This window comes from Tessaracoccus oleiagri, assembly GCF_900103275.1.
In the GTDB taxonomy this organism is placed as follows: domain Bacteria; phylum Actinomycetota; class Actinomycetes; order Propionibacteriales; family Propionibacteriaceae; genus Arachnia; species Arachnia oleiagri.
Genome location: NZ_FNGP01000002.1, coordinates 396,660 through 505,417, shown reverse-complemented (window position 1 = coordinate 505,417; position 108,758 = coordinate 396,660). Strand labels below are relative to the sequence as shown.

At 69.7% G+C, this 108,758-nt stretch carries 120 protein-coding genes and 1 tRNA gene (2 of these 121 cut by a window edge); 56 read left to right on the top strand and 65 right to left on the bottom strand.

Annotated features, from left to right (window positions below; all coding sequences use genetic code 11):
- The 4 genes from BLR46_RS07420 to BLR46_RS07405 all read left to right on the top strand — a co-directional run.
- Positions 1-419, top strand: the 3' portion of a protein-coding gene (locus BLR46_RS07420) for an FtsB family cell division protein (RefSeq protein ID WP_245701577.1). It extends 121 nt beyond the left edge of the window; only the last 419 of its 540 coding nucleotides appear in the window; the start codon falls outside the window, past its left edge; it ends in the stop codon at positions 417-419.
- Positions 420-430: 11 nt separating this feature from the next.
- Positions 431-919: a DUF501 domain-containing protein gene (locus BLR46_RS07415; RefSeq protein ID WP_093250512.1), complete on the top strand. Its 489-nt coding sequence runs from the start codon at positions 431-433 to the stop codon at positions 917-919.
- Positions 916-1,845 carry a Ppx/GppA phosphatase family protein gene (locus BLR46_RS07410; protein ID WP_093250510.1) on the top strand — a complete coding sequence of 310 codons (930 nt, stop codon included), beginning with the start codon at positions 916-918 and terminating at the stop codon, positions 1,843-1,845. Before BLR46_RS07415 ends, BLR46_RS07410 begins: the two co-directional genes overlap by 4 nt.
- Before the next feature lie 7 nt (positions 1,846-1,852).
- Positions 1,853-1,925: transfer RNA gene (locus BLR46_RS07405), tRNA-Leu, on the top strand.
- A gap of 10 nt (positions 1,926-1,935) precedes the next feature.
- On the opposite strand, the gene BLR46_RS07400 is transcribed toward BLR46_RS07405, so the two are convergent.
- Both BLR46_RS07400 and ligD read right to left on the bottom strand, forming a co-directional pair.
- Positions 1,936-2,826 carry a metallophosphoesterase gene (locus tag BLR46_RS07400; protein ID WP_143008239.1) on the bottom strand — a complete coding sequence of 297 codons (891 nt, stop codon included), beginning with the start codon at positions 2,824-2,826 and terminating at the stop codon, positions 1,936-1,938.
- 82 nt (positions 2,827-2,908) lie between these two features.
- Positions 2,909-3,952, bottom strand: coding sequence for a non-homologous end-joining DNA ligase (gene ligD / locus BLR46_RS07395; RefSeq protein WP_093250504.1), 1,044 nt, complete (start codon positions 3,950-3,952; stop codon positions 2,909-2,911).
- 60 nt (positions 3,953-4,012) lie between these two features.
- Here ligD and BLR46_RS07390 point away from each other — a divergent pair, with 60 nt between their 5' ends.
- Positions 4,013-4,975 (top strand): Lsr2 family DNA-binding protein, encoded by a 963-nt coding sequence (locus BLR46_RS07390; protein WP_093250503.1) that lies wholly within the window; start codon positions 4,013-4,015, stop codon positions 4,973-4,975.
- Between the two features lie 192 nt (positions 4,976-5,167).
- Positions 5,168-6,040, top strand: coding sequence for a Bax inhibitor-1/YccA family protein (locus BLR46_RS07385; RefSeq protein ID WP_093250500.1), 873 nt, complete (start codon positions 5,168-5,170; stop codon positions 6,038-6,040).
- Positions 6,041-6,086: 46 nt separating this feature from the next.
- On the opposite strand, the gene BLR46_RS07380 is transcribed toward BLR46_RS07385, so the two are convergent.
- Positions 6,087-6,773, bottom strand: coding sequence for an NUDIX hydrolase (locus tag BLR46_RS07380; protein ID WP_245701575.1), 687 nt, complete (start codon positions 6,771-6,773; stop codon positions 6,087-6,089).
- 93 nt (positions 6,774-6,866) lie between these two features.
- On the opposite strand from BLR46_RS07380, the gene ypfJ reads away from it, so the two are divergent.
- Positions 6,867-7,757 (top strand): KPN_02809 family neutral zinc metallopeptidase, encoded by an 891-nt coding sequence (gene ypfJ, locus BLR46_RS07375; protein ID WP_093250497.1) that lies wholly within the window; start codon positions 6,867-6,869, stop codon positions 7,755-7,757.
- 100 nt (positions 7,758-7,857) lie between these two features.
- Here the strand turns inward: ypfJ and BLR46_RS07370 are convergent, their stop codons facing one another.
- From BLR46_RS07370 to BLR46_RS07350, 5 genes are all read right to left on the bottom strand, one after another.
- Complete coding sequence (locus BLR46_RS07370) at positions 7,858-8,847, bottom strand: hypothetical protein (RefSeq protein WP_093250494.1); 990 nt, start codon at positions 8,845-8,847, stop codon at positions 7,858-7,860.
- Positions 8,848-8,887: 40 nt separating this feature from the next.
- A complete protein-coding gene (locus BLR46_RS07365) occupies positions 8,888-9,259 on the bottom strand; it encodes an RNA-binding S4 domain-containing protein (RefSeq protein ID WP_093250493.1) in 372 nt (123 codons plus the stop codon).
- Positions 9,260-9,421: 162 nt separating this feature from the next.
- Positions 9,422-10,102 carry an alpha/beta fold hydrolase gene (locus tag BLR46_RS07360; RefSeq protein ID WP_093250491.1) on the bottom strand — a complete coding sequence of 227 codons (681 nt, stop codon included), beginning with the start codon at positions 10,100-10,102 and terminating at the stop codon, positions 9,422-9,424.
- 3 nt (positions 10,103-10,105) lie between these two features.
- Positions 10,106-10,885 carry a DinB family protein gene (locus BLR46_RS07355; RefSeq protein WP_093250489.1) on the bottom strand — a complete coding sequence of 260 codons (780 nt, stop codon included), beginning with the start codon at positions 10,883-10,885 and terminating at the stop codon, positions 10,106-10,108.
- 57 nt (positions 10,886-10,942) lie between these two features.
- Positions 10,943-11,893, bottom strand: a complete 951-nt coding sequence (locus BLR46_RS07350) for a peptidoglycan-binding domain-containing protein (protein WP_093250487.1) — start codon at positions 11,891-11,893, stop codon at positions 10,943-10,945.
- A 105-nt stretch (positions 11,894-11,998) separates the two neighbouring features.
- Between BLR46_RS07350 and BLR46_RS07345 the strand changes: the two genes are divergently transcribed.
- On the top strand, positions 11,999-12,823 hold the full coding sequence (locus tag BLR46_RS07345) for a TSUP family transporter (RefSeq protein ID WP_245701573.1): 825 nt from the start codon (positions 11,999-12,001) through the stop codon (positions 12,821-12,823).
- A gap of 142 nt (positions 12,824-12,965) precedes the next feature.
- Here the strand turns inward: BLR46_RS07345 and BLR46_RS07340 are convergent, their stop codons facing one another.
- The 9 genes from BLR46_RS07340 to BLR46_RS07300 all read right to left on the bottom strand — a co-directional run bounded on the left by BLR46_RS07340 (position 12,966) and on the right by BLR46_RS07300 (position 20,345).
- Positions 12,966-13,538: a prepilin peptidase gene (locus BLR46_RS07340; protein WP_093250483.1), complete on the bottom strand. Its 573-nt coding sequence runs from the start codon at positions 13,536-13,538 to the stop codon at positions 12,966-12,968.
- The gene (locus BLR46_RS07335; RefSeq protein WP_093250482.1) at positions 13,538-14,425 is read right to left on the bottom strand and encodes a type II secretion system F family protein; all 888 of its coding nucleotides are present in this window, start codon (positions 14,423-14,425) and stop codon (positions 13,538-13,540) included. The genes BLR46_RS07340 and BLR46_RS07335 overlap by 1 nt, the downstream gene beginning before the upstream one ends.
- A gap of 9 nt (positions 14,426-14,434) precedes the next feature.
- Positions 14,435-15,391 carry a type II secretion system F family protein gene (locus tag BLR46_RS07330; protein ID WP_093250481.1) on the bottom strand — a complete coding sequence of 319 codons (957 nt, stop codon included), beginning with the start codon at positions 15,389-15,391 and terminating at the stop codon, positions 14,435-14,437.
- Positions 15,379-16,863: a TadA family conjugal transfer-associated ATPase gene (locus BLR46_RS07325; RefSeq protein ID WP_093250479.1), complete on the bottom strand. Its 1,485-nt coding sequence runs from the start codon at positions 16,861-16,863 to the stop codon at positions 15,379-15,381. Before BLR46_RS07325 ends, BLR46_RS07330 begins: the two co-directional genes overlap by 13 nt.
- Entirely contained in the window at positions 16,860-18,026 is a 1,167-nt protein-coding gene (locus tag BLR46_RS07320) for a CpaE/TadZ family protein (protein ID WP_093250478.1), read from the bottom strand. Before BLR46_RS07320 ends, BLR46_RS07325 begins: the two co-directional genes overlap by 4 nt.
- A complete protein-coding gene (gene cpaB / locus BLR46_RS07315; protein ID WP_093250476.1) occupies positions 18,023-18,754 on the bottom strand; it encodes a Flp pilus assembly protein CpaB in 732 nt (243 codons plus the stop codon). The genes BLR46_RS07320 and cpaB overlap by 4 nt, the downstream gene beginning before the upstream one ends.
- A gap of 22 nt (positions 18,755-18,776) precedes the next feature.
- Positions 18,777-19,724, bottom strand: coding sequence for a pilus assembly protein TadG-related protein (locus BLR46_RS07310; protein ID WP_093250475.1), 948 nt, complete (start codon positions 19,722-19,724; stop codon positions 18,777-18,779).
- The gene (locus BLR46_RS07305; RefSeq protein ID WP_176761695.1) at positions 19,712-20,074 is read right to left on the bottom strand and encodes a TadE/TadG family type IV pilus assembly protein; all 363 of its coding nucleotides are present in this window, start codon (positions 20,072-20,074) and stop codon (positions 19,712-19,714) included. The genes BLR46_RS07310 and BLR46_RS07305 overlap by 13 nt, the downstream gene beginning before the upstream one ends.
- Before the next feature lie 67 nt (positions 20,075-20,141).
- Positions 20,142-20,345 (bottom strand): Flp family type IVb pilin, encoded by a 204-nt coding sequence (locus BLR46_RS07300; protein WP_218118376.1) that lies wholly within the window; start codon positions 20,343-20,345, stop codon positions 20,142-20,144.
- 190 nt (positions 20,346-20,535) lie between these two features.
- On the opposite strand from BLR46_RS07300, the gene BLR46_RS07295 reads away from it, so the two are divergent.
- The gene (locus BLR46_RS07295) at positions 20,536-22,020 is read left to right on the top strand and encodes a vWA domain-containing protein (protein ID WP_093250471.1); all 1,485 of its coding nucleotides are present in this window, start codon (positions 20,536-20,538) and stop codon (positions 22,018-22,020) included.
- Between the two features lie 107 nt (positions 22,021-22,127).
- On the opposite strand, the gene BLR46_RS07290 is transcribed toward BLR46_RS07295, so the two are convergent.
- Both BLR46_RS07290 and BLR46_RS07285 read right to left on the bottom strand, forming a co-directional pair.
- Positions 22,128-22,892, bottom strand: a complete 765-nt coding sequence (locus tag BLR46_RS07290; RefSeq protein ID WP_093250469.1) for a VOC family protein — start codon at positions 22,890-22,892, stop codon at positions 22,128-22,130.
- Positions 22,893-22,925: 33 nt separating this feature from the next.
- On the bottom strand, positions 22,926-23,975 hold the full coding sequence (locus tag BLR46_RS07285; RefSeq protein WP_093250467.1) for a hypothetical protein: 1,050 nt from the start codon (positions 23,973-23,975) through the stop codon (positions 22,926-22,928).
- 115 nt (positions 23,976-24,090) lie between these two features.
- Between BLR46_RS07285 and BLR46_RS07280 the strand changes: the two genes are divergently transcribed.
- Complete coding sequence (locus tag BLR46_RS07280) at positions 24,091-25,572, top strand: phytoene desaturase family protein (protein ID WP_093250464.1); 1,482 nt, start codon at positions 24,091-24,093, stop codon at positions 25,570-25,572.
- Here the strand turns inward: BLR46_RS07280 and zupT are convergent.
- From zupT to BLR46_RS07260, 4 genes are all read right to left on the bottom strand, one after another.
- Positions 25,559-26,353 (bottom strand): zinc transporter ZupT, encoded by a 795-nt coding sequence (gene zupT, locus BLR46_RS07275; protein ID WP_093250462.1) that lies wholly within the window; start codon positions 26,351-26,353, stop codon positions 25,559-25,561. The two genes, BLR46_RS07280 and zupT, sit on opposite strands and share 14 nt — an antisense overlap.
- Before the next feature lie 44 nt (positions 26,354-26,397).
- Positions 26,398-26,925, bottom strand: a complete 528-nt coding sequence (locus BLR46_RS07270; RefSeq protein ID WP_093250459.1) for a DinB family protein — start codon at positions 26,923-26,925, stop codon at positions 26,398-26,400.
- Between the two features lie 85 nt (positions 26,926-27,010).
- Positions 27,011-27,685: a peptide-methionine (S)-S-oxide reductase MsrA gene (gene msrA, locus BLR46_RS07265; RefSeq protein ID WP_093250457.1), complete on the bottom strand. Its 675-nt coding sequence runs from the start codon at positions 27,683-27,685 to the stop codon at positions 27,011-27,013.
- Positions 27,686-27,716: 31 nt separating this feature from the next.
- A complete protein-coding gene (locus tag BLR46_RS07260; RefSeq protein WP_093250803.1) occupies positions 27,717-28,394 on the bottom strand; it encodes a uracil-DNA glycosylase in 678 nt (225 codons plus the stop codon).
- Between the two features lie 87 nt (positions 28,395-28,481).
- Here BLR46_RS07260 and BLR46_RS07255 point away from each other — a divergent pair, with 87 nt between their 5' ends.
- Both BLR46_RS07255 and BLR46_RS07250 read left to right on the top strand, forming a co-directional pair.
- A complete protein-coding gene (locus BLR46_RS07255; protein ID WP_093250454.1) occupies positions 28,482-29,309 on the top strand; it encodes a hypothetical protein in 828 nt (275 codons plus the stop codon).
- Positions 29,310-29,311: 2 nt separating this feature from the next.
- Positions 29,312-29,758, top strand: a complete 447-nt coding sequence (locus tag BLR46_RS07250; protein WP_093250451.1) for a DUF2089 domain-containing protein — start codon at positions 29,312-29,314, stop codon at positions 29,756-29,758.
- 72 nt (positions 29,759-29,830) lie between these two features.
- Here BLR46_RS07250 and greA read toward each other — a convergent pair whose 3' ends face one another.
- The 3 genes from greA to BLR46_RS07235 are packed head-to-tail and all read right to left on the bottom strand — an operon-like array spanning position 29,831 to position 31,281.
- Complete coding sequence (gene greA, locus BLR46_RS07245; RefSeq protein ID WP_093250449.1) at positions 29,831-30,334, bottom strand: transcription elongation factor GreA; 504 nt, start codon at positions 30,332-30,334, stop codon at positions 29,831-29,833.
- 12 nt (positions 30,335-30,346) lie between these two features.
- Entirely contained in the window at positions 30,347-30,751 is a 405-nt protein-coding gene (locus BLR46_RS07240) for a DUF4307 domain-containing protein (protein ID WP_176761694.1), read from the bottom strand.
- A gap of 2 nt (positions 30,752-30,753) precedes the next feature.
- Entirely contained in the window at positions 30,754-31,281 is a 528-nt protein-coding gene (locus tag BLR46_RS07235; protein WP_342689728.1) for a rhomboid family intramembrane serine protease, read from the bottom strand.
- Between the two features lie 179 nt (positions 31,282-31,460).
- Between BLR46_RS07235 and BLR46_RS07230 the strand changes: the two genes are divergently transcribed.
- Complete coding sequence (locus tag BLR46_RS07230) at positions 31,461-33,470, top strand: thioredoxin domain-containing protein (protein WP_093250445.1); 2,010 nt, start codon at positions 31,461-31,463, stop codon at positions 33,468-33,470.
- A gap of 8 nt (positions 33,471-33,478) precedes the next feature.
- On the opposite strand, the gene BLR46_RS07225 is transcribed toward BLR46_RS07230, so the two are convergent.
- The 4 genes from BLR46_RS07225 to trhA form a co-directional block, all read right to left on the bottom strand.
- On the bottom strand, positions 33,479-35,395 hold the full coding sequence (locus tag BLR46_RS07225; RefSeq protein WP_218118375.1) for a BCCT family transporter: 1,917 nt from the start codon (positions 35,393-35,395) through the stop codon (positions 33,479-33,481).
- Between the two features lie 61 nt (positions 35,396-35,456).
- Positions 35,457-36,206, bottom strand: a complete 750-nt coding sequence (locus BLR46_RS07220) for a YwaF family protein (protein WP_093250439.1) — start codon at positions 36,204-36,206, stop codon at positions 35,457-35,459.
- A 10-nt stretch (positions 36,207-36,216) separates the two neighbouring features.
- Positions 36,217-37,551, bottom strand: a complete 1,335-nt coding sequence (gene phoH2, locus BLR46_RS07215) for an RNA 5'-3' helicase PhoH2 (RefSeq protein WP_218118374.1) — start codon at positions 37,549-37,551, stop codon at positions 36,217-36,219.
- 222 nt (positions 37,552-37,773) lie between these two features.
- Positions 37,774-38,454 carry a PAQR family membrane homeostasis protein TrhA gene (trhA, locus tag BLR46_RS07210; protein WP_093250437.1) on the bottom strand — a complete coding sequence of 227 codons (681 nt, stop codon included), beginning with the start codon at positions 38,452-38,454 and terminating at the stop codon, positions 37,774-37,776.
- A 96-nt stretch (positions 38,455-38,550) separates the two neighbouring features.
- Here trhA and BLR46_RS07205 point away from each other — a divergent pair, with 96 nt between their 5' ends.
- Positions 38,551-39,351, top strand: coding sequence for an isoprenyl transferase (locus BLR46_RS07205; protein WP_093250434.1), 801 nt, complete (start codon positions 38,551-38,553; stop codon positions 39,349-39,351).
- A gap of 3 nt (positions 39,352-39,354) precedes the next feature.
- Here BLR46_RS07205 and BLR46_RS07200 read toward each other — a convergent pair whose 3' ends face one another.
- A complete protein-coding gene (locus tag BLR46_RS07200; RefSeq protein WP_093250433.1) occupies positions 39,355-39,861 on the bottom strand; it encodes a flavodoxin family protein in 507 nt (168 codons plus the stop codon).
- A gap of 28 nt (positions 39,862-39,889) precedes the next feature.
- On the opposite strand from BLR46_RS07200, the gene BLR46_RS07195 reads away from it, so the two are divergent.
- Positions 39,890-40,522, top strand: a complete 633-nt coding sequence (locus BLR46_RS07195; RefSeq protein ID WP_093250430.1) for a DUF4245 domain-containing protein — start codon at positions 39,890-39,892, stop codon at positions 40,520-40,522.
- Positions 40,523-40,545: 23 nt separating this feature from the next.
- Here BLR46_RS07195 and BLR46_RS07190 read toward each other — a convergent pair whose 3' ends face one another.
- From BLR46_RS07190 to BLR46_RS07180, 3 genes are read right to left on the bottom strand one after another with little or no spacing between them, the layout of a single operon-like run.
- A complete protein-coding gene (locus tag BLR46_RS07190; protein WP_093250426.1) occupies positions 40,546-40,755 on the bottom strand; it encodes an exodeoxyribonuclease VII small subunit in 210 nt (69 codons plus the stop codon).
- The gene (xseA, locus tag BLR46_RS07185; protein WP_093250423.1) at positions 40,748-41,974 is read right to left on the bottom strand and encodes an exodeoxyribonuclease VII large subunit; all 1,227 of its coding nucleotides are present in this window, start codon (positions 41,972-41,974) and stop codon (positions 40,748-40,750) included. The genes BLR46_RS07190 and xseA overlap by 8 nt, the downstream gene beginning before the upstream one ends.
- The gene (locus BLR46_RS07180) at positions 41,975-42,712 is read right to left on the bottom strand and encodes a hypothetical protein (RefSeq protein WP_093250422.1); all 738 of its coding nucleotides are present in this window, start codon (positions 42,710-42,712) and stop codon (positions 41,975-41,977) included.
- Between the two features lie 41 nt (positions 42,713-42,753).
- Between BLR46_RS07180 and BLR46_RS07175 the strand changes: the two genes are divergently transcribed.
- On the top strand, positions 42,754-43,719 hold the full coding sequence (locus BLR46_RS07175) for a 4-hydroxy-3-methylbut-2-enyl diphosphate reductase (RefSeq protein ID WP_093250419.1): 966 nt from the start codon (positions 42,754-42,756) through the stop codon (positions 43,717-43,719).
- 106 nt (positions 43,720-43,825) lie between these two features.
- Entirely contained in the window at positions 43,826-44,242 is a 417-nt protein-coding gene (locus tag BLR46_RS07170) for a VOC family protein (RefSeq protein WP_176761693.1), read from the top strand.
- A 1-nt stretch (position 44,243) separates the two neighbouring features.
- Here BLR46_RS07170 and BLR46_RS07165 read toward each other — a convergent pair whose 3' ends face one another.
- From BLR46_RS07165 to BLR46_RS07155, 3 genes are read right to left on the bottom strand one after another with little or no spacing between them, the layout of a single operon-like run.
- Positions 44,244-44,708 (bottom strand): SRPBCC family protein, encoded by a 465-nt coding sequence (locus BLR46_RS07165; protein ID WP_093250416.1) that lies wholly within the window; start codon positions 44,706-44,708, stop codon positions 44,244-44,246.
- 57 nt (positions 44,709-44,765) lie between these two features.
- Positions 44,766-46,028, bottom strand: a complete 1,263-nt coding sequence (gene ilvA / locus BLR46_RS07160) for a threonine ammonia-lyase IlvA (protein WP_093250415.1) — start codon at positions 46,026-46,028, stop codon at positions 44,766-44,768.
- On the bottom strand, positions 46,025-47,554 hold the full coding sequence (locus BLR46_RS07155) for a DNA recombination protein RmuC (protein WP_093250412.1): 1,530 nt from the start codon (positions 47,552-47,554) through the stop codon (positions 46,025-46,027). The genes ilvA and BLR46_RS07155 overlap by 4 nt, the downstream gene beginning before the upstream one ends.
- 73 nt (positions 47,555-47,627) lie before the next feature.
- On the opposite strand from BLR46_RS07155, the gene BLR46_RS07150 reads away from it, so the two are divergent.
- Positions 47,628-48,875, top strand: a complete 1,248-nt coding sequence (locus BLR46_RS07150) for a M18 family aminopeptidase (protein ID WP_093250410.1) — start codon at positions 47,628-47,630, stop codon at positions 48,873-48,875.
- 3 nt (positions 48,876-48,878) lie between these two features.
- On the opposite strand, the gene BLR46_RS07145 is transcribed toward BLR46_RS07150, so the two are convergent.
- The 4 genes from BLR46_RS07145 to BLR46_RS07130 are packed head-to-tail and all read right to left on the bottom strand — an operon-like array spanning position 48,879 to position 52,613.
- Positions 48,879-49,730 (bottom strand): iron ABC transporter ATP-binding protein, encoded by an 852-nt coding sequence (locus BLR46_RS07145; RefSeq protein ID WP_093250407.1) that lies wholly within the window; start codon positions 49,728-49,730, stop codon positions 48,879-48,881.
- Positions 49,727-50,704, bottom strand: a complete 978-nt coding sequence (locus tag BLR46_RS07140; RefSeq protein WP_093250406.1) for an iron chelate uptake ABC transporter family permease subunit — start codon at positions 50,702-50,704, stop codon at positions 49,727-49,729. The genes BLR46_RS07145 and BLR46_RS07140 overlap by 4 nt, the downstream gene beginning before the upstream one ends.
- Positions 50,701-51,711 carry an ABC transporter permease gene (locus tag BLR46_RS07135; RefSeq protein ID WP_093250405.1) on the bottom strand — a complete coding sequence of 337 codons (1,011 nt, stop codon included), beginning with the start codon at positions 51,709-51,711 and terminating at the stop codon, positions 50,701-50,703. The genes BLR46_RS07140 and BLR46_RS07135 overlap by 4 nt, the downstream gene beginning before the upstream one ends.
- On the bottom strand, positions 51,708-52,613 hold the full coding sequence (locus BLR46_RS07130; protein ID WP_093250404.1) for a siderophore ABC transporter substrate-binding protein: 906 nt from the start codon (positions 52,611-52,613) through the stop codon (positions 51,708-51,710). The genes BLR46_RS07135 and BLR46_RS07130 overlap by 4 nt, the downstream gene beginning before the upstream one ends.
- 146 nt (positions 52,614-52,759) lie before the next feature.
- Here BLR46_RS07130 and BLR46_RS07125 point away from each other — a divergent pair, with 146 nt between their 5' ends.
- The 5 genes from BLR46_RS07125 to BLR46_RS07110 all read left to right on the top strand — a co-directional run bounded on the left by BLR46_RS07125 (position 52,760) and on the right by BLR46_RS07110 (position 55,423).
- On the top strand, positions 52,760-53,323 hold the full coding sequence (locus BLR46_RS07125; RefSeq protein WP_093250403.1) for a GNAT family N-acetyltransferase: 564 nt from the start codon (positions 52,760-52,762) through the stop codon (positions 53,321-53,323).
- A gap of 98 nt (positions 53,324-53,421) precedes the next feature.
- Entirely contained in the window at positions 53,422-54,495 is a 1,074-nt protein-coding gene (ychF, locus tag BLR46_RS07120; RefSeq protein ID WP_093250402.1) for a redox-regulated ATPase YchF, read from the top strand.
- A 37-nt stretch (positions 54,496-54,532) separates the two neighbouring features.
- The gene (locus tag BLR46_RS15585; protein WP_425441382.1) at positions 54,533-54,757 is read left to right on the top strand and encodes a VOC family protein; all 225 of its coding nucleotides are present in this window, start codon (positions 54,533-54,535) and stop codon (positions 54,755-54,757) included.
- 35 nt (positions 54,758-54,792) lie between these two features.
- The gene (locus BLR46_RS15580; RefSeq protein WP_425441381.1) at positions 54,793-54,969 is read left to right on the top strand and encodes a VOC family protein; all 177 of its coding nucleotides are present in this window, start codon (positions 54,793-54,795) and stop codon (positions 54,967-54,969) included.
- 10 nt (positions 54,970-54,979) lie between these two features.
- Positions 54,980-55,423 (top strand): VOC family protein, encoded by a 444-nt coding sequence (locus tag BLR46_RS07110; protein ID WP_093250401.1) that lies wholly within the window; start codon positions 54,980-54,982, stop codon positions 55,421-55,423.
- On the opposite strand, the gene arfB is transcribed toward BLR46_RS07110, so the two are convergent.
- Complete coding sequence (gene arfB / locus BLR46_RS07105) at positions 55,389-55,829, bottom strand: alternative ribosome rescue aminoacyl-tRNA hydrolase ArfB (protein ID WP_093250397.1); 441 nt, start codon at positions 55,827-55,829, stop codon at positions 55,389-55,391. The genes BLR46_RS07110 and arfB overlap by 35 nt on opposite strands.
- A gap of 134 nt (positions 55,830-55,963) precedes the next feature.
- Here arfB and BLR46_RS07100 point away from each other — a divergent pair, with 134 nt between their 5' ends.
- The 6 genes from BLR46_RS07100 to BLR46_RS07075 all read left to right on the top strand — a co-directional run bounded on the left by BLR46_RS07100 (position 55,964) and on the right by BLR46_RS07075 (position 59,929).
- The gene (locus BLR46_RS07100; RefSeq protein ID WP_093250394.1) at positions 55,964-56,158 is read left to right on the top strand and encodes a hypothetical protein; all 195 of its coding nucleotides are present in this window, start codon (positions 55,964-55,966) and stop codon (positions 56,156-56,158) included.
- Complete coding sequence (locus tag BLR46_RS07095; protein WP_093250393.1) at positions 56,155-56,718, top strand: GNAT family N-acetyltransferase; 564 nt, start codon at positions 56,155-56,157, stop codon at positions 56,716-56,718. Before BLR46_RS07100 ends, BLR46_RS07095 begins: the two co-directional genes overlap by 4 nt.
- A 32-nt stretch (positions 56,719-56,750) precedes the next feature.
- Positions 56,751-57,401 (top strand): NAD(P)-dependent oxidoreductase, encoded by a 651-nt coding sequence (locus BLR46_RS07090; protein WP_093250390.1) that lies wholly within the window; start codon positions 56,751-56,753, stop codon positions 57,399-57,401.
- Between the two features lie 81 nt (positions 57,402-57,482).
- Positions 57,483-58,205, top strand: coding sequence for a CPBP family intramembrane glutamic endopeptidase (locus BLR46_RS07085; RefSeq protein WP_093250387.1), 723 nt, complete (start codon positions 57,483-57,485; stop codon positions 58,203-58,205).
- 5 nt (positions 58,206-58,210) lie between these two features.
- Complete coding sequence (locus BLR46_RS07080; protein WP_093250386.1) at positions 58,211-59,239, top strand: NAD(P)H-binding protein; 1,029 nt, start codon at positions 58,211-58,213, stop codon at positions 59,237-59,239.
- An 87-nt stretch (positions 59,240-59,326) separates the two neighbouring features.
- Positions 59,327-59,929 carry a hypothetical protein gene (locus BLR46_RS07075; RefSeq protein WP_093250384.1) on the top strand — a complete coding sequence of 201 codons (603 nt, stop codon included), beginning with the start codon at positions 59,327-59,329 and terminating at the stop codon, positions 59,927-59,929.
- 1 nt (position 59,930) lies between these two features.
- Here the strand turns inward: BLR46_RS07075 and BLR46_RS07070 are convergent, their stop codons facing one another.
- Entirely contained in the window at positions 59,931-60,512 is a 582-nt protein-coding gene (locus BLR46_RS07070; protein ID WP_093250382.1) for a GNAT family N-acetyltransferase, read from the bottom strand.
- 103 nt (positions 60,513-60,615) lie between these two features.
- Here BLR46_RS07070 and BLR46_RS07065 point away from each other — a divergent pair, with 103 nt between their 5' ends.
- Positions 60,616-60,972, top strand: coding sequence for a YchJ family protein (locus BLR46_RS07065; protein ID WP_093250380.1), 357 nt, complete (start codon positions 60,616-60,618; stop codon positions 60,970-60,972).
- Between the two features lie 3 nt (positions 60,973-60,975).
- On the opposite strand, the gene BLR46_RS07060 is transcribed toward BLR46_RS07065, so the two are convergent.
- The 3 genes from BLR46_RS07060 to pdxS are packed head-to-tail and all read right to left on the bottom strand — an operon-like array spanning position 60,976 to position 62,765.
- Entirely contained in the window at positions 60,976-61,254 is a 279-nt protein-coding gene (locus BLR46_RS07060; protein ID WP_093250375.1) for a hypothetical protein, read from the bottom strand.
- 28 nt (positions 61,255-61,282) lie between these two features.
- Positions 61,283-61,867, bottom strand: a complete 585-nt coding sequence (gene pdxT / locus BLR46_RS07055) for a pyridoxal 5'-phosphate synthase glutaminase subunit PdxT (RefSeq protein WP_093250373.1) — start codon at positions 61,865-61,867, stop codon at positions 61,283-61,285.
- Positions 61,868-61,871: 4 nt separating this feature from the next.
- A complete protein-coding gene (gene pdxS / locus BLR46_RS07050; protein WP_093250370.1) occupies positions 61,872-62,765 on the bottom strand; it encodes a pyridoxal 5'-phosphate synthase lyase subunit PdxS in 894 nt (297 codons plus the stop codon).
- A gap of 86 nt (positions 62,766-62,851) precedes the next feature.
- Here pdxS and BLR46_RS07045 point away from each other — a divergent pair, with 86 nt between their 5' ends.
- Entirely contained in the window at positions 62,852-64,183 is a 1,332-nt protein-coding gene (locus BLR46_RS07045; protein ID WP_093250368.1) for an aminotransferase class I/II-fold pyridoxal phosphate-dependent enzyme, read from the top strand.
- Between the two features lie 13 nt (positions 64,184-64,196).
- Here BLR46_RS07045 and BLR46_RS15065 read toward each other — a convergent pair whose 3' ends face one another.
- A complete protein-coding gene (locus BLR46_RS15065) occupies positions 64,197-64,352 on the bottom strand; it encodes a hypothetical protein (protein ID WP_176761692.1) in 156 nt (51 codons plus the stop codon).
- A gap of 121 nt (positions 64,353-64,473) precedes the next feature.
- Between BLR46_RS15065 and BLR46_RS07040 the strand changes: the two genes are divergently transcribed.
- From BLR46_RS07040 to BLR46_RS07030, 3 genes are read left to right on the top strand one after another with little or no spacing between them, the layout of a single operon-like run.
- Complete coding sequence (locus BLR46_RS07040; protein ID WP_093250365.1) at positions 64,474-65,262, top strand: enoyl-CoA hydratase/isomerase family protein; 789 nt, start codon at positions 64,474-64,476, stop codon at positions 65,260-65,262.
- Entirely contained in the window at positions 65,259-66,092 is an 834-nt protein-coding gene (locus BLR46_RS07035; protein ID WP_093250363.1) for an SDR family oxidoreductase, read from the top strand. Before BLR46_RS07040 ends, BLR46_RS07035 begins: the two co-directional genes overlap by 4 nt.
- A 29-nt stretch (positions 66,093-66,121) precedes the next feature.
- Positions 66,122-66,574 (top strand): P-loop nucleotide/nucleoside kinase family protein, encoded by a 453-nt coding sequence (locus BLR46_RS07030; RefSeq protein WP_143008238.1) that lies wholly within the window; start codon positions 66,122-66,124, stop codon positions 66,572-66,574.
- A gap of 9 nt (positions 66,575-66,583) precedes the next feature.
- Here the strand turns inward: BLR46_RS07030 and BLR46_RS07025 are convergent, their stop codons facing one another.
- Entirely contained in the window at positions 66,584-67,312 is a 729-nt protein-coding gene (locus BLR46_RS07025) for a hypothetical protein (RefSeq protein ID WP_143008237.1), read from the bottom strand.
- A 91-nt stretch (positions 67,313-67,403) separates the two neighbouring features.
- On the opposite strand from BLR46_RS07025, the gene BLR46_RS07015 reads away from it, so the two are divergent.
- From BLR46_RS07015 to BLR46_RS07005, 3 genes are read left to right on the top strand one after another with little or no spacing between them, the layout of a single operon-like run.
- On the top strand, positions 67,404-68,168 hold the full coding sequence (locus tag BLR46_RS07015; RefSeq protein WP_093250355.1) for an isocitrate lyase/PEP mutase family protein: 765 nt from the start codon (positions 67,404-67,406) through the stop codon (positions 68,166-68,168).
- A gap of 30 nt (positions 68,169-68,198) precedes the next feature.
- The gene (locus tag BLR46_RS07010; protein WP_218118373.1) at positions 68,199-68,702 is read left to right on the top strand and encodes a pyrimidine dimer DNA glycosylase/endonuclease V; all 504 of its coding nucleotides are present in this window, start codon (positions 68,199-68,201) and stop codon (positions 68,700-68,702) included.
- Positions 68,699-69,895, top strand: coding sequence for an amidohydrolase (locus BLR46_RS07005; RefSeq protein WP_245701571.1), 1,197 nt, complete (start codon positions 68,699-68,701; stop codon positions 69,893-69,895). Before BLR46_RS07010 ends, BLR46_RS07005 begins: the two co-directional genes overlap by 4 nt.
- Here the strand turns inward: BLR46_RS07005 and BLR46_RS07000 are convergent.
- On the bottom strand, positions 69,892-71,289 hold the full coding sequence (locus BLR46_RS07000) for an MBL fold metallo-hydrolase RNA specificity domain-containing protein (protein ID WP_093250353.1): 1,398 nt from the start codon (positions 71,287-71,289) through the stop codon (positions 69,892-69,894). The two genes, BLR46_RS07005 and BLR46_RS07000, sit on opposite strands and share 4 nt — an antisense overlap.
- Before the next feature lie 39 nt (positions 71,290-71,328).
- Positions 71,329-73,821: a phosphoketolase family protein gene (locus tag BLR46_RS06995; RefSeq protein WP_093250350.1), complete on the bottom strand. Its 2,493-nt coding sequence runs from the start codon at positions 73,819-73,821 to the stop codon at positions 71,329-71,331.
- Between the two features lie 144 nt (positions 73,822-73,965).
- On the opposite strand from BLR46_RS06995, the gene BLR46_RS06990 reads away from it, so the two are divergent.
- Positions 73,966-74,337, top strand: coding sequence for a DMP19 family protein (locus BLR46_RS06990; RefSeq protein WP_093250348.1), 372 nt, complete (start codon positions 73,966-73,968; stop codon positions 74,335-74,337).
- 31 nt (positions 74,338-74,368) lie between these two features.
- The gene (locus BLR46_RS06985) at positions 74,369-74,836 is read left to right on the top strand and encodes a DUF3806 domain-containing protein (protein WP_093250345.1); all 468 of its coding nucleotides are present in this window, start codon (positions 74,369-74,371) and stop codon (positions 74,834-74,836) included.
- 83 nt (positions 74,837-74,919) lie between these two features.
- Here BLR46_RS06985 and BLR46_RS06980 read toward each other — a convergent pair whose 3' ends face one another.
- From BLR46_RS06980 to BLR46_RS06955, 6 genes are read right to left on the bottom strand one after another with little or no spacing between them, the layout of a single operon-like run.
- Positions 74,920-75,546, bottom strand: coding sequence for an SIMPL domain-containing protein (locus tag BLR46_RS06980; RefSeq protein WP_093250343.1), 627 nt, complete (start codon positions 75,544-75,546; stop codon positions 74,920-74,922).
- A gap of 4 nt (positions 75,547-75,550) precedes the next feature.
- The gene (locus BLR46_RS06975; protein WP_143008236.1) at positions 75,551-76,354 is read right to left on the bottom strand and encodes an aldose epimerase family protein; all 804 of its coding nucleotides are present in this window, start codon (positions 76,352-76,354) and stop codon (positions 75,551-75,553) included.
- A 10-nt stretch (positions 76,355-76,364) separates the two neighbouring features.
- Positions 76,365-77,048, bottom strand: a complete 684-nt coding sequence (locus tag BLR46_RS06970) for an ABC transporter ATP-binding protein (RefSeq protein WP_093250338.1) — start codon at positions 77,046-77,048, stop codon at positions 76,365-76,367.
- The gene (locus BLR46_RS06965; RefSeq protein WP_093250335.1) at positions 77,045-77,995 is read right to left on the bottom strand and encodes an ABC transporter ATP-binding protein; all 951 of its coding nucleotides are present in this window, start codon (positions 77,993-77,995) and stop codon (positions 77,045-77,047) included. Before BLR46_RS06965 ends, BLR46_RS06970 begins: the two co-directional genes overlap by 4 nt.
- Positions 77,992-80,628 (bottom strand): FtsX-like permease family protein, encoded by a 2,637-nt coding sequence (locus BLR46_RS06960; protein WP_093250333.1) that lies wholly within the window; start codon positions 80,626-80,628, stop codon positions 77,992-77,994. Before BLR46_RS06960 ends, BLR46_RS06965 begins: the two co-directional genes overlap by 4 nt.
- Complete coding sequence (locus BLR46_RS06955; RefSeq protein ID WP_143008235.1) at positions 80,625-83,711, bottom strand: FtsX-like permease family protein; 3,087 nt, start codon at positions 83,709-83,711, stop codon at positions 80,625-80,627. Before BLR46_RS06955 ends, BLR46_RS06960 begins: the two co-directional genes overlap by 4 nt.
- Positions 83,712-83,806: 95 nt before the next feature.
- Between BLR46_RS06955 and BLR46_RS06950 the strand changes: the two genes are divergently transcribed.
- The 8 genes from BLR46_RS06950 (at position 83,807) to dapC (ending at position 92,393) form a co-directional block, all read left to right on the top strand.
- Positions 83,807-84,310 (top strand): phosphoribosyltransferase, encoded by a 504-nt coding sequence (locus tag BLR46_RS06950; RefSeq protein WP_093250328.1) that lies wholly within the window; start codon positions 83,807-83,809, stop codon positions 84,308-84,310.
- Positions 84,307-84,909, top strand: coding sequence for a hypothetical protein (locus tag BLR46_RS06945; protein ID WP_093250326.1), 603 nt, complete (start codon positions 84,307-84,309; stop codon positions 84,907-84,909). The genes BLR46_RS06950 and BLR46_RS06945 overlap by 4 nt, the downstream gene beginning before the upstream one ends.
- A 47-nt stretch (positions 84,910-84,956) precedes the next feature.
- Positions 84,957-85,142 (top strand): hypothetical protein, encoded by a 186-nt coding sequence (locus tag BLR46_RS06940; RefSeq protein ID WP_093250324.1) that lies wholly within the window; start codon positions 84,957-84,959, stop codon positions 85,140-85,142.
- Positions 85,143-85,227: 85 nt separating this feature from the next.
- Positions 85,228-87,285, top strand: coding sequence for a transketolase (gene tkt, locus BLR46_RS06935; RefSeq protein ID WP_093250322.1), 2,058 nt, complete (start codon positions 85,228-85,230; stop codon positions 87,283-87,285).
- A gap of 141 nt (positions 87,286-87,426) precedes the next feature.
- Entirely contained in the window at positions 87,427-89,109 is a 1,683-nt protein-coding gene (locus BLR46_RS06930; RefSeq protein ID WP_093250320.1) for a S49 family peptidase, read from the top strand.
- Positions 89,110-89,190: 81 nt separating this feature from the next.
- Positions 89,191-90,903 carry a VanW family protein gene (locus BLR46_RS06925; RefSeq protein WP_093250318.1) on the top strand — a complete coding sequence of 571 codons (1,713 nt, stop codon included), beginning with the start codon at positions 89,191-89,193 and terminating at the stop codon, positions 90,901-90,903.
- 84 nt (positions 90,904-90,987) lie between these two features.
- Positions 90,988-91,305, top strand: a complete 318-nt coding sequence (gene fdxA / locus BLR46_RS06920; protein ID WP_093250316.1) for a ferredoxin — start codon at positions 90,988-90,990, stop codon at positions 91,303-91,305.
- 2 nt (positions 91,306-91,307) lie between these two features.
- Positions 91,308-92,393 (top strand): succinyldiaminopimelate transaminase, encoded by a 1,086-nt coding sequence (gene dapC, locus BLR46_RS06915; RefSeq protein ID WP_093250313.1) that lies wholly within the window; start codon positions 91,308-91,310, stop codon positions 92,391-92,393.
- Here the strand turns inward: dapC and BLR46_RS06910 are convergent.
- From BLR46_RS06910 to dapD, 3 genes are all read right to left on the bottom strand, one after another.
- Positions 92,390-94,732: a glycosyltransferase family 2 protein gene (locus BLR46_RS06910; RefSeq protein ID WP_093250311.1), complete on the bottom strand. Its 2,343-nt coding sequence runs from the start codon at positions 94,730-94,732 to the stop codon at positions 92,390-92,392. The two genes, dapC and BLR46_RS06910, sit on opposite strands and share 4 nt — an antisense overlap.
- A 136-nt stretch (positions 94,733-94,868) precedes the next feature.
- The gene (locus tag BLR46_RS06905) at positions 94,869-95,690 is read right to left on the bottom strand and encodes a hypothetical protein (RefSeq protein WP_093250308.1); all 822 of its coding nucleotides are present in this window, start codon (positions 95,688-95,690) and stop codon (positions 94,869-94,871) included.
- Positions 95,690-96,616 (bottom strand): 2,3,4,5-tetrahydropyridine-2,6-dicarboxylate N-succinyltransferase, encoded by a 927-nt coding sequence (gene dapD, locus BLR46_RS06900; RefSeq protein WP_093250306.1) that lies wholly within the window; start codon positions 96,614-96,616, stop codon positions 95,690-95,692. Before dapD ends, BLR46_RS06905 begins: the two co-directional genes overlap by 1 nt.
- A 74-nt stretch (positions 96,617-96,690) precedes the next feature.
- On the opposite strand from dapD, the gene dapE reads away from it, so the two are divergent.
- Genes dapE through BLR46_RS06880 form a run of 4 tightly spaced genes read left to right on the top strand, consistent with a single transcriptional unit; the run spans position 96,691 to position 99,092 of the window.
- Positions 96,691-97,746, top strand: a complete 1,056-nt coding sequence (gene dapE / locus BLR46_RS06895; protein ID WP_093250303.1) for a succinyl-diaminopimelate desuccinylase — start codon at positions 96,691-96,693, stop codon at positions 97,744-97,746.
- A gap of 19 nt (positions 97,747-97,765) precedes the next feature.
- Entirely contained in the window at positions 97,766-98,518 is a 753-nt protein-coding gene (locus BLR46_RS06890) for an LOG family protein (RefSeq protein ID WP_093250301.1), read from the top strand.
- On the top strand, positions 98,515-98,916 hold the full coding sequence (locus BLR46_RS06885; protein WP_093250298.1) for a hypothetical protein: 402 nt from the start codon (positions 98,515-98,517) through the stop codon (positions 98,914-98,916). The genes BLR46_RS06890 and BLR46_RS06885 overlap by 4 nt, the downstream gene beginning before the upstream one ends.
- Positions 98,917-98,924: 8 nt before the next feature.
- Positions 98,925-99,092 carry a DUF3117 domain-containing protein gene (locus tag BLR46_RS06880; protein WP_093250296.1) on the top strand — a complete coding sequence of 56 codons (168 nt, stop codon included), beginning with the start codon at positions 98,925-98,927 and terminating at the stop codon, positions 99,090-99,092.
- Positions 99,093-99,155: 63 nt separating this feature from the next.
- Here BLR46_RS06880 and glgA read toward each other — a convergent pair whose 3' ends face one another.
- The gene (glgA, locus tag BLR46_RS06875) at positions 99,156-100,346 is read right to left on the bottom strand and encodes a glycogen synthase (protein WP_093250293.1); all 1,191 of its coding nucleotides are present in this window, start codon (positions 100,344-100,346) and stop codon (positions 99,156-99,158) included.
- Between the two features lie 137 nt (positions 100,347-100,483).
- On the opposite strand from glgA, the gene glgC reads away from it, so the two are divergent.
- Complete coding sequence (gene glgC, locus BLR46_RS06870) at positions 100,484-101,710, top strand: glucose-1-phosphate adenylyltransferase (RefSeq protein WP_093250290.1); 1,227 nt, start codon at positions 100,484-100,486, stop codon at positions 101,708-101,710.
- 114 nt (positions 101,711-101,824) lie between these two features.
- Here glgC and BLR46_RS06865 read toward each other — a convergent pair whose 3' ends face one another.
- Entirely contained in the window at positions 101,825-102,475 is a 651-nt protein-coding gene (locus BLR46_RS06865; protein ID WP_093250288.1) for an O-methyltransferase, read from the bottom strand.
- 97 nt (positions 102,476-102,572) lie between these two features.
- Between BLR46_RS06865 and dapA the strand changes: the two genes are divergently transcribed.
- From dapA to BLR46_RS06845, 4 genes are all read left to right on the top strand, one after another.
- The gene (gene dapA / locus BLR46_RS06860; RefSeq protein WP_093250283.1) at positions 102,573-103,472 is read left to right on the top strand and encodes a 4-hydroxy-tetrahydrodipicolinate synthase; all 900 of its coding nucleotides are present in this window, start codon (positions 102,573-102,575) and stop codon (positions 103,470-103,472) included.
- Between the two features lie 81 nt (positions 103,473-103,553).
- Positions 103,554-104,126, top strand: a complete 573-nt coding sequence (gene sigE, locus BLR46_RS06855) for an RNA polymerase sigma factor SigE (protein ID WP_093250280.1) — start codon at positions 103,554-103,556, stop codon at positions 104,124-104,126.
- Position 104,127: 1 nt separating this feature from the next.
- Entirely contained in the window at positions 104,128-105,552 is a 1,425-nt protein-coding gene (locus BLR46_RS06850) for a zf-HC2 domain-containing protein (RefSeq protein WP_093250278.1), read from the top strand.
- A gap of 18 nt (positions 105,553-105,570) precedes the next feature.
- The gene (locus tag BLR46_RS06845) at positions 105,571-106,008 is read left to right on the top strand and encodes a sec-independent translocase (RefSeq protein ID WP_176761691.1); all 438 of its coding nucleotides are present in this window, start codon (positions 105,571-105,573) and stop codon (positions 106,006-106,008) included.
- 16 nt (positions 106,009-106,024) lie between these two features.
- On the opposite strand, the gene BLR46_RS06840 is transcribed toward BLR46_RS06845, so the two are convergent.
- The 4 genes in view from BLR46_RS06840 to BLR46_RS06825 are tightly spaced (at most 42 nt apart) and all read right to left on the bottom strand, a layout consistent with a single transcriptional unit that may run on beyond the window.
- The gene (locus tag BLR46_RS06840; RefSeq protein WP_093250275.1) at positions 106,025-107,185 is read right to left on the bottom strand and encodes an Mrp/NBP35 family ATP-binding protein; all 1,161 of its coding nucleotides are present in this window, start codon (positions 107,183-107,185) and stop codon (positions 106,025-106,027) included.
- A 42-nt stretch (positions 107,186-107,227) separates the two neighbouring features.
- Entirely contained in the window at positions 107,228-107,587 is a 360-nt protein-coding gene (locus tag BLR46_RS06835; protein ID WP_093250273.1) for a hypothetical protein, read from the bottom strand.
- Positions 107,574-108,068 (bottom strand): DUF1003 domain-containing protein, encoded by a 495-nt coding sequence (locus tag BLR46_RS06830; RefSeq protein WP_176761690.1) that lies wholly within the window; start codon positions 108,066-108,068, stop codon positions 107,574-107,576. Before BLR46_RS06830 ends, BLR46_RS06835 begins: the two co-directional genes overlap by 14 nt.
- Positions 108,061-108,758, bottom strand: the 3' portion of a protein-coding gene (locus tag BLR46_RS06825; RefSeq protein WP_093250270.1) for a magnesium transporter MgtE N-terminal domain-containing protein. The gene runs 565 nt beyond the window's last position; only the last 698 of its 1,263 coding nucleotides appear in the window; its start codon lies beyond the right edge, outside the window — the gene reads right to left on this strand; the stop codon is at positions 108,061-108,063. The genes BLR46_RS06830 and BLR46_RS06825 overlap by 8 nt, the downstream gene beginning before the upstream one ends.

Genomic DNA, 108,758 nt, shown 5'->3' with positions numbered 1-108,758 from the left:
TCGTGCTGGCACAGAGCCTGCGCATCTACTTCCTGCAATCGCAGGAGCTGGCCGAGGTCCGGGCGCAGATCGCCAAGACCGAGGCCGAGATCGCCGACCAGCGCGACCAGCTCGAACGCTGGAACGACCCCGCCTACGTCCGCTCCCAGGCGCGCGTCCGGCTCGGTTGGGTGATGCCCGGCGAGGTCGGGTATCGCGTCATCGGCCCCGACGGCAAGCCGCTGGACGGCAGCGAGACCGTCGGCGACATGGCCGACGAGCCCACCGGCCCCTGGTACGAGCGGATGTGGACCTCGGTCCAGGTCGCGGACGAGCCCGCGCCCGAGCCGCTGCCCTCGCCGAAGCCCGACGAACGGGTCATCGGCGTGGAAACACCCTCGCCGACGCCCTCCCCGTCGCCGAGCCCCACCAACCCCTGAGGAGTCCCACCTTGAGCGTTTCCGACGAGGACCTCGCCATCATCGAAGCCCAGCTCGGGCGCACCCCCCGGGGCGTCGCGGAGGTGGCGTGGCGGTGCCCGTGCGGAAAGCCGGCCGTCGTGAAGACCGAGCCGCGGCTCGAGAACGGCACCCCGTTCCCCACGACCTACTACCTCACCTGCCCGCGCGCGGTGTCCGCGATCGGCACGCTCGAGGCGTCCGGCATGATGGCCGAGATGACCGAGCGGCTCGAGACCGACGAGGAACTCGCCGCCAAGTACTGCGCCGCCCACGAGTCCTACCTCGCCGACCGCGAGAAGCTTGGCCACGTCGAGGAGATCGCCGGCATCTCGGCGGGCGGCATGCCCACCCGCGTGAAGTGTCTGCACGTGCTCGTCGGGCATTCGCTCGCCAAGGGGCCGGGCGTCAACCCGCTCGGCGACGAGGCGCTCGAGGCGCTGGGCGAGTGGTGGCAGCGGCCGTGCGAGGTCGAGCTGTGAGCCGCACCGTCGCCGCCGTCGACTGCGGCACCAACTCGATCCGCCTGCTCGTCGTCCGCCACGACGGCCACCACACCGAGGAGCTCGCGCGCGAGACCCGCCTGGCCCGGCTGGGGCAGGGAGTCGACGCCACCGGCGAGTTCCACCCCGACGCGCTGGAGCGCGCGTTCACGATCTTCCGGGAGTTCGCGGCCATCATCGCCGCCCACGGCCCGGCCGAGACGCGCGTCGTCGCCACCTCCGCGGCGCGCGACGTCTCCAACCGAGCGGACTTCGAGGCCGGCGTCCGGGAACACCTGGGCGTGGACCCCGACATCATCTCCGGCGACGAGGAAGCCCGCCTCTCCACGGCCGGCGTGCTGTCCGGCGTCGACGTGCCCAGACCGGTCCTCATCCTCGACATCGGCGGCGGCTCCACCGAACTCATCCTCGTGGACGAGGGCGACACCATCCGCCACCAGGTGAGCCTCAACATCGGCGCCGTCCGCGTGCGGGAGCGGTTCCTGCCGTCGGACCCGCCCGCCGCCGACGAGGTCGCCGCCGCCCGCGCGTTCATCGCCGAGCAGATCGACGGCTCAGGCATCCCGTTCGACGAGGTTGCCACCGCCGTCGGCGTGGCCGGCACCGCCACGTCGTTCGCGGCTCGGCGGCTCGGGCTGCTTGAGTACAGCCGGTCGGCGGTCCACGAGGTCGAGCTGACGGCGGACTTCATCGTCGAGGCGACGGACCACTGGCTGGAGACCCCCGCCGGCGTCATCACCCAGGAGCCTTGTATGCACCCGCTGCGCGCCCAGGTCATCGGCGCCGGGGGGCTGATCCTCGAGGCGCTGTCGACGCGGGTACCCGGCGGCAGCGTGATGGTCAGCGAGACCGACATCCTCGACGGCATCGCCCTCAGCATCCTCGATCGCCAGCCCCTAGACTGACCGCACAGCCCTCGTAGCCCAACGGTAGAGGCAGGCGGCTTAAACCCGCTTAAGTACGGGTTCGAATCCCGTCGGGGGCACCGCCTCGTGTCAGTGGTGGCGCAGGTCGAACTTCGACAGCGGCTCGGGCCCCGCCACGACCCGTCTCGTCACTTGGAGGACGGCGTCCTCGTTGGGGTCGACGCGCCACCGGACGAGGGCGATGGTGCCGTCGGCGATCTCCAGCCCGGTGATGTGCGACGGGTAGACGCAGCTTCCGGAGTTGAAGTACGGCATGGCCCCGGCGCGGGGGAACTTCTCGCGGTGCGTGTGGCCGCAGATCAGTGAGATCCGGTTCTGGCGGATCCACTTCACGTAGTTGCGTTCCACCTTGTGCCGCTTGTACGAGTTGGCGACGGGGCTGGTGGGGCTGCGGAATCCGAACGCGTGCGCGTACCGCCAGAACGCCCGCATCATGAACCGGCTCAGTCGCCACGCCTGGTCGTTTGGGAAGTCGCCCTGGTGTCCGTGCACCAGCAGGATGTCCTGGCCCGTCTCCTTGTGCCGGAACACCACCGACTCCACGGCCTCCAGCCCGTCGAAGAAGGGCTCCTCCTCGCCCGTCTCGGGCGACGTCGTGGTCCACAGGTGCTCGCGGACGTAGGCGGGATCCTTCAGGACGAGGTCGTGATTGCCCCACATCCGGATCATCCTCCCGGCGTGGTGGAACGGGAGGAGTTGCTCCCACACCGCACGGTTGGCGCGGATGATGTGCTTGTAGCTCTCGTGTTCCCAGAGCTCGTCGCCATCACCCGCCTCCACGTAGGTGAAGCCGTTCTTCCAGTAGTAGTCCATGGCGGCCGTGAACGTGTTCTTGTTCTTGAGGAACTCGTCCGACAGCGCACCGTCACCTCGGTGGCAGTCGCTCATGATGATGTAGCGCGACGTGTCGTCGATCATCTCGACGCGGGCTTCCTTGTACGCCTCCGTCAGGCGTTGCATCGTCTTCACCGGAAATCACCACCAGACGTCTCGGGGTCACTTCGATCATAGGCACGGTCGGTGCGCCGTGACGCCTTCCGACCTAGGTCCGTCCGCGTTTCCGGACCCGCTCGGCATGGCCGGGCGCGACCTGCTGCCGCTTCTTCCCCTCGCCCGCGCCGCCGTCAGTGCGCGGCTCCGGAGGCGCCTGGAGCGACGGGTCCGCCTCGTCGCGCTCGGCCCACTCCAGCAGCGCGTCGAGCCGGAACGCCTCGTCGTCGATGGCGGCGTGGAGGTCGCCGAGCTCGGCGAACCGCTTCGGCACCGTGGCGAGCGTGAGTTCACGCGGCTCGACGTCGGCCAGCTCGTCCCAGCGGAACGGGGCGGACACCGTCGCCTCCGGGAAGCCGCGCAGCGAGTAGGCGGCGGCCATGGTGTGGTCGCGGGCATTCTGGTTGTAGTCGACGAACACCGCGGCCGGGTCGCGATCCTTGCGCCACCAAGCGGTCGTCACGTCCTCGGGAAGGCGTCGCTCCAACTCGCGGGCGAACGCCAGCGCGGCGCGGCGCACGTCGTCGAAGGTCCACTCCGGCGCGATGCGGACGTACACGTGGATGCCGTTGCCGCCGCTGGTCTTGGGGTAGCCGACGATCCCGAGCTCGTCGAGGAGGTCGTGGGCGGCGGCCGCGACCTTCCGGACGCGATCGAAATTGGCATCGGGGCCGGGATCGAGGTCGATGCGCCACTCGTCGGGGCGGTCGACGTCGGCGCGGCGGACGTTCCAAGGATGGAACTCGACGGTGGTCATCTGCACCGCCCAGATCACCTGCGCAATCTCGGTGACGCACAGTTCGTCGGCGGTCAGCGAGTAGCGGGGGAAGAACAGCTCCACGGTCTCCACCCAGTCGGGGGCGCCCTTCGGAATGCGCTTCTGGTGCACCTTCTCGCCCGCCAGTCCGTCGGGGTAGCGGTGGAGCATCGTCGGCCGCTCCCTCAGCGCGCGGACGATGCCGTCACCCACGGACAGGTAGTACTGCGCGACGTCGAGCTTCGTGAAACCGGGCTCGGGGAAGTAGACCTTGTCGGGGCTCGAGAGGCGCACGGTGTGGCCGCCGACCTCCAACTCCACTGCAGACTTGCTGGGCATGCTCCATGCTCCCCGCTGCGAGGGCCAACGCGGGAGGATCACGCTCGCTACGCTTGACGTGTGGTCGACGACTTCCTGATCGCCAGGAATCCCGAGGAGGGCACCTCGCTGCCCTACCTGGTGCGGATCCCGCTGGGCAGTGACGGGATCGTGCTCAAAGTACGCGAGACCTGGCCGCGCACGTCGAAGGTCTACTGTCACCGCGCGGAGTGGCCGGACGAGCCGGAGATCGTCGAGCAGGTCCCGACGCGGTCCTGCACCAAACGCGGCGCGGCCATCGACCTGGTGCTCGACCGGGGGAGGGAGAACCGGTCGCAATTCGTCCTCACCGTGGCGCGCGGGCGGCAGATGATCTTCTGGCAGACGGCTCGGGTGTCGAAGCAGGCGAGGCCCAACGTGCAGGTGCCCACCGCTCGGGCCCAAGGGCTCCGGGAACTGGAGATCCTCGTCGACGTGCACGAGCGCTACGCCTGGAAGTTCAGCGCACAGCAGGCGACCACCGTCAAGCGCCCGCTCGCCGCCGGGGACTACGCCGTGGAGCTGGACGGGCAGGTGGTGGCGGCAGTGGAGCGGAAGTCGCTGCCCGACCTCGTGTCTACCCTCACCTCAGGGAAGGGGAACTACCTGCTCGCGGCCCTGGCTGGGCTGCCGCGAGCTGCCGTCGTCGTCGAGGACCGCTACTCGAAGGTGTTCGACCTCGACCGGGTCCGGCCGGCGGTCGTCGCCGACGCCATCGCCGAGGCGGCCGCGAGGTTTCCCCAGGTGCCGATCATCTTCGCCGAGACCAGAGCGCTGGCACAGGAATGGACGTACCGCTTTCTCGCCGCCTCTTTACGCGAGACCGGGCTGACCGCGGGCACGGGGGAGCGGCTGGCTGATCTCCTGGGTGCTCCCGCGGCGCAACCGCTGCCGCCGAAGCCTGCGGCGGTCCGGGCTTGGGCGCGGGAGCATGGCCTCGCGGTCTCCGACAAGGGGCGCCTTCGCCCGGAGATCGTCGAGGCGTACCTCGCCGCCCATCGCTGAGGGGCTTCCGCTGGCCGCGCAGTTACAGAAAACTCATTTGCTTGGCGATCTCGCCGCTTGGCCTGAGAGTCGAGATCGCCAAGCAAATGAATTTTCTGTAAACCGGACAGATATCGGCGCCGTCGCTATGGCGCCCGCTTGGGGACCCCCGATACCATTGACGTAATTGAACATCTGAGGAAGAGATTGACAATGGCAAATCCCATCTTCGGTCGTGGTGAAGGTTTCGTGAAGCACTCGGCCCCGCAGGGCTACGCTCCGCCGCGCCCGCAGGGCTACCCGCAGCAGCAGGGCTTCGGGTACCAGCAGCAGGGCTACGGCTCGGCTCAGCAGGCGTACGCGCAGCAGGGCTACGACCCCTACGCCACCCAGCAGCAGTACCAGGCCCCCGCCGGCCCGGTCATGACCTATGACGACGTCATCGCGAAGACCGGCGTCTCGCTCGGCGGTGTGTTCCTCATCGCGGCAGCCACCTTCATGCTGCTCCCGATGGAGCTCCTCATGCCCGCGTGGATCGTGTCCGCGATCGCTGGCCTGATCACGGTGTTCGTGGTCGCGGGGCGCCGCGTCATCAGCCCGCTCGCGCTCGGCATCTACGTGCTCTTCGAGGGTGTGTTCATCGGCGCGATCTCGAAGTTCTTCGAGTTCATGTGGCCCGGCATCGTGGTCTCCGCCGTGCTCGCCACCTTCGTCACGGCGGGCGTCACGCTCGCGGTCATGAAGTTCGCGAACATCCGGGTGGGCACCAAGTTCCGCCAGGGCGTCACGATTGCCACCATCGCCTTCGCGGGCGTCGTGCTGGTCAACTTCGTGCTGGCGCTCTTCGGCGTCGACACCGGCCTCCGCGAGATCGGCGGCGGCGCCGGCATGCTCGCCATCGGCGTCTCGGCGATCGCGATCGTCCTCGCCGTGCTCAACCTCGTCATGGACTTCGACTCCGTCCGCCGCGGCGTCGAGGCCCGCGTCCCGGCCACCGAGTCGTGGCGCGCGGCGCTCGGCATCACCGTCACGATGGTCTGGCTCTACGTCGAGATCCTGCGCATCCTGTCCTACTTCAGGGACTAGTCACCGCGAAACTGAAAACGCCGGCGGGTTATCCCGTCGGCGTTTCTCATGCCCAGACCCAGAGCTTGCGCGCGTACTGGGCGAGCAGGGTGCGAGAACTGTTGGTCCAGTGGTGCTGGCGCCAGGCGCGGAGCGGCACCCAGTCGGCCACCTCGGTGGAGCCGCCGATGTCGTGCACGACGGGTTCGGTCGGGTTCTCGCAGCGGCCGCCGTAGATCAGCCGCAGCGCGTGGAAGTCCTCGAGTCGGCCGCTGAGTGAGCGCCCCACCCAGTGCTCGGACTGGAGCGCGAGGAGGCGGTCGATCACGATGCACTGCCCGGTCTCCTCGTGGATCTCCCGCAGGAGGGCCTCGGAGGGGGACTCGCCGGGGTCGATGCCGCCACCGGGAAGGGTCCAGACGCCGGCGGCGTGGGACATGGAGGAGTTCACGGTGCCGAGCAGGCCGCGCTCGGAGAGGACGAGACCGTACGTGGCCATCCGCTGGACGGGGACGAGCGCCTCGTCGCCGGGCTCGACGTGCAGCCGGAAGCGGTCCTGTGGCCGGTGGTCCGCGGGAACGACCTCGCGCACCAGGGCGGTGTACACGATCTCCCCGTCGACGAGCGAGGCCGACAATGGCCGCAGCTGGACGTAGCCGAGATCGAACATGGTGATGTCCGGGTGCGCCCCGTGCTCGACATGGAAGTCAATTACGGGGCCACCCACAGGGTTGGTGACTCCGACGACGCGCATTCTTCAACCCTACCCTCAGCGCCAACGGCTCCGGACAAGGTCAAATCGATTCCCTCGGGCATTACCATGGGCCCACCGGAGATCGGAGGAACCATGGAGTTCAGGGACAACGCACGGATCGACCAGTCTCGTGTGCGCTACGGCGGCGGCTCCGGCGGCGGGCGTGGCCGAGGCATCGCGGTCGGCGGTGGACTGGGCGGCATTGTGATGGTCCTGCTCCTCATGTTCGTCGGGCCGCAGCTCGGCATCGACCCCGCCGACGTGCTGGGCGGGCAGGGCGGCGAGGGCGGCCAGCCCGCGGGTGAGGTCTCCGGTGCCCCCGAGTGCCAGACCGGTGCCGACATCGAGGAGAACCCCGACTGCCGCTGGCCCGCCTACGTCACCGAGATCGACGACTTCTGGGCCACCCAGGTGGAGGGCTACCGGTCGGCGACGACGGAGCTCTTCTCCGGCCAGATCCAGACATCGTGCGGCACCGGAAGTTCGCAGATGGGGCCGTTCTACTGCCCGGGCGACGAGAAGGTCTACATCGACACCGACTTCATGGGGCAGCTCCTCGACACCCTCGGCGCCCAGGGCGGCTACGCGGCGGAGGCGTACATCGTCGCCCACGAGTACGGCCACCATGTGCAGAACCTCACCGGCCAGATGCAGAAGGCGCGGCAGGGCGAGCAGACCGGTGCCGGGTCGGGTCCCGTGCGGCTCGAGCTGCAGGCCGACTGCTACGCCGGCGTGTGGTTCTACCACACCACCCGCGACGAGACGTCGCTCATCGAGTCCGTCACGCAGGACGACCTGACGCGCATCGTCGACGCCGCCCGCGCCGTCGGCGACGATCACATCCAGCAGCAGCAGACCGGCCAGATCACCGAGGAGAACTGGACGCACGGCTCGTCGGAGCAGCGCCAGAAGTGGGTGCAGACCGGCTTCACCACCGGCGATCCGACGGCCTGCGACACCTTCGCCACCGACGACCTCGGCTGAGTGGGCCGTTGGCTGAGCGCTGAGGGGGGTGTGGCTCGTTGATTGAGCGCCGACCGGACGAAGTCCTGTCGGCTGGTCGAAATCAACATCAGCCTCCGGCTCAGCCGATCAGGTCCGTCATGTCCCGACCCTCGAGATCGGCGTAGTACGTCTCCGTTCCGCAGACGACCGTGATCACCGGGGCGCTGCGCTCGAGGGCCATGTCGACGGTCACGGTGCAGGCCTCGGTGGGTTCAGTGCGCACTCGGGCGAGGACCATGGCGATCACGGCGGGGTCGATGACCTCCGGATCGAAGACAGGCAGGGGATTCAGTTCTGTGCGCGGCGCGTCGTAGGCTGGTACGCCGCCGGTGCGGGTGCGGCGCACGATCTGGCCGTCGTCGCCCGGCATGTCGGCCCAGTAGCCTCGCTCTGGCGATAGGCCGAACTGGTTGATCTCCGTCACGCCCTCGGTGACGGCCTTGAAGCCGTCGGCGATGTCTAGGGCGCTCGTGACGGTCAGGTCCGGCACGGCCGAGCCGTCCTTGAGGAAGAACACCGTCGTCGACTCCGGCAACGAGGAGACGGTCTGCAGCACCGCGCCCTCGCGATACTCCTGGATCTGGTAGATCGGGTCGCCGTGGACGCCGCGAAGGTCCGCGACGTCGAACATCCGACCGATGGAGGCGAGCGGGTAGTCGGCGGGGTTGAACGTCGTCTGGCCCAGGTACTGAAAGTCGCTGGTGACGGCGTCGATGGCGTCGTCCGCCCAGCGGTAGGTGACGACGCGCTCGTCGGGGGTGAGGGCGTTGAGGGTTGCCTGGTCGAGGGTGACGTCGAGCTTCAGGACCGGCAGGTGGCCGGCCACCATGTGCAGCGCTTCGACGACCTCGGCGGCGTTGTCCTGCTCGCTCAGGGGACCGTCGACGACGAACGGCATCGGCAGGTCCTCCGCGGCCCATGGCGAGGGGCTGGCCTCCGGGGAAACAGTGGCCGAGGGCGGGGCGACGGCGCTCGATGCGGGCGCGCTCGGCGTGGCGGGATCGGGCGAAGGGGTGCAGGCCACGAGGAGCAGCGCGAGTGCTCCGACTGCGAACCTGCCGGTGTTCATCGGTTCATTGTAGGGCCGCTCACAGCCCGGTTCGGCCTGCTCAGTGGGCGGCGTCGCGGCCGCGCAGCCGGTCGATATCCCGGCGGTCCTTCTTCGTGGGGCGGCCGGCACCGGGGTCGCGACGCGCCATGGGGCTGCTGAGGTATGCGGGCTTGGGCGGCGACTGGTCGATGTAGCAGGTCTGGGCGATCGGTGCCCCGACGCGCTTGGTGATCACCTGCGTGATCTGGAACTTGCGCTCCCAGCCGGGCTGGCGGACCGTGACGACGTCGTCCGGCTTGACGATGTGCGCGGGCTTCACGGGTGAGCCGTTCAGCCGCACGTGGCCGCCCGACACCGCCTTGTTGGCCGCCGAGCGGGTCTTGAACAGCCGCACGGACCACAGCCACACATCCAGTCGCGCCGTCGTCATGGGGAGAGGTTACCGCCCGGCGCAGACTCGGGCCTTGCTCAGTGGTTGAGCGCCACCCATCCGATGATGCCCGGACCCCCGCCCGATGGTTGAGCGCCGCCCGGCCGAAGGCCAGGCGGCTGGTCGAAACCGTCGCAAGCCTGCGCTGGGACCCTTCGAAGGTCAGCTCTGCGCCAGTTCAGCCAGGATCCGCGCCAGCCCGGCCGGTTTGCTGAACATGGGCCAGTGGCCGGAGTCGATGTCAACGTAGTCGAGCCGCTGGACGCCGATGAGCTCAGGCATCTCGCCCGCCTCGAACCAGGCCTGGGCGTCGTCAACCGAGAACTCGGGGCAGACGAGAACTACGGGGATTCGCTTCCGGGCATCCGACGTGTAGCGCACCGGCGCGTGCGTCACCGAACCCGGGACCGCGACCACCCGTCGCTCCATCTCGGCACGGGCGGCCTCGTCGAGGTCGTCGGAGTCGGGTCCGGCGAACGGTTTCCAGCCGGGGAAGGGCACCATGCCTTCGACGGGCTCGAAAAAGGGGGCATAGGCGTCGCCGTCGCGCGACGGCATGCCGCCCACCATGACGACCTTGGCCACCTTCTCGGGTCGACGGTCGCCCGCCAGCCAGGCGAGGGTCGCGGCAGCGGAGTGGCCGACCACCATCGCCGGCCCTTCGGCGGCGTCGACCTCCCGCAGCACCGCGTCCAGTTGGTCGTCGAGGGTGGCGGTCGTTCCCACGCCCTGGCCGGGCAGCATGACGGCGACGGGCCGGTGCCCTGCGGCGCGGAGGCCGGGGATCACGTCGTCCCAAGCGGACGCGTCGAGCCAGAGCCCGGCGATGAGGATGATGTCCATGGGTCAGTCCTCCGGGAGATCGGCGGTGAGGATGGCGAGGTCGCGGGTGGCGAACTGGTGGTGCTCGTAGGTCTCCGTGACGGTCACGAAGATGCAGCCGCGGACGGGGAAGTCCTCGACGCGCGGCCAGGAGGTGCCGTCGGTGGTCACCGTGCGTTCTAGGTCGTCGTCGCTGAGGTCTTGGAGGAAGTGTCGGACGGTGCGCTGCCGCTCGCGGAAGGGAATGAGCACCTCGTCGAGCGACGGCCGGGCGTCGCGATCCGGGGTGAAACCCTCCATCTCGGGGGCGCTGTCCCATGGGAGGTCGAGCGGGTGCCACGGTGCGGGTCTGCCCATGGCGGCGTGCTCGATCCAGGCGGCCACGACGAAGGAGACGTGCCGCAGCGACTGGAGGAAGGACCACTCGCCGTCGACGCTCTCGTGGAGGAGTTGCGCAGGGAGGGCGCGGGCCCGCTCGATCGTGTCGTTCCAGCGGTGCTCCATGATGGCCCAGCCTTGCCGGAACGAGTCGGCGTCCTCGCGGTAGAGGATCTCGCGCTCGGGGTCGCGACGGTTGAGTTCCGCCTCGATGAGCGGGCCGACGTTGACGCCGTTGACGATGAGGGTCTCGAAATCGCCGCTGAGTTGTACCCCTTCGAGCAGCGCACCCCGGACGCGAAGCCCGGTCATGCGGACTTCGCGCATGTCGGCGTCGCTCAAATCCACTTCGTGGAATTTCGCGCCCTGCAGGAACACCTGTCGGAACGTGGCGCCATGAAGGTCCTGTTGGAAGAACTCCTGCATGACGCACACGCTAGGTCCCGGCGAGGACATTTTCCGGCAGGGCGCGAAACTCGGCGGTCACCAGGCGCAGTGCACGTGCCCGTCGTGGCCGGCGTCGCCCGGTCCGAGGATTTGCGTCGCGCCTGCTGCGCGGCAGGAGTCCTTGACGCGGGCGGCCATGTTGCGGCCGGTCGTCGTGGTGCTGATCTTCACGCCGTTGGCGTAGTCGATGTCCACGGCGGTGCCCTTGTAATGGCGGGAAGTCGACGAGTGGTCGCAGCCGAGGATGGACGTGACGCGGTAGCTGTTGTTGTAGCCGAAATCGCGCATCCACTTGAGCATCGTCGTGTTGAGGTAGACGGCGGTCTTGCCGACGTCGCCGCCACCCGTGTAGGCCGGGCCGCCGGCGGCGGTGTCCAGCATGTTCTGGCGGGGCGAGGCGTAGGAGGGGCCGCAGAAGTGCAGGAGGGTGATACCTCCGTCGTTCAGGATCTGCTGCGCGTACTGGGCGCGGGTGGTGGTGCCGGAGGAAGCGACACCGGCGATCAGACCGCGCCAGGTGTTCGGACCGACGACGCCGTCGACCGTGAGCCCCTTGGAGCTCTGGAAGGATCGCACGGCGCTCGTCGTGGCCGGGCCGAAGGAGCCGTCGACGGTGAGGCCGTAGCCGTAGCGGCGCAGCTGGACCTGCAGCGCCTTGACCGCGCTGCCGGTCGAGCCTTCGCGCAGCGTGGCGTCGGTGAGCTTGGGCCACGTCCCGGCGCCGACGATGCCGTCGGCGGTGAGCCCGCGGGAGCGCTGGAACGCGATGACCTGCGACTTGGTGGCCGAGCCGAACGAGCCGTCAGCGGTGGTGCTGTAGCCCTTGGACGTGAGGAGGTGCTGAACAGTGGTCACCTGCGAGCCGGTCTGGCCCTCCTTGACGACGGGCCAGGAGTTGAAGGTGACTGCTTCCGCGTGGTTGACGCCGAGCGTCGTGAACGCCAGGAGGACGCTCAGCAACGCGACGATGACACGTGAACGCTTCACGGTGCCGCCTTTCTGTTGGGGGTCGCCGCCAATCTAGGAATAGAAGGGGTCTCGCCACGCTGCGCTGCGATGGCCGGTACAGGACCTTGCTTTATGCTCGCAGTCGTGCCCGATTTCGCCCCGCTCGCCGACTGGCTTCCCGTGACCGCGCCGGTGCTGGCGATGCTCATCGTGGCAGCCGGATTCGCGGGCTGGATCGACGCTGTCGTGGGTGGGGGAGGGCTCATCCAATTGCCGGCGCTCGTGATCGGGGTGCCGAAGGACGTCGCCACGCCGTTCGTGCTCGGAACCAACAAGATCTCGTCGTTCGCGGGCACGCTGTCCGCGAGTTGGGTGTACCTCAAACGGATCAAGGTGGAACTGGCGCTACTGGTGCCGCTCGTGATCGGCGCCTTCCTGGGGTCGGCCGTGGGCGCCAGCCTGTCGCGCTACCTGCCGCGGGAGTGGCTGACGCCGGTGGTGTTGGTCGCGGTGGTCGGGGTTGGGGCGTACGTGTTCACGAAGCCGAAGCTCGGGCTGCACCACAAGCCGCAGCACACCGGCCGGGCTGCGGGGGTAAGGGCTGCGGTGATCGGACTCATCGTCGGGCTCTACGACGGGCTGCTCGGACCAGGGACCGGGTCGTTCTTCGTGATCCTGATCGTGGTGGTGCTCGGCTACGGCTTCCTGCAGGCCAGCGTCAACGCAAAGATCGCCAATCTGACGACGAACGTGGCCGCCATCGGCGTCTACGGCATCCACGGTGAGTTGCTGCTCGTGCTCGGCGGTCTCATGGCGCTAGCGAACATCACCGGCGGCATCATCGGCGCCCACATGGCCGTCGCGAATGGCAACGCCTTCATCCGGCGTGTGTTCCTCGTCGTGACGGCGATCCTCGTGGTGAAGCTCGGCTACGACACAGTGGTCGAGTTCCTGCCCTCAGCCCGGTGATCGAGCAGCTGGCGCGGACGCAGTCCCAGCCCGCGTGTCGGCGGTGATCGAGCAGCTGGCGCGGACGCAGTCCCAGCCCGCGTGTCGGCGGTGATCGAGCAGCGGCGGCGGACGGAGTCCCAGCCCGCGTGTCGAGATCCACTCAACTCATCAGTTGCGCGAGCCACGGTGCGACGAGCACGCCGGCGATCATGAACGGACCGAAGGCCACATCCGATTTGCGTCCTAGGCGCTTGACGGCGAGTGCCACTGCCCCAAACACGGCCATGAGGACGAAGGCAGCGAGGAGTCCCGCTACCGCCTCCATCACTCCGAGCCACCCCAGCGCCGCGCCGGTGGAAAGGCCGAGCTTCACATCACCGAGGCCGAAGCCGGCTGGATTGATGAACGCGATGATGAACAGCGCCAGAGCTGTTGCGAGGCCGAGAAGCGCCGCCAGACCGAGCCCGTTCCAGTTGGCCTCAATCGCAGCGGAGGGAAGCATCAGGATCAGAAACACCGGATAGGCGCCCAGAGTAAGGATGTCCGGCAGGTGGTGGGTCTGGAGATCGATTACCGCCGCAGCCCCCCACACTGCTGCGAGGTATCCAAAGCCAAATAGAGCGGGCGAAGGCCCCAGCATCATTCCGGCCCATACGAAGACAACAGCGCCGACGATGAGTCCAGCCGTGCGGGCGACGAGACCAGTTGGTAGCGCGGTCACGCCAGCGGTCATCACAATACCCCGAACACGTTCTCCATGATCGTGATGATCGCCGGGCCGAGGACGACGATGAAGATCACGGGGAGGATGCAGAGAATAAGCGGAAACACCACCTTGACGGGGATCTCCATGGCCTTCCGCTCTGCGTTCTGCCGGCGGAGAAGCCGCATCTCATCCGCCTGTGCGTTCAGCACATCGGCCAGCGGAATACCATAAGACTCCGCTTGGATCACAGTGCGCACGAAGCGACGGAGAGGGATCGAACCGGTGCGCTTGGCTAGGTCCTCATAGGCATTGCGCCGAGTTTGTCCCACCTGCACGTCCTGCAAAGTGCGGATCAGTTCCTGCGCCAGAACGCCCTTGCCGTTGCGGGCAACGCGCAGCATGGCAGAGTCGAAACCGAGCCCCGCTTGGACTGCGATGCTCATCTGGTCGAGTGTGTCAGGGAGCGTCAGATCGACTTGTTGTCGGCGCTTGATGGCGGTGTTGTAAAGGAGAAGATCTGGTAGGAAAAAGACCCCCACGGTCATGGCCGCGCCGAAGAGGAAGACTGGCATCGTGGGGTTGGACGTCCACATGAAGGTCATGAGGATCCCGACGAGGACCGTGCCGAGCACCTTTATCGAGAGCAGCTGATCCACGGACCATCCACCAGGGAACCCCGCCTTGGCCAACAGGGTCTCAAGACGGCCGCGGCGGACTGGAGAGTCGATCAGTCGCCCGACCGGCAGGTGGCCCTGCGCCCGTCGTGGGACATCCCCAATGGGGCTTGCGTTGCCGCGAGCGAGATTGACCAGTGTGTTACGGCGGACAGGGTCTGCGCTGGAGAAGAGTAGCCATCCGATGGTGCCCAGACCGAGCGCCAGGGAACTCATCGCGATGTACAGAGTCGTCGGCATCTCATCACCTCAGAACTTGATCTCGACGGTCTTGCGCAGCCAAAAGGTTCCGGCGATGAGCAGCCCTGCCCCGGTGGCGATCATGACCCACCCGACGGGGTGAGTGAACAGGGTTCCCATGTAGGTCGGGTTGATCAGTGACAGCATTGCGATCATCACGAAGGGAAGGGCTACGAGCACGATCGCGGACAGTTTTCCCTCAGCGCTTAATGAAGCCACCTGGCGACGGAGCTGCGCGCGCTGCCGGATGGTGTGCGCAACGTTGTCCAGCACGTCAGCGAGGTTGCCTCCGACCTCGCGGTTTATGGCGACGGCCTGCCCGATCCAGGCGAAGTCCTCGCTCTCCATCCGCCTTGCGGTGTGTTCCATCGCGTCGGACAGGGGTCGGCCGACCCGCAGTTCGTTGCTCATACGGATGAACTCGTCGCTGGTCGGAGACGAAGCCTCCTTACCCACGGTCAGCATGGCTTGGGGGAAGGAATATCCGGACCGAAGACTGCCCGCAAGCATCTGCGCGGTCTCGTCCAATTGCAGCGCAAAGTTCGCACGTCGTTTGGATATGCGCAACGAGATCCAGACGGTGAGGAGAGCGGGGATCGCAGGTACGGACAGAACCGCGAACATTGGTGACCCCATGAGCAGAGAAAGCGCCACCATGACGATCATTGCGCTGAACGTCAGGATCACTACGTGTGCGAGGGGAGTCTTGACTCCAGCGATGTCCAACCGCTCGGCGAGGGAGTGGCCTCTCCTCGCTGCGACCTTGTCGATGACGCTCGTCAGGCGTTCGGCGGCCACAGTCACTGCAGTGCGGGATTCGTTCTCGAAGGGCCGGCGGCGCGACAGCGGCACTTGGCGTATATCGGGCCGGAGCAACAGCAACAGGATGATGATGAAAGCAATGGCACCGGAGATGCCGGCAATCGTCAGCATGTTCCCCGCGGCCCACGTCATCACCGCGCCCATATCGGACCTCCGAAGATGTGCGGCGAGATGGCAATGCCCATCTCGGCGAAACGGTCGGTGAAGTGCGGGCGCACACCCGTCGGGAGGACCTTGCCGAGGAACCGGCCGTCCCGGTCCACCCCTGCGGAGAAGTCGAACGCGAAGGTGTCCTCCATGGTGATCGTCTGGCCCTCCATCCCATTCACTTCGCTGATCGCCACGACGCGGCGCGTGCCATCGCGGAGCCGTGCTAGTTGCACAATGAGATCGATCGAGCTCGCGATCTGTTCCCGGATGGCGCGAAGCGGTAGATCCATGCCGGCCATCAACACGAGCGTCTCGAGCCGTGACAGTGCTTCCCGCGGCGAACTGGCGTGCACCGTGGAAAGTGAGCCATCATGGCCGGTGTTCATCGCCTGGAGCATGTCGAGCGCTTCCGCGCCACGAACCTCGCCCACGATGATGCGGTCCGGCCGCATGCGTAGCGAGTTGCGAACGAGATCACGGATCGTCACTTCACCCTTCCCCTCGATGTTCGGTGGGCGGGACTCGAGCCGGATCACGTGCTTCTGCTGCAATTGCAGCTCCACCGCGTCCTCGATCGAGATGATGCGCTCATCCGCTGGGATGAACGACGAAAGGACGTTCAGCATCGTCGTCTTGCCGGTACCCGTACCACCGGAGACGATGATGTTGAGTCTCGCTTGTACGCACGCAGAGATCAGCTCAGCGATCTCCGGCGTCAGGGTCTGGAGCCGGATGAGGTCAGGCACTGTGAGCGCATCGCGGCTGAACTTTCTGATCGTCAGGGTGGAGCCGCTCACCGCCAGTGGGGCGATTATGGCGTTTACACGAGAACCGTCCTCGAGCCTGGCATCGACGAGCGGTGACGACTCGTCGATGCGACGGCCGATCTTGCCGACTATCCGATCGATGATCTGGCGGAGGTGGATCTCGTCGCGAAACTTCACGTCGCTCTCGTAGATCCGACCAGCGTGCTCGACGAAGACACTGTCTGGTCCGTTCACCATCACTTCGGTGATGGTTGGATCGTCGAGTAGGGGCTGGATCGGTCCGAGTCCCAAGAGATCGGATTCGACTTCCTCCACAAGGCGGCGCCGTTCTGGACCGCTCAGCGCCAGTTCGTCGGCGTCGATCACCATGGACAACTCTCGTTGAACGAGTTGGCGCAGCTGCTCGTCGGTCATGGATGGGTCGGAGAGACGCGTGCCGAGGCGCTCGTACAGTGCATCGGTGGTCTTGGCGAGCAGCTTCTGCTTGGCGTCGGGCTTCGCTTGGACGGTGACCCCGACCCGGGCAGACAGCGACGGGGGTGGCGTCGGCGACTGGGGCGGTGGGGGAAGGAACACGTCCTCGGGCTCCGGACGAGCCCAAGGCGATGCGGAGGGTGTCGGCGCCACGGGTTCCGCCGCACGAAGCGGCGTAGGCGTGGCCCCCTTTTGGGCCATCTTCAAACGTTCAGCCAGATTCATGCGGACTCCTTGCGTCCGCGCGTGCCGAAGAAGCCGCGCCTGATCTTGTTCTCCTGCTGCCCGGAAATCCGCTCGACGAGCTGCTGGAGCTGGCGAGTGACCGGGTCCTTCGTGCGGCTCTGCAACAGAGGGATCCCCTGATTGACCGAAATGGGCACCATTTTGCTGCTGGGTAGGACGTGGTCGACGGGTGCTTGGATCGTTGATTCGACGTCAGCAGTCGTCAGGCCACGCGCAGCATCGGCGAAGTTGAGGACTATGTGACGCGCTTCCAGCGGAAGCGAGAGTTGCGCGAGGGTGTCGATCTCCTTGCGAAGACCTCGCACACCGGGCACATCGAGGCCGGTCACGAGTACCAAGATGTCTGTGAGGTCCAGAGCGGCCAGAGTGTGTTCAGAGAGACCGGGAGCAGTGTCCACCACCACGTAGGAGAACGACTGAACCAGTGACCGGAGCAGGTCCGTCACTCCCGTCGCGGTGACCTCGTCCGCAGCTGCAGGGGAGTCCGAGCCCGCCACCACCCACAGCCCGGTTTCATGCCGAGTGAGGTATGGCTTCACCGCCAGCGGATCGCCACCAGCGGCTCGTGCGGCATCGGGTAACGCATACTCGGGCAAAAGGTTCAGAGCCGAGGCCACGTCGCCGAAATGGATGTCGAGATCCACCAAGACGACTGACTCCGGAGCCAGTTGGCTCAGCCCAACAGCCAGATTCGTGGTCACAGTGGTCTTGCCGACTCCGCCCTTGGGCGAGGCGACCGTGATCACCCGCCCCCTGCGCTCGTCAATGGAGGGCGACTGAGCGGCCCACCGGTTGCGCGCAATGACGTCTCGGTATTCATCGACGGTGGAATCGGGTGTGATCATGTCGCGCACCCCAGCACGCATGGCCGCCAGTCCCGCCCGATGGGGATCGGGCGTCACGAGCACGACCGGCGCACCGAACCGCTCGACCGCCCAGCCGGCGATCGACAACGCTTCTTGCTCATCGGAGCCGGACTCAACCATCAGGAGCCCTGGCAGGGGCGGCCCAGCGATAGCAGAAGCTATCAGCGCCGCGTTTTGCATCTGCTCACCAGCGATGACCTGCACTTGACCGCTGGTTGCACTCGTCACCTGCTCGATCACGTGCGGAGTACGTGCGATGAGAAGGACCGTGCTCATGACGCCACCACGTTCTCGAGCGTCACGAGGCCCGTGCCGGAGATGTCCGACTCTTCCCGCTCCAACGTCAACCAGATGCGAGCGTGCTCCGCCGCGAATACGATCCTCTCCGCATCAGCCGCGGTGACGGCAAACGTGATGAAGTGGGCGTCCGTGGGTGGCTGGTCCGAGGCCTCACCCTCGGGGGGAGCCACTGCCTGCACACGCGCAACGAGAACACCATGCAGGATGGTCTGGGTGAATGAGACAGCTTGGCCTTCATCTTCCTCGGATGTCGCTTCCCCTGACATCACCAAGCCGACTGTGTCGCCGGCCTTCAACTTGCCTCCGATGACCCGGTCGGGCGTAAGCGACACAGTCACCTGGACCATTTCTTTGGGAATGAGGACTGCGTCGTTGGTAAGAACTTCTGGCGGAGCGAATCGCTCCGCGAAGACTTGCTCTCCGGGGAATAGGGTGGAGGTGGCGACCTTGCCGTTGAGGGACCCCAAGTCGTTGAGAGCGCCACTGGCCACGGCGCGGCTCGGCAGCTCCTGCAACTCAACGTTAGTCCCGACTACCGCTTCGGATCCCTCTGCGATCTCATCAGTGACTATGAGTACCGCCGTCGGCTCCAATTCAGCCGCGGCTCGCTCGTCCGCGCCTTGGACATACATCATCACCATGACCACGCCAGCAGTGGCTAGCAGGGCGGCAACGACGGCCGCGGCGATCCTTGTTGTTCTCATCTGGTCCCCCCGGACAGTGGTCTCAATTAGTAAGCTGGACGGTCCTTGCGCCGTAATCTTCGCCACCGCCGAGCTCAGCGTCGAGGCTCACCATCTCCTGAAAGCTCCCCTCTAGCCAGCGATCGGAGCCTGTGCACGATGTCGGCCCGGCAATACCGCCACCGCTAGTGAGATTGCCAGGGCTGAAGCAGTATGCGGATATCGTGAATTGGGCATAGCCCAAGACGTAGAAGTCGCCGTTGTTGCCTTGCCATTCAGCTTGATCAAATACCGGGACGAGAACGGTCTGACCGGCGAGGCCAAGAAGCTGCGACTGGCTGCATGGAGCATTATTCCCTGGGTCGCCGTCATATATGGCTCTTGTGCCGTCCTCGTTGTAGACCTCGGTGCTCGCCTCACAGTCGTCATTCGCGTCCAGCCAGCCGAAACCGCCAGGAATGTAGTGGGGATCTCCGCCGCACTCGGCTTCGTCATCTGAGGCGTCGTTGCTGGACTTAATGAAGATCCGCTTGGTCTCCCCGATCGCCAAGCGCTCCAGGAAGCACTCTGAGACGGCGAGCGGCAGCGTCGAGGCGCCCCCTATAACGTCCCACGTAGCAGTCGCTGACGCGCGTACGGATCCTGACGAGCCTGCGCCCATGACCGATGCAAACCAGAAGTCTCGTTCGCTTACGACATCGACCGTGCGAAAGTTCACGCCGCGGACGATGCGTTCGACGGTGACAGCTGAGTCGGTTTTATTGTTGTCGGCGTACTGCTCCGCCATGGCGTTCTCATCAGCCTCGCAACCTCCGGCAGCGCAGCTTTGCGCGAGAGCCAAGGCCGCAGCATCCGCACCATTTTGAAGTTCCTTCTTGTCCCACCATAGGGCCCCTACATCGACCGCCAAGGCCGTGAGACCCATCAGCATCACAATGACTATGGCTGTGAAGACGGCGGTGACGCCCCTGTCATCCTTCATCCTCCGCATCGCATTTCCCCCCGTCCCCTCGCAGTGAATTGTTCCCCGAAAAACTTGGTGAGTGTGTCATACCGGTACTCCACATAGACTTCGACCGGGGCGCCCGCTGAGCAGGTGGCGGGCACGTCGATGTAGGTCGGCCCACTCGAGATGACGAAATACTCGTCGATTGCTTCTCTGGCTGCTTCCTCATCTTGGCTGATTGCCATGACTCGAGCGGCTTCGCGTGCTGCTCCAGCGGCTGACGCATTCAGATAAGCCAAAAAACCGAACTCTGCAGAACCGAGGATTAACGTCACCAAAACGGGTAGGACGAGAGCGAATTCCACGGCCGCGGCGCCCTTGCTGTTGCGACGCACAGCTCCCCCTAGTTGATGTGAGGAAAGTGTTGTGGGGGCACTATGTGCCCCCACAACTCCCTTAGGGCTACGAGCCGACCGGCCCGCCGAGCTGGGTCAGAATTCCCTGGAACATTACGTTGAGCCGTGGTCCGATCAGAAACACGGTGGCGATGATCAGTGCGGCGATGCCGGCGACCATGATGCCGTACTCGACGGCAGTGGCACCCTTGGACTTGTCCTCGAACCGACGACCGAGAACGGTCAACAGCGTCTGGACGTGCGAATACAATGCAACCATGATGGTTGTTCCCCCCTTTTGGAACCTGGGGGACACGCTGTTGTGTTCCCCCGTGGCAAGAAGGTAGCACCTCGTCAAGCGGCGCGCTAGCCCTTTCTCAAGATTTTTTTCCGATCGAGAAAAATCTCGCGTCCCGGCGCGGAACCCGCCATAATGCTGAGCAACGGCTGGGGGGCTTGTGATGAAGAAGTGGTTGACCATGCTGGCGCTCGTGCTGGCGATGCTCGCGCTACCCGTACGTGCGGGTGGCGACGAGTCGGTCGACGCGCTCGCGACCTCGATCGGCATCACAGAGGAGCCCGAGGACTACATCGTCGTCGTCGACACCTCCGAGTCCATGAGGTTCGAAGGACGGTGGGAGCGGGCGCGAGAGGCGCTCGTCGGTCTGCTCACGAACCTGGCCCCCGACGACTATCTCACCCTCATCACCTTCGACGACGGCGCGCGCACCGTCTGGCAGGGCGCGCGTCCCGAGGACCCGACCGTGCTCCTCGACGAGCTGCCGGCCACTCCCGCCGGGGATCAGACCGACATCGGTGCGGCCATCGACGAGGCAGTGAAGGCGCTGCAGCGCGACGGTGCCCGACCGGTCACCGCGCTGGCCCTGCTCACGGACGGCAGCCTCGACGCTGCCGAGGATTCGCCCTACGCGACGGCCGATACGGCCGCCTGGGAAGACCTTCGCACGCGTGCGCAGCAGGCCGCGAACGGGCGGCACGTCGGGGCCTTCGCCCTCTCGCTCGGAAACGACACCGACGCCGGGCTGCTCACCTCGGTCTTCCCCGAGGCGGCCGTCGCCACGCCGGGCGACATCGTCGGCTACCTCTCCGGCCTCGACGAGGAGCTGAAACGCAGCCGCGTCGTCGAGGAGGTGTCCACCGACCTGCAGGCACCGCCCACGCTCAATGCCACGCTCGCGGGGGTCGACGCCCAGACCGCGACCATCGCTGTGACAGTCGCTTCCTCGGCGCAGCACGTGCCGATCTCGGTCACGGAGGTCCGGCTCCAGCCCGCGGTCGAGGGCGCCACGATCGAGCCACTCGCTGCGCCGGTCGAGGTCCTCCCCGGTGAGTCGGCCGAATTCTCGGTTCAGGCGAAGCTCCCCGAGCCTGGAAGCTACGACGTCGGACTCGAAGTCACGCTCGGCTCGCCGTGGGCGGGTCAACTCACGGAGTTGGGCGTCTCACCGTCCCAGACGGTGGTGGTCGCGCCGGTGGAGGTGGAGATCGCGGAGGAACCGGCCGCCGCCCCTGCGCCCGCTCCGGAGGCGGAAGCCGAGACGCCCGAACCCGAGGCGAGCGCCAGTTGGTTGCCCGTCGTCGGCGCGGTGGTCGGCGGCATCCTGCTCGTGGCGGCCCTTGCTCTGCTCCTCCTGCGCCGTCGAGGCGGCGCCGAGGGCTCCATGACGATCACCGCCAAGGGTCAGCCCGTCGACGAGTTCGTCCTCGACGGTTCCCGCACCTTCGATCGGTCGGGGGTGAAGCTGCAGGTCGTCGCACGGAAGGAGGGCGGCGTGCAGGTGCGCGGCAAGGTCGACGGGGAGCAGTTCTCCGGGGAGCTGACCGACGGCGAGACGATGAACCTTCCGGGGGAGCGGACGCTCACCTACACCTCCGAGCGCAGCCGGATGCTGGACCTCGTGAACGCGAAGTTCGGGGGTCGGTAGCCCTTCGAGACGCGACTTCGTCGCTCCTCAGGGACCGGGGCCCTTCGGGTCTCGACTCGCTTCGCTCGCTCGACCACCGGGCGGGAAGGGTCACTCCTCAGGGATTGTCAGGCGGAGGGCATGGCGATGACCTGGAAGGAGGCGCCGACGGGGTCGGCGACCGTGGCAATCCGTCCGAACTCCGAGTCCATCGGCCCGTCGAGGAGCTTGCCGCCGAGTTCGCGGACGCGGGTGACGGCGTCGTCGCAGTCCTCCACCGAGAAGTAGATGCGCCAGTAGGAGCCGGCGGCCTCGTCGGTCATCCCCTTGGCGTCGCACAGCCCCCAGGCGGACGACTCGCCCGGCCCGTTGGTGGCGTAGCGGAAGTCTCCGGGCATGCGGACCTCGTCGAAGTCGAAGGCCTCAGAGTAGAACTTCACCGCCGCGTCGTAGTCCTGCGTCATCAACTCGAACCAGGCGGGAGTCCCGACGGCGCCGGTGAACTCGTCGCTCTTCGTGCTGCCGGGCTCCCAGATCCCGACGGGTGCGCCGGTGGGGTCGAGGACGATGGCGTACTTTCCGATGTCGCCGGTGCCGGTGGGCTCGTAGAGCGGCCGCGCGCCGGCCGCCACCGCCTTGTCGAACACCGCCTGGGCGTCGTCGGCGGAGAGGAACACCTGCCAGTAGCTGGGGATCTGCTCGCCGCTGTCGTCCTTCATCCCGGTGACGTCCATGGCGCCGCCGAGCAGCTGGCCGTTGGCGCGGATCCAGTGGTAATGGCTCATCTCCTCGCCGAGATCTTCGAACTCCCAGCCGAACAGCTCGGAGTAGAAGTGCTTGCTGTCCGCCATCTCGGTGGTGCTGTAGTCGATCCAGTTGGGGTTGCCGCTCATGGGATCCTCCGATGCGAGTCGCTACCCCACACGCTACGACGCGGGTGGCTCCTCCACGGTCGGTTCCTCCTCGAAAGTTCCGACCGGCCGTGCGTTGCGCCAGCGCCCCACGAGCCGGGGTCCGTCGCCGGCCAGCACCACGCGTCCGAGCCACGAGTACGCCGTCGGCCACCTCCTCAGCATGGGCACCGCCCGCGTCAGCAGCGCTCCCGGCCGGAGCCCTCGCGCGCCGCCCCACCCGCGCTTCACGACCCACGCGACCACGGCGCCATCGTCGATGGGCGCCACCGTCACGGTCCCGTCCGCCACCCGGTTGTCGTCCACCGAGATGCGCCACCGCGACACGTGGGTGTCGGTCAGCCCCTCGACGCGGGGGAGCGGCGGCTGGAACTGCAGCACCACGTCGGCGACACTGCTGGGCCGGGTGCATGAGACGAGCCGCCCCTCGGTGTCGACGACGAGCCCCGGCTCCTCGGCCGCGAGCGGCGGCACCCCGTCCTTCAGCAGCTCGACGACCACCATCCCCACCGACGCCTTCATCGCCAGCGCGCGGCGCCAGTGCCACGGGAACGGCAGGCGCTGCAGCTGGAACGGCACCCCGTCGAACGAGGCCTCGAACTCCAGCGGCTGCGGCACGAACCCGAAGGTAGGCATGTACGGGAAGAAGAAGCTCGTCGGATGCCGCATGCCGGCCGCGGGCGGCGCGACGAAGCCGAAGCCCCGCCACGCACGCGGCTGTCGCACCCGCCAGACGAGCCGGTGCCCCTCGCGATCGGTGAAGTCGACGTCGATCAGCACCCCGTCGCGGCCCACCTCGAACACGTCGCGCGCGAAGTCCGCCGGCGCGACGAGCCCGATGCCGCGGCCGAGTGGCGTGTCCATCGGCGGCAGCTCGGCGCCGCGCGGCCAGGCGGCGTGGGTGATCCCGTCGGCCGTGCTGTACAGGACCCTGAGCGCGGGTCGGCCGTCGGCGGCGGTGACCCGCTGTGCCTCGAGCCCGCGGATGGGGGAGCCGGGCGCCATGTCGGCGGGCGCGGCCAGCGTGATGTCGTCGTTGATCTGCAGGGACACGGGCCACGTCATGGTGATCCCCCTTCGGTCCGGACCGAGAAGCGTGAGCCCTTCATACCAAAGCCGGCGCCGCTCCGCCGGGCCGGGGCACAACTAGGGTGGGAGAAGCGACAGGAAGGAATGTCCCATGGCCAATCCATCCGAAACCAGCGTGCCCGGCGGCCCCCCGGGCCGCGCCATCGTCGTCGGCTCCGGCCCGAACGGCCTCACCGCCGCGGCCTTCCTCGCACGCGCCGGCTGGGAAGTCGACGTGTACGAACGCAACGACCGGCCCGGCGGCGCGTCGGCGTCGTCGGACCTGCTCGGCCCCGGCACGATCGTCGACCTCGGCGCCGCCGGGCACCCGTTCGGCGCGGTCAGCCCCGCGTTCAAGCAGCTGGACCTCGAGGCCCACGGACTCCAGTGGACCCACCCCACCTACCCCTCGGCGCACCCGCTCGAGGGCCGGCCCGCCGCGCTGCTGCACCGCGACCTCGGCGCGACGGCGGAAGGCCTCGGCCGCGACGGCGCCGCCTGGCGCCTCCTGCACGCCGACATGGTGGCCAACATCGACCAGCACCTCCAGAACCTCCTCGCGCCGATGCTGCGCCTCCCGGCCCATCCCGTGTCGATGGCGCGGTTCGGAGTGAAGGCGCTCGCCTCGGCCAAGCTGCTCACCGGCCTCGCCTTCCGCGACGAGGCCACGCGCGCCCTCTTCGCGGGCTCGGCCGTCCACGCGACCACCCCGCCGGCTAGCCCGTTCACCGCCGCCTTCGGGCTGCTCTTCAACGCGCTCGGCATGACCACCGGCTGGCCCGCCGCGAGGGGCGGGTCGCAGGCGATCGTCGACGCCCTTGTCTCAGTCATCAGCGGACACGGCGGCCGGATCCACACCGGCCACGAGATCACCGACCTGCGCATGCTGCCCGCCGCCGACGCCACGATCCTCAACCTCACCCCGGCCCAAGTGCTGCGACTCAAGGGCCTCGACATGCCGCGCCACACCCGTCGACGCATGGCCGGCTGGAGCTACGGCACCGGCGTCCACAAGATCGACTACCTGCTCGACGGCCCCGTCCCCTGGAGCGACGAGCGGGTCGCCGGTGCCGGGACGGCGCACGTCTGCGGCACCATCGACGACATCCAGCGCGCGGAGGCCGCCGCCGCCAAGGGGCGGATGCCCGACCGGCCGTTCGTCATGGTCTGCCAGCAGCAGTCCGCCGACCCCACCCGCGCTACCGGCGCGGCCGAGGGCAAGCAGGTCCTCTGGAGCTACGCCCACGTGCCCGGCGGTTACGTCGAACCGCGCCCCGGCTACGTCGCCGAGCGCATCGAGTCGCAGATCGAACGCTTCGCGCCCGGCTTCCGCGACCGCATCGTCGGGAAGGTCGAGCACTCGCCCGCGGACCTCGAGGCGTGGAACCCCAACCTCATCGGGGGCGACGTGGCGGGCGGCGGCATGGCCGGCCTGCAGTCCGTGTTCCGACCCGGACTGACCCTGCACCCGTACCGGCTGCGTGAGCGCGGGCTCTACCTCGCCTCCGGCGCCACCCCGCCGGGCGCCGGTGTGCACGGCATGCCGGGCTACTGGGCGGCGCGAGCGGCGATGGCCGACCTCAGGTCAGGATGATGATGCTGACGGCCATCAACGCCATGCCGACGATGACCCACAGGCTGGTGGTGGCCTTCTTGCCCGTCGCGAACGCGAGGGGGATGAGCTCGTGGAGCGAGATGAACACCATGATCCCGGCGATCACGGCGTTGACGACTCCCACGGTGGCGAGGTTGAGGAAGGGGCCGAGGATCGCGTACAGGATCAGCGCCCCGACCGGCTCCGCGAGGCCGCTGGCGGCGGAGAAGGCCCAGGCCTTCAGCCGATTGCCTGTGGCGTGATACATCGGCACCGCCACCGCGATGCCCTCGGGGATGTTGTGGATGGCGATGGCCACGACGATCGGGAGCGCGAGCACCGGGTCCTGCAGCGCCGCGATGAGGGTCACGAACCCTTCCGGCGCGTTGTGGGCGGCGAGGACTGCGGCCATCACGATTGCCGTGCGGGTCAGCTTGGCGGGGTCGCGGGCGAGCTTCGACGCCGGCACCTGCGCCGCGTGCTGCTCGACGCTCGACTCCTGCCGAACCCGGTCGGCCGGTGACCAGCGCCCGGCCACCTCCTCGATCAGCAGCACGAATACGGCCCCTGAGAAGAAGGCGATCACCGACGCGACGTCGCCCGAGTGGGTGAACGCGCCGGGCAGCAACTCCACGAAGGACACGTAGATCATCACGCCCGCGGCGAGGGCGACGCCGGCGGACAGCACCCGGTTGGAGGTGTGCGGGCCCCAGACGCCGATGAGCCCGCCGATCGCCGTCGCGGCCCCGGCGAGGGCGGTGAGCAGGATCGCGGTGATCATGGGCTATTCATAGCCGACGGGCGGGCGGCCGCGGCGCGGGCCGCTCAGGCGCGGACGTCGTGCAGGTGGTGCAGGATGTCGTGGAGGAAGTAGACGGCCAGGGTCTCGACGGTGAACTCGGCGCCGCTGCCGCGCAGCCCACGTCGCTGCCACTCGTGGTCCTCGACGGCGTCGAACGCCTCGGCCGTCTGCGTCGCCTCGTGCCCGTACTCCTCGGCGACCGTGGCGGGATCCTGCAGGTGGTACTGCTTCTCGACCGCGGCCTGGTCCTGGTCCCAGCTGGGGAACGTGGGCGCGTCGTTCTTCAGCATGAGCGAGAGCCTCCCGCGGAACACCGAGCACACGTCGCGCACGTGGGCGGCGTACTCGAGCGGCGACCACGTGGTCGGCTCCGGCCGCTGCCGCACGTCGGGTTGGCCGAGCCGCTCCTGCCATCGGGGGATGGAGTCGCGCAGCAGGTCGCCGGTGCGGCGCACGTCGTGCGGGCGGTAGCCGCACTCGTCGCAGCCGTTCGCGATCACGACGGTCCAGTCCTTCTGGTCCGGCTCGATGGCTGCTGGTTCTTCACTCATGCCGTGATGGTAGTGCTTCCCGACGGCAGCTACCGGTGGTCAGCGAGGTTTCACATCCTGATTTCCGTCGCTCAGGCCACGGTGATCAGGATGCTTGATCCGGGCGAGGCCCACATTTCACGCCGGTGGCGTGCACGGGGCAGTAGCCGCCTGGGTTCTTGTGCAGGTACTGCTGGTGCTCCACCTCGGCGTAGTAGAACGTCTGCCCGGGGGTGATCTCGGTGGTGATGTCGCCGTAGCCGGCCTCGTGGAGGTTCTGCTGGAAGACCTCGCGGGAGCGTTCCGCGGCGGCGAGCTGCTCGTCGTTCACGGGGAAGATGGCGGAGCGGTACTGGGTGCCGATGTCGTTGCCCTGCCGGTTGAGCTGGGTGGGGTCGTGCGCCTCCCAGAACATCTTGAGCAGGTCGTCGTAGCTGACCCGTCGGGGATCGTAGACCACCTTGACGGTCTCGGTGTGCCCGGTCTGGCCGGTGCAGGACTCGCGATACGTGGGGTTGGGGGTGAAGCCGCCCATGAAGCCGACCGCGGTGTTGAGCACACCCTCGGTCTCCCAGAACATCCGCTCCTCGCCCCAGTAGCAGCCGAGCGCGAAGTACGCGACCTCGGACCCCTCCGGCTCCTCGTCGAGCGGCAGGCCGAAGATCTCGTGCCGGGGCATCGGGTCGAGGATCGGGGTGTCGCGGCCGGGGAGCGCCTCGTCGGGGGAGACCATGTGCGGCTTGAGCGTGCGCTGGATCCAGCCCATGACGTCGATATCCATGCCCCAAGCGTATGCGGGGCGCGCAAGGGAATCAGGCGGGCAGGCGCCAGTCGATCGGGTCCGCGCCCTGGGCCGTGAGCGCCTCGTTGACCCGGCTGAACGGACGCGATCCGAAGAAGCCGTTGTGGGCCGACAGTGGCGATGGGTGGGCGCTCTTCACCACCGGCACGCCGGGCAACAACGACTCCGCCGACTGCGCGTCGCGCCCCCACAGCAGCGCGACGAGCGGCCCACCCCGGGCGGCGAGCGCCTCAACCGCGCGGGTGGTCACGTCCTCCCAGCCCTTGCCGCGGTGCGAGGCGGGTGCACCGGGCCGGACCGTGAGCACGCGGTTGAGCAGCAGCACGCCCTGCTCGAACCAGTGGGTGAGGTCGCCGTGCGGAGCGGGCGGGATGCCGAGGTCCGTCTCGAGCTCCTTGTAGATGTTGACCAGCGACTTCGGCAGCGGCCGCACGTCGCGCCCCACGGAGAAGCAGAGCCCGACCGCGTGGCCGGGGGTGGGGTAGGGATCCTGCCCCACGACGAGCACCCGCACCTCCGCCAGGGGCAGCTTGAAGGCGCGCAACACGTTGTCGCCCGACGGGAGGTACTGCCGCCCCGCCGCCAGCTCGTCGCGCAGGAAGCGCCCCATCGCCTGGATGCGCGGCTCCACGGGAGCGAGGGCCTCGGCCCAGTCGGGCGCGACGAGTTCGTGCAGGGGTGCGGGCATGAGCAGCACTCTGCCACAACACAAACCAGCGGTGCAGTTCGCACGACAACCTTCCGGAATGGAAAGGAGGGGTTTACACTTTGGAACATGGCGAAGCTAAATTTCGAACCCATCCTCAATGACTTGGCGGAGGGGAAGATCACGGCGGAGGAAGCGAGCCGCCGGATCGAGGAACTGAAGAAGGTCGCGGCCATGGCCGCCGAGGCCCAGAAGGAGTTCGGCGGCGAACCCAAGGCCGGCCCCTCCCACGACACCGAACCCGAGGGCGAGCCCGGCTCCCGCCCCGGCGGACTGGACCGCGTCAAGATCCAGGCCACCGGCCGCCGCGTCCGCATCGAGGGCGACCCCACCATCGCCACGCTCAGCGTGGAGGGCCAGCACATCCTGCGCCGCACCGGCACGGTCATGGAGATCACCGCGAACGGCGAGATCGGGCCCCGTTTCGACGGGTTCTCCATCATCCGGCCGCCACACAAGATGGAGCACCTCAGCGACATCGCGCTCGGCAAGGAACTCGTCATCAAGATCAACCCCAAGCTCATCGTCGACGTGGAGCTCACCACCGGCGGGCTGAAGACCACCAAGGTCCCGCGCTTCGGGCGCGTGCGCGTCACCGCGGCGGGCTCGAGCCTCGAGGACGTCATCGAGGTCCAGGACCTGCTGGCGCAGGCCGGCAGCGTGAGCGTCGAGGGGCCCATCAGCTCCGGCAGGTCGAGGCTGCGCGTCGAGTCCGGCTCGCTGAGCGTCACGCTGACCCGCGGCGCCAACGTCGCCGTGCGGGGCGACGCGAAGCTCGGCCGCATCGCGTGGCCGCACTCCGGCGGTGACGTGGACGAGTACGTCGTCGGCAACGGCGGCGCCCGCCTCGAGGTGAGCGTCCTGATGGGCATGGCCGCGATCAAGGTGGAGGAGTGAGCATGGCGAAGATGTACCACGCGCCGTCCGACTGCCCCGTCTGCGGGGACGAGCTGATCACCGTCAGCAAGGGCTGCCTGCACTGCGGGACAGAACTGCGCGGCCAGTTCGCCGGCACGGAGTTCGACCGGCTCGACGACCCGGAACTGGACCTGTTGCGCGTCTTCCTCAGCTCGCGCGGCAACCTCCGCGAGGTGGAGAAGCACCTGAAGGTGTCGTACCCGACGGCCCGCTCGCGATACGACGCGGTGCTCGCCAAGCTCGGCCTCACGCCGAAGGGCGACGAGGAGCCCGCCGTCGTGCCGCAGCGGGCGGAGGAGTGGTCGGCCGACCAGGAGGAGTCCGAGTACGGGCTGCCGCTCTCGCAGCAGGACGACCTGCTGGCGCGCGTCGCCACCGGCGAGCTGAGCGCGGCCGATGCGGCCAAGCTGCTCGGCAGCAGCGAGTAGCCGCAGTCGGTGACATACGAAGATCGCGCCGGGGTTGTCCCGGCGCGATCTCCCATGTCTGAGTGGGTGTGGCTACAGGACGTCGACCGCGGTCACCTTGACGCTGATGGTCTTGCCGTTGGGCGCCTCGTAGCTGGCCTCGTCGCCGATCCGCTTGCCCAGGATCGCGGCGCCGAGGGGCGACTGCGGCGAGTAGACCGCGTGCTCGACGGAGTCGTCGACTGCGAGCACCTCTCGGGAGCCCAGCAGGAACGTGTCCGTGTCGTCGGGGTCGCCGTCGTAGGCGATGGTGATGAGCTTGCCGGGGGCGACCTCGTCGGCGTGGCCCTCGGGCTCGCCGACCTTCGCCTGGCGCAGCAGCTGCTCCAGCTGGGCGATGCGGCCCTCCATCTGGCCCTGCTCCTCGCGGGCGGCGTGGTAGCCGCCGTTCTCGCTGAGGTCGCCCTCCTCGCGCGCGGCGGCGATGCGTGCGCTGACTTCGGGACGGCCGACGGTCTTGAGCTCGTTGAGCTCGGCTTCGAGCTTGTCGTAGGCCTCTTGTGTCAGCCAAACGACGTTGGAATTGGTATCAGACATCCAGCAAGCCTATCACCGGCCCACGATGCGGCAGCCCTCCACATCGATGGCGGCGGCCTCCTTCACCGTGGTCACGGAAAAGCTGTACGGCTTCAGCCCGTCCTCGGCCGGCGGGATCTGCAGGACGGCCTCGCCCACCTCCTCGTAGCTGCCGGCCTGCGCGAACACCGAGCACTCGGCGGCCTTGGAGGGGTCCTCGCGCTGGACGACGAGCTCCACGTCGATCCGGGTGGGGGAGACGACCTCGAAGCTGCGCACCATGGCCGCGACCGGCGGGTTCGACTGCTGCACGCCCGCGACCGCCGCGATGACGATCGTCAGCGCGACGCCCAGCCCGAGGCCCCCGAAGAGCAGGTAGTCGAATACGGTGCGCTTCGGGTAGCGGCGGGCGATGCGGGCTTCGTCGGTGCTGGTCACGCTCAATATTGTGCCCTGCGCCGCGAGGGTCGGTCGCGCCTGGCGTGCATTAGCCACGCTGCGAGCACGCCGCCGACGGCGCCGCCCAGGTGCGCCTGCCACGAGACCCCCGACTGCGTGGGCAGCACGCCCCACAGCACCCCGCCGTAGACGATCATGACCAGCACAGCGATGCCGATCTGGCCGAGCTTCTTCGTGAAGAAGCCCCGCACGAGCAGGTAGGTGAGGAAGCCGAACACGATGCCGGAGGCGCCCACGGTGATGGACGACGGGGGAGCCAGCAGCCACACCGTGATGCCGGAGACCATGATCGTCACGACCAGCGTGACGAGCCACCGGGCTGCGCCGGACAGGTAGATCAGGATGCCGAGGACGAGGAACGGCACCGAGTTGCTGATCAGGTGGGCCCAGCCGAAGTGGAGCCATGGGGCGAGGAAGATGTCGCCGAGGTCGTTGACGTCGCGCGGCTCGATGCCGAACTGGTCGAGGCTGTTGCGGGTGAGTTGGTCGATCCCCTCCAGCACCCACATGAGCCCGACGGCGCCGCCGTTCGCCGCCACCGCCTTCCCGAGCTGGCCGGGCTCCCGGCCCCCTTCGGTGGTCACCCCAGAGCGTGGTCGAAGCGTCATGGGGCCAGTCTCTCACGCGCCCGAAGCGGCGGCCCGGCCTCGCGGCGGCGAGCCCCGGCGGGGCCGGTAGCCTTGGGCGCATGGCCAACCGACTCGAGTCCTCCGCCAGCGACTACCTCCGGCTCCACTCGCAGCAGCCCGTCGACTGGTGGGAGTGGGGCGACGAAGCCCTCGCTGAGGCGCGCCGTCGCGAGGTGCCGATCCTGTTGTCCATCGGCTACGCCTCGTGCCACTGGTGCCACGTGATGAGCCACGAGAGCTTCGACGACCCCGAGATCGCGAAGCTGATGAACCACAACTTCGTGAACGTCAAGGTGGACCGCCAGCAGCTGCCGGACGTCGACGCCACCTTCATGACGGTCACCCAGGTGATGAACGGCGGCGCCGGTGGCTGGCCCATGACGCTGTTCCTCACCCCCGACGCGATGCCGTTCTTCGCCGGCACCTACTTCCCGCCGGAGCCGCACCCGAGCCAGCCGTCGTTCCGGCAGGTCCTCGAGGCCATGGTGCTCGCCTGGAAGAACCGCCGGGACCAGCTCGTCACCAGCGCCGACTACATCGCCCGGCAGCTCGAGCAGGTCACCATCGAGGAGACCGAGAAGGCCCCGGACCTGCGCGAGACCATCAATAAGGTGGAGGCCGACTTCGACCTCGTGCACGGCGGCTTCGGCACGGCGCCGAAGTTCCCCGCCCCGACGCTCATCGACGCGCTCCTCGTCAAGGGCGATCCGAAGAGCCTCGAGCTGGCGCAGCGCTCGCTGGAGGCCATGGCCCGCGGCGGCATCCACGACCAGGTGGGCGGCGGATTCCACCGATATTCCGTCGACGCCGGCTGGGTGGTGCCGCACTTCGAGAAGATGCTCTACGACAACGCGCTCCTGCTCGGCAGCTACGTCCGCGGCTGGCGCCGCACCGCGGACCACGACTCCGGGCTGCGCGCACTCCTCGAGCGGACCGCGTACGGCATCGTCGAGTTCCTCGCCCGCGAGATGACCAGCGACGCCGGTGCCTTCTACTCCGCCCTCGACGCCGACTCCACCGACATCCGAGGCTCCGTCCACGAGGGCATCTACTACGTCTGGACGCCCGACCTGCTCGAGGACGCGCTCGGGGCGGAGGACGCCGAGTGGGCCGGGGAGGTCTTCCACGTCACCAAGGGCGGCACCTTCGAGCACGGGCTCTCGACCCTCCAGCTCCGCGGGCGCCCCGACTTCGCCCGCCTCCAGCGGGTCACCGACGTGTTGCTCGCCGAGCGCTCGAACCGGTTCCGCCCCGCCACCGACCGCATGGTCGTGGCCGCCTGGAACGGCTGGACCATCTCGTCGCTCATCGCCGGCGCCATGATCTTCAACGAGCCCGGCTGGCTGGACATGGCGAAGCGGGCGGCGGGCTACCTCGTCGACGTGCACTTGAGCGGCGACGAGTTGAAGCGGTCCTCGTTCGAGGGCGACGCGTCCGGTCCCGACGGCGCCGCCGAGGACTACGGGGCCGTCGCCGAGGCGTTCGCGCTGCTGGCCGGGGCGACGGGGGACCCCGCCTGGCTGGAGCGCGCCGTCGCCCTGCTCGAGGCGGCCCTGCCGAAGTTCTCGCATGAGGACGGGGGCTTCTACGACGCGGTCGACACCGGCCTGTTCCGCCGGCCCCGTTCGCTCACCGACAACGTCACACCTTCGGGCACCGCCGCCCTCGTGAAGGCGCTCCGGCTCGTCGGCCTCCTCGCGGAGCGCCCCGAATTCGTCGAGCGCGCCGACCTGGCCGCCCGCACGACGTGGGGCACCGTCGCCGAGCACCCTCGGTTCGCGGGGTCGGCGCTCGAGGACCTGTTGATCTCCGACGACGCGCGCCGCGGCCTGAAGCCGGCGGTCGTCGTCGTGGTGACCGACGACCCGTTCGACGAGCTGGTCCGGGCCGCCTGGCGGCTCGCGCCCGCAGGCTCCGCGGTGCTCGCCGCCCCCGCCGGCACCGACGGGTTCGGCTCGCACCTGGAGGGACGGGACCGCCGCAGCGTCTGGGTCTGCCGCGGCACCGTCTGCTTCGACCCGGTCGACGACTACAACCTGCTCAAGACGCCGCTGTGGAGCCGCGTCTGAGCCTCGGCTCAGGTCTGGCGCTCGGGCTCGAGCGGGTTGCCGTCGTCGTCCAGGTAGCGGCCCGTCTCGTAGTCGTACTCGATCGGGTTGCCGTCCTCGTCGGTCCGCGCGTACCACTCGGTGATCTCGTCGGCGGTGGAGTCGAAGTGGTGGCCCACGCCGCGCTCGTTGTCCGGCTCGACGGGGTCGATCGACAGCTCGAAGTTGTCGCCGTGCTCCGCGATGCCGTGCCGCACGGCGTTCGCGACCGCCGCCTGCTCGTACTCCGCGCGGATCATCATCGGGTCGAGCCGGAGCTCCCGCATCAGCGCCACCCCCATCGCGATCAGGACGATCGCGAACGGGAAGGCCGAGATGATCACCATGTTCTGCATGCCCTGCAGGCCGCTGCGGCCGCCGGTGAGCAGCATCACCGCGGCGATGCCGGCCATCAGGACGGCCCACAACGCGGTGATCCCGCGGCGCGGGTTCGGGTTGCCCTGCTGCGAGAACTGCGAGTTCACGAGCGAGGCCGAGTCAGAGGACGTGATGAAGAAGATCGCCAGCATCACCAGCACCACCGGAATGATCCAGTTGGCGCCGGGCATGAGGTCGAGCACCTCGAAGAACGCCGCCTCGGGGGCGGGCAGGTTGGCGGGGTCGTTGCCGGGGACGAGCTGGCCGGTGTTGTGCTGGAACCAGATGGCGGTGCCGCCGAGCATGATGAACGCCAGGCCGACGATGCTGGAAGGGATGAGGATCACGCCGAGCAGGAACTGCCGGATGGTGCGGCCGCGGGAGATCTTGGCCGTGAAGACACCGACGAACGGCGCCCAGCTCACCCACCACGCCCAGTAGAACACGGTCCAGCTCGACAGGAACGCCTTGGTCTCCTCGGAGTCCACCGTCGTGGCGGCCAACATCGAAGGCAGGTTGTCGAAGTACTCGACGACGACGCCGGGGATGATGTTGAGCAGGAAGACCGTCGGGCCGACGACGAAGAAGAACACGGCCAGGACGACGGCCAGCACGAGGTTGACGTTGGACAGCCAGCGGATGCCCTTCGCCACGCCGGAGACGGCCGAGACGATGGTGCCGATCGTGAGGACGACGATGATGCCGAGCGCCAGTGCGTTGCCCTCGGGGCTCCATCCCGAGACGATCGAGACGCCACGCCCGATCTGGAGCGCACCGATGCCGAGGGCGGCAGCGGTGCCGAACAGTGTGGCCAGGATCGCGAGGCTGTCGATGATGCGCGAGCCCGGGTCCTTGCTGTGCCCGCCCCACAAGGGTGCCAGCACCGAGCTCATGAGGGGGACGCGCCCCTTGCGGAACGACACGTAGGCCACGGTCAGTCCGACGATGGCGTAGATGGCCCACGCGCTGGGGCCCCAGTGCAGGATCGCCTGCGCCATCGCGCCCTTCACCGCCTCCGCGGTCCCCGGCTCGTAGAGGCCGGGCAGGGGGCTCACGTAGTACGTGAGCGGCTCCAGCGGACCCCAGAAGATGATGCCGATGCCGATGCCGGCGCCGAACAGCATCGCTGCCCACGACACCGTCGAGTACTCCGGCTTCTCCCCGTCCAGACCGAGCGGGATGCGGCCGTACTTCGAGAGCGCGAGGCCGAGCAGGAACAGTAGCGTGCCGATCGCGATGATGGAGAAGACCCAGCCGAGGTTGTCCATCACCCAGCCGACACCGGCGGAGCTGACCTCCAGCACCTGGTCCGGGCTGGTGACGCCCCACACGATGAAGGCGCCGACGACCAGGGCAACGACCGCGACGACGAGTTTGTCGACGCCGTAGCGCACCCTCTGCTGCTCGATGTCGACGCCCGGGACGAGGGCGGGATGGATGCCGTGCGGATAGCGGATGTCCTGGAAGACTCTGCCGGCCGCGCGCATCGTCGCCCGCGCGCCGCGGGGCGCTGGGGAGGGCGATTGCACATGGCGATCTTGTTCAGAAGACACGGTTCGGTACTCCTCGGGAAATCGGGAGCACCCCACGCTACCGGGAGACCAAGGCATCCTCCACCGACGGCTGCCGGCGCCCGGCGGGGGCCCGGCCGATCAGCCAGAACGCCAGGAGCAGGAACACGACGAGGCCCTCCAACACCAACAGGTACGTCGGCCAGGGCGGCAGCAGGTCCAGCACCGACGCGAACTCCGGCTTCCGGTTGAGGAACAGGTAGTTGCTGCCCACCGCGAGGTTCACGACGAACACTCCCGCGGCCAGGGCGTGCAGCGCCAGCCACACCTGCACGGTGCGCCGGAACGTCGGGCGGATCCCCTCGGCGAACACGAGCCAGAAGCCCGCGAGCCACAGCAGCGAGTGCTGGCTCCACGACTGGAGCACCCGATAGTGCGGGAACCCGTAGGGCGCGACCTCCGGTGTGAGCAGCGCCTGCAGCGCACCCGGGCTGCCGAGCAGCCACGTCGCCGTCGCCAGCCACGGGTGCCCGGTCCACAGCGCCACGGCAGCCACCAGCGACATCACCGAGCAGAGGTGGAGCGGCAGCATGGTGTCGAGGGTCCAGAGCCCGACGGCGACGTTCCACAGGTGCCACACGGCGGTGTTGAGCACGAGCACGACCGCGGCCGCACGTCGGATGAGAAGCCTGGTGGGAGCAGGGACCCGTGGCCCGAGGAGGGTGACGGTGGCGGTGAGGACCGCCACCGTCAGCAGCAGGACCAGATGCGAGGTCCCGAACAGCCGAAAGGGCTCGCCGGCCCACTCCCTCGCCCAGTACTCGCTCATGCGGGAGAGGCTAGCCGTCCAGCATGCTGGTGACGAGGGCCGCGATCGCGGAACGCTCCGAGCGCTGCAGCGCGATGTGCGCGAACAACGGGTTGCCCTTCAGCTTCTCGATCACCGCGACGATGCCGTCGTAGCGGCCTACCCGCAGGTTGTCGCGTTGCGCCACGTCGTGGGTGAGGACCACGCGCGAGTTCATGCCGACGCGGCTCAGCACCGTGAGGAGCACGTTGCGCTCCAGCGACTGTGCCTCGTCGACGATCACGAACGCGTCGTGCAGCGACCGGCCGCGGATGTGGGTGATCGGCAGCACCTCGATCATGTCCTGCTGGACGATCTCGTCGATCACGTACTTGTTCGTCACCGAGCTGAGGGTGTCGAACACCGCCTGGCCCCACGGCTGCATCTTCTCGTCGGCGCTGCCGGGGAGGTAGCCGAGCTCCTGGCCGCCCACCGGGTACAGCGGGCGGAACACCATCACCTTGTTGTACTTGCGCTGCTCCAGCACCGCCTCCAAACCGGCGGCGAGCGCGAGCGCAGACTTGCCGGTGCCCGCCCGGCCGCCCAACGACACGATCCCGATCGACTCGTCCATCAGCAGGTCGAGCGCCACGCGCTGTTCGGCAGACCTTCCCCGAATGCCGAACACCTCGCGATCCTGCTTGACGAGCTTCACCCTGCCGTCGGGCAGGACGCGCCCGAGCGCCTTCGACGACGGGCCGTGCAGCTGCACGCCGCAGTGCGTCGGCAGACCCGCGGCCGAGGCGATCTCGGCGCTGAAGTCGTTGTAGACCGCGTCGATCTCCTCGCTGGTCACCTGCAGCTCCGCCATCCCGTTGTAGCCGGCCTCGAGGGGCAGCTCGTTGCGGTACTCCTCGGCCGCGAGTCCCACGGAGGCCGCCTTGACGCGAAGTGGCAGGTCCTTGGAGACCAGCACCACGTCGTGGCCCTCGTTGGCGTAGTTGAGCGCGACGGCGAGGATGCGCGAGTCGTTGTCGCCCAGCCGGAACCCGACCGGCAGCGATCGCTCGTCGGTGTGGTTGAGCTCGACGCGGAGGTTGCCGCCCTCGTCGTTGATCGGGATGGGCGCGTCAAGGCGCCCGTGCTCGACCCGCAACTCGTCGAGGAGCCGCAACGCCTGCCGGGCGAAGTAGCCCAGCTCCATGTGAGCGCGCTTGGCCTCGAGCTCTGTGATGACGACGATCGGCAGGACCACGTTGTGCTCGGCGAACCGGAGCACGGCCTTGGGATCGGAGAGGAGGACGGAGGTGTCGATCACGTAGGTCCGGATCGCCTGGTCGTTCGTGGCGGGCGTTGCCACGGATTCATGGGCGGTGACGTCGAGCACGATTGCTCCCTTCGCGGGGGCGGCACGTGCCCTTCCCCCGTGGATTCGGTCAGGGGGTTGGACGTAACTTCCTGGAGGCTCTCTCCATGTCTCGACGATAACCGCGCGTCCCAACCGTGCCGCGGATTGCAGGGCCCATGTCACCAAGAATTCACCTTGGTCGGCACGATCCCTGAGGAGCGACGAAGTCGCGTCTCGAAGGGGCGGCGCGGCCCGGCGGGTTCAGGCGGCGAACGCCGACAGCCAGATGGCGACCAGGTGGCAGATCGCGGCGAGGATCGTCGCGGTGTGGAAGACCTCGTGGAAGCCGAACCACCGGGCGCTCAGTTGCGGCCGCTTCGTCGCGTACGCCACGGCGCCGAGGGAGTAGATTAGGCCGCCGACGATGACGAGCAGCACGACGGTGGGGCCGCCGGCCGCCCACAGCTGCGGCATCCAGCCGACCGCCATCCAGCCCATGGCGACGTAGAGCACGGTGTAGAGCCACCGGGGGGCGCTGAGCCAGGCGAGGCGGAAGCCGACGCCGAGGGTCGCGACGGTCCAGGCGATCGCGAGCAGCGTCCAGCGGGCGCTGCCGTCGAGGAGGTTCAGGGCCAAGGGGGTGTAGGTGCCGGCGATGAAGATGAAGATGTTGGAATGGTCGAGGCGACGGAACACCGCCAGCGTGCTGGGGGTCCAGTTGCCGCGGTGGTAGGCCGCGCTGGTGCCGAACAACATGACGGCCGACAGCGTGTAGACCGCCGCGCCGATGCGCCCCTCGATGGTGGGGGAGAGCGCCGTCAGGAGCACACCCACGACGAGGATGATCGGCGCCATGCCGAGGTGGAGCCAGCCGCGCAGGAGCGGCTTCGCCGGCGCAGCAGCAGGTGCGGCTGCGGAAATTGCGGGATCAGAACGAGCCATGCCAAACCTACGGTTGAGTAACTTACGTAACCGTAGGTTACATGTGGCGCACCCGGTTTCCAAGCGGAGGGGCCGGACGTGGTTAGAATCCCAGATATGCCCCGACTGCGCCACCTGATCGACCGCTGGTGGCCGCCCAAGTGGCTCTACACCACCTACGAGCGGCAGCTGCTCGACCACCTCGACCGCAGCCGCCTGCCCCAGCACGTCGCCGTCCTCGCCGACGGCAACCGTCGGTGGGCGCGGCTGAACGCGCCGGGGGAGCCGCTCGTCGCCGGCTACCGCGCCGGGGCCGCGAAGCTGAAGGAATTCGTCGAGTGGTGCGACGAGGCGGGCCTCCACGTCGTCACCCTGTGGGTGCTCAGCACCGACAACCTGAGCCGTTCCCAGGACGACGAGCTGGAGCCGCTGCTCGACGTCATCTGCTCGCTCGTCAACGACCTCTCCGCCACCGGACGCTGGAACGTCCAGGCGGTGGGCGACCTCGAACTCCTCCCCGACGACATCGCACGATCGCTTCGGGAGGCGTCCGCCCGGACGGACCACGTCGACGGCATGCACGTCAACGTCGCGGTCTCCTACGGGGGGCGGCACGAGCTGCGCGACGCGGTGCGCTCGCTGCTGCGCGAGAAGGCCGCCGACGGCAAGTCGCTGGAGGACGTCGCCGAGACGCTCGAGATCGACGAGATCTCCGGGCACCTCTACACCAAGGGCCAGCCGGATCCCGACCTCATCATCCGCACCTCGGGCGAGCAGCGGCTGTCGGGGTTCCTGCTCTGGCAGTCGGCGCACAGCGAGTACTACTTCTGCGAGGCGCTGTGGCCGGACTTCCGCCGCACCGACTTCATCCGCGCGCTGCGCGCCTACACCCAGCGCGAGCGTCGCTTCGGGCGCTGACGCTCAGCGCTGCGACCCGCAGAGCCTGCGCAGTTCCTCGCCCCAGCGACGGGCCCGATCCACTTCGCCGCGCCGCAGCGGCCCCTGCTTGCCCTCGACGTAGAACCCCTCGGGCTTCGCGAGCAGTCGGTAGCCCTTCGCCGTGAACGCCTTCGCGATGGTGGGTGCGCCCTTGCCGAACGGCCCGCGGACCTGGGTGTCGAACGCCGCGCACGCGGCGGTCCCCGCCGGCAGGGAGTCGAGCCAGGAGCGCAGCGAGGGGTGTGAGAGGTCCGGCGGCGGAGCGCCGGGATCCGGGTGGGCCTCGATGTCCTCGCGCACGCGGTCCGAGGAGAGATGGAAGGCGAAGACCGGCGCCCCGGCGACGATCAAGTCGGCGTCGGCCACGTCCTCGGAGGTGACGTCCCCCGTCGATCCCAACTTCACCCCGTCACCGATGCCTTCCGCGATCGCCTGCGCGACGGCTGCGGTGTTCCCCCAGAGCGATTCGTAGATGACCAAGCTCTTCATGGCTGCCCTTGGCTAGAAGGATGCCTCAATGTTACGACTGCCGCTCCGCCCGCGCAGCCCGAGGGCCGACGAGGTGACTCCCCTTGGGCGGCGTGCCAAGATGGCCGACATGGCCCGCCCGAACGCGAAGTCCCAGTCCCGCGACATGATCATCTCCATGGCGGTACTGCTGGTGCCGATCCTCGTCATCGTGTGGCTCTTCACGGACAACCCGGAGCCGCAGGCCGAGGCCGTCGACGTGGCGCCGCTGCTCGCCCGGGCCGAGGCGGAATCGCCCTACGCGATCCTGCGCGCGAACAACCTCCCCGAACCCTGGAAGCCGGTCCGCGTCGCGTGGGCCGCGGACGGCGAGAACTGGATGGGTGGCGAACCCGCAGACGGCAACTCGTGGCTCGTGGGCTACCTGGGACCCGACGGCATCTACTACGGGGTGCAGCAGAAGGATCGCAACGAGCGGCTGTTCATCGCGGACGTGACCCGCGACGGCGAGCCCACGGGCGACACCGTCCAGGCCTTGGACCGGAACTGGGAGGCGTACGAGTCGGAGGACGGCCGCACGACGAGCCTTGTCGCCCGCGACGGGGACGTCATCTCCATCGTCGCCGCCGACACCGATCTCGAGGCCGTGGAGGCCTTCGTCACGTCGCTGACCACCGAGTAGGCGCCGCGACGGGGGAGCGCGACTCAGTCGTCGGCGCGATCCTGCTCGGCCGCCCTGGCCTTCGCGACCTGGGCCTTCGCCCCGTCGAGGTACTCCTGGCAGAGCTTCGCCAGCTCCTCACCGCGCTCCCACAGCGCGATCGAGTCGGCCAGCGGGGCGCCGCCGGACTCCAGCTTCCGCACCACGGCCGCCAGCTCCTCGCGCGCCTGCTCGTAGGTCAGCTTCTCAGCCATGACGGCTCCTCTCGGTGATGTCGGCGACGTCCAGCGTCAGCTCGCCGTCGGACAGGTGCGCGTGGACGCGCTGGCCGGTCGCCGCGTCGGCGACCGAGGACACGGTGCGGTGGTCATCGGCGACGAGGACGGCGTAGCCGCGCTCCAAGGTGCGCATGGGGGACATGGCCCGCACGCCGGCGAGCAGGCGCGCGACGTCGGCCTGGTCGTCGCGCAGCCGCGACTCGATCGTCGTGCGCAGGCGGTGGCGCAGGAAGCCGAGCCGCTCGTAGTGGGCGTCGAACGCGCTCGTCGGGTCCACCAGCACGGGGCGGGAGCGGACCTCGTCGAGCTGCCGCTGCTCGCGGTCGAGCCGGCCGACGACCGCCTGCCGCAGCCTCCGGCGCAGGTCGTCGACGATCCCGAGTTCCTGCGCCACGTCGGGGACGACCCGCTTCGCCGCGTCCGTCGGGGTGGAGGCGCGCACGTCGGCGACGAAGTCGACGATCGGGGTGTCGGGTTCGTGGCCGATGGCGGAGACGACCGGTGTGGTGGCGCGCGCGACGGCCCGCACGAGGCCCTCGTCGGAGAAGGGGAGGAGGTCCTCCATCGAGCCGCCGCCGCGGGCGATGATGATGACGTCGACGTGCGGGTCGCCATCCAGCTTGGCCAGCGCGGTCATGACCGACTCCGCGGCGTTCACGCCCTGGACGAGCGCGTGCTCGACCCGCACTTGGGCGGCGGGCCAGCGTCGCTCGATGTTGGTCAACACGTCGCGCTCCGCGTCGGAGTCACGGCCGGTGACGAGCCCGATGACGCGCGGGAGCATGGGGAGCCGCTTCTTCCGCAGGGGGTCGAACAGCCCCTCGGCCTGGAGCTTGCGCTTCAGCTGCTCCAGTTGGGCCAGCAGCCGGCCCTCGCCGGCCACGTGCAGCTCGAGGCACTCGAAGCTGAGCGACGTGTTGCGCTCCCACACGCGCGCCTTCAGCCGGGCCACCACGCGCGACCCCTCCGGCACCGGGCCGGCGGAGTCGAGCACCAGTGACGTGGTGGTCACCTGCGCGGAGATGTCGGCCATGCGGTCGCGGAGGGTGAGGAACTGGGTGGGGGCGTTGCGCCGCTTGATCTCCACCACCTGGGCGTCGACCCAGACCTCGCCGAGTCGGCCGATCCAGTCCTTGACGCCCATCACGATCCGGCCGAGCGGCTGGGGCGACTCCTTGGAGTTGGGGAGCGCCATCTACGCGCGGTCCCAGAGGCCCGACGAGGCGGTGAGCGTGAAGGTGCCGATGACGACGTTGCCGGGCTGCAGTTCCACGTCGCCGGGCAGCGCGAATGCCAACCGGACCCGCGAGAGCCCGATCCCGTACCAGAACTCGCGCCCGGTGAGCTCGTTCTTGCGCTTCCACGCGCTCTCGACGACGAAGCTCGCGTAGGCGCGGGCGCTGATGTCGGTCTTCGACAGGATCGGCTCCACGGCGACCGACGGCGAGGCGAGCGCCCGCGACGACCACTCGCGGTCCTCGTCCGGCCGGTTGGCCTCGAAGTCGGCCTCGTCGGCGTAGACGTCGGCCCGGATGGCGATCGCGCCCAGGCTGAGCGCCTGGATGACGGCGAAGGTGCCGGGTTCCTTCTCGCTGCGCTCGGGGTACTGGGTCGGGTCGTCGACGCTCACGATCAGCTCGAGGGTCTGGTCGTCGTCGAGGAAGAGCGAGGCGTGCGCGAGGTGGTCGTTGACGCGGTAGACGGCCGCGCGGTGCGTCTCCGAGGAGGCCAGCGCGGGTACGGCGCGCACGTCGTGGCCCTTGCGGCGCACCAGCGAGAGGCGGGCGCCGGAGGGGTCGTCGAAGGCCCCGATCAGGTCGAAGCCCGGCACCTTCTGCATGCCGTGCACGTGGCCGGTGGCGACGGCGGCCGTCAGCAGCTTGGTGGGGTTGTCGGTGGCGAATCCGAGGGTCTTGAGCTCCGGCGATTCCATGGAGGTCAGCCTACCGAGCGCGACCACGTAGACTGGGACATATGTCTGCCACCAAGCGTGTAATCCTCGCAGCCCCCCGCGGCTACTGCGCCGGCGTCGACCGTGCAGTCATCACGGTCGAGAAGGCGCTCGACCTCTACGAACGCCCCGTCTACGTGCGCAAGGAGATCGTGCACAACCGGCACGTCGTGGAGAACCTCGAGGAGCGCGGCGCGGTGTTCGTCGACGAGCTCGACGAGGTCCCCGAGGGCGAGACCGTCGTGTTCTCCGCCCACGGCGTCTCGCCCGCCGTGCACGCCCAGGCGGGTGTCAGGCAGCTGCGGACCATCGACGCCACCTGCCCGCTGGTGACCAAGGTGCACCACGAGGCCAAGCGGTTCGCCAAGGAGGACCTCACGATCCTGCTCATCGGCCACGCCGGCCACGAGGAGGTCGAGGGCACCATGGGCGAGGCCCCGGAGCACACGATCCTCGTGGAGCACCCCGACGACGTCGACAAGCTGGACCTCCCCGCCGACGCCAACGTCGCCTGGCTCTCGCAGACCACCTTGTCGGTCGACGAGACCATGGAGACGGTCCGCCGCCTGCGCGAGCGCTTCCCGCAGCTGCAGGACCCGCCGTCGGACGACATCTGCTACGCGACGCAGAACCGGCAGGAGGCGGTCAAGCAGATCGCCGGCCACGGCGTCGACCTGATGATCGTCGTCGGTTCCCGCAACTCATCCAACACCGTGCGGCTGGTCGAGGTCGCCCTCGAGTCGGGCGCCAAGGCCGCCTACCGGGTGGACAACTACACCGAGATCCAGGACGAGTGGCTCGAGAACGCCGACGTGGTGGGCGTCACCAGCGGTGCCTCCGTCCCCGACCGCCTGGTCAACGGGGTGCTGGAGTTCCTCGAGTCGAAGGGCTACCCGAAGGCCGAGGAGGAGCGACTCACGGAGGAGACCCTCCACTTCGCGCTCCCGCCGGAGCTCCGCAAGGACCTCCGCCGCGCCATCAACCACTGACAGCGATGGGCGCGCAGGGCGTTCACCTGTGTTGGGTCTGATTCCCCCGCCTACGTAGGCGAGGAAATCAGACCTTGGGCAGGTATCTCGCGATACCGTGAGGGTCGTGATCACGTGGTTCGCCTACGAGTACTGCAGCGACGTGGCTGCCACCCGCAACTTCTACCGCGACCTCGTAGGGCTGGAGTTGATCTGGGACGAGCCCGATGACGTTGCGTTCGTGCATGGCTGCGTCCAAATCTCCTTCCGGAGAGCCCCATCGCCCGCGCGCCCGAACGGATGGGCTCACCAACCCGGCTGGGCCCAAGGCCAACTTCCTGGCGCACCGGACACAGAACAGGTCAGATCGGTGTCGATCGCGTTGCCGCCCGTCGACTTTCGCGTTGCCGTCGATCGGCTCAGGGAAGCGGGAGTCGAGTCGCTCCGAGCCGAGCCCTTTTGGGTGGGTTACTGGTCGTTCGTCGTCTTGGACCCGGATGGGCGAACGGTTGAACTCACCGACCCAACATCACCGATGCCATGACTCAACGGTTCCGCAGTTGTGCGATGGTCCCGTGCAGCCGCCAGAACATCGAGGCTGGCAAAGGGGTGCCCAGGGCGGCGGCCTCCAGATAGCTCAGGTGGGTGCACCAGCCGTCGACATATGACTCGGCGAGGTCACCGAGCGCACGGTGGCTGAGGCGCAATTCGGTGGCACCCTCTGCCTCTTCGAGTCCGAGTCCGACCCGGGAGGGCGGCTCGTCGGCGAAGTGCCAAGTGAATCCCAGCTTGTTTGGTTCGGCGTAGGACTCGACCACCGATCGGCAGCAGTACTCGTCCCCGTGGTCGACCACGAAGGTGGAGCCCGGCGCGATGATTCCCTCAACCAGTACGCCCAGCCATTGGCTGAGCAGGTCGGGATCGGTGATGCATTGCCAGACCCGTGCTCGCGGCGCATCGATGCGCCAGTCGAGCTTGATCTCCCCTTCATGGATGCTGATCAGTGGCATGACCGTGAGCCTAGAGCGCCGTGGCCCCCACGGGGTATCGGATGTTCGCCCGGAGCGCTAAAGCAGGAACCGGAAGAGCGGCGACCCGTACATGATCTCCTCGACCTCCATGCCCACGTCGGCGATGCGGGCGACGAGGAAGCGGTAGTCGTTGGGGTTGCCCAGCTCGACTCCCACAACAGCGGGGCCGGTCTCCCGCGAGCTGCGCTTCACGTACTCGAAGTAGGTGATGTCGTCGTCCGGGCCGAGCACGTCGTCGAGGAAGCGGCGCAGGGCGCCGGGCTGCTGGGGGAAGCTCACCATGAAGTAGCGCTTGCGCCCCTCGTGGATCAGCGAACGCTCCACCACCTCGGAGTAGCGGGCGACGTCGTTGTTGCCGCCGGAGAGCAGCACCAGCACCCGTGAGCCGGCCGGGATGTGCAGGCGCGCCCCGACGCCGCCGGTGGGGAGCGCGGCCGCCGCAAGGGCTCCCGCGGGTTCGGCGATGATGCCGTCGGTCTGGTACATCGCGAGCATCTCGGAACACACCTGCCCCTCGGGTACGCGGAACAGTTCCGGCTTGGCCTCCAGGACCGCCTCGAACGGCAGGTCGCCGACCCGCGACACGGCGGCGCCGTCGACGAAGGTGTCGATGTCGGTGAGGGCGACGGGCCGCCCGGCGGAGACCGCGGCGGCGACGCAGGGCGCCCCCTCGGGCTCGACGCCGATGATCCGCACCTCGGGGTGCTGGGCGCGCAGCCACGCGGCGCAACCGGCGAGCAGGCCGCCGCCGCCGACGGGCAGCACGACGATGTCGGGGACGAGCCCCAGCTGGCCGACCGCCTCGACGATGCACGTCGCCTGGCCCGCGATGGTGCGTGGGTCGTCGAACGCGGGGACCAGGACCTTGCCCTCCTCGGCCGCGAACTCCTTGGCCGCGTCGCTGGCCTCGTCGTAGGTGGAGCCGGCGAGCACGAGGTCCACCTGCCCCTGCCCGACGGCGAGGATCCGCTCGCGCTTCTGCCGCGGCGTGGTGTGGGGGACGAAGATCGTCGCCTGGATGCCCAACTGGGCGCAGCTGAAGGCGACGCCCTGGGCGTGGTTGCCGGCCGAGGCGCAGACCACGCCGGCCTCCTTCTCCTCGTGGGAGAGTTGGGCGATCAGGTTGTACGCGCCGCGGAGCTTGTAGGAGCGGACGGGCTGCAGGTCCTCGCGCTTCAGCCAGATCTCGCTGCCGGTGGCGGCGGAGAGCCGGGCGTTGTACTGCACCGGCGTGTGCTCGACCACCCCGTCGAGGCGGGCGACGGCGCTGGGGATCGCGGCTGCTAGCTCTTCAATCACCCGTCCATGGTGCCAGTCCGCTGCCGGATGGCGCGAGGGGTGGCCACGTCGACGTCGTCCGCCTCGGCGAACTCATCGAGCAACGTCGCTTCCTGTTGCCACTCGAGCTGCCGCTGCTGGTGCTCGATCATCTCCGGCACGGCCGGGGTGTTGGGGGCGACCTCGAGCGTCTCGAGCTCGGACAGCTCGTCCTTCGTCACCTCGAGCTCCGCGAAGCGGCGCGCCGACACCATCACCCGGCGCTCCAGGCTGGAGATGCCCTGGTTGTACGCCTTGACGGCACCGGTCAGGGAGCGGCCCATCTTGTCGAAGTGGCCGCCCATGGTCGCGAGCCGCTCGTGCAACTCCTTGCCGAGCTTCACGACCCGAGCTGCGGACTCGGCCAGCGACGCCTGGGTCCAGCCGTGGGCGACGATGTGCAGCATCGGGATGAGGATGCCCGGGGACGCGAGCATCACGTTCTTCCGCGCGGCGTAGTCGTGCAGGTCCGGCATGTGCTCCTGCGCGAGCCGGTAGAACTCGTCGGACCCCAGGTACAGCACGACGAACTCGGGCGACCCGGCGTCGAGAGCCCAGTAGTTCTTGCTCGACAGGTCGTCGACGTGCTTGCGGACGTGGCGCGCGAAGCGGGCGAGGTGCTGCGCCTGTACCGACTCGTCCTCGGTGTTGTAGGCGTCGAGGACGGCGGCCAGCGGCACCTTGGAGTCGACGAAGACCACCTTGTTGCCTGCCATGCGGATCCGCATGTCGGGGCGCTGGCGGTCGCCGTCGGCGCTGGTGCCGGACACCTGCTCGTCGAAGTCGACTCGGGCGGTCAGGCCGGAGATCTCCACCATGCGCCGCAGGCTCTGCTCGCCCCACGATCCCCGCACCTGCGGGGTGCGCAGCGCGTTGGACAGGCTGAGCGTCTCCTTGCGCAGCGTCTCGCCGGAGAGGCGCATGGAGGTGATCTGCTCCTTCATCTCCGCTGCCATCTGGGCGCGCTCCTTCTCCATGTCGGTGATGCGGCGCTGCATCTCCTTCAAGGACTCGGTGAGCGGGCTGACGATCTGCTCGGTGGCCCTCAGCCGGGCCTCGGCGGTCTCGTCGGCCTTCTTGCCCTGGTGCTCGAGCGACTCGGTGGAGAGCACCTTGAACTGGTTGAGCAGCGTCTCCCGGTCCGCGGCGATCTCCTTCGCGCGCTGGATGGCGGCGTCGCGCTCCGCGCAGGCCTTGGCCACCTGCGCCTCCGCCAGCGCGGTGGCGCTGCGTGCCTCCGACACCTGGCTCTGGGCCTCAGCGACCCGGCTATGGGCTTCCGCCACGGCGGAGCGGAGGTCGGCCTTCTCGGCGAGGTGCTGGGCGACCTCGGACTTCGCGACCGCGGCCTCCTCCCGCGCCCGGCTGGCGTCAGCGCGGGCCGTCGACGCGTCGAGGCGGGCGTCGTTCAGCTTGCTCTCGTCCGTCGCCGTGGCGAGCCGCCGGGCGACGAGGTACCCGGCGCCGGCACCGATGACGAGCGCGATCAGGGCGATGAGGATCTCCATGCGTCCATCCTTTCAGGGGGCTCCGACAATTCCTCGTCGGCCACCCCGAGGGGCGCGCGATAGGGTGAGCCGCATGCAGGCCCACATCGCTGATCTGGCCGACTTCGTCGTCGCCTCGCCCACGTCCTACCACGCCGCCGCGTCCATCGCCGCCCGCCTGTCGGCCGCAGGTTTCACACGCCTCGACGAGACGGCCGAGTGGGACACGGCCACCGGCAAGCGCTTCGTCGTCCGGCACGGCGCCGTCATCGCGTGGATCGCCCCGGAGACGCTCGGCGCAGGATCGGGCGCGCGCATCGTCGGCACGCACACGGACTCGCCGGCGTTCAAGGTCAAGCCGGGCGACCACCTGACCAGCGCCGGCTGGACGCAGCTCGGCGTCGAGGTTTACGGTGGGCCGCTGCTCAACTCCTGGCTCGACCGCGACCTCGGCATCGCCGGCCGCATCGTGACCCGCGACGGCGCCGAGCACCTGGTGAAGACCGGCCCCGTGTGCCGCATCCCGCAGCTCGCGATCCACCTCGACCGGCAGGTCAACGAGGGTCTCAAGCTCGACAAGCAGCAGCACCTGCAGCCGGTCCTGTCGCTGCTGCCCGGCGGCGGGCTGATGGACCACCTCGCCGACGTCGCGGACATCGAGCGCGAGGACATCGCCTTCCACGACCTCTACACCTTCGACACCCAGCGCCCGGAGGTCATCGGGCTGCGCGACGAGTTCCTCGCCTCCGCGCGGCTGGACAACCTCGCCTGCACCCACGCCGCGCTCGTCGCCATGGAGCAGGCGGAGGTGGGGGACCACGTCGCCGTCTTCGCCGCGTTCGACCACGAGGAGGTCGGCTCGGCCACGACGTCCGGCGCCGCGGGCCCCATCCTCGAGGACGTGCTGCTGCGGATCGCCGCCGGCTACGGGCTCGGCGTCGACGCGACGCGCGCCTGGCTGCGACGGTCGGCCTGCGTCTCCGCCGACACCGGCCACGTCGTCCACCCCAACTACCCCAACCACCACGACCCCGTCGTGCGGCCTCTGCCGAACAAGGGGCCGCTGGTGAAGATCAACGCCCAGCAGCGCTACGCGACCGACGCCGTCGGCACCGCCATCTGGCTCGACGCGTGCGAGAAGGCCGAGGTGCCGACGCAGCCGTTCGTCAGCAACAACGCGGTGCCGTGCGGCTCGACGATCGGCCCCATCACCGCCACGCGGCTGGGGATCACGACGGTGGACGTCGGCGTTGGGCTGCTGTCGATGCACTCCGCCCGCGAGCTCGTCGGCGTGGAGGACCCTGAGTACCTGGCGAAGGCCTGCGCCGCCTTCTGGGCGTGACCGTCAGGCCGAGCGGCGCTGCTGGGCGGCGGTGAACGCCCCGACCTTGCTGCCCGCCGTCGCCACCGCGCGCATCTCGTTGGCCGCGCCCATCGCCGGCATGTAGAAGTAGGCGATGGGACAGCCGGCGCACTCGCCGATCTCCATGTCGACGTCGAACACGTCGCGCAGCAGCTCGGCCCGCACGATCTGGTGCGGGGTGCCGACCTCCACCACGCGGCCGTCCTTCATGGCGACGATCTGGTCCGCCCAACAGGAGGCGTAGTTGATGTCGTGGACGACGATGACGACGGTCTTGCCCAGCTCGTCGGCCGCGCGGCGCAGCGTCATGAGCATCCCCTGCGAGTGGGCGACGTCAAGGTTGTTGAGCGGCTCGTCGAGGAGCAGGTAGCGGGTGTCCTGCGCGAGCACCATCGCGACGAAGGCGCGCTGCCGCTGGCCGCCGGACATCTCGTCGAGGAACCGGTCGCGCAACGCGGTGAGGTCCATCCACTCGATGGCCTGGTCGATGACCTCGCGGTCGTGGGCGCTCATCCGGCCGCCGTTGTGGGGGAACCGGCCGAAGCTCACGAGGTCGTGCACCGTGATCCGCGACGGCACGTCGTTGGACTGGCGCAGGATCGCCAGCTCGCGGGCGAGCTCGCGGGAGTCGGTGTTGGTGACGTCCAGGCCGCCGACGCTGATGGTGCCGGCGTCGGAGCCGAGCAGCCGCGCGATCATCGACAGCAGCGTCGACTTGCCGGCGCCGTTCGCGCCCACGATCGCGGTGATGCCGCCCGAGGCGAGCTCGAGGGAGACCCCGTCGACGACCACGGACTTGCCGTACCGCTTCGTGACGCCGGAAACCTTGATCACTTGCTGCTCCTAACAACGAGCCAGATGAAGACGATGCCACCAACGAACTCGATGATGACGCTGAGCACGGTGGCCATGCCGAGGCCGTGCTCGAGGATTGCCTGGCCGCCGACCAGGAGGAGCGCACCAAGCATGCCGGCCATGGGCATGACGTGGCGGTGCTTGGAGGTGCCCACCACGAGGTGCGCGAGCGCCGCGACGATCAGCCCCAAGAACGTGATGGGGCCGACGAGCGCCGTCGACACCGCGATCAGCAGGGTCGAGGCGAGGATCACCTTGCGGACGAACGACGAGTAGTCGACCCCCAGCGACACCGCGGCGTCGTGGCCGAGCAGCATCACGTCGAGCGTGGCGGACTGCCGCAGCAGCCACACAGACACGATCGCGATCACCCCGACGGACACCCACAGCAACTGCGGGCTGATCAGCGTGAACGACGCAAACAGGTTGCCCTGGAGGACGAGGTACGTGGTGGGGTCGAGGATGCGCTGCAGCAGCGTCGACGCCGAACGCAGCACCGCGCCCAGCACCAGCCCCGCGAGCACCAGCACGTGCACCGAGCGGCGCTTCCGGCCGAACAGGACCGTGATGAGGCCGACGGTGCCGAGCATCAGCAGGCCCACGTTGATCCCGAACATCCCGACCGCGCCCAGCGTGGCGGCCACGCCGACGCCGAGCACCAGCACGAGCAGGGTCTGCAGGAAGACGTACAGCGCGTCGAGGCCCATGATCGACGGGGTCAGCAGGCGGTTGTGCGTGACGGTCTGGAACGGGACGGTGGCGACGCCCGTCGCCCAGCCCACCAGCACCATGCCGAGCACCTTCGGCAGGCGCAACTCCATCACGAAGGCGACGTTGCCGCTCACCCCAAGCGTCAGGAAGGCCACGGCCGCCAGCGCGAGCGCGGCACCGACGACGCGCAGCCGCAGCGTCGGCGACGCGGTCCGCTGCAGTTCGGCGAGGGTGGTGCTCATCGCGTCGGCATCCTTCCCGAGAGCAGGAGGAAGAGGAACACGACGCCGCCGAGCACGCCCGAGATGGTGCCGACCGGGACCTCGTACGGGAAGTTGATGGTGCGGGCGAGGAGGTCGCAGACCAGCACGAAGCCGGCGCCGAACAGCGCGCTCCAGCCGATGTTGCGGCGCAGGTTGTCGCCGAGCCACATGCTGATGAGGTTGGGAACGATCAGGCCGACGAACGGGATGGCGCCCACCACGACCAGCGTGATCCCGCTCGCCACGGCGACGAGCGCGAGGCCGAGGTTGACGGTCTGCTTGTAGTTCAGGCCCAGCCCGGTGGCCATGTCCTTGCCGAGGGAGGCGACGGTGAAACGGTCGGCGAAGACCCACACCACGGCGCCGACGACCGCGAGCAGCCACAGCAGCTCATAGCGGCCGGCGAGGACACCCGCGAAGTCGCCCGCCATCCACGTGTTGAGCGCCTGCAGCAGGTCGTTGGCGTAGGCGACGTAGGTGGTGCCGGCGGCGATGACGCCGGAGAGCATGATGCCCACCAGCGGGACGGCGACGACGGGCGCCTTCGGGGGCAGCGACCGGATGATGCGGATGAACAGCCACGTGCCGAGCAGCGCGGTGACCACGGCGACGAGCATCTTCACCGGGACGGGGGAGCCCGGGAAGAACAGCGTCATGACGAGCACGCCGACGCTCGCGGACTCGGTAGTGCCGACTGTGGACGGCTCGACGTAGCGGTTGCGGACGAGCAGTTGCATCAGCAGCCCCGCCATGGCGAGCGAGGCCCCCGCGAGCAGCACCGCGACCGTCCGGGGGATGCGGGAGACCATGAGGACCAGCTGCTGCCCCTCGCTGAGCCCGGAAAACAGGTCGCGTACCGACAGGTCCTGGACACCGACGAAGAGGCTCACCACGGCCAGCACCAACAACGCGACAAGGCCGCCGACCCAGCTGGCGGGCTGGTCGGCGGCTCGTCGCTTGGTGGGCGCCGTGGCGGCGGTGGTCATAGCTTCTCGGTCACGTCCTCGAGCATCTTCTCGACGTTGTCGAGGCCGTGGATCATGATGTACCAGCGGGCGCCGTCGAGGTAGACGACCTGGTCCTCCTGCCAGGCGGTGGTCTCGTGGACCAGCGCGTTGTCGAGGATCTGCTCGGCGGCCTCGCCGCCCTCCTGGCCGATGGCCGCGTCGCGGTCCAGCACGAACAGGTAGTCGGGGTTGGCCTTCTGGATGCCCTCGAAGGAGATCGGGTCGCCGTGCGAGTCGGGGTTCACGTCGGGGATGGCCGGGGTGAATCCGAGGTCGTTGTAGATGAGCGAGTAGCGGCCGGCGGGCGCAAGGGCGCTCAGCTTGCCGCCGGAGCTCATCACGACGAGTGCCGTGGCGCCCTCGGGTACCTCCGCCTTGGCCTCCTCGACCTGCTCGCGGAAGCCGGCCAGTCGCTCCTCGACCTCATCGGCCATGCCGAGTGCCTCGCCGATCTTGGTGGCGGCCTCGGAGGCGCCCTCGACGAAGGGCTTGTTCTGGTCGTAGGTGACGTCGAGCACGTTGAAGTTCTTCTGCAGCTCCGGCACCAGCGACTGGTTGCGGAACCCGGCGATCACGAGGTCGGGGTCCAACTCGGCGATCTTCTCGATGTTGGGCTCCTGCATGGTGCCCACGTCGGCGTACTTGTCGTCGGCGAACTCGGAGAGGGACTCCGGCACGACCCCGCCCTTGGGGATGCCGACGACCTTGTCGCTGACGCCGAGCGCCTGCAGCGTGTCGAGGGCGCCGAACTCGAGGACGACGATGCTGTCGATGGATTCTTCGCCCTCGTTGCCGGCGGCGGGGGTTTCGACGTTCTGGCCACACGCGGTGAGCGTCATGAGACCGGCGGCGAGTACTCCGAGGAGTCGCTGTAGCTTCATCAGGGTCTTTCGGTTAGATGGTGTCGAATGTCGCGCGACTTAGGTGAGCCTAACCCAGAGATTTAAGTGAGGCAAAACTGCTCTAAATCTTGAGACAGTGCGACCCCGAGGGCGGCGGCGGAGACCGTCGTGGTAAGGAGTGGGCCATGGAGTGCCACGTGCGTCCGGCGAGACCCGACGAGGCGGCTGCGGTCGCGGAGCTGGCGAGCGCCACCTTCCCGCTGGCCTGCCCCGCGGACATGGGCGAGGACGACATCCGCGACTACAGCGAGGGGCACCTCACCGAGTCCCACTTCGCCGCCCACCTGGCGGACCCGGACGCCGACGTGCTGGTCTGCGACGGCGACGGGCTGGTCGGCTACGCGCTCGTCTTCCACGGCGAGGGCGCGAGGCCTTCGCCGGAGTTCGGAGTGACCGCCGCCCCGGCCTCGTTCCTCTCAAAGTGCTACGTCCGCCCGGATGCGCACGGGAGCGGCGTGGCGAAGCGGCTCCTCGACGCCGCCGCGGCGACGGCGGCCGCCCGGGGTTCGACGGGGCTGTGGCTGAACGTGAACTACGAGAACTTCCGGGCCATGCGCTTCTACGAGAAGCACGGCTGGCGGCACACCGGCTACACCGAGTTCAAGGTGGGGCAGCGGGTGCATCGGGATCCCGTGTACGAGTTCCGGCTCCATGGTGCGGATCTCCGGGGTGAGGATTCCGGCACATAGCCCTCCTGGGGAGCCTCTGTGGCAGCGAGCGCACTCCGTAATCCGGGCATCTGTCGCCGGGGCGGGGATTTCGGCGCTGGGCACTAGACTTGCTCGGCGTGGCACTCACTATTGGAATCGTCGGCCTCCCCAACGCCGGCAAGTCGACCCTCTTCAACGCACTGACCCGCAACGACGTGCTCGCCGCGAACTACCCGTTCGCGACGATCGAGCCGAACGTCGGCGTGGTCGGGGTGCCGGACCCGCGGCTGCAGAAGCTCGCGGAGATCTACGGCTCCCAGCGCATCGTGCCCGCCACCGTGAGCTTCGTCGACATCGCCGGAATCGTGAAGGGTGCCAGCCAGGGCGAGGGCATGGGCAACGCCTTCCTCGCCAACATCCGTGAGGCCGACGCGATCTGTCAGGTGACGCGCGTGTTCGAGGACGAGGACGTCACCCACGTCGACGGCAAGGTGGATCCGGCGAACGACATCGACACCATCACCACCGAGTTGATCATGGCCGACCTCCAGACCGTTGAGAAGGCACTGCCGCGCATCGAGAAGGAGGCGCGGATCAAGAAGGACGTCATGCCGAAGCTGCAGGCGGTCCAGGCGGCCAAGGACGTGCTCGAGTCCGGACAGGGTGTCCGCAATGCCGGCCTCGACCTGGAGCTCCTGTACGACCTCCACCTGCTCACCGCCAAGCCCTACATCTACGTCTTCAACTGCGACCAGGACGAGCTCGGCGACGAGGACCTCAAGCAGCGCATGCGCGACATCGTCGCCCCGAGCGAGGCGATCTTCCTCGACGCGAAGTTCGAGGCCGAGCTCGTCGAGATGGAGGAGGACGAGGCGCGCGCGTTCCTCGCGGAGATGGGCGTGGAGGAGCCGGGCCTCGACGTACTGGCCCGCGTCGGCTACGACACCCTCGGCCTGCAGAGCTACCTGACCGCCGGCCCCAAGGAGGCGCGCGGCTGGACGATCCCGAAGGGTGCCACCGCGCCCGAGGCGGCAGGCGTGATCCACACCGACTTCCAGAAGGGCTTCATCAAGGCCGAGGTGATGAGCTTCGACGACCTGGTCGCCCACGGCTCCGAGGCGGCGGTCAAGGCCGCCGGCAAGATGCGCCTCGAGGGCAAGGACTACGTGATGGCCGACGGCGACGTGGTGGAGTTCCGCTTCAACGTCTGAGCGAGCCCGCGGCGGCGGTCGGGCGTAGCCTGACGCCATGACGATCAAGCTGGAGAACGTCGGCATCGCGGTCCGCGACCTCGAGGAGGCCATCGCGTTCTTCACCGACCTGGGGCTCACGGTGCTCGGCCGCGACACCGTGAGCGGCGAGTGGGCCGACACCGCCGTCGGGCTGGACGGCAACCACGTCAAGCTGGCGATGCTCGAGACGCCGGACGGGCACGGCCGGCTCGAGCTGTTCGAGTACCTCCACCCGAGGTGATCGAGACCGCGCCCACACTCCCCAATGAGTTGGGCATGCACCGCGTCGCCTTCTCCGTGGACGACCTCGACGAGGCCCTCGCCACCGCCGCCCGGCACGGCTGCCACCCGCTCCGCGGCGTCGCCACCTACGAGGACGCGTACCGGCTGACGTACGTGCGCGGACCCAGCGGCATCATCGTGATGCTCGCCCAGGACCTCCGCGCGACGTAGTCTGCGGGTCATGACCGCTCCCGCCCCGTACGTGTACTTTCCCGGCAACGCCCGCGAGGCGCTCTCCTTCTACCGCGACGTGTTCGGCGGCGAGCTGGAACTGCACACCTACGCCGAATTCGGGCGCGAGGACGGCCCCGCCGACGCGGTCGCCCACGGCTACCTGACGCGTGGGCCGGTCTCGCTGTTCGCCTCCGACGCAGCACCGGGGGAGGCCTCGCTGCGCAGCGAGGGCCTGGTGCTCGCGCTGCTGCAGACGGCCGAGCCGTCGACGATGCACGCCTGGTTCGACCGGCTGAGCGACGGCGGTCAGGTCGTCGACGAGCTGCAGGAGCGCCCGTGGGGCGCGAGCGACGGCCAGGTGGTCGACCGCTTCGGGCTGCACTGGCTCGTCGGATACGAACCGGAGCCCGCGGCTCCTACTCGGGACGCGGCGCGCGGCGCCCCTGCTTGAGCTCGGAAGTCCGACGCTTGGCCTCCAGCCTCCGCCGGCGGGAGGCGCGCGTCGGCCGCGTGGGCCGGCGAATCACCGGCGGGGCCACGGCGTCGCGGAGCACTTCCGCGAGGCGCTGCCGGGCGGCGAGCCGGTTCTGTCGCTGTGACCGGTGCTCCTCGGCGCTGATGGTGAGCACCGTGCCCGCGAGCCTTCCGGCGAGCCGTTCCAGCACCCGCGATCGCTGCGTTTCGTCGAGCGCGGTCGTCGTGCCCAGGTCGAGACTGAGCTGCACGCGTGAATCGGTGGTGTTCACGCCCTGCCCACCGGGCCCGGACGCGCGGGAGAACTGCTCCACCAACTCGCCGTCCGGGACGGTGAGGCCGGCCGGCGCGCCGGGCCCGGGCGGTACGTGCAGGTCCTTCACGCAATCAAGTCTGCCCGGAGGGAGCCGGGCCTGTCGCCAAGCGCAACGTTGGATGCTGCTGTGGTTCGGTCCCCGCCGCGTCGCACCGGCGCTCGTAGAATCGGGAGCCAGGCACCCGAATCGATGGAGGTGGCATGCCCGGTTCCGAGCCCGCCCGCTCGGCACGCATCTGGCGTGTTCTGGCCTTGGTGGCGGGCGCCTACCTCGTCCTGTTCGGCGGTTTCGTCGTCTTCGCGGGCCAGGCCGACGACTCCCCGGGCCTCGGCGGGCTGGGCCTCATCACCGTCGCGATCGGCGCCGGGATCCTGTACCGGACCCTCCGACGATGATCCCGCTGCGGACCGAGCGCCTCAACCTCCGGGCGTTCGACGAGGGTGACCTCCGCTTCGTCTTCCGCGTGCACCAGCACCCGGACCTCGCGCGCTTCATCCCTTCGGCGGTGACGCCCGACGAGGCGACCGCGCGCCGCCACCTCGAGCGCTTCATGACGCTCGCCGAGCACCCCGTCCAGGGCTTCACGGTCGCCGAACTTCGCGACGCCGTCGACGGCCGGGCGGCGGGCACCCCCGTCGGGCTCATCATGGTCAAGCCGATCCCGCCGTCGGGTGGCGGCGAGGCCGTCGACCTCGAGATCGGATGGCGGCAGGCGCCCGAACACTGCGGCCACGGCTACATCACCGAGGCCGCGGGGGCGGTGCTGGACGCGGTGCTCGGGGCCGGCGTCGATGAGGTGGTCGCGGTGGCGCACCCGGACAACTTCCCGTCGCACGCCGTCGCCGAGCGCATCGGCATGGACCGGGTCGGGCTCACGCGCGCGTACTACGACACCGAGACGCTGCTGTTCCGCCGACGGCGGGCCGGTGAAGGGCCATTCCCGCCAAGAGGTTAAACTTTCAACAAGCACGTTGGAAAGGAACAGCCATGTCACGCATCGTCATCCTCGGGGGGACGGGTTACGCCGGCAGCCACATCGCCAAGGAGGCCGTCCGCCGCGGCCACCAGGTCGTCCCCGTCAGCCGCAACGCCCCGACGGTGGAGCTGGCCGGCGTCGAGTACCGGACCGGAGACGTCCGCGACGAGACCCTGCTGCGCGAAGTCATCGAGGGCGCCGACGTGGTCGTCTCGGCCCTCTCGCCGCGCGGCGACATGGCGCCCGCCGGCACCCTGCGCGACAACGCCCGCACGGTGGCCCGCATTGCCCGCGAGCAGGGCGCGCGCCTCGGCGTGGTCGGCGGCGCCGGCTCGCTGCTCGTCGCCGAGGGCGGCCCGAAGCTCATGGACACCCCCGAATTCCCGGAGGAGTACAAGGACGAGCCCCGCGAGATGGAGCGGGTCCTCGAGGCGCTGCGCGAGGAGGGCGGGGGCCTCGACTGGTTCTTCGTGAGCCCCGCCGGCGGCTTCGGCGCCTTCGCGCCCGGCGAGGCCCGCGGCACCTACCGCACCGGCGGCGACGTGCTGCTCACCGACGAGGAGGGTCAGTCCTTCATCTCGGGCGCCGACTTCGCGCTCGCGTTCGTCGACGAGATCGAGACGCCCGCCCACCGCGGCGAGCGCTTCACCGTCGCCTACTGAACCGTCGCTCCGACGCGGGGCCTCAACCCCGGCCCGTGGCAGACTGGCCAGCATGCGCCACGCCAAGGGTTCGGGGGCCCCGTGACCGGGCCCATCACGGAGCTCCGAGCCTTCCTGCGCGCCTCCCTCGTCAAACCGGTGAGGGAGGAGCGCGCCGATCCGCCCGCGGTGCTGCGGCGCCGCCGCATCGTCGCGGCGCTGTGTTACGTCGCCGGCACGGTCGCGCTCGCGGCCACCCTTCGGATCGAACCCGGCGACGAGCGGTTCTACCCCGCCGCGCTCGGGCTCGCGGCCATCTGGGCGATCGGCGCACTGCTGTCGGGGCCGCTCCGCTTAGGCCGCGCCCACACCAGGGCCGGGGGCATCGCCCACCCGATCCTCCAGCCGTTCGCGCTCGGCCTGCTCCTGACCGCGATCTTCCTCGCGGGCGCCGTCGCCGTCGCCCAGGTGCCGGTGCTGCGCCGACCCGTCGAGGACCTCCTGGACCACGCCCGCTTCGGCGCCCTCGGGATCGTGCTCGTGATCACGATCCTCAACGGCATCGTGGAGGAGCTCTACTTCCGCGGTGCCCTCTACGCCGCCCTGCCGGCCGCCCACGCCGTCGTGGCCACCACCGTCCTCTACACCCTCACCACGATCGGCTCCGGGGTGCCGCTCCTGGTCCTCGCCGCCCTCATCATCGGCCTCGTCACCGCCCTCCAGAGACGGGTCACGGGCGGCGTGCTCGCGCCCATCATCACCCACATCACCTGGTCCACCGGGATGCTCCTCCTCCTGCCCGTCGTCCTCCAGATATCGAGGTAACCACCATGACCGAACCCACCACCTCCGAGTCCGCCCGCACGGCCCTGGTCACCGGCGCCACCGGCTACATCGGCGGGCTCCTCGTGAAGCGGCTTCTGGACGCCGGATGGAACGTCCGGGTCCTCACCCGCCACCGTGATTCCGTCGCCAAGGAGGACTGGGGTACCTCCGTCGACGTCTCCGAGGGCGACGCCCGCTCCGCCGACGACCTCCGCCGCGCGCTCGACGGGGTCGATGTCGCCTACTACCTGATCCACTCGATGGGGCAGGCCGACGACTTCGCGGAGCGCGACCGCGAGGTCGCCAAGACCTTCGGCGATGCCGCCCGCGAAGCCGGGGTCCAGCGGATCGTCTACCTCAGCGGGCTCCACCCCGACGGGGAGCTCTCACCCCACTTGGCGTCCCGGGTCGAGGTGGGCGACATCCTCCTGCGCTCCGGAGTCCCCACCGCGGTGCTGCAGGCGGCCGTGGTCATCGGGCTCGGTTCCGTGTCGTTCGACATGCTCCGCTACCTCGCCGAACGGCTGCCCGCCATGGTCGCGCCGAAGTGGCTCAAGAACCGCATCCAGCCGATCGCCATCGACGACGTGCTGCACTACCTCGTCGGCGCCGCCGACCTGCCCGCCGACGTGAACCGCACCTTCGACATCGGCGGCCCCGAGGTCCTCACGTACGCGGACATGCTCAAGCGGTTCGCCGCGGTCACAGGCCTGCGCAAGCGGATCATCGTCACGGTGCCCGTGCTGACACCGCGCCTGGCCAGCTACTGGATCGGGCTCGTGACGCCCCTCGACCCGGGCGTGGCCAAGCCGCTCATCGGCAGCCTCGTCCACGAGGTGGTCTGCCGCGAGCACGACATCAACGACTACGTCCCCGAACCCGCCGGCGGCCCCACGGGCTTCGACGACGCGGTGCGCTCCGCGATGGAGCACGCGCCGGAGGACCACGCGTTGCAGTACGTCGGTGCGGTGGCAGGCCTGGTCGGCGGCATCGTCGCCACCGCGTGGCTGGCGGGCAAGCGGCTGCGCGGCTGACCCACCGCCCTGCCCCGTGGGAATCTCTGGGACCCGCTCCGGGCCGATCCGGCGAGTGGCGGTCGCCCGTGCGGTAGCGTGCGCGCCATGGGATTCACGCGTTCCCCCGTCATGCGAGCGGTGGCGCTGGTGGCGTCGCTGGCGCTCGTGGTGCTCCACTGGGACGACCGCGGGACGTGGTTCTGGATAGGGCTGGTTCTCCTCGTCGCCAACGCAACCGGGATAGTGCGCGCCCGTCGGTCGGGGAAGCCGTCGGCGAGCGCGGCGCCGACGCCGTCGACACCGTCGAACAGGGCTTCGTACCGACTCGCGGAGATGTCGCACGTGCCCGGGGTGGCCACGGCGGTCGCCGCCGGACCGGCGCAATGGCGGCAGGTCAGCTACCTCGGCGACTTCGCGGTGGACCCCGTGAGCCCCCTGGAACTGGCAGAGCACATCTGGCTCGAGCGCGACGACGCGTGGGAGATCGGGTTGGGCGACGAGGTGAAGCCGTACCTCGACCTGGACATCGACGAGGATGCCGACCCGATCGTTCGAGTCCTGCGTGACCATCCCGCGGTAGCGGACGCGTACCACGAGGACCGCGAGGTGTACCGGGTGGAGGAGCGCCGACCCATCGGCGTCGAGGAGTTCGCCGCACTCGCCGCCCGCGCACTCGTCTCCCACCACCTCCTCGTCGCGGGCCGCTGAGTCACCGCGGCGCGAGACTGCGCCGCATCACGATCCGGGGCAGTTTGCCGGACGTCGCCTCCGTGGTGGCGACCACCGTGAAACCGGCCCGTTCGAACATGGCCCGCGTGCCCACGAAGGCGCTGGTCACGTCCATCCGCCCGGACGGTTCCACCGGATACGCCTCGATCGCGGGAGCGCCGTGCGACGCGGCGTAGTCGGCGGCACCCTCGATGAGGTGCGCGGTGACGCCCTTGCGGCGGTAGCCGCCGCGGACGACGACGCAGACGATGCTCCACACGGGCACATCGTCGATCGGCCGGATCACCCGGGAGTGCACCAGCCTGGGGATCTCGTCGCGTGGCCCGACGTTGCACCAGCCGACGGGCACCCCGTCGAGGTAGGTGACGACACCCGGCGGGTGCTCACTTGTGCAGAGGGCGCGCATCGCGGCCTCACGGTCGCCGCCCCCGAGTTCCGCGACGTCCCGTGCGGCGAGCCGCGGCGACACGCACCAGCAGTGGTTCGCGCGGCGATTCGGGTTGATCACGTCGGCGAAGTCCTCGAACCGGTCCGGCGTGACCGGATGCGTGGCCCAAGCCATGATGGCGCCTCCCACAGTCCTTCAGGTGGCTCCAGTCTCACACGCCGCAGCCCTCCCGAACAGGGGTAGCGTGAGCCTCCATGACGCGGAGCCAGGAGGAAAGATGACGACGCCGTGCCCGTGTGGCAACCCGGATCTCGAGCGCTGCTGCGGCCCGTACCTCTCCGCCGCCGCGCTGCCGCCCACGGCCGAGGCGACGATGCGCTCCCGCTACAGCGCGTTCGCCACCGGCAACGCCGACCACCTGTGGCGCACCTGGCACCCGCGGACCCGACCGGACGGCCCGATCGACACCGGCGCGGGGTGGCTGGGGTTGGAGATCCTCGACGTGGTGGCCGGCGGCGAGTACGAGACGACGGGCGTGGTCGAGTTCATCGCCCGCAACGCGGACGGCGACCTGCACGAGCGCTCCCGGTTCGAGCGCCGCGCGGGCCGGTGGTTCTACCTCGACGCGGAGTGAGTCTCAGAGGTCCTCGCGCGCGGGGTGGAAGGGGGTGAAGGGGACCTCGCCGACGTCGTCGGCCGGGTCGGTGTCGTCCCGGGTCTCGCCCGGCTCGGGCACCACGCCGTCGCCGGAGTCCACGTCGGGGCGGGACTCCAGCTCGTCCTCCACCTCATCGTCGGAGCGGTGCGGGTCGGCGACGCCGGTGTCCGGGTCCTCCGCCTTCACGCCGGGCAGGGGAGCGGTGCTGACGTCGTCGAGGGTGGTCTTGTCGTCGTCGCGGAACTGGTCCTGGCTCATCGGTGCCTCCTCGTAGGGGACTTCGACGTTACACGCGCACCCGGTCAAGGAACCGCCGGTGGAAGCGGTCCTCGCCGTTCATCTCGGGGTGGAACGACAGGCCGAGCAGCCCGTCCTGCTCCACCGCGACGATGCTGCCGCCCGGGAGGAACGCGAGCGCCCGCGCCGAGCCGACCTCCTCCACGAGCGGCGCGCGGATGAACGTCGCCGCGACGGGGGGCTCGCCCAGCGCGGGCACGATGAGTTCCGTCTCGAACGACTCCCGCTGCGAGCCGAATGCGTTGCGGCGCACCGTCACGTCCAGGCCGCCGAAGGTCTGCTGCCCATCGATGCCGTCGGCGAGGCGGTCGGCCATCATGATCAGCCCGGCGCACGTGCCCAGCACGGGCATCCCGTCGCGGATGGCCGCCACGATGGGCTCGCGCAGGCCGAAGGTGCGCGAGAGCTTGTCGATCACCGTCGACTCACCGCCGGGCAGCACCAGCCCGTCGACCGCGGCGAGGTCCTCGGGCCGGCGGACGCGGGTCACCCGGGCGCCCAAGTGCTCGAGGACGTCGACGTGCTCCCGCACGTCCCCCTGGAGAGCGAGTACGCCGACCCGTGGACCGGTCATCGGATCACCAGCCGCGATCGGCCAGCCGGTGCGGGGCCGGCAGGTCCGCCACGTTGATGCCCACCATCGCCTCGCCCAGCCCGCGGGAGACCTGGGCCAGCACGGCGGGGTCGTCGTAGAAGGTGGCGGCCTTGACGATGGCCGCCGCGCGCGCGGCGGGGTCGCCCGACTTGAAGATACCGGAGCCGACGAAGACGCCGTCCGCGCCGAGCTGCATCATCATCGCCGCGTCGGCCGGGGTCGCGACGCCGCCCGCGGTGAACATGACGACGGGGAGCTTGCCGGTCTCGGCCACCTCGGCCACCAGCTCGTAGGGGGCCTGCAGTTCCTTCGCGGCGACGTACAGCTCGTCCTTGGACTTCGACTTCAGGGCGTTGATCTCGCCGGTGATCGTCCGGATGTGCTTGGTGGCCTCGGACACGTCGCCGGTGCCCGCCTCGCCCTTGGAGCGGATCATCGCCGCTCCCTCCGTGATGCGGCGGAGCGCCTCGCCGAGATTGGTGGCGCCGCACACGAACGGGACGGTGAAGCCCCACTTGTCGATGTGGTTGACGTAGTCAGCGGGGGAGAGGACCTCGGACTCGTCGATGTAGTCGACGCCGAGCTCCTGCAGCACCTGCGCCTCGACGAAGTGCCCGATCCGGGCCTTGGCCATGACGGGGATGGAGACCGACGCGATGATGTCGTCGATGAGGTCCGGGTCGCTCATCCGCGCGACCCCACCCTGGGCGCGGATGTCGGCGGGCACCCGCTCGAGTGCCATGACCGCCACCGCGCCCGCGTCCTCGGCGATGCGCGCCTGCTCCGCCGTGACGACGTCCATGATGACGCCGCCCTTCAGCATCTCCGCGAGCCCGCGCTTGACGCGGGCGGTGCCGGTGGTCGGGGCAGCGCTCATGATGTGGGTCCAATCGTTTGTCGGGGAGGTAGCACTTTTTGGCCTAGGACAAACGCTAGCACGTTGCGGCGGTAGGCTTCGAGGCGATGAACGAGAGCGAGATCCTGCGCGCGATCCATGGCGGATCGGCGGCGGAGATCGTCGACGACGTGCGCGGCCTCATCGAGCGGGGCGCCCTCGCGCCCGGCGCCCAACTGCCGCCCGTCAGGACCCTGGCGGAGCACCTGGGCGTGAACCGCAACACCGTCGTCTCCGCCTACCGGCAGCTCGCGCAGGCGGGCTTCCTGGTGAGCCGCGGGCGGGGAGGGACCCAGGTGGCCGGCCAGTCGCGGGTGCCGCAGGAGGGCTACGCCACCGACACCGTGCTGCGCGACGTCGGCGCGGGCAACCCCGACCCGTCGCTTCTGCCCGACCTGACCCGGGCACTCGTCTCCCTCCCCGGCCGACCCGTGCTCTACGGCGAACCCGTCGTCGACGCGGGCCTGGAGGAACTCGCCCGGGAGTGGCTCGAGCCGGACCTCACGGCCAGCGGTCCGCACCGACTGACGGTGACGGGCGGCGCGTTCGACGCGATGGAGCGGCTCCTCGCGCAGGCGCTCACCCGCGACGATGCGGTCGCCCTCGAGGATCCGTGCTTCCTCGCCACCATCCGCACGGTGCGTCTTGCGGGCTACCGACCCGTCCCGGTCCCCGTCGACGCGGAGGGCATGACCGTCGAGGGGCTGCGCGAGGCGCTCCGCCAGGGCGTCCGGGCGGTCGTGTGCACCCCGCGCGCACAGAACCCCACCGGGGCGAGCCTCAGCGAGGCGCGGGCCGCGGCGCTGCGCGACGTGCTCGCCGACCATCCCTACGTGCTCGTCATCGAGGACGACCACTTCTCGATGCTCTCCCGTCAACCCTTCCGTTCGATCGTCGGCCCCGACCACCGCCGTTGGGCGCTGGTCCGCTCCGTGTCGAAGTTCCTCGGTCCCGACATGTCGCTGGCGCTCGCCATGACCGACGCCGACACCGCCGACCGACTCGCGCTCCGCCTGAGCCCCGGCACCACCTGGGTGAGCCACCTGCTCCAGCGTCTCGCGCACGCGCTCCTCACCGACGAGGACGTCCGGCACACCATCGCTGCCGCCGGCGAGCACTACGCCGAGCGCAACGCGTCGTTCGTCGCCCGGCTCGGCGAGCGTGGACTGGAGGTGCCGCCGTCGGACGGGCTCACCCTCTGGGTGCCGCTGCCCGCGCCCGCGCGGCTGGTGGCCGAGCGCCTGATGCGACGCGGGTGGCTGGCCCGCACGGGCGACGAGTTCGCCATCGACGACACCCGCCCGTCGCACCACCTGCGGCTCACGGTGCACCACCTCGACGACACGCTCGCCGACACCCTCGCCGACGACCTCGTGGCGGCCGCCGACGCCTCACCTTGACGCGGACGTCACCTCAACTGCCGGTGCCGCGCGTCTCGTCCTCGTCGAGGGCGCCGGGCCAGAGGTCGTCCTCGTCCGGCGGATCCTCGAAGGGGCGCGGCGGGCCGCTGTCGAAGTCGTCGTCGTAGTCCTCGCGCGGCTCGTCGTCCGGGAAATCCTGCGTCGTCATGGCACCTCCTCGGTCGGGCTCACGACGTTACCAACGGACGCGGTCCCTTCGCGCCCGATCCGGGCCACGGAGCGTCGGTCGCCCTCTAGTCTGGGCGGAGACCTACGCAAAGGAGCGAGCCTTGACCGACCCGATCCTCCTCTCCGTCGACGATGGCCTTGCCCGCGTCACGCTCAACCGGCCCGGGCGATTGAACGCCTTCGACGCCGACCTCGCAGGCGCCTGGGAGCACGTGACGAGGGACGTGACCACGCGCGACGACGTGGGCGCGATCCTGCTGAGCGGTGCCGGCCCGGCGTTCTGTGCCGGCGGCGACGTCGTCGCCATGGCCACCACGATGGGCTCCTCGTCCGATCTCGAAGCCCTCGCCCACGCGATCCACCGCGGCATCCGGTCCCTCACCGAGTCGGTCGTTCCCGTCGTCGCCGCGGTCCACGGGGCAGTCGCCGGCGGAGGACTCGGCATCATGCTGAGCTCCGACTACGCCGTCGCGGCGTCGGGCTCCCGGATCGGCAGCCGCTACGCGAACGTCGGTCTCACCCCCGACCTCTCCGTCAGCGCGCACCTGGCAAGGGCCGTCGGGGAGCGACGGGCGCTCCAGCTCGTGCTGTCGGACCGCATGCTCACCGCCGACGAGGCGCTCGATTGGGGACTCGTCGCCGAGGTGGTGCCGGACGACGGGGTGGTGGCGCGGGCGGAAGCCGTCGCCCGCACGTGGCTCGACGGCGCCACCGGCGCCTACGGGCAGGCGAAGCGACTGATCCGCTCCTCACCGTCGAGGTCCGTCGCCGAGCAGCTCGACGAGGAGGCCCGCACGATCGCGGCCAGCTTCGACACCCCGGAGGCGCAGGCCAGGATCGCCGCGTTCCTCCGCGCTGCCCAGGACCGGACCAAGAAGGAGCACGCATGACCACCAGCCTCGCCGGCCGCACCATCCTGATGTCGGGCGGCAGCCGCGGCATCGGCCTCGCCATCGCCGTCCGCGCCGCCGCCGACGGCGCCAACGTCGCGATCCTCGCGAAGACCGACGCCCCACACCCCAAGCTCGAGGGCACCGTCCATACCGCCGCCGACCGGATCCGGGAGGCCGGCGGCCAGGCGCTCGGGATCGTGGGCGACGTGCGCGTCGACGAGGACATCGAGCACGCGGTGGCGGCCACCGTCGCGGAGTTCGGCGGCATCGACATCGTCGTCAACAACGCGAGCGCCATCGACCTCTCCCGCACGCGGGAGCTCTCGCCGAAGCGTTACGACCTGATGGCGGACATCAACGTCCGCGGCACCTTCATGCTCTCGCGCGCGGCCATCCCGGCCCTGAAACGCAGCCCCAACCCGCACATCCTGTCGCTCTCCCCGCCGGTCAACCTCGACCCGAAGTGGCTCGGCGCCCACACCGGCTACACCCTCGCGAAGTACGGCATGACGATCGCCACCCTTGGCCTGGCCGCCGAGTTCGGCGCCGACGGCATCGCCGCGAACACCCTCTGGCCGCGCACCACGATCGCCACCGCAGCCATCCAGAACCTCCCCGGCGGGGACCGGCTCATGGCGGCGAGCCGCACACCCGAGATCTACGCCGACGCCGCGTACGCCATCGTCACTCGGCCGTCGGCCGAGTGCACCGGTCGTAGCCTCATCGTGGAGGACGTCCTCGAGGAGGCGGGCGTGACGGACTTCGGGCGCTACGCCGCGGTGCCGGGCACCCCCGACGAGGCGCTCTACCCCGACATCTTCCTGTGACCGGCGCCGCCCGGGCCCCGAAGGTGGTGATGACCTGCGGGATGACCTGCTCCGGGAAGAGCACCTACGCCCGCGAACTGGAGCAGCGCAGCTATGTCTGGCTGTCGGTCGACCACGACTCCTGGGGCCTCGGCTACGAGCAGCACCCGCTGCCGCCCGAGGTGCAGCGCGACATCAAGGTGGCGCAGAAGCGACGGCTCCGGGAGCTCATCGCCGAGGGCCGCGACGTGGTGCTGGAGTACGCCTTCGCCTCCCGCTCCCGGCGCGACGAGTACCGCCGGCTGGCGCGCGAGGCCGGGGCCGAGGTCAGCTTCGTGTTCTTCGACGTGCCGCTCGACGAACTGCTCCGCCGCCTCGAGGCCCGCAACGCCGGCCCCCGCACCGCCCACAGCGTCATCGTCGAGCCCGACCAGGTGGTTCGCTGGTACGAGTCCTTCGAGTGGCCGCAGCCCGACGAGACCGACGTCACCACGATCCGCTGACCGCGGCCCTCAGGCCAGCGCGTCCAGTCCCGCGGAGAGGTCCGTCAGCACGTCGTCGACGGCTGCGTTGCGCGCCTGGACATCCGGCTCGTGGGCGCTCAGGCGCTGCATCTCGACCACCCGCCCAAAGGCCTGGCCGTGGCAGATCTGTTGGTCCACCCCTGACTGCACCTGGAGTGCCTCGACGCAGCGCCACGACCGATCGGGCGTCGATACCCCACGTTCGAGGAGCTCGTCGCTGCGCTGCGCGAGGTTGTCGACGGCGCTGTCATAGGACGCCTCGGCGTACTCGTCGTCCTGGGACGTCACCGGAAGGTAGGTGCCGTCAGGGGTGCGCACGAGGAAGATGCGCAGCAGCATCTTGGCCGACTGGTCCGGCGCCATGAACTCCAATTCAGCCCAGTGCGTCCCTGGGTCGGTCTCTGCCCGGACACGGTTCAGGCCGGCCAACTCCTTGGGCAGCCGCTGGAAGTCGTTGGTGCGGACCCCGTCCTGCAGGTCCATGTCCTCCGACTCATCCTGCGACGACGAGGAGGACGACGCCGGTGAGGCGGATCCCTTGTCGTCGGCCTCGGGCGCGGGCGACGCGGACGGGGTTGTCGTCACGGGTGAGGAGGAGGTGGTTGGGTCCTCGGCCGGGGATGACTCGGCCGACGGGGACCCCTCCGTGGCCGGCGAGGCGCAGCCGGCGAGCGCAAGGACGGACAGGGCGGCAAGGAGTGCTGGGCGATGTCGCATCCGGCCCACGATAGGGGTCGGGTCGGTCAAAGGCCGAGCGGTCGGCCACGTCGCGGCCTAGTGTGGACGTCAACCACCCCAAGGAGGCTCCATGTCGAACACCATCGAACTCGCGGCCAAGTTCGCCAAGGCCCACGAATCGGGTAGGACCCTGGTCCTCCCCACCGTCTGGGACACCTGGAGCGCGCGGGTCGCCGTCGACGCCGGCTTCGACGGGCTCACGATCGGCAGCCACCCTGTGTCCGACGCGATCGGCAGTGCCGATGGCGAGCAGATGGACTTCGACGAGTACCTCGGTGTCATCAAGCGCATCGTCGCCGCCGTGGAGGTCCCGGTCAGCGCCGACGTGGAGTCCGGCTACGGCCTGGCACCCGGCGAGCTGATCGAACGATTGCTGGAGGTTGGCGCGGTCGGCGCCAACATCGAGGACGTCGTGCACTCCGAGGGCAAGCGACTCCGGGACCGCCAGGAGCACGCCGACTACATCGCCGCGGCACGAGAGGTGGCGGACGAGGCGGGCGTCGCGTTCGTCGTCAACGGCCGCACCGACGCCGCGAAGTTGGCCGACAAGTTCGACGACCCCATCGCGGAGGCGGTCGAGCGGGTGAAGCTGCTGGAGCAGGCGGGCGCCCGGTCCGTCTACCCGGTGGGGCTGAAGACGGCCGAGCAGGTGACGCGCCTCGTGGAGGCTGTCGACGTGCCGGTCAACGTCACGGCGCACCCGGTGAACGGGCACGGCGCGGGCGATCTCGCGGCGCTGTCCGCGCTCGGCGTCCGCCGGATCACCTTCGGCCCGCTCTGGCAGATGTGGCTCGCCGAGGTGTCCGGGACCCAGCTCTCCAAGTGGGGCATCTGAACCCTTCCGCCCGGGGGCTACGCTCTTGGCATGCGCCTGTGGTCCCTGCACCCCGCCCTGCTCGACCGGCAGGGCCTCACCGCCGCCTGGCGTGAGGCGCTGCTCGCGCAGAAGGTCCTGCTCGGCGGCACGAAGGGCTACGTCCACCACCCGCAGCTCCAGCGCTTCCGCGGCACCGCCGAGCCCGTCGCCGCCATCGCGTCCTTCCTCGACGGGATCGCCGACGCAGCCGCCGAACGCGGCTACCGGTTCGACCGGGCCCGCATCGTCGAGGTGCCCCGGACGCCGATCATCATCGAGGTGACCGACGGGCAGGTCGGCTTCGAGTGGGCGCACCTCATGGCCAAGCTCGCGGCCCGGAGTCCCGAGGCCTACGAGCGGACCAGGCTGCTGACGCCCGCCACCCACCCCATCTTCCGGGTCGTCCCCGGCGGCGTGGAGGCGTGGGAGCGCGCCGCGGAATCACCCGACCCGGCGCGCCTGGCCGGGGCGAAAGGTAGATTCGTCCGGAGCCAGAGCGAGGAGCAACCGTGACCGATTCCGCGACCACCACGACCGGCTACGAGGCCATCCAGGAGTGGCAGGAGCAGCTCTACCAGGACCTGCACCGCAACCCCGAGCTGTCCATGGAAGAGTCCCGCACCGTCGAGGTGGTGGTGGCCCAGCTCATGGAGTGGGGCTACGACGTGAAGCGGATCGGCGGCGGCGTCGTCGGCACCCTCGCCAACGGTGACGGCCCCACGGTCCTGTTCCGCGCCGACATGGACGCACTGCCGGTGGAAGAGGCCACCGGGCTCGACTACGCGTCGGAGGCACCAGGTGTCATGCACGCGTGCGGCCACGACGTGCACGTCGCCTGCGGACTCGGCGCCGCCCGGCTCCTGGCCGAGCAGAAGCAGCAGTGGTCCGGCACCTACGTCGCGCTCTTCCAGCCGGGCGAGGAGACCGCCGAGGGCGCGCGGGCGATGGTGGACGCGGGCCTCGCCGACGCTGTCCCGCGCCCCGACGTGGCGCTCGGCCAGCACGTCCTCCCCGGCGTCGCCGGCACCGTGTCGACGGCATCCGGCCCCGTGCTTTCGGCGGGCGACTCGATCCGCATCACCGTGTTCGGCAACGGCACGCACGGCTCGATGCCGCACCTCGGCGTCGACTCGGTCGTGCTCGCCTCGTCGATCGTGATGCGACTGCAGACGGTCGTCGCCCGGGAGATTGCGCCCGGTGACTTCGGCGTGGTCACCGTCGGCGCGATCCACGCCGGCGCGAAGAGCAACATCATCCCCGACTCGGCGGAGCTCCTGGTCAACGTCCGCACCTACGACGACGACGTCCGGGAGCGGGTGCTGAAGGCGATCGAGCGGATCGTCCGCGGCGAGTGCGCCACCGCGGGGAGCCCGGAGCCGCCGTCGTTGACGTACTACGACCAGTTCCCGCTCACCGTCTCCGACCCCTCGGCCGCGACCGTGGTGACGACCGCGTTCGAGGCGCACTTCGGCGCCGACAAGGTGGGGCACCTGGACCCGGTCCCCGCGAGCGAGGACTTCAGCCGGATCCCGGGTGCTTGGGGCGACGTGCCCTACCTGTACTGGGGCTTGGGCGGGTTCTCGGAGGGGGCCAAAGCCGTCGCCAACCACAATCCCGCCTTCGCGCCGACGATGCAGCCCACGCTGCGTACCGGCACAGAGGCGGCGATGATCGCTGCGCTCGCATACCTGCGTCCCTCGACCTAGTCGTCGTCCGGGGCCGGGCGCTCGCTCAGCAGCACCTTCTCGCCCAGGGTGGGAAGCACCACGTCGAGCCCGAGTTCGTCCTCCACCCGGGCTTCGAGCGCCGTCGAGGCCGCCGGCTCGCCGTGGACGAGGAACACCGTCTCGGGTGCGGGGTCCAGCGCCCGCAGCCAGTCCACCAGTTCGGAGGCGTCGGCGTGCCCGGAGTACTGGCGGTCCTCCGCGATCTCCGCCCGCACCCGCACGTGCGCGCCGCGGATCTTGACGTGCTTCGCGCCGTCGAGGAGCTGACGGCCCCTGGTGCCCTCCGCCTGGTAGCCGGTGATGAGGACCGTGTTCTCGCGGTGGGGGAGCAACTGCTCGAGGTGGCTCAGGACGCGCCCGCCCTCGAGCATCCCCGACGAGGAGATGATGATCCGCGGCTCGGTGCGCTCGCGGACCTTCCTCGAGTCCCGGCCGGTGCGGGCCTCGGTGAAGTTGCGCAGGCCGGTGAAGTCGTCGATCGACACGTCCTCGCGGAACTCCTCCGGCATGTCGCGGTACACGTCGAGGGCGTGCATGCTCATCGGCCCGTCGACGATCACCGGCACGTCGGGGATCCTGCCCTCCCGCTGCAGCCGGGCGAGCACGTACATGAGCGTCTGGGTGCGGTCGATCGCGAACGCGGGCATCAGCACCGAGCCGCCGCGCTCGATGGTGCGGTTGATCGCCGCCACGGTCGGTTCGTAGGGGAGTTCCGGCTCGGGATGCTCGCGGTCGCCGTACGTCGACTCGCACAGCACCCAGCGGGTGCCCGGGGGGACGTCGCGGCTGTCGAGGATCGGGTGGTCGGCGCGCCCGAGGTCGCCGCTGAACAGCACGCTGACGTCGCCGATCTGCAGCCGCACGGACGCGGATCCCAGGATGTGGCCGGCCCGGGTCCAGCGGGCGGTGAAGCCGCCCAGGTCGATGTCGCGGTCGTAGTCGACCGTGCGGAAGCGTTCGATGGCGCGCTCCGCGTCGCCCGTGCCGTAGAGCGGGCGGGGCGCGGTGTGCCGCGAGTAGCCGCCCAGGAGGGCCTCCTCGGTCTCGAGCTCCTGCAGCTTCGCGGAGTCCAGGAGGATGATCTCGGCGAGCCTCGCCGTCCCCTCGGTGCACCACACGTCGCCGCGGAACCCCTGGTCGAACAGCGCGGGCAGGTAGGCGCTGTGGTCGGCGTGGGCGTGGGTGAGGAGCACCCTCTCGATGCTTGCCGCGTCCACCGGGAGCCGCTGCCAGTTGAGCTCGCGCAGGTTCTTCTCGCCCTGGAACATGCCGGCGTCGACGAGGATCCGTCGGGGACCGATCTCGACGAGGAATTTCGATCCCGTCACGGCACCCGTGGCGCCGAGGAACTGGAGGGTCACTGGTTCCGCCATGACCCCACTCTGCCCCAAACATGTGGCGGGGGAGCGAGGTCAGTCGAACTCGTTGTCACCTCCGGTCAGCGTGGTGGCCGACCCCCTGCCGCGGTCTTCGGCTTCGTCGCTCCACTGCCAGTTCGCCACCGATGGGACATCCTCGCCGTGCTCGCGGGAGTACTGTCGGGCCGACGTGCGGGCGTCGGCCATGTACTGCCGCAGGTTGGCGTACCTCGAGCCCAGCGACGGCACCCGGTCGATCACGTCCATGACCAGGTGGAAGCGGTCGAGGTCGTTCAGCATCACCATGTCGAACGGAGTGGTCGTGGTGCCCTCCTCCTTGTAGCCGCGGACGTGCAGGTTGCGGTGCCCGTTGCGCCGGTAGGTCAGCCGGTGGATGAGCCACGGGTAGCCGTGGTAGGCGAAGATGATCGGCTTGTCGGTGGTGAAGAGCGTGTCGAAGTCGCGGTCGGACAGGCCGTGCGGGTGCTCCTTCTCGTCCTGCAACCGCATCAGGTCCACGACGTTGACCACCCGCACCTTGAGGTCCGGCACCGCCTCCCGCAGCATCTTCGCCGCCGCGAGGGTCTCCAGCGTCGGCACGTCGCCGGCGCAGGCGAGCACCACGTCGGGATCTTCACCGTCCACCTCGGTGCCCGCCCAGTGCCACATGCCGATCCCGCGCGTGCAGTGCTTGATCGCCTCGTCCATCGACAGCCAGCTCGGGCTCGGCTGCTTGCCCGCGACCACCACGTTCACGTACTGCCGCGAGCGCAGCACGTGGTCCCACGTCGACAGCAGCGTGTTGGTGTCCGGCGGGAGGTAGACGCGGATGATGTCGCTCTTCTTGTTGACCACGTGGTCGATGAAGCCCGGGTCTTGGTGGCTGAAGCCGTTGTGGTCCTGCCGCCACACGTGCGACGAGAGCAGGTAGTTCAGTGACGCGATCGGCATCCGCCACGACAGCCGGTTGGTGACCTTGAGCCACTTGGCGTGCTGGTTGAACATCGAGTCGACGATGTGGATGAACGCCTCGTAGGAGCTCATCATGCCGTGCCGGCCCGTGAGCAGGTAGCCCTCCAGCCACCCCTCGCACTGGTGCTCCGAGAGGATCTCCATCACGCGGCCGGCGCGGGCGAGGTGGTCGTCGCTGTCTGTCTCCAGGAACTCCGCGTTCCATTGCTTGTCGGTCACCTCGTAGACGTTCTGCAGGCGGTTCGAGGCGGTCTCGTCGGGACCGAAGATGCGGAAGTTGTCGGGGTTGCGCTTGATCACGTCCCGCAGGTAGGTGCCGAGGTTCTTCGTCGCCTCCGTCACCGGCAGGCCGGGCTCGGGGACGTCGACGGCGTAGTCGCGGAAGTCGGGCAGCCGCAGATCCTTCAGCACGACCCCACCGTTGGTGACCGGGTTCGCGGACATCCGACGGTGCCCCTCCGGCGCCAGCCTCGTCCACTCCTCGCGGAGCCGACCGGCGTCGTCGAAGAGCTCGTCGGCGCGGTAGCTCTTCAGCCAGCGCTCCAGGTCCTGCAGGTGCTCCGGCGTGTCGCGGGCGCTCGCCAGCGGGACCTGGTGGGAGCGCCAGGAGTCCTCGGTGCGCTTCCCGTCGATCATCTCCGGACCCGTCCAGCCCTTCGGGGTGCGCATCACGATCATCGGCCACAGCGGGCGCTCGATGTCCGTGTCCTGCTCCGCCGCCTCGGCGGCGCGGGCCTTGATGGCGGCGATCTCGTCGAGGCAGTCGTCGAGCACGCGCGCGAACCGGGTGTGGAACTCCTTCGGGTCCTCGTCGCCGAACCCGCCGGTGAAGAAGTGCGGCTTGTGCCCGTAGCCGACCATGAGCGCCTCGAGCTCGTCCTCGGGGATGCGGGCGAGGACGGTGGGGTTGGCGATCTTGTAGCCGTTCAGGTGCAGGATCGGGAGCACGACCCCGTCCTGGTGCGGGTTGACGAACTTGTTGGAGTGCCAGGAGGTGGCCAACGGGCCGGTCTCTGCCTCGCCGTCGCCCACCACCGCGAACACCAGCAGGTCCTTGTTGTCGAACGCGGCCCCGTACGCGTGGCTGAGCGCGTACCCGAGCTCGCCGCCCTCGTGGATCGAGCCCGGGACCTCCGGCGCGACGTGGCTCGGGATGCCGCCGGGGAAGGAGAACTGCTTGAACAGCCGCTGCAGCCCCTCCTCGTCCTGCGTGACGTTCGGGTAGGTCTCGGTCCAGGTGCCCTCGAGGTAGGTGTTCGCCACCAGGCCGGGACCGCCGTGGCCCGGGCCGGTGAGGTACATCGCGTTGAGGTCGCGCTCCTTGATGACCCGGTTGGCGTGGGCGTAGATGAAGTTCAGGCCCGGGGTGGTGCCCCAGTGGCCAAGCAGCCGGGGCTTCACGTGGTCACGGGTCAGTTCCTCGCGCAGGAGGGGGTTGTCGAGCAGGTAGATCTGGCCGACGGAGAGATAATTGGCCGCGCGCCACCAGGCGTCGATCACCGCGACGGTGTCGTCGTCGATGTGCTCCGGGGCGTCTGCGGGACGGTGCTGCCACGCGGGGGACGTGGTGGTCATGCGAATCTCCTCACATCCTGACCGGTCGGGTCCACTGTGGTGACGGCCGCCGCGGTCTCGTCCCTCCATTCTTCGTCGAAACCCGGTTCGCGTCAGCCGGATCGGGGGATTGTCTCCACCGGCCGCTCATGATTGGCTTGATCCGTGAGCGACATCGACAAGATCTGGAACAGGGCCGCCTCGGGTGACGGAGGCGAGCAGGGCGACGAGGCGCTCGCGGCACTGCTCCTCTTCCACGGCACGGTGATGAACGGCGGGCTCGTGAACGCCCTCGAGGTCCTCGACGAGGAGCAGATCGCGTCGGCCGTCGAGGGGTACCGCTTCTTCGGCTTCGACGATGCCGCCGCGCTCATCGTCGAGACCCAGGTGGAGCTCGAGGACGACGCCGACCCGGAGGAGCTCGAGGAGAGCAAGGACGGCGAGTTCTTCGACCTCATCGACGACGACGAGACGGTCTACGAGGCGCTCGAGCGGAAGCTGGCCGACGACCCGGCGGCATTCGCCCCCATCGGCTGACCCGCCCGCCCGTCCGGCCTAGGGTGGGGGCATGTCCGAGGATTTCCACACCTTCGACCACCCGGAAGCCAACCCACCACTGATCGAGCCCCTGGACGAGGAGGGTCGCGAGTTCCTCGCCGAGGCGCTGGAGGTGGCCGTGGCGCTCCGGCTGCCGGAGGGCATGGCCGAGCTGTCCCAGCTGTTCAACGACCGTCGCGAGCAGTGGTTCGCCATGGGGGAGGACGAGCGGCCCGATCCCAACGACTTCATCACCGCGGTGAGCGTCCTCGTCGGCCAGCGACTTGCCCAGACCTTGGGCGTCGACTGGGTCATCTACACCGACGACGAGGGCACCGACCTCGCACTCCAGGTGCCCGCCGACCGCCTCCACGAGGCGCAGAACCTCTACATCTTCCCGCTCGACGGCATCGCCTCGCGCTGGCCCCAGGACGGCGACGGCGACGTGCTCGCCTACTACGAGGGCGTCACCCGCTACGTGCGCGAACAGCTCAAGTAGGGGCGCCGGCGCAAGCCGCCAGCGCTTCCTACGTTCACCTGCGTAGCACGACAGGTGAACATAGGAAACGCTGGCGAACCGCGCTACTGCGCCTCGAACGTCACCTTCAACTGCTGCGCGAGCCGGATCCGGTCGGGGCGCACCTCCACGGGTCCCGACTCCATCGACGCCGCCATGGCGCGGAACATCGGGGCCTCGGCGGCCCCGTCGACCCCCGGGTCGGACACCCGCTTCGCGTGCATCATGCCGAGCTGGTAGTGCCTGGCGACGAGGCGGGCGCGGGCCTGCGCGTCGTCCAGCGCGCGGCCGGTGAGCGCGGCCAGCTCCTCCTTGCGACGCTTCGGCGTCAGGTCCCAGCGGATGTGCCCGACGGCCAGGCCCTCGGTCTCGCCCCACTCGGCCATGAGCTCGGACATCGTCCCGAAGTCGCGAAAGACCGCGTCGACGGTGCAGCTCGCCCGGTGCTCCGCGGGGCGGCGGCGCTCCTCGCCCCAGGGGCGCTGGGTGAAGACGCGCACCCCGTCGGTGTGGAACTCCTCGAGCACGCCGCCCTCCAGCGACTCCAGCTGCGCGACGAGCGCGTTCGCCCGTTCCTGCGCGGCGGCGAGGACCTTCTTCTTGTCCCGGCCGACGTACTCCACCTCGAGGTGCAGGGTGGCGAGTTCGGGCTCCACCAGCGTCTCGGCGCGACCGACGATGATGATCTCCATGGCCCTATCCGATCAGGCTGTGGCTGCGGGAGGCGATGCGGATGGTCATGGCCATCGTGTGCGAGCCGCCGGCGGGGATCTCGATGGCGTGGCGCTGGACGTTGCCGACCTCCACGCACAGCATGCGCGCCCAGTCCTCGCCCGCGAAGTCGTCCAAGCCCTCGGCGTACTCCTGGCCGGGGTTCCACACGATGACGTCGCGGGCGCCCTCGGCCTCCACGGAGATGATGCGGTCGGGCAGCCGGATGTCGACGCCGCCGTCGTCGAGCGCACCGAAGTGGATCGCGTCGTGGGCACCCCGGACCTCGAGGGGGGCGCCGCCCAGTCCGTGGACCTCGGACTGGCGCACGTTGTTCACGAGGAAGTACGTGTGGAGCGCGCTGTCGACCACCACCGGCTCCGTCGGGCTCTCGATGGTGAGGGCCACGTCGAGACGGGCCCCGAAGGTGGCCTCGTAGCGATAGCGCAGGTCCCGGGGGTACGCCTCGGCGCCGGGCAGGTGGGCCACCGACTCCTGGTCCAGCGTCCAGGTCAGCTCCGTCGCGCCGTTCAGGTCCTTCACGCCCTGGAAGTCCCAGTCCACCCAGCGCACCAGGCCGTGCTTGTGCGGCACCTCGACACCCTCGCGCCCCATGCCGAACCACGGAGCGCAGATCGGGATGCCGCCGTGGAACTCCGCGTCGGGATTCGCGTCGCGCGTCACGAACAGCGCCTCGTGGGCGCCCTCCGGATGCCAGGAGAGGATCGTGGCACCCCGGTCCATGACGGTGGCGGTGCAGCTGGCGTTGGAGATGGAGCGCTTGGCCATGTGGAACAAACTAGCGGACGACGACCACGCGGCCGTCGAGCAACTCGACCCTGCGGTCCGCCAACGCCATGAAGACGGGGTCGTGGGTGGAGACGATCGCCGCGATGCCGCGGTCGCGGGTGAGGTCCACCAGCAGTTCCATCACCGTCTCGGCGGTCTCGGAGTCCAGCTGGCCGGTGGGCTCGTCGGCGATCAGGATGTCCGGCGCGGACACGAGCGCCCGCGCGATGCCCACCCGCTGCTGCTGGCCGCCGGAGAGTTCGTAGGGCCGCTGTCCCGCATGTCGACCCAACCCCACTTGGTCGAGCACCTCCGCGACGCGCCGGTCCCGCTCGGCCGGCGCCACCTTCCGCAGCCGCAGCGGCACCTCGACGTTCTCCGCGGCCGACAGCACGGGGATGAGGCCGAACGACTGGAAGACGTAGCCGATCCGCTCCCGCCGCACCGCGAGCACCTCCTGCTCCGGCAGCTCGGAGAGGACCCGCCCGTCGTCGAGCACGACGCGCCCCGCGGTGGGTCGGTCGAGCCCGCCGAGGAGGTTGAGCAGCGTGGTCTTGCCGGAGCCCGACGGGCCGTAGACGACGGTGAGCGCGCCGGGCTCGACGACGAGGTCCACGTCGACGAGCGCGTGCACCGCCGCCTCGCCGCTGCCGAACGTGCGCCCGACCCTCTCGGCCCGTAGCACCTCACTCATCGCGTCTCCTCCTCGTGTTGCGAGCGGCGGGCCGCGGGTACGTCCTCATCGCCGGGATGCACCTCGACGTGCCGATCGCCCTTCTCCAGCCGGACCCGGTCCCGCAGCCCGAACTCCTCGACGTGGCCCGGCGGCAACTGGATGCGTCCGGCCTTGTCGATGACCGTGTACTCCTCGGCAAGCAGCCGCTCGGAGCCGTCCTCGTCGCGCACGGTGCGGCGCAGCACCTCCGTGGAGGTCCGCCCGTCGCGGATCTGGATGGTGCGCCGGACGTGCTCGCTGACGCGCGGGTCGTGGGTGACCACCAGCACGGTGGTGCCGAGCTGCGTCGCGGCGTGGCGCATCACCTCGAGCACCGCCTCGGAGTTTGCCTCGTCGAGCTCGCCGGTGGGCTCATCCGCGAGCAGGACTCGGGGCGAGTTGGCGAGGGCCGTCGCGATCGCGACGCGCTGCTGCTGCCCCCCGGAGAGCTCCTTCGGCAGGCGACCGGCCTGCTCCTCGACGCCGAGCAGTGCCAGCAGTTCCCTGACCCGCGCGTCGCGATCCCTCGCGCCGCCGATCACCATCGGCAGCGCCACGTTCTCCGCGGCGGTGAGGAACGGCAGCAGGTTGCGCGACGTCTGCTGCCAGACGAAGCCGACGATGTTGCGCTGGTAGTCCACCCGCTGCCGCTGGGACATCGCGAGCAAATCCATGCCCGCCACACGCGCGCGGCCGCCGGTCGGGCGGTCGTGGCCGGACAAGATGCCCAGCAGGGTCGACTTGCCGGACCCCGAGGCGCCGACGAGCGCGACGATGTCACCCGGATCGACGGTGAGGTTCAGCCCCTGCAGGGCCTGCACCTCGATCCCTTCGGTGTGGTAGATCCGGACGAGGTCCTCGCACCAGATGTCGGGATGCTGGTCGAGGTGGTGCCCTCGTCGCGCGGCGTGCTGGTCGCTGGTCATCGTTCGTCCCCGATTCGTAGGGCCTGGGCGAGGTCGGTCCGTCCGGCGAGCCAGGCGCTCACCGTCACGGCGGAGGTCACGGTCAGGAGCAACGCCAGCAGCACGAGCCCGAGCGCCGCCGGATCGACGAAGAGTGCAGGCGCTTGCGTGTCGCCGGTGAGCCCGGTGAGGTCGAGGGTGTGCGTCAGGAGGGCTGCGATGCCGACGCCGACGCCGGCGCCGATGACCAGCGCGGCCACGGCCGCCGGCGCCAGTTCCCACCCGACGAGTCCCCGAGCCTGACCGCGGCCGAGCCCCTGGGTTCGCAGCACCGCGAGCAGTTCGGCGCGGCTGCGGGAGCCCATCAACTGGACCACCACGATCGCGAGGGCGGTGAGCAGGCCCGTGACGGCCGCCGCGGCGACGAAGGTGGTGGTCAACCCCCGGACGACCACGCTCTCCTCGTTGCGGGCGAGCCCGGCGGCGACGGTGCTGGCGCGGCCGTGCAGCACGAGACCCTCCAGCTCCCGACCGACCGCGTCCAGGTCCGCGCCCGGCGCGGTCGCCACGAACGCCAGCCCCGACGCGGGCACCCGCCCGCCCGCAGCCTGCCAGGTGGACGCGGACACCAGCACCCAGCGGCTGGTCGTCTCCGTCCCGGGCAACCGGTCGAGGTGCCCGACGACCCGGACGTCACCCACGCCGCCGAGGCTCGCCGTGCCCGACCGCGCCGCCACGTCGCCGCCGGTGACCACGGCGTCGCCGTCGAAGAGCGAGGCCGGCGGAGCGTCGACCTGGGGGGACTGTGCCCAGACCTCCGCCATGGCGTCGTCGACGATCCAGACGCGGACCGACTCGGTGCCGCCGTCGGCGCTCAGCGACTGGTCGCTGGTGGACTGGGCCAGCCGCCCGGCCGCGGTGACCCCGTCCACCTCGACGATCCGCGCCATCACCTCGTCCGTGATGCCGCCGCTGAGCCGCGCGGCGGCGCCGTTGCCGTTCCAGACGGCCTCCTCGGCACCGCGCGTCACCGTGCCGATCATGACGGCGGACAGCATCGTCATGCTCGCGCCCAGCACGATGGCGAGGGTGGGCACGACGCCGCCGACGGGGTCCCGAAGGGCGCGGGCCGACCCGAGGAAGGCCGTGAGGGAGCGCCCGCGCTTCGCGGACGTTGTGATGGTCGCCAACGGCAGCGGGTACAGGCGCACGGTGAGCAGGACGGCGGCCAGAGCGACCAGCACGGGCGTGGCGACGGCGAGGAGGTCGATGCCGTCCGCGGAGCCCTGCTGGGTGAGCAGCTGCCACGTGGCCGCGACGGCGAGGGCGACCACCCCGAGCTCGGAGGCGAGGCGGACCCGGCTGCCCCGGGCAGAGAGATCCGATCGTGCGGGCCGGCCGGGCGGCCGGCGCAGCGCCACCGCGAGTGCCCCCGCCGGCGCGAGCCCGATCAGGAGCGTCACCGCCCACAACCACCACGGGGACACGCCCTCCACCGCGAGCGCGACGAGGTGACCCGTCACCGCCGCGGGAAGACCGAGCGCGGCACCCTCGAGGGCGATCATCGAGCGCAGCTGCTCAGGCGACGCGCCGCGGGCGGTCATGAGTTCGAGATGGCTCCTTCTGCGGACCACGACCAGCCCGGCCCCGAGCCACAGCACGGCCGCAGCCACGCCGACGGGCCCCGCGGCGACGACAGCCACGAGCGTCGTGGCCGCCTGCTGCTCCTTCGCGACCCGCTGGAGCGCGGCGCCGAGCGCCGACTCGAACTGCACGTCGACCGACAGGCCGTCGGGGGCCGACTCGGCGTCCACCAGGGTGTGGCGCGCGCTCAGCATGGAGGTGAGCTGTCGCTCGAGCTCCGCGACCTCGACATGGCCTTGCAGGCGCGTGACGTCGACGGGGTACCAGAGCCAGTCCACCCACTGCGTCGACGCCTGCTCGAACAGCGAGCCCTCGAAGCCGGGATCCAGGTAGGCCGTGACGGTCGCCTCCTCGCCCAGGTTGGGGTCCACCGAGATCGACAGCCGGTCGCCGGTGTCGAACAGCTCCCAGCGGCTGTCGCCCGGATCGGCGGGCCGGACGGTGCCCACCAGCAGGAAGTGCTCGCCGAGCGGGGCGCCCACGTCGACGCCGAGGCGGTCGGCCACCTTCTCGGCGAGCACCACCTCGTACGGCCGCGCCGAGCCGCTCGGCCAGCGGCCCTCGACCAGCCTCATCACGGACTGGAGCGAGGGGGTGAGGACGGGGTGGACGTTCACCCGGAACAGGCCCGAGGCCTCGAAGTCCGGCGTGTGGCTGACCGGCAATGAAGTGCGGGAGAGGAACTGGGCCGGCTGCAGGAGCTCCCTGAGCGGCGACGGGCGCGACTGGCGCACGTCCTCCGCGCCGGCCTCGAGCGCCTCCCACGGGTTGACCGGAACGGCATCGGCCCACTCGCGTGGGGGAAGATCATGGGTCCAGCGCGCCTGCGGCTCCCGCTCGTAGGAGGCCAGCGAGGCGACGGTGTGCTGAAGCTGCTGGTCCGCCACCGTCGACATGGCGCGCGGCACCGCCGTCGCGGTCAACGAGGCGAGGAAGGTGAGCGCCGCGAGCGCGACCAGCACCCAGGGATCGGCGCGGAACATCCGCAGCCAGGGCCGGCGCAGCGTCATCGCACCTCCTCCCGGTACTCCGTGTCCAGCGCGTCGGCGGCGACGCGGCGCCGCAGCCACCAGAGGACCACGGAGACCGCTGCCGCGCCCAGGACGAGCAGGGCCAACCACGGCGTGGTGTGCAGGGCGAGGGCGGCCGGGAGCTCCACCTGGCCGGGGGCGATCGTGGCGCGTGCCAGCGGCGGCACGACGACCAGGCTCACCGCCCACCCGGCAGCGAGCCCGAAGGCGACCGAGGCGACCACCACGGCGGCGAGCTCGGCGGCGCGCGAGCGCGCCTGGTCGGCGCGCGCCATGCCCAGGGCGCGGAGCACCGCGATCTCGGCGCGGCGGTCGGTGGTCATGGCGCGGGTGGCGGCCGCGATGCCGGTGACCGCCAGAAGCGTCGCCCCGGCGCTCGCCACCCAGAAGATCGTCCGCGCCGCGCTGGTCGGGTCGCTGGCGACGGAGCTGCCCGCCACCTTCACCGTCGCGCCGGTGGATCCGGCCAACGCGCGGGCCACCTCCCCAGGGTCGCCCGGTGCTCGGACCCACAACTCCGATGGGGGGCGTAGTGCATCACCGGCCGCCGCGAACGTGGCGGCGACGCCCGTGACGTCGACGAGCGCCCCCACCGGGCGGGTGTCGCCCGGCACGGCAGGGGTGATGGCGACGAGACGGGCGGAGACGGAGCGGTTCATGAGCTGCATGCGGAAGTCGTCGCCGACGGCGAGGGCGGCGGCGTCGGCGGCCGCCTCGGTGAGTGCGACCCGGATGGGCGAATTGGCAACGGGGCGGCCCGCTGGGTCTGAGTTCGTCGGGCCGGCCGGCTCGGTCGCGGGGGAGATGCTGCTGCCCCAGAAGCCCTCATCGACCGTCGTCGCGTTGACGGACCATGCCGGCCCGCTCGTGTCCAGCCGTGGGCGGACCGAGAGGGCGTTGTGCTCCAGTTGCCGCAGTTCCTGGTTGTCCGAGATCTCGAGGACGCTCCAGCGGATCTGGGGGGTGGCCGCATCACGCTCCGCCAGCGCGGCAGCCGCGAGGTCTGGGGTGGTGGCCTCGTGGGAGGCCCAGTCATCGGTGGCGTCGGCGAAGAGGTCGGTGCCTTCCGAGGTGCGGAGAGAGGCCGTGAGCTCCACCGTGCGGGGCCAGTGCCCGAACTCGTCGGAGCTCTCGAGCTCGAGGCTGACGGCGGTGACTGCGAACCGTCGGCCCGGATCCAGGCCGAACTCCATTGCCCCCGAGAACCTGGCCGGCTCCGCCCGGAAGCCGGATTGGCTCGCGTGGTCCCAGTCGATGGCCGGCCCGTCTGCGGCCACGGTTCCCAGCCCCACTTGCTGGACGAGGCCCGATTCGAGGTCACGCACCGACAGGGTGACGCTGAGCCGGACAGGCGCCGACAACGTCGCGGCCGTCTCGGCCAGGAACGCCTCCACCTCCCGATCCGCGTCCGGCGCCGGGAGAGTCGGCTGGTCGCGGGTGACGCGGTCGCGCCACTCGTCGGCCAGCGCCTCCAGATAGGCGACGCCCCAACGGTCGTAGCCGACCTTGCCCTCAAACTCCAGCGTGAGTCCGGACGTGCCCTCCGGCACCACCAGGGAAGCCGGGCCCTGCTCGTCGGCCGTGAAGGCGTCCGGGACGGCGACGGGGCCGTCGGCGACCGCCGCGAACCGGCCGGGCACGACGGCGGTGGCGGGCACCTCGAGGTCGCCGATCGTCGCACTGTCCACCAGCCAGACCGGCGTCGCCACGGCGTCGCCGGCCAGCCCGAACTGCTCCTCCAGCGGGGGTGCGACCCGATCGGCAGGCGCCGGCGGCAGGCGCGTCAGGGTCGCCCTGAGCGGGGCGCCGTCGGCCAGCGCGGTCATGTCGTCGCGCAACTGGGCGGAGGTGCCGGAGTAGCCGGCCGAGACGGTGGCCGCACCGGTGGCCAGCACGGTGAGGACCACCGGCACCGCGAAGCCCCCGAGGCGTCGGGCCACCTGCATCGCGGTCAAGAAGGGGGCGACGGAGCGCCCTCGACGCACGGCCACGGCGGCGAGTGCGGCCAGCGGCCCCATGAGTCCGAGCGCGACGACGCCGGCGGCGGCGAGCAGGAGTGCGGGCGCGGCCCCGGCCACGAGGTTGACCGAGTACCCACCGTCCTCGCCGATGGTCAGCGGGGAGCCGGACCTGAGGTACTGCCACAGCGACACCGCCGCGGCCAGGAGCACGAACGCCAACCCCACACCCGTCACGGCGCGGGCGGTGCGGCCAGAGCGGTCGACGGCGTGGCCGGGGACCAGCACCCGGCGGACCTGCAGCGCCAGCAGGCCGAGGACGATGGCCAGCGTCGCTGCGTATGCGGACGCCGCGGCGCCCAGCACCGTGCGCCAGTGGGGTGCGCCCTCGGGGACGAGCAGCATCGCGCCCAGCGCGGCACCGGTTCCCAGAGCGGCGCCGACGCTCACCGCCACGATCGATTCGGCAGCGCCCAGCGCGAGCAGCTGCCGGGCGCTGGCCCCGCGCGCCACCAGCAGCGCCAGCTGCGCCTCGCGGGAGTCGCCCAGTAGGCGCGCCACCTGCACCACCGCGAGGACGGTGACCAGCGCCAGGACGGACAGCGGGATCGCGCCCAGCGCGCGGGAGACCATGAGGTTGCGGGCGGCGGTCGAGGCGGCCCGTGCCAGGTCGCCCTCGACCGTGATCCCGGAGACCGCCACGTCGCTGCCGCGCAGCTCCAGCCGCAGCCGCTCCGCACCGTCGGCGTACGCGCGCAGGTCGTCCGGGGCGAGGCGTCGCACGTCCGGGGTCACGACGAAGGTCACGCTACCGTCGGCGGTCTCGGCAGCGACGAGCACCGGGGCGGGGGAGAACGTCTCCTCGATGACGTCACGCGCGGACCGCTCCTGACCGGCGGGGTCAGGGGCGAGCCGCGTGCGGAGCCGGAGCGACTCGTCGGATCCGGCGACGGAGTCGCGCGCCGTCGCGGTGGCCGCGGCCGTCGTGTAGCCGACGGTGCCGGCGATCACGCCGGTGGTCGCCGCGACCAGCGCGAGCAGCGTGAGGAACAGGCCCGAGGCCGCCCGCGCCCGCGACGCCGCGAGACCCGGCCAGGAAAGCATGTCCGCCATGAAACCACACCGGGCCCCGGACCGGGCGCCGGACCGGGGAAAGGCCCACCGGCGACAAGGCCGGCGGCGCTCACTACCATTGGCCCATGGCCTACCACGCGGACGCATCGGAGCTCGAGGACAAGGAAGTGCTCACCTGGCAGGGGCTCGGTGACGCCACTGACGACCTGGCGAGGTCGATCGTCGACTCCGGGTTCCGGCCCGAGATCGTCATCGCCGTCGCCCGCGGGGGCATGCTGCTGGCCGGCGGGCTCACGTACGCGCTCGGCGTGAAGCTCACCGACGCCATCAACGTCGAGTTCTACACCGACGTCGAGCAGACGCTCCCGGACCCCATCCTCCTGGCGCCCATGCTCGACACTGAGGCGGTCTCCGGCAAGCAGTTGCTCATCGTCGACGACGTGGCGGACTCCGGCCGCACGCTCGCGCTGGTCATCAAGCTGCTCCGGGGCTTCGGCGCCGACGTGCGATCGGCGGTGCTGTACTCGAAGCCGTCCACGATCATCGAGCCCGACTACGTCTGGAGGAGCACGGACCAGTGGATCGTGTTCCCGTGGTCGGCCAAGCCGCCGTTGCTGGGTGCCGAATGACGGCGGTCGCCCGGCTGCTGCTGCTCGCGGTGCTGGCGGGCATGGTGTCGGTCGTGTCACCGTCGACGAGCGCCTGGGCCTGCTCCTGTGAGGAGTTGACCCTCGCCGAGCAGGCGGCGTCAGCCGACCTCGTCGCCCGGGTCGAGGTGCTCCAGGTGGACGACGACGACCTCGCCCGTCCGATCGTCTACACCGTCTGGCCGCGCCAGGTCTGGAAGGGCGACGTGGGGAAGGCCTTCCGTGTGGAGACGCCGCAGCAGGAGTCCGCCTGCGGCCTGCCCGGGATTCCCGAGGGGGAGGACCTCCTGCTCATGGGGTTCGTGACCTCCTCCGGCGGTTACGAGACGGGCCTCTGCACCGGCACCCGCGCGGCCACAGGGGAGGCTGTCGACGAGGTGGTCGCCGCACTGGGTCCCGGCACGCAGGTCACGGGTGAACCGCTTCCCGTCGACGAGTCGACGGGCGATCCCGGCGCGGTTGACCCGACCACCGGTCCCGACGCCGTCGACCCCTGGTTCACGGTGGCCGCAACGGTGCTGGCGGCGCTGCTCGGCGTCGTGCTGTGGCAGATCTTCAGCCGACGGCGACCGCCGCGCTGAGTTGCCGCGGCCTTGCATAATGTTGCCGTCTTCGAGGAGGAGAAATCATGGCCGAAACCCGCACCTACGACCCGTCCGAGGGCGACGACCTGGCGAAGCTCATCCGTGAGGCGCTGGGGGAGAACGTGCGCCCGAACGAGCCCGGATCGCGCTCGACGGCTGCACCCGAGGCGGGTGACGACGACGGCGATGACGGGCCCACGCTCGTCGACCTGCCCGACCTCTCCTTCTGAAAGCAGAAAGTGGCAACCGCCGTGGCACCCAGCCGGGCGGCGACTAGGCTGACCCCGTATCGATCCAAAGATGTAAGGAAGCACTGTGACGTTCGAATGGACTGACACCGACGCCCGCGCGGTGGACACCGCCCGGGTCCTCGCAGCCGACGCCGTGGAGAAGGTCGGCAACGGCCACCCCGGCACCCCGATCTCGCTCGCGCCCGCGGCCTACCTGCTCTACCAGAAGGTCATGAACACGGACCCGGCCGACGAGAAGTGGATCGGCCGCGACCGCTTCGTCCTGTCCGCCGGTCACGCGTCCATGCTGCAGTACGCCCAGCTCTATCTCGGCGGGCTCGGCCTCGAGCTCGAGGACATCCAGTCGCTGCGCACGTGGGGCTCGAAGACGCCGGGTCACCCCGAGTACGGCCACACGCGCTTCGTCGAGTGCACCACCGGCCCGCTCGGCGCGGGCGTGAGCAATGCCGTCGGCATGGCCATGGCCGCACGCCGCCAGCGCGCCATCTTCGACCCCGAGACCACGCCGGGCGAGTCGCTGTTCGACTACAACGTCTACGTGATCGCCGGCGACGGCTGCATGCAGGAGGGCGTGGCCCAGGAGGCCTCGTCGCTGGCCGCGACCCAGAAGCTCGGCAACCTGATCATGATCTACGACGACAACCGCATCTCGATCGAGGGCGAGACCAAGATCGCCTTCACCGAGGACGTCGCCGCCCGCTACGAGGCGTACGGCTGGCACGTCGCCACCGTCGACTGGACCAACGGCGGCACCGAGTACAAGGAAGACGTCGAGGCGCTCTACAACGCCATCGAGGAGGCAAAGAAGGTCACCGACCGTCCCTCCTTCATCAAGCTCACCACCGTCATCGGCTGGCCGCTGCCCAACAAGGCCGGCGACCACAGCGTCCACGGCTCGAAGCTGGGCGGCGGCGAGATCGCGGCCATGAAGGAGCGCATCGGCTTCCCGAACGAGCCCTTCGCCATCGAGCAGGAGATCGTCGAGCACACCCGCAAGAACTTGGCCGAGCGGGGCAAGGCCGCACGCGAGGCCTGGAACGAGCGGTTCGAGGCCTGGAAGTCCGCCAACGCCGCCGGCGCCGAGCTGCTCGAGCGCGTCCGCGCCGGGAAGCTGCCGCAGGACCTGTCGCTGCCGGTGTTCGAGGAGGGCTCGCACTCCACCCGCGCCGCCTCCGGTGAGGTGCTCGCCGCGCTCGCCGACCAGCTGCCCGAGCTGTGGGGCGGCTCCGCCGACCTCGCCGGCTCGAACAACACGACGATGAAGGGCCAGCCGAGCTTCCTCCCCGAGGACCGAACGACCGAGGACTGGCCCGGCAACATGAACGGCCGCACCCTCCACTACGGCGTGCGCGAGCACGCCATGGGCGGCGTCGTCAACGGCATCACCCTCGGCAGCCTCACCCGCGCGTACGGCGGCACCTTCCTGGTGTTCTCCGACTACATGCGCCCGGCCGTCCGCCTCGCCGCGATCAGCAAGACGCCGAGCATCTTCGTCTGGACGCACGACTCGGTCGGCGTCGGCGAGGACGGCCCGACGCACCAGCCGATCGAGCACCTCGCCGCGCTCCGCGCCATCCCCGGCCTCAGCGTCGTCCGCCCGTCGGACGCGAACGAGACCGCCGTCGCGTGGGGCGAGATCCTCCGTCGCACCGACAAGCCGGCCGGACTCATCCTGTCGCGCCAGAACCTGCGCACCATCCCCCGCGGCGAGAAGTACGCCTCGGCCGAGGGTGTCGCCAAGGGCGGCTACGTCGTCAGCGAGGCCTCCGCCGAGCCCAAGGTGATCCTGATCGCCACCGGCTCCGAGGTCGAAGTCGCGCTCGACGGCCAGGAGAAGCTCGAGGCCGAGGGCATCCCCACCCGCGTGGTGTCGATGCCCTGCCAGGAGTGGTTCGACGAGCAGTCCGAGGAGTACCGCGAGGAGGTGCTCCCGAGCTCGGTCACCGCGCGCGTGAGCGTCGAGGCCGGCATCTCCATGGGCTGGGGCAAGTACGTCGGTGCCAAGGGTGCCTCCGTTTCGATCGAGCACTTCGGCGCCTCCGCCGCCGGCGCGAAGATCTTCGAGGAGTTCGGCTACACCGCCGAGAACGTCGCCAACACCGCGAAGGCACTGCTGGGCTGACCCGCTCGCCGGGTTTACCTGTCTCCGTTCGATTCACCAGCCGGATCCGGCAGGTTTTTCGAACGGAGGCAGGTGCCTTTGCGTTAGGCCCCGTTTCCCAACCCGCCGCCGCGAATTGGGGGCGCGCCGTACGCTTGGACCATGTCGACTCCGCTGAACAAGCTCCAGTCCATGTTCCACAAGCCGTCGGTGCTCGAGCTCGACCTCGCCCGCGGCGTGATCGAGATCCGCCCCAACAGCCCGTTGCAGGCGATGCAGGTGCTGAACGCGACGACGATGTCGGCGCTGCGCGACGCCGTGACCGAGGCCATCAAGGACGACCACGTCAAGGGGCTCATCGTCCACGCGGCCAACAACACGCTGCCGGTGTCGATGCTCGACGAGATCGCCCTCGAGATCGAGCGGTTCGGCGCCCACAAGCCGACCGTGGCGTGGGCCGAGACGTTCGGCGAACTGGTGCCGTCGCTCGCGATGTACAAGCTGGCCACCGCCGCGAAGGAGATCTGGCTGCAGCCCAGCGGCATGCTCACCATCGAGGGCTACGAGTCGCAGATCCTGCTGCTGAAGGGCGGCTTCAACAAGCTGGGCCTCGAGCCCGAGTTCGGGCAGCGGCACGAGTACAAGACCGCGGCCAACACCTACGCCGCAGACGAGGTGACCGAGCCCCACCGCGAGATGATGCACTCGCTCGTCGGTGACCTCCTCGAGGACGCCGTCAGGACCATCGCGAAGCGCCGCGGCCTCGACGAGGGCTTCGTCCGGCAGGCGCTGGACACCTCGCCGGTCACCCCCGAACGGGCGCTCGAGGCCGGTCTCATCGACCACATCGGCTACCGCGACCAGGTGTACTCGACGGCGCTCGACGCGTGGGGCGCCAAGCCCGACGAGCTGCGCTACGTCAACCGCTACAACCTGAAGCCGGACATCGCCAAGGCCCTCTCCGGACGCAAGCGCAAGAAGATCGGCGTCGTCCCGATCCGTGGGCCGATCGTCACCGGCCGCGGGAGCGCGGGACTCAACGGGCAGACCGTCGGCGCCGACCACATCGACGAGCAGCTGCGCGCTGCGCAGCGCGACGACGACATCGTCGCGGTGATCCTCGACGTGGACTCGCCCGGCGGCTCGGCCGTCGCGTCCGACTTCGTCCGTCGCGGCGTGTTGCAGCTGCGCGAATCCGGCCGAAAGGTCGTGGCCCGCATGGGAGGCATGGCGGCCTCGGGCGGCTACTTCGTCTCGATGGGCGCCGACGAGATCGTGGCGCTCCCGTCGACGCTGACCGGGTCGATCGGCGTGCTCGGCGGCAAGCTCGTCACCCAGGGCCTCTACGAGAAGCTCGGGCTGGTGCGCGAGAGCGTCAAGTCCACCGAGGACGGCATGCTGATGAGCCCGGCCGAGCCGTTCAGCGAGGACGAGTGGCGCCGGCTCAACGAGTGGCTGGACCGCGTCTACGAGGACTTCACCTCGAAGGCGGCTGAGGACCGCGGCATCGAGTACGGGCAACTCGAGTCCATGGCCCGCGGGCGCGTGTGGACCGGTGCGCAGGCCGTCGAACGCGGCCTCGTCGACTACCTCGGCGGGCGCCGGGTCGCCCAGGAACGCGCCGCGCTGCTGGCCGAGGTGGACGTCGACGACGTCGACATCGTGCCGGTCGGCCCCGGCGGGCTGCTGGGCAAGCTGGTGCCGGCCGCCTCGTCGGAAGCGGTGGGCGGCACGGGCGGAACCCAGCCGCTCGGGGCGGAGTCGATGCTCAAGGCGATGCTCCGAGAAATGGGTCTCCACGTGGACGGCGCGCTCAGCCTGCCGTACCGGATCACGATCCGCTGACCGCGCGGGCAGTTTTGGTCCTTCCTGTGGATTTCGTAGAATGACGTGGGCCCGTGTGGGCCGACACAGAACGAGGGGCCCTTGAACAAGAAGCAGAACAAGAAGTGGATGTGGGCCGGCGTCGGCACCGGAGCAGCGGTGCTCCTGGCCGGCGGCGCCTACACCGCCGCTTACTTCGTGGCAGGCAACCAGGTCCCCGCGCACGCGGCCGCCGGTGACGTCGCGATCGGGGGGATGAGCCCCCGGGAGGCGCAGGAGACGCTCCGCCGGGTCTTCGAGCCCCGCGTGAGGCAACCCATCGAGATCGCCACGGCCGCCGGCGACAACATCGAGTTGATCCCTGACGAGGCCGGGTTGAACGTCGACTACGAGGCGACGGTGGCCGCGGCCGGTGGAGGGTTCAGTTGGAACCCCGTCAACATCTACCGCTCCCTCGCGGGTGGCGATCAGGTCGACATCGTCTACACCGTCGACGAGGAGCAGTTGCAGTCGTCGTTCGCGGAGAAGGCCGACGCGCTCGCCGTCGAGCCCGTGGACGCCACGATATCCCTCACGGAGGGGACGGTCTCCACCACCGCCGCCGAGGTGGGCTACCAGCTCCAGGTCGAGGCGACCGCCGAGGCCTTCCGCCAGGCGTTCGAGAACGGCGAGACCCGCATCGAGGCCGTCGGTGAGGAGATCCAGCCCGCGGTCACCGACGCGGACATCAAGGCCTTCGCCGACGGCGCCCTCAAGAAGGCCATGACGGGCCCCATCTCGCTCACCAGCGACGGCGGCAACGTCGAGCTGACGGAGGAGGAGGTCGCGCAGACCCTCACGATCACAGGTGAGGGCAAGGACCTCGCCGTCGGCTTCGACGAGGCGACGCTCACCGAGCTCACCGCCGACGACCTCGAGGACCTGCAGGTCAAGGGCGGCCCGAAGAACGCGTCGTACAAGCTCGAGGGCGGGCAGGTCGTCGTCGTGCCCGGCCAGAAGGGCCTCGCCGTCACACCGGAGGCCGTGACCAAGGCGTTCGGCGAGGCGCTGAACGGTGAGAGCCGGACCGTCGCGCTGGAGGCCACCGAGCAGGAGCCCGAGTTCACCACCGCCCAGGCGGAGCAGCTGAAGCCGACGCAGGTCATCGGCGAGTACTCCACCCGCTACCCGCACGCCGCCTACCGCAACACCAACATCGGCAAGGCCGCGACGATGGTCAACGGCACCGTCCTACTCCCGGGCGACACATTCAGCCTCAACCGCAAGCTGGGGGAGCGCACCGAGGCCGCCGGGTGGGCCGCAGGCTACGTGATCTCGGGCGGCAACCTCGTCCGCGAGGCGGGTGGCGGCGTCTCGCAGGCCGCGACAACGCTGTTCAACGCCGCGTTCTTCGCCGGCTTCGAGGACGTCGAGCACAAGCCGCACTCGCTGTACTTCGCCCGTTACCCCGCCGGCCGCGAGGCGACGGTGTACTACGGCTCCGTCGACCTCAAGTTCCGCAACAACACCGACTACCCGGCGCTCATCCAGGGCTCCTACAGCGCCTCCTCCGCTGGCAAGGACGGCTCCGTGACCTTCCGGATCTGGTCGCGTCCCACGTGGGACAAGGTCGAATCCACCGAACTCGTGAAGTCCGACTTCTACGAGGGCACCGAGCGCGTCCTCGACACGGACAACTGCGAGCCACAGGCGCCCATCCAGGGCTTCACCGTGAACTACAAGCGACTGTTCTACAAGGACGGTCGCGTGGTGAAGGAAGAACCGTTCCGCTGGAAGTACAACGCCGGCGACCGTATCACCTGCGCCGACGACTGAGCCGGGCGAACGCGCGCGGTCACGACCTTGGCCCCCTCCGCCAGTGGGGATAGGCTGTTCCCACACCCGTCATAGGAGAACAACGTGACCTACATCATCGCCTTGCCCTGTGTTGACGTGAAGGATCGTGCCTGCGTCGACGAATGTCCTGTGGACTGCATTTACGAGGGCAACCGCATGCTCTACATCCACCCGGATGAGTGCGTCGACTGCGGTGCGTGCGAGCCGGTGTGCCCCGTGGAGGCGATCTACTACGAGGACGACGTCCCGGAGGAGCACGCCGAGTACTACGACGTGAACGTGCAGTTCTTCGACGAGATCGGCTCGCCCGGCGGCGCGGCCAAGCTCGGCGTCATCGACAAGGACCACCCGGTCGTCGCGGCCCTGCCTCCGCAGGCCTGACGATGCTGGAGCTGCCCGGCTTCCCCTGGGACTCGTTGGCAGCGGCGAAGGAACGGGCCGCCCGGCATCCGGGCGGCCTCGTCGACCTCTCGGTGGGAACCCCGGTCGACGACACCCCCGACGTCGCGCGCGCGGGCCTCGGCGCCGCCTCCAACGCCCACGGCTACCCGACGGTGTGGGGCACCCCTGAGTGCCGGCAGGGCATCGTCGACTACGTGGAGCGACGGTGGCACTCGCCCTCGCTGCGCCACGAGTCCGTGATGCCGGTCATCGGCACCAAGGAGATCGTCGGCTGGTTGCCCACGCTGCTCGGACTCGACGCCCACGACGTCGTCGCGTACCCGGTGGAGGCGTACCCCACCTACGAGATCGGCGCCCTGGCGTCGGGTGCTCGGCCGGTGCCGTGCGACGACCCGGCCGAGCTCCCGTCGAACACCCGGCTGATCTGGATCAACTCGCCCTCCAACCCCACCGGTCGCATCCTCTCCGTCGACGAGATGCGCGCCTTCGTTGCCCGCGCCCGTGAACTCGGGGCCGTGCTGGCCAGCGACGAGTGCTACGGCGAGTTCGCCTGGGACGCCGAGGCGGTGTCCGTGCTGGACCCGCGCGTCTCCGACGGCGACCTCACCGGCCTGCTGGCGGTGCACTCGGTGTCGAAGCGATCGAACGCGGCGGGCTACCGGGCGGGATTCGTCGTCGGCGACCCCGAACTGGTGCAGGGGCTCGTCGGCATCCGGAAGCACCTCGGCATGATGGTGCCGGCGCCGATCCAGGCCGCCCTCGTCGCGATGCTGGCCGACCACGACCACGTCGAGGCCCAGCGCGAGCGCTACCTTGCGCGACGGGCCACGCTCCGCCCGGCGCTCGAGGCGGCCGGGTTCACCATCGACCACTCGGAGGGCAGCCTCTACCTGTGGGCCACCCGTGGGGAGGACTGCCGCGCCACGGTGGACTGGTTCGCCGACCGCGGCATCCTCGTCGCCCCCGGCGACTTCTACGGTCCGACTTCCGGCCGGCACGTGCGCGTCGCGCTCACCGCCTCCGACGAGCGCATCGCCGCGGCTGCGACGCGGTTGGCCGCGGGCTAGGCCCGACGGCCCTCCGCCCGCCGCCCCGGGCCGCTGCGGGACTCGCCCAACGCGGGCAGCTTGGGCTCGCTGTCCTCCACTAGCACGCGGAGCCATCGGAGCCCCGGCCAGTCGAGCGGCTGCGCCTTGGCGCGTGCGGGCTGGGGCCGGGTGCCGCGCGAAGCCCGGAACTCGCGCCACGCGGCCGCCACGTCCTGGGCCGCCGAGCGCGTCCCGACGAACGCCACCGCGCCCGCGAGGGCCGCAGCGCCGGTGGTTCCGGCGAACACCATGCCCGGCCAGTGGCCACGCGTGGCGGCGAGCACCGCGAACGCCAGCAGCCCCAGACCCAGCACGTACGGCAGCACCACGAACAGCGCCGGCGCCGCCACGCGGTCGGCCACCTTGGGCGTGCGCGCGAACGGGATCTTCCGCTTGGTGATCGCCTGCTCCACGGACTTGGCGACGCCCGCCAGGTTCACCGGCAGCAGCACGAGGTTGAGGGCGAACACCTTCGGCATGTCGAGGAGGCGGTGGCCCACCGTCCGGAGGTCGAGTGCCATCGTCGCGAAGTAGGGGAGGGCCACCACGAACAGCAGCGGGCTGAGCAGCCACGTCGTCTCCGGCATGAGCAGCAGCAGCGCCGTGCCGACCGTGGTCCAGGCGGTGGAGCCCAGATAGTCGGCGCGCAGCAGCACCTCGGCGGGGGAGGCGTCGTCGTCGCGACGGCGCCTGCCACGCACCACGTCGAGGAGCTTCGGCAGGATGATCAGGCCGCCGTTGGCCCAGCGGCGGCGCTGGACGACGAGCGAGCCGAAGTCGGGCGGGGTGGCGCTGAAGCTGAGCCGCTCGGGATAGTTGTGGAGACTCCAGCCGTTGGCGACGAGGTCCATGCTGGACTCGGTGTCCTCGATCACGGTCCGGTCCTGGATGTAGGTGCGGACGACTCGCGGCCCGGCGGGGCCGTCCTCGATGCGGACCTCGACGATGTCGGCCAGGGCCTCTGTGCGGATGATGGCGTTCGCGCCCACCCAGAACGTGGCGTCGAACGCGGTACGGCCCTGGTGCTGCAGGTGCTGCAGGTCCGTGGTCATGCCGGCGACCCGCTCCACCCAGGTGCGCGCGCCGCGGTACGACGAGTGGGGAGTCTGGATCACGGCCATGCGCTCGTTGCCCGGCTGCTCCATCTCGTGCACCAGCCGGACGCAGTAGTCCGGGACGAGCAGGGAGTCGGCGTCGAGGGTCAGGACGTAGTCCGAAGCGGGCACCACCCGGTCGGGCGCCTCGCCGTAGCGGGCCGCGCGCAGCACGTCGAAGCGCCTGCCGGAGGCCGTCACGGTGTCGACGACCCACTCGCCACCCATCAGGCCGATGTACGAGTTCAGGTTCATGGCCTTGTTGGCCTCGTGCGAGAGGGAGGCGTAGCGCTTCCGCTCGAAGAGGTCGAGCCTTGCCGCGAAGATCCGTGCGAGGCGACGCAGCTGGCCCAGTCCCTCGCCGGCCGGGACGCCCGCGTCCGGGGCCGCTCGGAGCTGGTCGGCCTTCCGGCCGAGATCGCGGGCGAGCGACAGGAGGACCCGGTCGACGAAGAACTGGTCGGCGTGGTCACGGACCCGCTCGGCGTCGGCCAGTTCGACGAGCCAGGCGACCGCCTGCTCGTGCAGGTCGGCGATCGTCCCGGCGTGGAGGGGTGCCGACGGGTGGGCGGCCACGAAGCGCTCCGCCTCGGCGAGGGCGGCCGACAGCTTCTCCGACGGCTCCCGCAGGCGCGCCTGGATCTCGAAGGGGAGTAGACGGGTCTCCTCCAGCCTCGCGCGGGCCTCCGGATCCTCGGGGTCCGGGCGGTCGTCGACGAGCAGCACCACGTCGAGTTGCGGGAACTCCTGCAGCGCGGCGGACCACAGGGTGGCGCGGACGACGTGCGGCTCCTCGGCAGAGGAGGGGACGAGCACGGTCATCGACGGCTCGGAGACGAGGAAGTGGGCGTCGAGCGCCGCTCGGGGAACCCGGGCGTGGCCGGCCAGGCGGCGCAGCGCCCCGTCGCGCGTCACGAGGTACAGCAGGGCGGAGAAGCTCAGGAAGCTGATGATGAGGAGGAACGCGCCGACCGAGACGATGTCGCCGAAGCCGGCTTCGCCCAGCACGACCGAGGTGACCAGCCCGGAGAGCGAGTGGATGCTGACGACGAGCCACGCGATGGCCGTGATCGCCATGGCCGCCCAGCCGACGGGCCGGAGGGCGGGGTGCGGGCGGGCGTGGGTCGGCGCCGGATGGTCGTGACGGTGGGGCGGCGGCACGCTGGCGGCCAGGCCGTCCCGTCGAGCATCCAACGCGGCATCCATCCGCACGTCTTCGACCATCCTCTTCGCTTCCCTCCCGTCGACGGGACGTGCAGGGGAGTCTTCGGTCCGGTCGACGCACCACTGGGTCGCAGAAGAGGTTAGACGATTTCTGGCAGAAAACTGAAATTCTCTCAGCGGAGTCTCAGGCTGAGGTTCACCCCAGGGTGATCAGCGCGGTGCCCGGCTCCGCTTCGCCGGACGAGCCCCACTCGGAGTCGTTCAGCTTCCAGCTCGCCTCGCCGACCTCGATCCTCGTGATGCCCGAGGCATAGGTGTTGAGGGCGGCGAGCTGGGCGGCGGCCCAGAGGTGCTGCTCGTCTTCGGCGGTCACCAGGACCCGGTTGCCATCCACGGTGGCCTCGACGCCCGGCACGGCCGCGAGGACCTCCTGCACTGGGGCCGGGTCGGCGACCGGGTCGGCGAAGTTCACGCACGTGACCGCCCGCTGGGCGGAACCCCGACCGGCCGCCGCGATCGTCGTCGCCTTCCCGACGTGCTGCCGGTACGCCTCCGGGAAGCCGGAGCGCTGGACCTTCTGCGCCTGGTCGTTGATGTCGGTGGTCTCCCAGTCGCGGAACTTCACCAGCTCGTCGTAGAAGCGCTGCGACGAGTACCACGGGTCCATGATCTGCTCCGCGGTGCCCCACTCGTACTGAGGGTCGGGGCGCTGCTGGAACAGCCCCAGGGAGTCGCGGTCGCCGTAGTCGAGGTTGCGGATGCCCGACTCCTGGTAGGCGGTGGCCAGCGCGATCGTCGCCGCCCGCTCGGGCAGGCCCCTCTCCAGCGAGGCGGCGACGATGATCGACGCCATGCGCGACTGCTCCTTCGTGAGCGTGACCGGATCGCCCTCGGCGCCGACGATCGTGCAGCGCTCCGGCGTGAGCCTGGTGTAGAGGTAGTCCCAGAACCGCCAGCCGGCGAACGCGATCCCCGCGACGACGGCCAGCGTGATCGCGAGGGCGATCCAGCGCTTCATCAGTTGGAGTGCAGTTCCGCGTTGAGTTCGACCTTGTTGCTGCGGCGGTGCTTGACGAGGACCCGGCCCGTCGTGGAGTCGCGCAGGAACAGGAGGTCGTCCTGGCCGGACAGGTCGCGGGCCTTGACGATCGAGCCGTCCGGCAGCGCCACCTTGGTGCCCGCCGTGACGTAGAGGCCGGCCTCGACGACGCAGTCGTCGCCGAGCGAGATGCCGATGCCGGACTCCGCGCCCAGCAGGCAGCGCTCGCCGATGCGGATGACCTCCTGGCCGCCGCCGGAGAGGGTGCCCATGATGGAGGCGCCGCCGCCGATGTCCGAGCCGTCCCCGACAACGACGCCGGCGGAGATGCGTCCCTCGACCATCGACTTGCCGAGCGTGCCGGCGTTGAAGTTGACGAAGCCCTCGTGCATGACGGTCGTGCCCTCAGCGAGGTGGGCGCCGAGACGCACGCGGTCGGCGTCGGCGATGCGGACGCCGCTGGGCACGACGTAGTCGATCATGCGGGGGAACTTGTCCACGCCGTAGACGGTGAGCTGCTGGCCCTGCGCGAGGAACGCGGCCCGCACGCGGGGGACGTCCTCGATCCGGATGGGGCCGTCGTTGGTCCAGGCGTTGTTCGGCAGGATGCCGAAGATGCCGTCCAGGTTGACCCCGTGCGGCTGGACGAGCCGGTGGCTCAGCAGGTGCAGGCGCAGGAACGCGTCCTCGACGCTCGCGGGCGCCTGGTCCAGGTCGATCACCACGCGCACCGCCTTGGTCTCGACGCCACGCAGCTCGTCGCTGCGCTCGGCGGCGGTCAGGTAGTCGGGCACGGTGTCCGTCGGCTCGGAGCCCAGCTGCGGCTCGGGGTACCAGACGTCCAGGACGCCCTTCGGGTGCACGGTGGCCAGGCCCCAGGCCCAGGCGGAGCGAGTCTCAGTCATGGGGGCCAGTGTAACGAGGCGAGCGAGGGACGGATTGCCGTGCGCGGGTGGCCCCCGTGGCTAAGCTCTACCCCATGAGCCTCGACCTCCGCGCCGACCTTGCGTCCCTGCTGATCCGCATCGTCGACGTCGAGTCCGTGTCCGGCAACGAGGCCATGCTCGCTGACCTCGTAGAGGAGGCGCTCCGGCTGCCCCACCTCGACGTGCACCGCGACGGCGACTGCGTGGTCGCCCGCACGCACCTCGGCCGATCCGAGCGCGTCGTGATCGCCGGCCACCTGGACACGGTCCCGGTCGTCGACAACCTGCCCGCCCGTCGCGAGGGCGACGTGATCTGGGGGAGGGGCACGGTGGACATGAAGGGCGGCGTCGCCGTGATGCTGCAACTCGCCGCCGAGCTCACCGCCCCGTCGAAGGACATCACCTGGATCTTCTACGACAACGAGGAGGTCCAGGCGTCCAAGAACGGGCTGGGGCGCCTCGCGGCGAACCGGCCCGACCTCGTCGAAGCGGACTTCGCCGTCCTCATGGAGCCCACCGGTGCCGAGATCGAGGGTGGCTGCCAGGGTACGATCCGGGCAGTGTTCGACCTGCAGGGCCAGGCTGCGCACTCCGCGCGCGCCTGGATGGGCCACAACGCGATCCACGACCTCGCGCCCATCCTCGACGCACTGGTGCGCTACGAGCCACGCGAGATCGAGGTGGAGGGCCTGACCTTCCGGGAGGGGCTGAACGCCGTCACCGTCTCCGGAGGTCTCGCGTCGAACGTCATCCCCCCGTCCGCCACGCTGGCGGTGAACTACCGCTTCGCCCCCGACAAGACCGCCGACGAGGCCGTCGCCCACCTGCGCGAGGTCTTCGGCAACGTCGGGTTCCGCCTCGACGACGTGTCGCCCGCCGCCCGCCCCGGCCTCGACCGCCCGCTGGCGCGCGCCTTCGTCGAGGCCGTCGGTGGCGAGGCGAAGCCGAAGTTCGGCTGGACCGACGTGGCCCGCTTCTCCGAGCTCGGCATCCCGGCCGTCAACTACGGCCCCGGCGACCCGTCGCTCGCGCACCGCGACGACGAGCGCTGCCCCATCGACCACCTCGAACGCTGCGCCACGGGCCTCCGCGCCTGGCTCGCGCACTGACCCCCTCCGGAGGACCAACATGAAGAACCAGCCCCGCCGCGTCCAGGGTTCCGTCGTCCTGATGGGCCAGGACCATGCGCTGCCCATGGCCGACCAGGCCTTCCTCGACCAGCAGTACAAGTGGGCCGAGGGTGACCCGTGGCGGGTCCTGCGGATCGCCTCCGAGTTCGTCGAGGGGTTCGACGCGCTCGCCGAGATGCCCTCGGCGGTCAGCCTGTTCGGCTCCGCGCGCACCCTCCCCACCGACCCGATGTACGCCAAGAGCGAGGAGTTGGCCGCGAAGCTGGTCGCTCGTGGGTTCGCGGTGATCACCGGCGGCGGCCCGGGGATCATGGAGGCGGCCAACAAGGGGGCATGGGAGGCGGGCGGTCGATCCGTCGGGCTCGGCATCGAGCTCCCGCACGAGCAGGGGATGAACGAGTACATCACGCTCGGCATCAACTTCCGCTACTTCTTCGCCCGCAAGACGATGTTCCTGAAGTACTCGCAGGGGTTCATCACCATGCCGGGCGGTTTCGGCACCCTCGACGAGCTGTTCGAGGCGCTCACCCTGATCCAGACCGGCAAGGTGACCCAGTTCCCCGTCGTGCTGTTCGGCGTCGACTACTGGAGCCCGCTCGTGGACTGGATCCGGAACACCCTGGCCGAGGGTCGGTACATCTCCCCGGGGGACATCGACCTCTTCACCCTGACCGACGACGTCGACGAGGCCGTCGAGGCGATGGGGGAGCCGAGGATCATGGGCGGCCACAAGCCGGGCGCCCAGCAGTGATCGTCCTCATCGTGGTCGCCGCCTTCGCGGTGATGGCCGCGGCGGCCATCGCGGGCACCGGACGCCTCGGCGAGTGGCAGGAGCCCGTCGACGACAGCCCGAAGGGGCATCTCCCCGACGGCGACGTGGACGAGGCGTTCTTCGAGGAGCTCGTGACCCCGACCGCCACCTACGGCTACGACCGCGCCGAGGTCGACGCCGTCTACGAGGTGCTGGCGCAGGGGGCGTTCCCGTCCGACGACCCACGGTTCGGCATCGTGCGCGGCGGGTACCGCATGCAATTCGTCGACGAGGTCCTGCGCCGCGCCGCCGTCGCGCACAACGCCCGGATTGCGCTTCCTGCCGGTCCTGCGTTGGCCCCTGACGATAGGATGGACCCGAGCACGACTAAGGAGTGAGGTAATCCATGGCAGCGATGAAGCCCCGAACTGGCGATGGCCCGATGGAGGTCACCAAGGAGGGTCGCGGGATTGTCATGCGCGTCCCCGTCGACGGAGGCGGGCGCCTCGTCGTCGAGATGAACGCGGACGAGGCCACCGCGCTGCTCGACGAACTGAAGGCAGTCGTGGGCTGACACGACCAAGCACCGAACAACGCCCGGCAGGTCACCAGACCGCCGGGCGTTTTCCGTGTCCGCTCAGCCGTGCGACTCGACGGCCCTGCGGTACACCTCCACCGTCTGCTCCGCGATCGCGGCCCAGCTGAACTCGTCGATGCAGCGCTGCCGGCCGGCCCTGCCGAACCGCTCGGCCACGGCGGGGTCGCGGGTGAGCCGGTTGACCTTGTCGGCGAAGTCGGCCTCGAACGCCGCCACGAACTCCGGATCCTGGGCGCGCGCGGGGTCGTAGTCGACGAGCAGCCCCGTCTCGCCGTCGTTCACCACCTCGGGGATGCCGCCCACCGCCGACGCGACGACCGGCGTCTCGCATGCCATGGCCTCGAGGTTGACGATCCCCAGCGGCTCGTAGACCGAGGGGCAGGCGAACACCGTCGCGTGCGTGAGCACCTGCCGGACCGAGGCCCGCGGCAGCATCTCCTCCACCCACACGATCGGGGCCGAGCGGTGCCCCTGCAGCTCGGCGAACGCCTCGTTGAACTCCGCGGCGATCTCCGGGGTGTCAGGCGCGCCCGCCAGCAGGACCAGTTGGGTGTCCTCGTCGAACTGCTGCGCGGCCCGGACCAAGTGGACGAGCCCCTTCTGCCGGGTGATGCGGCCGACGAACGCCACCATGGGCTTGTCGAGGTCGATCCCCAGCCCGGCGACGACGTCCTCGCCGCGGTCCGGCCGGAACTCGTCGGTGTCGATGCCGTTCTTCACCACGAACACCTTCTCCGGGTCGAGCTCCGGGTAGCTCGCGAGCACGTCGCGGCGCATGCCCTCGCTCACCGAGATGACCGCGTCGGCGGCCTCGTAGGCGGTCCGCTCGGCCCACGACGAGACTCGGTAGCCGCCGGCGAGCTGCTCGGCCTTCCACGGCCGGTGCGGCTCGAGGGAGTGCGACGTGACCACGTGCGGCACGTCGAGCATCAGCGACCCCAGGTGCCCGGCCATGTTGGCGTACCAGGTGTGGGAGTGGAGGATCGTCGTGTCGGGGGCCAGGGCCGCCACCATGGAGAGGTCCGCGCCCAGCACGCGCAGCGCCGCGTTGGCGCCCTCGGGGAAGCTCTCGGGGTGCGCCGTCGCGCCCTCCCTCGGCTCGCCCATGCAGTGGACGTCGACGTCGATCAGCTTCCGCAGGTGCGGGACCAGTTGGGCGACGTGGACGCCGGCGCCGCCGTAGATCGACGGCGGGTACTCGCGGGTCAGCAACGACAGCTTGAGGTTCATGGGTGAATCGTGACACGAAACCGCCGCCACGACCGCCGATTGCCGCCCGGATGAACCTTTGCTGGCAAGGGACGGCACCTTGTCCACCAATTCACGTATTCCCGGAAATTGGGCGGGTCATGCAATAGGTTCAGGGCATGGCAACGCGTCCGCAAATCTTGTCCATCGTTCTCGCTGGCGGAGAAGGGAAGCGGTTGATGCCGTTGACGGCCGACCGGGCCAAGCCGGCGGTACCGTTCGGGGGCACGTACCGGTTGATCGACTTCGTCCTGTCGAACCTGGCGAACTCGAACCTGCGCCAGATCGCGGTGCTGACGCAGTACAAGTCGCACTCACTGGACCGCCACATCGCCCAGACCTGGCGGTTCTCGACGCTGTTCGGCAACTACGTCGCGCCGGTGCCCGCCCAGCAGCGCCTCGGTCCCCGCTGGTACCAGGGCAGCGCGGACGCGATCTTCCAGTCGCTGAACCTCGTGCGCGACGCGGACCCGGACTACATCGTCGTGTTCGGCGCCGACAACATCTACCGCATGGACATCGAGGCGATGATCGACGCGCACATCGACTCCGGCCTCGACGCCACCGTCGCGGGCATCCGCGTCCCGCGCTCCGAGGCGAGCGCCTTCGGCATCATCGACGCGGCCCCGGACCACAAGATCCGGCAGTTCCTCGAGAAGCCGGCCGACCCGCCCGGCCTGCCCGACTCCCCGGACGAGTCGTACGCGTCGATGGGCAACTACGTCTTCAGCGCCAAGGCCCTCGTGGAGGCGCTCCGCGTCGACGCCGAGGACCCGACGTCGCGCCACGACATGGGCGGCAACCTGATCCCGTACTTCACGGACCTCGGGCAGGCGCAGGTCTACGACTTCGCCGACAACAAGGTGCCGGGCGCGACGGAGAAGGACATCAACTACTGGCGCGACGTGGGCACCATCGACGCCTTCCACGAGGCGCACATGGACCTGGTGTCCGTCGACCCCGAGTTCAACCTCTACAACCACGAGTGGCCGATCTGGACCAATCAGGTGCAGGCGCCGGGGGCGAAGTTCGTGATCCGGGGCCGGGCCGAGGACTCGATCGTCAACGCCGGCTGCATCATCTCCGGCGGCGAGGTGGACCGCACGGTGCTGAGCCCGCACGTCCGCGTCGACAAGTGGGCGCAGGTCACCGACTCCGTGATCATGAACAAGAGCCGCATCGGCAAGAACGCCGTGGTCCGCAACGCCATCCTCGACAAGAACGTCGTCGTCCCTGACGGCGTCCAGATCGGTGTCGACCCCGAGCACGACCGCGCCCGTGGGCTGCACGTGTCGGAGGGCGGGATCGTCGTGGTGGGCAAGGACGTGGTGGTCCCGCGGGACTGAACCCCGCCCCCGCCGCCTCACACCAAGGCGCCTGCGTTTCCTACGTTCACCTGCGATGCAACGCAGGTACATGTAGGAAACGCAGGCGCCTTTGACGTGGGCCCCGGGAGGCCGTCAGTTCTTCACTGCGAGCAGCAGCCCGTTGCCGACGGGCAGCAGCGACTGCGTGTACTGCTCGGAGCCGGTGATCGCCTCGAGGGCCTCCCGGATGATGATCGCCTCGTCGGACTCGTCGTCGCGGTCGGGGACCCGGTTGTACCAGAGGGCGTCGTGCACGGCGAGCACGCCGCCGGGGCGCAGGAGCCGGGCGGCGAGGGCGACGTACTCGACGTACTCGAGCTTGTCGCCGTTGATGAAGACGATGTCGTACGCCTCGTCGCGCAGCTTCGGCAGGACCTCGATCGGGGAGCCGGCGATGAGCCGGAACCGGGAGGACGGGAAGCCGGCGCCGGTGAAGACCTTGCGGGCGCCGAGCTGGTTGTCGGCCTCCACGTCGATGCTGGTGAGGATCCCGTCGGTGCCCATGGCCTCGAGGAACGTCATCCCGGAGGCTCCGTGCAGGGTGCCGACCTCGACGATCGCCTTGGCTCCCATCGCCTTCGCGAGCACGGACAGCGCGGCCACCACGCCGGGGCTGATCGGGACCTGACCGGAGATGATCGCCTCGTCGCGAGCGGCGCCGACCGCCTCGGAGGTGGAAACGTAGTCTTCGGTGTACGCCCAGGTTGCCTCTGTGGGAGCAACGGGCTGAGTCGGGGTAGTCACGGTGCCCAGCGTAGTCGGCGTGACGCCCGCCTCGGTGGATAGCCACTAGAATGTGGCGGAATCTCAACGTAGCCGGTGTCCACAGGGAGGCCCCTTCATGACTGAGCAGCTCGAACCGGTGTTCGGGCGCGTCCTGACCGCGATGGTGACTCCGTTCACCGACGACGACCAGCTCGCCCTCGACGACGCCGTGACGCTCGCCAGGCACCTCGTCGACGACCTCGGCAACGACGGCCTGGTCGTCAACGGGACCACCGGCGAATCGCCCACCACGAGCGACGACGAGAAGCGGGCTCTGCTGGAGGCGGTCGTTGGGGCCGTGGGCGACCGTGCCAGCGTGGTCGCCGGCGTCGGTACCTTCTCCACGCGGCACACGCTCGAGCTCGCCGAGCAGGCGGCGGGGGCCGGGGCGGACGGCATCCTCGTCGTCACCCCGTACTACTCGCGCCCGCCCGAGGCGGAACTGGAGCGGCACTTCACGACGGTGGCCGACGCCACGGACCTCCCGGTGATGCTCTACGACATCCCGCACCGCGCCGGCATCCCGATCCCCGAGGCCATGCTCATCCGGCTCTCGGAGCACCCCAACATCCGCGCGGTGAAGGACGCCAAGGGCGCCATCGCCTCCAGCGCGACGGTGATGGCGCAGTCCACCCTCCAGTACTACGCCGGCGACGACGCGATGCTGCTGCCGCTGCTCGCGGTCGGCGGCGTCGGCGTGGTCGGCACGTCGACGCACTTCACCGCCCCGCTGGCGCGGCAGATCGTCGACGCCTTCCTCGGCGGCGACGTCGGCCAGGCCACGTCGCTCAACAAGTACGCGATCCCGGCGTTCACCGGCGTCTTCGCGACGCAGGGCTGCATGATGGTCAAGGCCGCGCTGAACGCCCGCGGGCTCCGCGTCGGCGGCTGCCGTGCCCCGATGGGAGACGTGCCCGGGCCCATGCTGCAGCGCTACCTCGATACGCTGGCCGTGTACGAGGAGTTCCGCGACTGAGCGGGAACAAAACCGCCTCCTCGCGCGTTGACACACAGGTACACAGCCTCTACACAGGTTGGGCTGGTGAAATAGGGGCCCATGGACATGCAGACCGGCGACGCGACCACCGCGGACTGGGTCGCGCCCACTTGGCAGGAACTGGTCCAGGACTATTCCCCCCAGGTCTACCGACTCGCCCTGCGCCTGACCGGCAACACCCATGATGCCGAGGACCTGACGCAGGACGTGTTCGTGCGCGTCTTCAAGTCCATCCACCAGTTCAAGCCCGGCACGCTCTCGGGCTGGCTGCACCGCATCACCACCAACCTCTTCCTCGACCAGGCCCGACGCCGCCAGCGCATCCGCATGGACGCCCTCTCGTCCGCCCCCGACCACGTGTGGGGGAGCGCGACCGCGCCGCAGGACCTGCACGCCGACGCGAACCTCGACCCCGACGTCGCGGCCGCGCTCGCCGACCTCAGCCCCGAGTACCGCGTCGCCGTGGTGCTGTGCGACATCGAGGGCCTGAGCTACGAGGAGATCGCAGAGGTACTCGACGTGAAACTCGGTACGGTGCGAAGCCGCATCGCGCGCGGACGAAGCCAGCTGCGCAAGGCGCTCGGGCATCGCGCGCCCGCCGAGGGACGCAAGCGTTTCCTCGGGGTCGGGTGACGTGAGTCGGGGCTGCGCGAAGTACCACGAGTCACTCTCGGCGTTCGTCGACGAGACCCTTCCGCCGCGCCGGTGGAGCGAGGTCGCCTACCATCTTGCCGGCTGCAAGCCGTGCCGCGACGAGGTCGTCGCCATCCGTGAACTCCGGTCCGCCCTGTCCGCGTCCTGCAGCCGCGAGGTCTGCGCCCCCAGCTCGCTCGCGAGCCGTCTCGAGGCCATCGCAGGCGAGGACTCCTCGCAGCCGCTCTACATCGCCAGCGGCCCGGTCGGAGAGCTCCCGTCGAAGCGGCGGGCACGTCGTCGGCGCCTCACCCAGTCGTCGGCGGCCGCGCTCGTCGTCGCCATGTCGGTGGTCGTCCTGGCGATCATCCTGGCCCCCGACCCGCGCCTGATCACCGATCCGCTCGGCGAGGCCCGGGAGCAGTTCGCGATGCAGACGACGGCGATCAGCGTCCAGGAGGCCGTCGGCGCCGTGCTGCTGGCGCAGAACCGCGGTGCGAAGTTCGGGCTGGCCGACGAGGCCGTCGTGGGCCGCGTGCCCCAGGGGCAGGCGCTGCCGATCTCCGCGGAGGCGGTGGACGCGCTCCTCGACCAGGCGCAGGAGTCCGACGTCTCGCTCACCGGGGTCCAGCGCGTGTGGGTCACCAACAACGAGCGCCGGTTCGTCACGAGCGACGTGCTCGTCGACCGGGTCGCGGGAGAGGGGTCCAACCTCGTCGTGCTCGACCGCCGGGGCAGCCGGTTCATGTCCACGTTCCTGCCCGAGTTCCGAGGCGGCGACGTGTCCGTTCCTGCCCGCTGGGACTTCTTCACCTTCCCGACCCTGGGGGAGGTCGCGGACCGGCCGGCCATGATCATCGAGGCCCGCGACGGGGACCGCACGGTCTCGCGGTGGTGGCTCGACGTCGAGACCGGGCTGACGCTGCGCTCGGAGCGCTACGACAGCGAGGGCCGGCCGACCATCGTCGTGGCCTACGACCAGCTCACTGTGGGCGAGACCGAGCTGCCCGAGAACCGCACCCAGCTCATCTCGCTGTCCAGGGCGTCGACGGGCGGCACACGCGGCTGGTGCGTCGGCTTCTCGTCGTGCCCCTACACCCTGGCGGGGCTGCCGCTCGTCGCGTACGCCTCGTCCGACGGGGAGCACAGCATGAGCCTCGTCTACTCCGATGGCATCCAGACGCTCACCGCGTCGTGGGTGGACGGGATGCTGCTCGAGGACGGGCCCATCGAGGCCCGGGCGGCTGCGGGGCTGCCGACCGTGACGGCGTGGCAGGCGGGCCGCGGCGTGGTGTCGGTGGCCACCAACGGCTCACCGGAGCTCATCGCCACCGCCATGCGAGACCTTCCCGAACCCGCGCCCCACAAGGACGGATTGTGGGTGCGACTGTCCAGCGGGATGGGGCGGCTCACCGGGCTGCGCTGACACGGTAGCATTCAGGTCGTGTTTGGGATCGACGGAGTAGAGCTTGTTCTGATCGTCGTCCTCGCCATCCTCCTGTTCGGGCCGGACAAGATGCCCGAGTACTCAAGGAAGGCGGCGCGCATCTTCGTGTACCTGCGCAACGTCGCGAACAACACCCAGAACAGCCTGCGCGAGCAGCTCGGTCCCGAGTACTCGGACCTCGAGCTCAAGGACCTCAACCCGAAGGCCTTCATCAAGAAGCACCTCAGCCAGGAGGTCGCGGCAATCGAGGAGGCCAAGCGGGAGATCGAGGCGATGAAGGCCACGCTCGAGGACGCGACGAAGAACGTCGAGTCGGAAATGGCCGACGCCCGCACCACAGCCAAGGCCTCCACCAAGGTGAAGGAACCCGAGGCCGACGATGCGGGCGCCGAGGCGTCCTACCGTCCCGCGCCCTTCGATCCCGAAGCTACCTGAGGCGCGGAGCCGGCTGCTACGTCATCAGGTTGAGCCGCTGGCCCACCAGCGAGGGCTTCCGCGACGCGATGTCCTGCGCGAGCTGCGTGAGCGCCCGAGCCGCGGGGTGGTCCGGGGCCGAGTCGACGATCGGGGTGCCGCGGTCGCCGCCGGCCAGGAGCGCCTCGTCGAAGGGGATCTGCGCCAGCTGCTCGACGGAGTAGCCCACCCGGTCGGTGAGCGCCTCGGCGACGAGTTCGCCGCCGCCCGCGCCGAACAGCTCGAGGCGGTGCACCTCGTCGCAGTTCGGGCAGGTGTGCTCGAGCCACGACATGTTCTCCACCACGCCGATCACCCGCTGCTCCATGATGTGCGCCATCGTTCCCGCACGCTCGGCGACGTCGGAGGCCGCCTGCTGCGGCGTGGTCACGACGAGCACCTCTGAGCCCGGGATCTTCTGGCCGAGCGACATCGCGACGTCACCGGTGCCCGGCGGCAGGTCGAGGATGAGGTAGTCGAGGTCGCCCCAGAAGACGTCGCTCAGCAGCTGCGTGAGCGCCCGGTCGAGGATCGGGCCGCGCCACGCGACGACCTGGTCGCGGCTGGGCTTCAGCATGCCGACCGAGATCACCTTGAGCCCGTCCAGCGCGGGGACCGGCATGATCATGTCCTCGACGAGCGTGGGGCGCGCCTCGCCCAGGCCCAGGAGGTCGGGAACGGAGTGGCCGTAGATGTCGGCGTCCAGCACGCCGACGCTGCGGCCCATCTTGGCCAGCGCGACGGCGAGGTTGACGGTCACGGAGGACTTGCCGACGCCGCCCTTGCCGGACGCGACGCCGATCACCTTGGTGAGGTTGCCGGGCTGCGCGAAGGGGATCACCTTGTCGGGCTTGCCGCCGCGGAGCATCTGGCGCATGGCCTGGCGCTGCTCGTCGCTCATGACGCCGAGCTCGACTGTGACGCCGGTCACGCCCTCGACCTGGGAGACCGCGTTCTCGACGCGGGTGTTGATCTCGCTGCGCATCGGGCAGCCCGACACGGTCAGCAGGACCCGCACGGTGATGGCGCCGTCCTCCGTGGCGACGATCTGGTCGACCATCCCCAGTTCGGTGATCGGCCGGCGGATCTCGGGATCCTCGACGGTGTGCAGGGCCGCGCGGACGCGGGGAATCAGGGGGTGTTCGGTCACCCGACCCATCCTTCCAGTTTTTCCAATATGTTCAAGTTTATTGCCGCGCACTCAGCGCTCGTTGAGGGAGTCCCCCAGGAGCACGAAGCTGCCCATGATGAGGGCGGGCAGCCAGATCTCCCCGAGCGCGGCGAGGACCACGACCAGCGGCACGACGACGAGGGTCAGGGTGAACCGTTCCCGCTGCCCCAACCGTCGACGCGAGCCCGGGGCCAACAGGAACCGCCACATGGCAGCATAGGCGACCGCGAACACCGGTGCGGTGACGGCCCCCACCCACCAGCCGCCGCTGATCCGCCACAGCGCCGAGGCGCCGAGCGCCAGCAGTCCGACGTGGCCGACCAAGGACACCACGGCGAACCAGCGCACCTCGGCCGCGGGCCGGGCGTCGATTCGGTCAACTCCGCTCATTGAGCTTCTCCAGACGGTCGGTGAGGTCCCGCAGTTCGCCGCGCAACTCGGAGCGCACGAAGTCGCGGGTGGCGAGTTCGCCGAGGTGCATCCGGATGGCGGCGATCTCGCGGGCGAGGAAGTCCATGTCGGCCCGGGACTGGGCGGCGAGGCGACGGTCCTCGTCGAGGCTGATCTTGTCGCGGTCCTCCTGCCGGTTCTGCGCCAGGAGGATCAGCGGCGCGGAGTAGGAGGCCTGGGTGGAGAAGAACAGGTTGAGGAGGATGAACGGGTACGGGTCCCAGCGCAGCCCGAAGAGCCCCACCACGTTGATCGTCACCCAGACGAGCACGAAGACGGTCATGTAGACGAGGAACTTGCCCGTGCCCATGAACCGGGCCACGGCCTCGGCGAAGCGCCCGAACGTCTCCGAATCCAGTTGCACCTTGGGCAGCGCGAGGCGGTTCAGCCGCCCCGGCTTGGAGAGGTCATCCTCAGCCACGCGTCACCCCCGTGTCCTCCGGCTCGTCCATCTGGTCGCCGCGCCAGTCGTCGGGGAGCATGTGGTCGAGGACGTCGTCGACGGTGACCGCGCCCACGAGGTGGCCGGCGTCGTTGACCACGGGCGCGACGACGAGGTTGTACGTCGCAAAGAACCGGCTCACCTTCGCGAGCGGGTCGTTCGGGTGCAGCGGCTCGAGGTGCTCGTCCATCATCGTGGTGACGAGCAGCGTCGGAGCCGAGCGCAGCAACTGCTGGATGTGGACGGCGCCGATGTAGCGGCCGGTGGGAGTCTCGAGCGGGGGTCGGCAGACGAAGCACATCGACGCGAGCGCGGGCGTGAGCTCCTCGCGGCGGGCGTGCGCGAGCGCCAGCGCCACCGTCGCGTCGGTGTCGAGGATCACCGGCTCGGGCGTCATCATGCCGCCGGCGGTGAACTCGCCGTAGACCAACAGGCGGCGCACGTCGGAGGCGTCCTCCGGCTCCATGTGCTCCAGCAGGTCCTCGGCCACCGCGTCGGGCAGGTCACGGATGAGGTCCGCGGCGTCGTCGGGGTCCATCTCGCCCAGCACGTCGGCGGCGCGCTCCGTCGCGAGCGCCGAGATGACCTCGATCTGCTCCTCCTCGGGGAGCTCCTCGATCGCCTCCGCGAGGGTCTCGTCGTCGAGGGCCTCGAGCACCTCGCCGCGCT

Excerpts from the sequence above, each read along its gene's own strand:
- BLR46_RS07270 (WP_093250459.1), bottom strand. The coding sequence starts at position 26,925 with ATGAGTGAAGAACCAGCAGCCATCGAGCCGGACCAGAAGGACTGGACC.
- BLR46_RS07295 (WP_093250471.1), top strand. The coding sequence starts at position 20,536 with ATGAAGAAGTGGTTGACCATGCTGGCGCTCGTGCTGGCGATGCTCGCG.
- trhA (WP_093250437.1), bottom strand. The coding sequence starts at position 38,454 with ATGGCTCGTTCTGATCCCGCAATTTCCGCAGCCGCACCTGCTGCTGCG.
- pdxT (WP_093250373.1), bottom strand. The coding sequence starts at position 61,867 with ATGACCGGTCCACGGGTCGGCGTACTCGCTCTCCAGGGGGACGTGCGG.
- BLR46_RS15065 (WP_176761692.1), bottom strand. The coding sequence starts at position 64,352 with ATGACGACGCAGGATTTCCCGGACGACGAGCCGCGCGAGGACTACGAC.
- BLR46_RS07290 (WP_093250469.1), bottom strand. The coding sequence starts at position 22,892 with ATGAGCGGCAACCCCAACTGGATCGACTACAGCACCACCGAGATGGCG.
- BLR46_RS07165 (WP_093250416.1), bottom strand. The coding sequence starts at position 44,708 with ATGCCACTGATCAGCATCCATGAAGGGGAGATCAAGCTCGACTGGCGC.
- BLR46_RS07015 (WP_093250355.1), top strand. The coding sequence starts at position 67,404 with ATGTCGAACACCATCGAACTCGCGGCCAAGTTCGCCAAGGCCCACGAA.
- ligD (WP_093250504.1), bottom strand. The coding sequence starts at position 3,952 with ATGCCCAGCAAGTCTGCAGTGGAGTTGGAGGTCGGCGGCCACACCGTG.
- BLR46_RS07335 (WP_093250482.1), bottom strand. The coding sequence starts at position 14,425 with ATGCCGACGACTCTGTACATCGCGATGAGTTCCCTGGCGCTCGGTCTG.
- BLR46_RS07010 (WP_218118373.1), top strand. The coding sequence starts at position 68,199 with ATGCGCCTGTGGTCCCTGCACCCCGCCCTGCTCGACCGGCAGGGCCTC.
- BLR46_RS07060 (WP_093250375.1), bottom strand. The coding sequence starts at position 61,254 with ATGAGCCAGGACCAGTTCCGCGACGACGACAAGACCACCCTCGACGAC.
- BLR46_RS06950 (WP_093250328.1), top strand. The coding sequence starts at position 83,807 with ATGGCCTACCACGCGGACGCATCGGAGCTCGAGGACAAGGAAGTGCTC.
- BLR46_RS07110 (WP_093250401.1), top strand. The coding sequence starts at position 54,980 with ATGACCGCTCCCGCCCCGTACGTGTACTTTCCCGGCAACGCCCGCGAG.
- BLR46_RS07075 (WP_093250384.1), top strand. The coding sequence starts at position 59,327 with ATGGGATTCACGCGTTCCCCCGTCATGCGAGCGGTGGCGCTGGTGGCG.
- glgC (WP_093250290.1), top strand. The coding sequence starts at position 100,484 with ATGGCAACGCGTCCGCAAATCTTGTCCATCGTTCTCGCTGGCGGAGAA.
- BLR46_RS07220 (WP_093250439.1), bottom strand. The coding sequence starts at position 36,206 with ATGAGCGAGTACTGGGCGAGGGAGTGGGCCGGCGAGCCCTTTCGGCTG.
- BLR46_RS07400 (WP_143008239.1), bottom strand. The coding sequence starts at position 2,826 with ATGCAACGCCTGACGGAGGCGTACAAGGAAGCCCGCGTCGAGATGATC.
- BLR46_RS06840 (WP_093250275.1), bottom strand. The coding sequence starts at position 107,185 with ATGGGTCGGGTGACCGAACACCCCCTGATTCCCCGCGTCCGCGCGGCC.
- BLR46_RS15580 (WP_425441381.1), top strand. The coding sequence starts at position 54,793 with ATGCACCGCGTCGCCTTCTCCGTGGACGACCTCGACGAGGCCCTCGCC.
- BLR46_RS07365 (WP_093250493.1), bottom strand. The coding sequence starts at position 9,259 with ATGACGACGGCGCGACTGGATGTGTGGCTGTGGTCCGTGCGGCTGTTC.
- dapD (WP_093250306.1), bottom strand. The coding sequence starts at position 96,616 with ATGACTGAGACTCGCTCCGCCTGGGCCTGGGGCCTGGCCACCGTGCAC.
- BLR46_RS07025 (WP_143008237.1), bottom strand. The coding sequence starts at position 67,312 with ATGCGACATCGCCCAGCACTCCTTGCCGCCCTGTCCGTCCTTGCGCTC.
- BLR46_RS06995 (WP_093250350.1), bottom strand. The coding sequence starts at position 73,821 with ATGACCACCACGTCCCCCGCGTGGCAGCACCGTCCCGCAGACGCCCCG.
- BLR46_RS07140 (WP_093250406.1), bottom strand. The coding sequence starts at position 50,704 with ATGAGCACCACCCTCGCCGAACTGCAGCGGACCGCGTCGCCGACGCTG.
- dapC (WP_093250313.1), top strand. The coding sequence starts at position 91,308 with ATGCTGGAGCTGCCCGGCTTCCCCTGGGACTCGTTGGCAGCGGCGAAG.
- BLR46_RS07355 (WP_093250489.1), bottom strand. The coding sequence starts at position 10,885 with ATGCAGGAGTTCTTCCAACAGGACCTTCATGGCGCCACGTTCCGACAG.
- BLR46_RS07190 (WP_093250426.1), bottom strand. The coding sequence starts at position 40,755 with ATGGCTGAGAAGCTGACCTACGAGCAGGCGCGCGAGGAGCTGGCGGCC.
- BLR46_RS07135 (WP_093250405.1), bottom strand. The coding sequence starts at position 51,711 with ATGACCACCGCCGCCACGGCGCCCACCAAGCGACGAGCCGCCGACCAG.
- BLR46_RS07125 (WP_093250403.1), top strand. The coding sequence starts at position 52,760 with ATGGAGTGCCACGTGCGTCCGGCGAGACCCGACGAGGCGGCTGCGGTC.
- greA (WP_093250449.1), bottom strand. The coding sequence starts at position 30,334 with ATGTCTGATACCAATTCCAACGTCGTTTGGCTGACACAAGAGGCCTAC.
- BLR46_RS06960 (WP_093250333.1), bottom strand. The coding sequence starts at position 80,628 with ATGACGCTGCGCCGGCCCTGGCTGCGGATGTTCCGCGCCGATCCCTGG.
- sigE (WP_093250280.1), top strand. The coding sequence starts at position 103,554 with ATGGACATGCAGACCGGCGACGCGACCACCGCGGACTGGGTCGCGCCC.
- BLR46_RS06970 (WP_093250338.1), bottom strand. The coding sequence starts at position 77,048 with ATGAGTGAGGTGCTACGGGCCGAGAGGGTCGGGCGCACGTTCGGCAGC.
- cpaB (WP_093250476.1), bottom strand. The coding sequence starts at position 18,754 with ATGAGAACAACAAGGATCGCCGCGGCCGTCGTTGCCGCCCTGCTAGCC.
- BLR46_RS07070 (WP_093250382.1), bottom strand. The coding sequence starts at position 60,512 with ATGGCTTGGGCCACGCATCCGGTCACGCCGGACCGGTTCGAGGACTTC.
- BLR46_RS07255 (WP_093250454.1), top strand. The coding sequence starts at position 28,482 with ATGGCGAAGCTAAATTTCGAACCCATCCTCAATGACTTGGCGGAGGGG.
- BLR46_RS07370 (WP_093250494.1), bottom strand. The coding sequence starts at position 8,847 with ATGAACACCGGCAGGTTCGCAGTCGGAGCACTCGCGCTGCTCCTCGTG.
- BLR46_RS07280 (WP_093250464.1), top strand. The coding sequence starts at position 24,091 with ATGGCCAATCCATCCGAAACCAGCGTGCCCGGCGGCCCCCCGGGCCGC.
- BLR46_RS07155 (WP_093250412.1), bottom strand. The coding sequence starts at position 47,554 with ATGGAGATCCTCATCGCCCTGATCGCGCTCGTCATCGGTGCCGGCGCC.
- BLR46_RS07200 (WP_093250433.1), bottom strand. The coding sequence starts at position 39,861 with ATGAAGAGCTTGGTCATCTACGAATCGCTCTGGGGGAACACCGCAGCC.
- BLR46_RS07065 (WP_093250380.1), top strand. The coding sequence starts at position 60,616 with ATGACGACGCCGTGCCCGTGTGGCAACCCGGATCTCGAGCGCTGCTGC.
- BLR46_RS06985 (WP_093250345.1), top strand. The coding sequence starts at position 74,369 with ATGTCCGAGGATTTCCACACCTTCGACCACCCGGAAGCCAACCCACCA.
- BLR46_RS07260 (WP_093250803.1), bottom strand. The coding sequence starts at position 28,394 with ATGCCCGCACCCCTGCACGAACTCGTCGCGCCCGACTGGGCCGAGGCC.
- BLR46_RS07230 (WP_093250445.1), top strand. The coding sequence starts at position 31,461 with ATGGCCAACCGACTCGAGTCCTCCGCCAGCGACTACCTCCGGCTCCAC.
- BLR46_RS06880 (WP_093250296.1), top strand. The coding sequence starts at position 98,925 with ATGGCAGCGATGAAGCCCCGAACTGGCGATGGCCCGATGGAGGTCACC.
- BLR46_RS06835 (WP_093250273.1), bottom strand. The coding sequence starts at position 107,587 with ATGAGCGGAGTTGACCGAATCGACGCCCGGCCCGCGGCCGAGGTGCGC.
- BLR46_RS07380 (WP_245701575.1), bottom strand. The coding sequence starts at position 6,773 with ATGCGCGTCGTCGGAGTCACCAACCCTGTGGGTGGCCCCGTAATTGAC.
- BLR46_RS06945 (WP_093250326.1), top strand. The coding sequence starts at position 84,307 with ATGACGGCGGTCGCCCGGCTGCTGCTGCTCGCGGTGCTGGCGGGCATG.
- BLR46_RS07195 (WP_093250430.1), top strand. The coding sequence starts at position 39,890 with ATGTTACGACTGCCGCTCCGCCCGCGCAGCCCGAGGGCCGACGAGGTG.
- dapE (WP_093250303.1), top strand. The coding sequence starts at position 96,691 with ATGAGCCTCGACCTCCGCGCCGACCTTGCGTCCCTGCTGATCCGCATC.
- BLR46_RS07360 (WP_093250491.1), bottom strand. The coding sequence starts at position 10,102 with ATGGACATCATCCTCATCGCCGGGCTCTGGCTCGACGCGTCCGCTTGG.
- BLR46_RS07385 (WP_093250500.1), top strand. The coding sequence starts at position 5,168 with ATGGCAAATCCCATCTTCGGTCGTGGTGAAGGTTTCGTGAAGCACTCG.
- BLR46_RS07150 (WP_093250410.1), top strand. The coding sequence starts at position 47,628 with ATGCAGGCCCACATCGCTGATCTGGCCGACTTCGTCGTCGCCTCGCCC.
- BLR46_RS07095 (WP_093250393.1), top strand. The coding sequence starts at position 56,155 with ATGATCCCGCTGCGGACCGAGCGCCTCAACCTCCGGGCGTTCGACGAG.
- BLR46_RS06910 (WP_093250311.1), bottom strand. The coding sequence starts at position 94,732 with ATGGTCGAAGACGTGCGGATGGATGCCGCGTTGGATGCTCGACGGGAC.
- BLR46_RS07100 (WP_093250394.1), top strand. The coding sequence starts at position 55,964 with ATGCCCGGTTCCGAGCCCGCCCGCTCGGCACGCATCTGGCGTGTTCTG.
- BLR46_RS06905 (WP_093250308.1), bottom strand. The coding sequence starts at position 95,690 with ATGAAGCGCTGGATCGCCCTCGCGATCACGCTGGCCGTCGTCGCGGGG.
- pdxS (WP_093250370.1), bottom strand. The coding sequence starts at position 62,765 with ATGAGCGCTGCCCCGACCACCGGCACCGCCCGCGTCAAGCGCGGGCTC.
- BLR46_RS07080 (WP_093250386.1), top strand. The coding sequence starts at position 58,211 with ATGACCGAACCCACCACCTCCGAGTCCGCCCGCACGGCCCTGGTCACC.
- BLR46_RS07000 (WP_093250353.1), bottom strand. The coding sequence starts at position 71,289 with ATGGCGGAACCAGTGACCCTCCAGTTCCTCGGCGCCACGGGTGCCGTG.
- BLR46_RS06940 (WP_093250324.1), top strand. The coding sequence starts at position 84,957 with ATGGCCGAAACCCGCACCTACGACCCGTCCGAGGGCGACGACCTGGCG.
- BLR46_RS07045 (WP_093250368.1), top strand. The coding sequence starts at position 62,852 with ATGAACGAGAGCGAGATCCTGCGCGCGATCCATGGCGGATCGGCGGCG.
- BLR46_RS06980 (WP_093250343.1), bottom strand. The coding sequence starts at position 75,546 with ATGGAGATCATCATCGTCGGTCGCGCCGAGACGCTGGTGGAGCCCGAA.
- BLR46_RS07205 (WP_093250434.1), top strand. The coding sequence starts at position 38,551 with ATGCCCCGACTGCGCCACCTGATCGACCGCTGGTGGCCGCCCAAGTGG.
- BLR46_RS07310 (WP_093250475.1), bottom strand. The coding sequence starts at position 19,724 with ATGCGGAGGATGAAGGATGACAGGGGCGTCACCGCCGTCTTCACAGCC.
- BLR46_RS07320 (WP_093250478.1), bottom strand. The coding sequence starts at position 18,026 with ATGAGCACGGTCCTTCTCATCGCACGTACTCCGCACGTGATCGAGCAG.
- xseA (WP_093250423.1), bottom strand. The coding sequence starts at position 41,974 with ATGGCGCTCCCCAACTCCAAGGAGTCGCCCCAGCCGCTCGGCCGGATC.
- BLR46_RS07030 (WP_143008238.1), top strand. The coding sequence starts at position 66,122 with ATGACCTGCGGGATGACCTGCTCCGGGAAGAGCACCTACGCCCGCGAA.
- BLR46_RS07330 (WP_093250481.1), bottom strand. The coding sequence starts at position 15,391 with ATGGGCGCGGTGATGACGTGGGCCGCGGGGAACATGCTGACGATTGCC.
- glgA (WP_093250293.1), bottom strand. The coding sequence starts at position 100,346 with ATGAACCTCAAGCTGTCGTTGCTGACCCGCGAGTACCCGCCGTCGATC.
- BLR46_RS07340 (WP_093250483.1), bottom strand. The coding sequence starts at position 13,538 with ATGACCGCTGGCGTGACCGCGCTACCAACTGGTCTCGTCGCCCGCACG.
- BLR46_RS07285 (WP_093250467.1), bottom strand. The coding sequence starts at position 23,975 with ATGACGTGGCCCGTGTCCCTGCAGATCAACGACGACATCACGCTGGCC.
- BLR46_RS07325 (WP_093250479.1), bottom strand. The coding sequence starts at position 16,863 with ATGAATCTGGCTGAACGTTTGAAGATGGCCCAAAAGGGGGCCACGCCT.
- msrA (WP_093250457.1), bottom strand. The coding sequence starts at position 27,685 with ATGGATATCGACGTCATGGGCTGGATCCAGCGCACGCTCAAGCCGCAC.
- BLR46_RS06965 (WP_093250335.1), bottom strand. The coding sequence starts at position 77,995 with ATGACCAGCGACCAGCACGCCGCGCGACGAGGGCACCACCTCGACCAG.
- BLR46_RS07175 (WP_093250419.1), top strand. The coding sequence starts at position 42,754 with ATGTCTGCCACCAAGCGTGTAATCCTCGCAGCCCCCCGCGGCTACTGC.
- ypfJ (WP_093250497.1), top strand. The coding sequence starts at position 6,867 with ATGGAGTTCAGGGACAACGCACGGATCGACCAGTCTCGTGTGCGCTAC.
- zupT (WP_093250462.1), bottom strand. The coding sequence starts at position 26,353 with ATGATCACCGCGATCCTGCTCACCGCCCTCGCCGGGGCCGCGACGGCG.
- BLR46_RS07180 (WP_093250422.1), bottom strand. The coding sequence starts at position 42,712 with ATGGAATCGCCGGAGCTCAAGACCCTCGGATTCGCCACCGACAACCCC.
- BLR46_RS07090 (WP_093250390.1), top strand. The coding sequence starts at position 56,751 with ATGTCACGCATCGTCATCCTCGGGGGGACGGGTTACGCCGGCAGCCAC.
- BLR46_RS15585 (WP_425441382.1), top strand. The coding sequence starts at position 54,533 with ATGACGATCAAGCTGGAGAACGTCGGCATCGCGGTCCGCGACCTCGAG.
- BLR46_RS07250 (WP_093250451.1), top strand. The coding sequence starts at position 29,312 with ATGGCGAAGATGTACCACGCGCCGTCCGACTGCCCCGTCTGCGGGGAC.
- BLR46_RS06890 (WP_093250301.1), top strand. The coding sequence starts at position 97,766 with ATGAAGAACCAGCCCCGCCGCGTCCAGGGTTCCGTCGTCCTGATGGGC.
- BLR46_RS07235 (WP_342689728.1), bottom strand. The coding sequence starts at position 31,281 with ATGTGGGTGCTGGAGGGGATCGACCAACTCACCCGCAACAGCCTCGAC.
- BLR46_RS07130 (WP_093250404.1), bottom strand. The coding sequence starts at position 52,613 with ATGAAGCTACAGCGACTCCTCGGAGTACTCGCCGCCGGTCTCATGACG.
- BLR46_RS06955 (WP_143008235.1), bottom strand. The coding sequence starts at position 83,711 with ATGCTTTCCTGGCCGGGTCTCGCGGCGTCGCGGGCGCGGGCGGCCTCG.
- BLR46_RS07035 (WP_093250363.1), top strand. The coding sequence starts at position 65,259 with ATGACCACCAGCCTCGCCGGCCGCACCATCCTGATGTCGGGCGGCAGC.
- BLR46_RS06975 (WP_143008236.1), bottom strand. The coding sequence starts at position 76,354 with ATGGCCAAGCGCTCCATCTCCAACGCCAGCTGCACCGCCACCGTCATG.
- dapA (WP_093250283.1), top strand. The coding sequence starts at position 102,573 with ATGACTGAGCAGCTCGAACCGGTGTTCGGGCGCGTCCTGACCGCGATG.
- BLR46_RS06930 (WP_093250320.1), top strand. The coding sequence starts at position 87,427 with ATGTCGACTCCGCTGAACAAGCTCCAGTCCATGTTCCACAAGCCGTCG.